Genomic DNA, 115,343 nt, shown 5'->3' with positions numbered 1-115,343 from the left:
GCGTATTGCTGCGCCAGTTCCTTAATACGATTCTTCATTACCAGCTTCTTTCTCAGGTGACAGATTAATAATGGCAGGTACTACAAATACACCTCCCGGAAAGCTGGCACTCATTTTTTCTCTGAGTTCCGTGGCTTCTTCGCGGGTTTTAAAGTCACCTACGCGCACCTTGAAGTAAGGGGCCTGGTAATCCAGATAAGTACGGTAATCAGGATATAACTGCATAGCACGTGCCTTTATATCATTGGCTTCATTTCTTTTGTTGGTAGAAATAACCTGTACCCTGAAGCCCGGTTGGTTACGGATAGCCAGGGTGTTGATGTAGATCTGTTTCCTGATCAGCAGGTCCAGACGGCTGTCTTTTACGACTTTCACGCCGCCGCTACTGGCAATAGGTGCGTCCTGTGCCATTGCCAGGCCTCCGATCAGCAGTCCGGAGAATAATAATATTAAGTGTTTCATATTCATACTTTTATCCCTTCATGAGGGCCACGCCATTACTCGTCCCGATCCTGGTGGCGCCTGCGTCGATCAGCTCCTTTGCAAAATCAAAGGTACGAATACCGCCGGAAGCTTTTATCTGAATATTTGCCGGCAGGTTTGCCCTCATGAGTGATACTGCGGCAACGGTCGCCCCTTTTTCGGCATACCCTGTAGAGGTCTTTACAAAATCCACCTGGTATCTGGCGTACAGTTCACAGCACTGTACAATCTCTTCTTCCAATAATATGCCACTTTCAATGATCACCTTAATGACTTTACCATGCTGACGGATGACCGCCATCATGGTCGCGATCTCTTTTTCCAGGTATGCCCAGTCCTTATTTTTGATCGCCAGGATACTGGCTACCATATCAATCTCGTCAGCGCCGTCTACAATCGCCAGTATGGTCTCAGCCACTTTTGCTTCAATCGCTGAGTAACCAAACGGAAAGCCCGTTACAGTCGCCACCTTTGTTGTTGTATTACCCACAAAGGTCTTTGCCATTTTAACAAAAGGAGGAGGTATGCATACCGCAGCAAAATCGTATTCTACCGCTTCCATGCAGAGGGTCTTGATATCTTCAAGTGTAGTGGTAGGTTTGAGAACGGTATGGTCGATGTATCTGTTGAGTTTCATTGTGACAGGTTTCGTGTGCGAAAGTAAGGGAAATCTGGAAATGGACATATCCACAACAAAAAAGGGCCCGCTGTAAGCGGACCCTTTCCTTATCTCTCTAAAAGATTAAAAATCTTTTCCGTGACATTGTTTGTACTTCTTACCGCTTCCGCAAGGACAAGGATCATTCCTGCCGACTTTCGGACCTGCTTTCACAGGCTCCTGTTTCATTTGTTCCGCGTTAGCCGCCGCATAATCTTCTGCTACAGCGGCATCACCGCCATCGAATTCCTGATGTGTAGCGCGCATACGGCTCATATCAGTTTTTTCTTCACGACCCTCACGGATCTGTGGTTGTGATGCTGGTTGCTGTGGAAGTTCCTGCTGCTGTTGCTGCGGACGGTTATCTTCCTGAACAGGGATACCTGAACGGCACAGGAAGGATACGATCTCGCGGTTCGTTTCTGCATTCAGGTCTTTGAAGAGATTGAATGCTTCGAATTTATAGATCAGCAATGGATCTTTCTGTTCGAACACGGCGTTCTGAACGGATTGTTTCAGATCATCCATTGCACGCAGGTGTTCTTTCCATGCTTCATCGATCAGCGACAGCGTGATGCTGCGTTCCAGTGCGTTGATGGTTTCGAAACCTTTGGTGTCAACTACTTTCTGCAGATTCGCAAGGATGTTCATACCTTTTTTACCATCGGTGAACGGGATGGAAATGTTTTCGATATGATGACCCTGTTCGCGGTGGATCTGCTCGATAACAGGCAGTGTCTGCTGTGCCAGTTCAGAAGTCTTACGCTCGTAGTTGTCTTTTGCCTGCTGGTAAAGACGGGTAGAGAGCGCGGTGGTATCTGTACGGTTCAGTTCTTCCTGGGTGATATCGGTATCGATACCGAAGTTCAGGATGGCATCCAGTTTGAATGCTTCGTAGTCACCGCTGTTTTTATGTGTAGTAACGACGTTTTCTGCTACATCGTAGAAGGAGTTGTCGATATCGATGGACAGACGTTCGCCAAACAGTGCGTGATTACGTTTAGCGTAGATCACCGTACGTTGTTTGTTCATTACGTCATCGTATTCGAGGAGACGTTTACGGATACCGAAGTTGTTTTCTTCTACTTTACGTTGTGCTCTTTCGATGGATTTGGTGATCATGCTGTGCTGGATCACTTCACCTTCTTTGTAGCCCATACGGTCCATCAGACCAGCAATACGGTCAGAACCGAACATACGCATCAGGTCATCTTCCAGGGATACGAAGAACTGGGATGTACCCGGATCTCCCTGACGACCGGCACGACCACGCAGCTGACGGTCAACACGACGGCTTTCGTGACGTTCAGTACCGATGATGGCCAGACCACCAGCTTCTTTTACGCCAGGTCCGAGTTTGATATCCGTACCACGACCTGCCATGTTGGTAGCGATGGTCACAGCGCCTGGAAGACCAGCTTCTGCAACGATCTGTGCTTCACGGGCGTGCTGTTTAGCGTTCAATACATTGTGAGGGATTTTTTCGAAGGTCAGCATTTTGCCGAGCAATTCGGATACTTCTACGGAAGTAGTACCTACCAGTACCGGACGACCGGCAGCCTGTAATTGCTTTACTTCATCTATTACCGCTCTGTATTTATCACGTTTTGTTTTGTAAACCAGATCTTCCGCATCTTTACGGGTGATAGGCAGGTTGGTCGGGATGGTTACCACGTCCAGTTTGTAGATTTCCCAGAACTCACCCGCTTCTGTAGTTGCTGTACCGGTCATACCAGCCAGTTTGTGATACATACGGAAGTAGTTCTGAAGGGTAACGGTAGCGAATGTCTGCGTAGCAGCTTCTACTTTCACGTTTTCCTTTGCCTCGATCGCCTGGTGCAGACCATCGGAATAACGACGGCCATCCAGGATACGACCTGTCTGTTCGTCAACGATTTTTACTTTACCATCCATTACCACATACTCCACATCTTTATCGAAGAGGGTGTATGCTTTCAGCAACTGCTGAATGGAGTGGATACGTTCAGATTTCTGTGCAAAGTCCTGGAGCAGGATATCTTTCTGGTGCAGTTTTTCATCTGCTGTCAGACCGCTCTTTTCGATCTCTGCTATTTCAGAACCCACATCCGGGAGGATGAAGAAGTGTGGATCTTCTCCTGTGCGGGTGATGAGTGAAATACCTTTTTCTGTCAGGTCAACGCTGTTGTTTTTCTCGTCAATAGTGAAGTACAGTTCTTCGTCTACTTTCGGCATTTCACGCTGCTGATCTGCCAGGTAATAGTTCTCTGCTTTCTGCAGCAATACTTTTATACCTGGTTCGCTCAGATACTTGATCAGGGCGCTGTTCTTTGGTAAACCACGCCATGCACGCATCAGCGCCATACCACCTGTTTTCGCATCGTCTTTACCTTCAGTGATCAGTTTCTTCGCTTCCAGCAGGTACTGGTTAGTGGCTTTACGCTGTGCTTCTACCAGTGCCTGAATACGAGGCTTCAGTGCATGGAACTCCTGTTCGTCACCACGAGGGATCGGACCAGAGATGATCAGCGGCGTACGTGCATCATCGATCAATACGCTATCCACCTCATCGACCATTGCGAAGTGGTGTTTGCGTTGTACCATTTCGTCCGGACTATGCACCATGTTATCACGCAGGTAGTCAAAGCCGAACTCGTTATTTGTACCATAAGTAATATCTGCGAGGTAGGCATTTCTACGCTCAGCAGTATTAGGCTGGTGTTTATCAATACAATCTACTGTAATACCGAGGAACTCGAACAACGGACCATTCCACTCAGAGTCACGACGAGCCAGGTAGTCGTTCACGGTTACCACGTGTACACCTTCACCGGCTAATGCGTTCAGATAGGCTGGCAGTGTGGATACAAGGGTTTTACCTTCACCCGTCGCCATTTCGGAAATTTTACCCTGGTGCAGTGCGATACCACCAATCAGCTGTACATCATAGTGCACCATGTTCCAGGTTACAAGACTACCGGCAGCGTTCCAGCTGTTTTTCCACGTCACATTGTCACCTTCGATTGTCAGGTATTCTTTTCTGACAGCCAGCTGTCTGTCCAGCGGAGTCGCTGTAGCAGTAATGGTGGGTGATTGTGAGAGACGGCGGGCCGCATCTTTTACAACTGCAAATGCCTCAGGGAGGATTTCCTTGAGTACACCTTCCAGCTGTGTATCACGTTCTTTCTTGAGTTTATCGATTTCCTGATAAATAACGTCTTTCTGGGCTACGTCATGCGCATTTTCGGCTTCTGCTTTCTTTTCAGCAATGGTCTCGTCAATTTTGGCAAGATGAGTGCTGATACGCAAACGGAAGTCCTGCGTTTTGTTACGTAGCTGGTCTACAGGAAGGGATTGAAGTTTTTCATACTCCGCGTTGATCTGCCTCACAATAGGCTCGATAGCTTTGATATCTCTCTCCGACTTGTGCCCGCCAAAAAGTTTAGTTAAAAAACCTAACATGTTGAGTTTATTACGAATGATTGTTAAAACAGTTGTACAGTCCAGAACGAAAGTCTTTCCGATACCGGACTTCCTTACCCAAATATTATGCTTACATAGCATCCGATGACAAGCTGTCAGGCTCGCGCGGCATTGGCAAGGCCTGTAAAATTAGGAATTATTTGCACATAGTGAAGGCTAAATGCGGTATTGTGGCGGCAAGAATGGATTTTTAACGGGAATATAGCATGGGAAAGGGCTTCGGGTGGCATTAAAGTAGTATTCGGGTGCAAAAAAGCCGCCCCCTTGCGGACGGGGCGGCTAAAAATGTTAAAATAGTGTTATTAATCCCACCAGAGGAATAGCTGTTTTGTCTCCAGTATTTCAGCTGCCAGATTTTCCACTGTCTCTGTACCCTGCTCTGCCAGATCCGGACAAAACTCATATACATCATTGGCAAATGTCATCGCATCTGCAGGATTTAGCTTATTCAGATGTACTTCTACCCAGTCAATGTCGGCGCCCGTTATTTCAAATGGTTCTTTATCATACAGATGATGCAGTTTACGCATAATACTGTCGTTCGTAATATCATAGTTTGCCCCGTTAGTAGCCCGGAACCGGATGATATCAAACTGGTTATTGGTCTTCAGTACTGCGTATTTATCAGGCTTGGTACCAAAATTTTCCTCGGATTTAAATAAAAGATATCCTTGCTTTTTGAGGGCTGTTCGTAGTTTTTCGTAGTCGCTGCTGTTGTCTGCATTTACATCATATTCAAACTGTAACGCGTCTGTCAGTCCCCCTGTTCCGTTCACTTCATGTAATGCAGGAGCTAATCTGCTGATGTTTCCGGATATGCTTTCTCTCAATGCGTCAATGACAGTGTGATCATAGTGTAGCGTGTCAGCTAATGCGTAGTCCTTCTGCAGTAAAGGATTTTTCTCCCTGCCTGCTGCATTACAGCCATACATCACGCTTACCAGCGATAAGGATAATAGGATTTTATTCATAGGTCTACGTAAATATTAAATAAAAGTACAAAATGTTTCCATTGAGAGATCAGTGTAGAATAATTACTACTTCTTTCGTATACCTGTAATGGATAGTTGACCGGGTCATTTGAAAAGGAAAGGACTGCTGATGGGGCAATACATGGCTGTTCTTCGTATAATACCCTCATTATATAGTCATTAGGCCGTTATTAACACGCTTTTGAACGAAGAAATAACGTAGAAATTACGTTGTAATATCGGTGTAGTGTGAGTTTCCGGAGATGAATGGTAGAATTAGGCGAAAAAAGTATCGATTTGGATGGATTTGGATAGGAAAAGGCTGTTTATCCCTGGAACGAAGGTTCCCTTCTTTTTACCAGGTGGCTTAGTGACGAAAACACCTGTAGCCTTTTTCAATGGTTTCACCTCGCATCTGTACATTGTCAGGAATGACGGATACGCAAGGTATTTCACTGTCCCAGCAAAGATGACTGGTTGTTGTTGTAAGAGGCGCAGCCGTATTGACGATGACCGTCGTTGTCGGCGTATAAGGCGTAGGCGTCAGCCACCAGTCGGAATGATGCACCGCTTCTACCAGTTTATCATTCACAAATGCTTTCAGCAGATGTCGCCCCAATCCGATGGTACCGATCATAAAAACAAATGTTACTGCTAATGTAGCCGGGTAAAGTTGTTTGAAGCGTAGCGAAGGCGCATATAACGCAATCGCAATAATTACCAGGGGAACAAGATAACTGTAACCAAATCTTGGATCCGGCGCCTGGAATATCCAGTATATTAGCCCTAAGAGCAGGAAGGCAAATAAGGGTAAGGTACCTGTTGGTAAGTTTTTTCTCCTCAGGAAGATCAGTGGCACTGCGGCAAACGCCGCGAGTATCAGCAACTTATCGTATATGCGTACACTTTCTTTGAACCAGCTGGTATAGTGTTGTACAAAACTCTCTGAAGCAAACCGGGATGCATCTACCACCCGGTAAAACGCAAAAATGTGGATATCCTTTGTGGTGGCACGGATTACATCTGTGGATACGGCCCAGTCCAGGTGAAAGAAATCGGGCAGTGCAATCGGGAAGAGAATATATCCTGTCAGTATCACGTTCCTGGCTATCCATGGCAACAGTATCACAGCTGCTATACCACAAAGCGTGAGCAGTTGCAGATAGCGTTTCGTTTGTAGTGCCTGCCATAATAATACTGCTGTGATGATCAGCACGGGAATGGAGGAGACCTTTACGGTGATCAGGAAGACAGGCGCCAGCAGTAAGAACACGCTATTGTTGCCGGTAAGCTGTGATTGTCCGTTGATACTGTGTTCCAGCCACACGACAATCAGCAGACAACTGATATAATAGATCACCATATCCGCCGCAGGCGCAGTCGTATTATACACACAGAATTGCGGCATACTGATCATCACCAGCATACCCGCTTTTAAGAGCGTCAGGAATCTGTTATCCTGTTCACGTGGCAGGAGGTATAATAATGTAAGCAGGTATACGACGCCGTTGATATGATTATCTGCACTACCCGTCAGTCTGGAAAAATTGAAAACGGCCGACAATACATGCCAGTGTGAGTTAAATCCGAAACGCTCATGCAGGTTGGCCAGTCCGGGAACGACCTTGTAATACTGCATCCATTTGATGAATTGTACGTAGTACAGTCCTTCGTCATAGGAAAGCGATTGTTGTGAAGAAAGATACAATACATACAAAACAGCGATTCCGGTGAAAAGCATTTTGCCTTTACCGGCTGTTTTTGCCGCTTGTATATACACCGATAGCTGTTGATGAAGGTGACTGCGTTGTAGCAGGTAACAAAGCAGACCTCCCGCCAGTAATATGCTGTGCGCGGTTCCTGCCAGCGGCATAAAGAAAGTAAGACAGGCGGCAGGTACTGTCATGACAAGACTGCCGGTCAGTGTGACCAGCGAGAAATGTGGACTGGCTTCGCTGTTCTTAAGTACCCGGTTTTGCAGGAATCGCTGCAACGTATATCCATACAGGAATGACAGTATAATGATATACAGGAACTTAACGAACAGGAACAGCATAGTGGTTTATTTATTGATGTCGACAGTTTTTTTCTGTCTGCTGAAGATATTGTATTTCAGGATGCAGTAGATCGCACGGAATCCGTCTTTGTAGTTGATCTTCTTACCCTCGGCATATGTACGGCCATAGTAAGCGATACCTACTTCGTAAATACGGATGCCTGGTACGCGACTGATCTTGGCAGTTACTTCAGGTTCAAATCCGAAGCGGTTTTCTTTCAGATCAATCTGTTTGATGATATGACTGCGGAACAGTTTGTAACAGGTTTCCATGTCTGTCAGGTTCAGATTGGTCAGCGCGTTAGACAGGAAGGTCAGAAACTTATTCCCGATGGTATGCCAGAAGAACAGGATACGGTGAGGGCCGTCTCCCATAAATCGGGAACCATATACGACGTCGGCAACGCCCTGCAGCATGGGTTTTAATAAACGGTTATATTCTTCCGGGTTATACTCCAGGTCGGCATCCTGTATGATGGTGAAATCACCGCTTGCCTTTTGAATACCGGTACGTAAAGCCGCGCCTTTTCCTTTATTTACCTCATGACGAACGTACTGCAATTTTACATTCGGATAGGCTGCCTGGAAGCGGGCTACTTCTCCACCGGTGTCGTCTTTGGAGAAATCGTCCACTACAACCAGTTCTTTCTGGACATCGCCGGCAAGCGAAACCGCCTGGACTCTTTCCAGGATATCATATATGTATCTTTCTTCGTTATAGGCCGGGATGATCACGGAAAGTAAGTACTGTGACATATTGACAATTTTCATTCTCTGCGGCTATATCGCCGTAAAGTGGTGCAAAGAAGCAAAAAAAGTATGTAGAAAAAAAATAATAGTGCCACAGCTCGTTTGGAAAAAAAATTAATTTATTAACGACCGTTTAACACTATCATTTGTTACAACACTTTACCTTTACATTATTAGGGTTTTCATAGGATAGTAAAACAAGAGCCGGATAGTCTTATTTGGCTCTTTATTTTTTTATAAAAGTCTGTATCTGAAAGCCTTGTTAGCCGCTTTCCCTGCTATTATTTTCCCGTTTTTTAACTGCTTTATACCTCCGAAAAGTGTCAATTGTAACACTTAAGTAGGACAATTATTGCACATTTTATGAGTGTTCCTACCTAATCCGTTCATCAAAATATCACACGAAAATGTGCTTAGAGTTTTCTACATTTAAGGTTTTGTGGAATAGTCTGGTTCAAAAAAAGCGTACAGGTCTCTCGCTAAACAGGAATGCGACTGGGGGAATACCCCCTGGAAAGTCGTCATTTTGCTGTTATATTGACGGTTGCCTGTACTTTTTTATATATTAGACCCCGGAAAAGCCAATGTGGAGTGAGTACGACGGTGTGAAAAACTAATCAACTCTCCTTGCTTGTTCCACGTTACTATGTCTGTAAGACAACTCAAAACCTATAAAGAATAAAACGTTTTGCCAATGAACCGTAAGTTAAGAATGGGAATGATCGGAGGCGGTAAGGATGCCTTCATCGGTGCTATTCACCGTATTGCTGCCAATATGGACGGCCTGATCGAATTGAAAGCTGGTGCGCTGAGTGTAAATCCTGAAGTAGCGATTGAATCCGGGAAAATATTATTCCTGGACCCTGCACGCACCTATACTGACTACAAGACCATGCTGGAAAAGGAAGCTGCGCTGCCTGAAAGTGAAAGACTGGATTTTATAACCATCGTTACACCCAACTTCGCACACTTCGAACCTGCGATGATGGCGCTGGACAAAGGCTTTAACGTCGTGATCGAAAAACCGATCACCTTTACCCTCGATGAGGCTAAACAAATCAAGGCTAAAGTAGAAGAAACAGGTCTGACCCTGCTACTGACGCATACTTATACGGGTTATCCGCTGGTAAAACAGGCCCGCCGTATGGTGGCTGACGGCGTATTGGGTAAGATCCGTAAGGTTTGGGTAGAATACCCACAGGGTTGGCTGAGCCGCGCTACTGAAAAAGATAGTGCCGGTGCTGCCTGGAGAACAGATCCTAAACGTTCCGGTAAAAGCGGATGTTTTGGAGATATCGGTACCCATGCTGCGAACCTGGCTGAATATATCAGTGGTCTGAAAATAGAAAAACTGTGTGCTGACCTGAACATCTTTGTGGAAAACCGTGCTTTGGATGATGACGGCGCTGTGCTGTTGCGTTTTGACAATGGCGCTGCTGGTGTGCTGATGGCATCCCAGGTGGCTGCCGGTGAAGAAAATGCGCTGAAAATCAGAATATATGGTGAGAATGGTGGTCTGGAATGGGCACAACACGAACCAAATACCCTGCTGGTAAAATGGCTGGATAAACCAACCGAAATCTATCGTGCAGGTAGTGGTTATGGCACTTACCAGAGCAGCTATGCGATCCACAATACGCGCACACCGGGTGGTCATCCGGAAGGATACCTGGAAGCATTCGGTAACCTCTACCGCAACTTTGCACAGACTTTACAGGCTAAAATCGATGGTCAGACTCCGTCTCCTGAATCACTGGATTTCCCGGGGGTAGAAGAAGGTATCCGTGGTATGGCGTTCATCGATAACGTGGTGAAATCGAGCCAGAGCACAGAGAAATGGACAACGTTTGAATTATAATTAGGAATTAACAATTAGGAATTGGTTAGGCATGTATGGAAAAGGGAACGCTCCAGGAATTTTAAGAACTTACAAATTCTTAATTCTTAATTCTTAATTCCTAATTGAAATCTATAAAAGCATTTATACATGAAAACTATAAAGGGGCCTGGTATTTTCCTGGCGCAGTTCCTCGGAGACACTGCGCCTTTCAATAGCCTGGATAGTATTTGTAAATGGGCGGCGGAATCAGGTTTTAAAGGTGTACAGATCCCTACGTGGGATCCACGTATGATCGACCTGCAGAAAGCTGCTGAAAGCAAGACGTATGCAGACGAGATCAAAGGCATTGTAAATGCCGCAGGACTGGAAATCACCGAACTGTCTACGCACCTGCAGGGACAGCTGGTAGCTACCCATCCTGCATATAACGAACTGTTTGACGGCTTCGCGCCTGCTGATAAAAGAGGTAATGCTGCTGCCCGTACCGAATGGGCGGTAAATCAGCTGAAATATGCTGCTAAAGCGAGCAGGAACCTCGGCTTAAATGCACATGCTACTTTCAGTGGAGCACTGATGTGGCATACTGTATACCCATGGCCGCAGCGTCCTGCTGGTCTGGTAGAAACAGGATTCAAAGAACTGGCTAATCGCTGGTTGCCGATCCTGAATGAGTTTGATGCGAATGGCGTCGACCTCTGCTATGAGATCCATCCGGGCGAAGATCTCCATGACGGCGCTTCTTACGAGCGTTTCCTGGAAGCAACCGGCAACCATAACCGTGCCTGCCTGTTGTACGATCCAAGTCACTTCGTACTGCAATGCCTGGATTATCTGCAATACATCGATATCTATCATGAAAAGATTAAGATGTTCCATGTGAAAGATGCAGAATTCAATCCAACCGGTCGTTCCGGTGTATATGGCGGTTACCAGGGATGGATCGACCGTCCGGGTAGATTCCGTTCACTGGGCGACGGACAGGTAGATTTCAAAGCGGTGTTCAGCAAGCTGACACAGTATGATTTCACTGGCTGGGCTGTCATGGAATGGGAGTGCTGTATCAAGCATCCGGAAGACGGAGCAAGAGAAGGTGCGCCGTTCATCAAGGATCACATCATCCGCGTAACTGAAAAGGCATTTGATGACTTTGCAGGAGGTGGAGCGGATGAGGAATTGAATAGGAAGGTGTTAGGAATCAACTAGAAATTAATAGTTAATAATTAAGAATTAAGAATTGGGGGCTGACGAGATTGTAGTGGTATGTGCTATTGAATGGTCATCCGATTGTTACGTTCATCATTTACTACTTGAATCGTTCTTTAAGGATGAGTATATTGTCAATTGGGAGTTAAAAGGTTAATAATTAGGAATTGTGTTATCAACTGCTTTACAAATACCATTACAACTGCTCCGTTTTCCTGGATGGCTTGGAAGGCGGCTATAAGTTATTATGTATATGTACGGCTAACCCAATTTTTAATTCTTAATTGTTAATTCTTAATTCTCACAAATCTGGTAACTTATAAATAATCGAAAAATGAGAATGCGTTTTCTGGCGCCAGTTGTATTAAGCGTAGTTCTGCTGGCCTCCTGCGGTGGCGGTAGCGAGAACAAAACCGAAAAGAAAGAAGAATCAGCTGCTACCAGCGAAACTCCGGTAGACAACTCAATGGTATCTCCGGGCGCTGCTGAAGCTGCAGCTTCTAAAGGTGCTGCGCTGATCGAGCAGAAAGACTGTAAAACCTGCCATAAGATCGATACCAAACTGGTAGGTCCTGGCTATAAAGAAGTAGCACAGAAATACGAAGCTACTGAAGCAAACATCGACAAACTGGCTGATAAAGTGATCGCTGGTGGTAGCGGTAACTGGGGTGAAGTGGCGATGACACCGCACGCAGATCTGTCTAAAGATGACGCTAAAGAGATGGTAAAATACATCCTGTCTCTGAAATAGTGACATTATTATTTTAGTATCTGGTCTCTCAGCTTTCTATAATTAACTATCATAATATAGCCGGTAGTTGTAAACTGTATGCGCCTAAGTGTACGGTGTTACAATTACCGGCTATAAAAACTCAATTTGCAATGAAGCACATTATTCCCGTTCTGGCACTCAGTCTGCTAACTCTCTCTGCATCTGCACAAACACCTAACACGCTTTCCAAAAAAGAAAAAAAAGCGGGATGGAAATTATTATTTGACGGTAAGACCACACAGGGCTGGCACACCTACTTGAAGACTGAGCCAAGCGCTGCCTGGAAAGTACAGGATGGCGCCCTGTCCCTCGATCAGGATGCTAAAAAGAATGGCGCTCCTGGTGGTGACCTGGTGACCAACGACGAGTATGAAAATTATGAATTATCAATAGAGTGGAAAATCTCTGAGGGTGGTAACAGCGGTATCATTTTCGGCGTACACGAAGACCCTAAACTGGGCGCTACTTATCTGTCTGGTCCTGAAATGCAGGTACTGGATGATCAGAAACACCCGGATGGTAAATTTACCAAGCACAATTCCGGAGATCTTTATGATATGAAGAAATCTGAGAAATATGCTGCAAAACCAGTAGGTGAGTGGAACACGGCGGTGATCCGTAAGAAAGACGGTAAACTGACCTTCTGGCTGAATGGTGTGCAGACAATCGACGTAACTATGGGTAGCGATGAGTGGAAAACACTGCTTGATAACAGCAAGTTCAAAACCTGGAAAGCTTTCGGTCAATATCCAAAAGGTCATATCGCCCTGCAGGACCACGGCGATCAGGTATGGTACCGTAGTGTTAAAATCCGCCAACTGTAATACCGATCATACATGAATACTATCCACGTGAGAAAAATAAATAATGACAAGTTACGGATTGCGAATGAGCCTTCATTCGCAGTTCGTAACTTATCGTTTATAATGATATCCTTTCTGCTGACTGTCTGCTTTGCTTTTACCAGTCAGCTCGCATCTGCCCAAAAACGCCTCCCCCGTTTACTCGTATTTTCCAAAACAGCCGGTTTCCGTCATGACTGTATTCCTGTTGGGAAAACAGCTATGATTAAACTCGGACAGGAGCATGGCTTCGAAGTGGACACGACTGAAGACGCGTCCGTTTTCAATGCTAAAAACCTGAAACGTTATGCCGCCGTATTGTTTCTGAATACAACAGGCGATGTGCTGAATGACGAACAACAGACGGCCATGGAATCCTACATTCATAACGGCGGTGGTTATATGGGCATTCATGCGGCAACCGATACCGAATACGGTTGGCCATGGTATAATAAGCTGGCGGGAGCCTGGTTTACCAGTCACCCGAAACAGCAGCAGGCCACACTGGTGGTGGTAGACCGCAATAACCAGGCGACCAGCCACCTGCAGGAAAAATGGTCACGTTGGGATGAATGGTACAATTTTAAAGATCTGAATCCTGATGTACATGTGCTGATCAAAATTGATGAAAGCTCTTATGAAGGCGGTAAGAATGGTGACAACCATCCTATGAGCTGGTACCATGATTTTGAAGGCGGTCGCGCTTTCTATACTGAATTGGGCCACACAAAAGAATCTTATGCCGATCAGGCATACCTGGAGCATGTATTGGGCGGACTTCGCTATGCGATGAATATAAAGACTAAAAAGTAAACGCATAATCCCTCTTGCAGTATGTAAGTCATCTATTATGGCTACGTGCTGCATAAAGTGTAAATCAACATAAAAACTATCATGCAAATCAGGTACGTAATGATGATGCTGGCGTTACTGGTAACAGTAATGTCCGGCTGCCAGCAGAAAGCCCGGCCCGGTAATCCGAGAGTACTGGTGTTTACCAAAACCGCAGGTTTCCGGCATGCATCTATCCCTGCCGGGATACAGGCTATCCAGAAACTGGGAAAAGAAAATGGCTTCGAAGTAGATACTACGGAGAATGCTGCAAATTTCACAGAAGACACGCTGCAAAAATATGCAGCAGTTATTTTCCTGAACACGACCGGCGATGTGCTGGACAATTACCAGGAAGCAGATTTCGAAAGATATATTCAGTCCGGCGGTGGATTCGTAGGTATCCACGCCGCTACCGATACTGAATATGAGTGGGGATGGTATGGTGAACTGGTTGGTGCTTATTTTGATAATCATCCTGCCGGCACACACAAAGCGAAACTGACCGTAAAGGACAAATCTTTCCTGGCAACCGCTACGCTGCCTGATACATGGGAGCATACTGACGAATGGTACAACTTCAAAAAGATCAACAAGAACACGCACAAGCTGATCACTGTTGATGAAAAAACATATGAAGGCGGTACCAATGGCCCTGAACATCCTATCAGCTGGTACCATGAGTTTGATGGTGGCCGCGCTTTCTATACTGAATTAGGACATACGAACGAATCTTATTCCGAACCTGAATTCCTGGCGCATGTCCTGGGTGGTATCAAATATGCCATCGGTAAAAATACCCTGCTGGATTATGCACAGGCAAAGACATTACGTGTACCTGAAGAAAACAGGTTTACGAAAAACGTGCTCATTACCGGCGAGTTCTTTGAACCAACGGAAATGACCATTCTCCCTGATCTCAACATCCTGGTGGCACAACGCCGTGGAGAGATCATGTATTTCAATCAGACCAGCCGTAAACTGACACAGGCGGGCTTCCTGCGTGTGTATTACAAAACAGAAACACCGAATGTGAATGCAGAGGAAGGTGTACTGGGTTTAGCGGCAGATCCTGATTTTGCCAAGAATCATTATGTATATGTTTATTATTCTCCGGCAGACACTTCTGTAAACAGATTGTCCCGTTTCAAGTTTGAGAATAATGTGCTGGATACTGCTTCTGAGAAAGTAATTCTCCAGTTATATTCACAGCGTAATATCTGCTGCCATACCGGTGGTTCTATTACCTTCGGTCCTGGTGGTTTATTATATCTCTCTACCGGTGATAACAGTACGCCGTTTGACGAACCAGGACAGAAATATGTCAGCAATGGTTATGGTCCGCTGGACGATCGTCCGGGACATCTGCAATATGATGGCCGTCGTACATCTGCTAACTCAAATGACCTGCGTGGTAAGATCCTCCGTCTGAAGATCAATGAGGATGGCACCTACAGTATTCCTGACGGTAACCTGTTTAAACAGGGCACGGCAAATACCCGTCCTGAGATCTATGCCATGGGAACCCGTAATCCTTACCGTATCTCTGTTGACCGTAAAAACGGTTATGTGTACTGGGGTGAAGTAGGACCTGATGCAAATGATGATAAGCCGGATCGTGGTCCGCGTGGATACGATGAGATCAACCAGGCAAAGAAACCGGGCAACTTCGGTTATCCGATGTTCGTAGGTAATAACTATGCTTATCACCTGTACGATTATGAAACAGGTAAGAGCGGTCCGGCATTCGATCCTGCGAAGCCGGTGAATAACTCCCGCAACAACACGGGTATCAAAGATCTGCCACCAGCACAACCAGCGTTTATCTGGTATCCATATGCGAAATCTCCGGATTTCCCTTCCATGGGTAGCGGTGGCCGTAACGCAATGGCGGGACCTGTATATTACAATGAGTTCTATCCGAAGGAAACCCGTTTCCCGGATTACTATAACAACAAGCTGTTTATCTATGACTGGGTACGTGGTTGGATAAAGGCGGTTACGTTTGACAAGGACTATAACCTGTCTAAAACGGAAGACTTTATGCCGAATACCAAGTTCAATGCCATTATCGATATGGAAATGGGACCGGATGGTCGCATTTATGTATTGGAATATGGTAATGGTTGGTTTAGCAAGAATAAAGATGCTGGTCTGGCGCGTATTGACTATAATGGTGGTAACCGTGCACCGTTGGCAGAGATACATGTGGATAAACTGTCAGGCGGTTTACCATTCAAAGTGAAACTGAGTGCCAAAGGTTCTTCCGATCCGGATGGCGATCAGCTGACTTACATCTGGTACCTGGGTAACGGTAACAAGAAAGAAACGAAGGAACCGGAAACAGAAGCTACGTTTGCAACCGCAGGCGAATATGCAGTATCAGTAGAAGTGGTAGATAACAATGGCGCCAGCACGCGCAGTAAAGGTGTCGAACTGTATGCAGGTAATGAAACACCGCAGGTGAAAGTAAATGTGGCTGGTAACACCATGTTCTACTTCTCCGGTAAACCTGTTGCGTATAACATTGCTGTCAATGATAAGGAAGACGGTTCTACTGCTGATGGAAAGATCGATGTAGCCAACCTGTATGTGAGAGCGGAATACATGGAAGGAAATGACAAGGCACAGGCGCCTCAGCAGGGCCACCAGATCATTACCGGTGCAATTGCTGGTAAGAACATCATGGAAGCAAGTGATTGTAAGACCTGTCATAAGCCAGATGAAAAATCTATCGGACCAAGCTTCAAGCAGGTAGCAGAGAAATATAAAGACGACGCGAAAGCGCCTGATTATCTCGCTAACAAGATCATACAAGGCGGTGGCGGTGTATGGGGTGAAACAGCGATGTCTGCACATCCTACTTTGTCACAGTCGGAAGCGCATCAGCTGGTAGAATATATCATGTCAGTAGGTGGTGGTAACAAACAGGCGCCATCATTGCCGGTAAGCGGCACCATTGATCCGACCACAGGTAAACCTGAAAAGGACAATGGCGTATTGTACCTGATGGCGAGCTATACTGATAAAGGCGGACCAGGTATCAAACCAATTACTGGTACAGATGCGGTGTCTCTGAGAAGTCCGAAGATCCCTGCACCTTCTTTTGATAAATCTGATGCGGTATCTACATTCGAATTCGACGGTAAAAAACTGTTAATTCCAACAGCTAACGGATGGGTTACTTATAATGGTATCGATCTGACGGCGGTAACAGGTATCGATGTAATATACTTCACACAGGAGCCATTGAAATACGGTTATACTGTTGAAATATTCCTGGATAAAGCAGAAGGTGTGAAACTGGGAGAAACTTTGATTGGTGTGGGAGCGAAAGCGAAAGCACCAAACACGGCAAACATCTCTTTTGCGCCAGTGGCGGATGGAAAGAAACATACATTGTATGTACGTCTTAAATCTGCTGATCCGGCTGAGAAAGGTAATCTGGGTATTACCACGTTCCAGCTGCTGAGTAAGTAAAAGTATTGTTCAGATAAACGAAACAGGGTATCCGCCATCTGGCAGGTACCCTGTTTACGTTTATACCTTTATGTTAGTATTGTTTATGCTTTCTTTCTTCCTGCGTAAAAGTAGTTGGTCAGTAAGACAACGATGAGGATGAACAAACCGAAGAATTCCCGGGTTTCTTCTATCCATGGTTTACCTGCCTTCATTGTTTCGGCGATGTTTTCCCCATGATGTTCTGTCGCCCAGTCGATCACACCATTTTTATCAAAGAAGAGATAAGCGGCATATGCGAGGTAGATGAAGATGCCGAAGATATATGCCTTCCTGTAAAAACGTCCTCTTGCAGCGAGGAAACAACAACCCGCACCAAACAGGTAAATCGGTACCCATACATATGGATCCGGATCATTGTATTGGAGTCCGGCGAAAATGATGAACAGGATACACCAGACAATGTTGAATATTTTCATGTTGAAAAAAATTATCAGCTAAAAGACGAAGATACTTGATATAATATAGAAAATATATACCTTTGCAACCGTATTCCTTATTACTCACTTCTAAAACTGAAAGGAATCATGACAGAACGTATTCACATATTACCCTTTTCGCCCGCTGCCTAACTCAGGCATTTAATCCTTATTTAATTTATTGGGACGTGCGCAGGTATTGATGATCTATCATCATCAGTATAGCTAATGCCTGTACGTAATGCTGGCCGATTGTAGCAGGCTGTTGTCTGACAAGGTTTTTATTGCCTGTCAACAGCGTGTTACACCATGATCGTTATTCACTAACGGGAGGCCTTGTTATGTTTGTATAGAAAGCGTGCAACCGCATCAGCGGAAAGGGTTCTTATTGCCACAAATCACCGTTCACCATCTGTTGAATGGTATACTTTTCTATACAATTTATTCGTACCCACATGGGCAATTTACGCACAAAAGAACTGAGTAAAATCGGTTATACAAATGACCGTGCAAGAAGTCTGGTCATTAATACAATTTCAAAACATTTTAAGCATCATACGAAGGAGCAGTTGCTCACATTGCTGGCAGCTGTGAAAGCTACGCCTGAACAATATCTCAGTGATGAAGTACTCGGTAAGATAGCCGCTACTTTTATTGATCATGAGGAGGTGTGTCATCACCAGGAATTTGCTTTACTGGAGCAGACCGGCAGGTTGAAAATATATGGTGCGAAGGAGATAGAGCATGGCGCCAAAAAACAAATGGAGCTGGCCATGTCATTACCCGTGACGGTACAGGGCGCATTGATGCCGGATGCGCATACCGGTTATGGTTTGCCGATCGGAGGTGTACTGGCTACTGCAAATGCAGTTGTACCCTATGCTGTTGGTGTGGATATTGGTTGCCGTATGGCTTTGTCCATTTTTGATGAAGGTGAGAGTTTTATCAAACGCTTTGGTTATCAGATGAAGATGGCATTAAAGGAATGGACGCACTTCGGTATGGAAGGCGGACTGGAAGTAGCGCAGGAACATGCGGTGCTGGATGATCCGGCGTTTCAGTCGACCGAGATGCTGCGAAAGCTGCAGGCAAAAGCGGCACGTCAGCTGGGAAGTTCCGGTAGTGGTAATCACTTCGTGGAATTTGGTATGATCACCTTAGCGGAAGGCAATTCGCTTGGATTGCCGGCAAAGGAGTATGTAGCGTTGTTATCACATTCCGGCAGTCGTGGTTTAGGCGCGAATGTAGCGATGCATTATACGAAGATCGCGATGGATACCTGTAAGTTGCCAAGAGAAGCGCAGCAGCTGGCCTGGCTGGATATGAACAGTGAAGCAGGGCAGGAATACTGGCTGAGTATGCAGCTGGCGGGAGATTATGCCAAAGCCTGCCATGACAGGATCCATATCAATCTGGCGAAGGCTTTGGGTATGGAGCGCTTAGCTACCATTGAAAATCACCACAATTTTGCGTGGGAAGATACGCTGGCGGATGGCCGTAAGGTGATTGTTCACCGTAAGGGGGCTACGCCGGCACATAAAGGAGAACTGGGTATTATTCCTGGTAGTATGACAACGGCGGCCTACCTGGTGTCCGGAAAGGGTGAAGAGCAGGCATTGTATTCTGCTTCACACGGAGCAGGTAGGGCAATGAGCCGTAAGCGTGCAAGAGAGAGCATGACGGTATCGGCCTTAAAGAAGATGCTGGCGGCGGCGAATGTTACGCTGATCGGCGGTAGTGTGGAAGAGAACCCGCTGGCCTATAAGGACATAGAAAGTGTGATCGGCGCACAGGAAGAACTGGTGGCGATGGAAGGACGATTCCTGCCCCGTATTGTAAGAATGCATAAAGAGTAGTACAATGAACAAGTCAATTATACAGGTAACGGCCGGAAGAGGGCCGGAGGAATGTAGCAGAGTCGTGGCAAGGGTGGTAGAAATGATGATGAAGGATGCCCGTGGAAAAGCATTGGATATCACTTTACTGGAGAGCACAAAAGGACATCTGAAAGGAACTTTATTGTCGGCGGTATTACTGATTCAGACAGGCGGTATTTCAAGCAACAAGACCCTTGAAGCGTTTATACAGGAATGGCGGGGTACGATACAGTGGGTAGCGCAGAGTCCTTTCAGAAAATACCATAAACGAAAGAACTGGTTTGTGGGTGTGGAGGTCTTTGATGTGAATAAACAGCAGGAATGGAATCTGAAGGACGTGAAACTGGAATCATGCCGGGCGTCCGGACCTGGCGGTCAACATGTTAATAAGGTGGAGACGGCAGTACGCGGTACGCATCTGCCATCGGGTATGCAGGTACTGGCGATGGACAGCCGTTCACAGTTAGAGAACAAGCAGCTTTGTCTGAAAAGACTGGAAGCGAAGTTCATGGCCTGGCAGATGGAACAACTGCTGGCAAAACAGCAGGATCAGTGGCAGGAGCATAATGAGCTGGAAAGAGGACGGGCGGTGAAAGTCATTACAGATAAATTATGACGCCGGAAATGGTGAATTACGAATGTGGAAAAATGAGTGTAAAAAATACGTTTACTGCTGCAGGACTTCCGTCATTCGTAATTCCGGTTCCCGGAAAGGCCGATTTATTTAAGATTTGAAAAAACTAGTACTAAATTCTTAAAAGCTGATTAAAAATTTACAGGTTGTCTTGCTTAAATTAAACGAATGTGTTACCTTGTTATACAGTTAACAATTGAAATTTTAGTGTGTGTTTAAGTATAACCAAAATCTATTTCCGTGTTCCCTAAAATTTGATGTTAACACGTATATGAAAAAACTAAACTGTACTCAAAACTAAACTGTACTCTTTTAAAACTGTGTGTACCACAATTCCCAGGTAAACAATTGATTGGATGTATTTGCGCTGAACTGCGTAGCTGTTCAGTATTGGAGTTAATCTGAAGTAAGGAGTTATATATTGTCCCTCTTAGACCAGGATATTGATTTAACCCGGTCATTTTTCGTGCCTGTACCTGCCAACGAAAAGCAGTCTTCAGGCCCGAACAGGCTTTTTATTAACCAAAAAAAACGTTTCACGTTATGAAGAGACATGTCTACCGCACCTTTGCGTGTTGCTGGTTGTTGTTGTTATTATTTGCCAGCGCCGCATTCGCCCAGACTAAAATTACCGGTAAAGTCACCGACGAGGCTTCCGGTAACCCTTTGCCCGGAGTAACAGTGGCAGTTAAAAATTCAGGTAAGGGTACGGCCACTGACCCTGCTGGTAACTTCAGCGTTACCGCCAAAAAAGGTGAGACACTTGTGTTCTCATTTGTAGGTTATACCCAACAGGAGTTCGTACTTGGAGAGGCTACCACGGTGAATATCGTGCTCTCTGAAAAAGTAGGTTCTCTGGATGAAGTGGTTGTAACAGGTTACGCCACGCAGAAAAAGAAAGACCTGACAGGTGCTGTATCTGTTGTAAACGTAGACCAGATCAGCCGTCAGCCCACAGCACAGGTGAGCAATCAGTTACAGGGTCAGGTATCCGGTATCACTGTACTGGGTTCTGGTCAGCCGGGCCAGGAGCCGCAGGTGCGTATCCGTGGTGTAAATACGTTTGGTAACAACACGCCGCTGTACGTTATTGATGGTGTGCCTACGCAGAACATTGCAGATCTGAATCCCAATGACGTTGCATCCATGCAGGTACTGAAAGATGCGGGATCTGCATCTATTTATGGTGCAAGAGCTGCAAACGGCGTGGTAATCGTTACGACTAAACGCGGTAAAGCCGATGGTAAAGTGCGTGTTACTTATGACGGTTACTATGGTACACAACGTCCAAAAGGAGGTAATGTATGGGACATCCTCAATTCTCAGGAAATGGCTGATCTGAAATGGATGGCGCTCAAAAATACCAATCCGAATGTTGTTTATAATGATGGATTATATGGTACAGGCGCTACACCCAGACTGCCTGACTACATCGCTCCAGGTGGTCTGATGGAAGGAGATCCTAATGTAAATCCATCAAAATATTTTGTTGATCCTAACTACAAAACCCCTGCAGACCTGGATAAATTCTATCGTATTACCAGGGCTAATAAACAGGGTACAGACTGGTTCCATGAAATATTCAAACCAGCTTCTATTACGAGCCATAACATCTCTGTAGGTGGTGGCGGCGAACAGGGCGCTTATTTCCTGTCATTTAACTATTTTGATCAGAAAGGTACCTTACAGAATACTTATCTGAAACGTTACTCTATCCGTTCCAATAGTTATTACAATGTGAGCAAACATGTACGCATCGGTGAAAACATGGCCTTCTCCGTAATTGACAACCCCCGTATCACTGCTTTAACAGAAGGAAGTGGTATTGGTATGGCATTCCGCGAACAGCCTATCATTCCGGTACATGATATCAATGGTAATTTTGCCGGTTCGTTCAGTACAAATGGCGCGCAGTTGGGTAACGCCCGTAACCCGGTTGCTATACAGGACCGTACGAGGGATAACCGTGGTCTGATCAACCGTTTGCTGGGTAGCGTGTATGGAGAAGTAGACTTCCTTAAATATTTCACCTTCCGCACTACCTTCGGTGGAGAGATCTATTCAGGTTACACACATTCGTTCACATATCCTGAATACGAAAATGCAGAGAATAATAAAGTAAATTCATATACAGAAACGTCTATCAATAGCCGTAACTATACATGGACTAACGCATTGACCTACGCACAGACGATCAATTCGATCCATAATATCAAGGTTGTAGCAGGTACAGAGGCTTATGATAATCGTGACCGCTTTTTAACAGCAACTACGCAGAACTACTTCAGCTTCGATCCTGATTTTACTAATCTGGGTTCCGGTACTGGTACCATGAACCATAGCAGTACTAATGGTACGGATGGACTTTTCTCCATATTCGGAAGGTTAGATTACAGTCTGATGGATAAATATCTGTTAGGTGCAGTTGTTCGCCGTGACGGTTCCAGCAGGTTTGGTGCTAATTACCGCTATGGTTGGTTCCCGGCTGTCAGCGCAGGCTGGCGTATTTCACAGGAAGCTTTCCTGAAACAGGTATCCTGGATCTCAGACTTAAAGATCAGAGGTGGTTATGGCGTTATGGGGAATCAGCTCAACGTAACTCCTGCGAATGCATTTACCCAGTATGGTCTTAACAAGGGATCTTCTTTCTATGATATTGGTGGAACGTCGAATACCATTAACTCAGGTTTCTTACAGACTTACATCGGTAACCCGAACGCTAAGTGGGAAAACAATATCAATATGAATATTGGTATTGATGCGACGCTCTTTAAAGGTAAACTGGAAATCAACGCTGATTACTATCAGAAACGTGTGGAAGACCTGTTATTCAAACCTGAACTGGCTGCAACTGCCGGACGTCCGACACCTCCTGATGTGAACATTGCGGAAATGAAGAACCAGGGTATTGATCTCGGCATCAACCTGGTAAATCTTAATCTGTCAAAAGATCTGATCTTAACACTGGGTGCTACGTTTACAAGCTATTCCAACAAGATCGTGAATGTATCTGGTGATGCGCCGTACTTCGATCTGGAAGCACGTCGTTTCAACGGTAATTTCATTATCCGTAATGCGGTAGATCATCCGATTTCCAGTTTCTACGGTTATAAAACCGTTGGTTTCTGGAATTCTGCTCAGGAAGTTGCAACAGCAAATGATAATGCACAGAAAGCGACCAACAATCCTAATGCAGTTTACCAGACTGGTATTGGCGTGGGACGCTTCCGTTATCAGGATACAAACGGTGATGGTATCATCACTGAGGCGGACCGCACCTTCCTTGGTAACCCAAGCCCTGACTTCAGTTATGGTCTGAACATCGAACTGAAATATAAAGGCTTCGATTTCACGGCGTTCTTCTACGGTACGCAGGGTAATGAAATCTGGAATCAGGTACGCTGGTGGACTGACTTCTATCCATCTTTCGCAGGTGCGAAAAGTAAAACTGCGCTGTATGACTCATGGAGACCTGACCATCAGAATGCAAAAGCACCTATCCAGGAGAACGAAGGATCTTTCAGTACCAATACAGTTCCTAACTCTTTCCTCGTAGAAAATGGTTCTTATCTGCGTGCGAAGAACCTGATGTTAGGCTATACACTGCCAAAAGCATTGTTAAACCGCGTGGGTATTGAGAAATTCCGCATTTACGTACAGGCTGCAAACCTGTTCACTATTACCAAATACACGGGTATTGATCCTGAGATTACAGGTAGTACGCAGGCATTTGGTCTGGACGAGGGAGCTTATCCTAACCAACGTCAGTTCCTGGTGGGCGTTAATGTTGGCTTCTAATATCGGCCCGGTATTAACGTGAAAGGTTAAACTATTGAGGATATTAAAACAAAAAAAATGAAAAGACAATTCTTGAAATCAAAATATATAATCGTTGCAGCCGTAGTAGCCGGAGGGCTGTTCTTCGATGCGTGTAGCAAAAGTTTTCTGGAACGTGTTCCACAAGGCTCTCTCACGGATACTGATGTGTCAACCAAAGCTGGTATAGGCGAATTGCTCATTGGCGCATATGCCGCCCTGGATGGTCAGCAGCAGGATGTTGCTGCGATTGGTGGCGGTGGCCCGTGGGAAGCTGCTCCAAGCAACTGGATCTATGGGAGTGTTGCTGGTGGTGATGCACACAAGGGTAGTGATGCGACTGACCAGCCGCCTATCAGCCTTATCGCTACCGGTCAGTTTGATGCCAGTAATGGTTTCTTCAATACGAAGTGGAAAGTATTGTTTGATGGTGTGACTCGTACTAATGTGATTTTATCATTGTTGCCTAATGTCACTGATATGACGGCATCCGAAAAATCGCAGGTGGAAGCAGAAGCTAAATTTCTGCGCGGTCACTATTATTTTGAGCTGAAAAAAATGTTTAATAAAGTGCCTTGGGTGGATGAGACGATGCTGGTGGATTATAAACAACCAAATAATACGGACATCTGGCCAAAGATTGAAGCAGATTTCCAGTTCGCTTATGAAACACTGCCGCCTACACAGTCTCAGATAGGTCGTGCAAATAAGTGGGCTGCGGGTACTTATCTGGCGAAAACCTATGTATACCAGAAAAAATGGGCTAACGCCAAGACGCTTTTTGATCTGATCACCACACAGGGTGTTACTGCTAAAGGCGATCGTTATGCATTGACCAACAGATTCGAAGACAACTTTGATGCTGCTACAAAAAACAACTCAGAGTCAGTTTTTGCTATCCAGATGTCTGCCAACAATGGTTCTGGTCAGATCTCTAACGGTAACCAGGGTGAAATGCTGAACTTTCCTTACAACAGTCCATTCGGTTGTTGCGGATTTTATCAGCCGACACAGGACCTGGCTAATTCTTACCGTACAAATGCAGAAGGACTGCCATTCCTGGATGATGCAAACGATCATCCGCTGAAGAGCGATATGAAAGTACTCTCTACAGCACCATTTACGCCAGATACAGCGCCGGTAGACCCTCGTCTGGACTGGACAGTAGGTCGTCGTGGTATTCCTTTCCTGGACTGGGGTAATCACCCTGGCCGTAGCTGGGTGCGTGATCAGGACTACGCAGGTCCTTATGCGCCTAAAAAGAATGTGTACTGGCAGTATAACCAGGATAAGTATAAAGATCCTAACTCCTGGGCGCCTGGTTCTGCGATCAACCTGGTGTTGATCCGTTATGCAGATGTGTTGTTGCTGGCAGCTGAAACAGAAGCTGAACTGGGCAACCTGAATGCAGCGCAGACCTATGTAAATCAGGTGCGTACAAGAGCTGCAAACCCACAAAGTGCCGTGTATAAATATACGAATGACGCTAATCCGATGGGCGGTTTCTCTACTACACCAGCTGCAAACTATGTGGTAGCTAATTATCCGGCGGGCCGTTTTGCTGCACAAGGGCAAGCCTATGCGTTGAAGGCCATCCGTTTTGAACGTAAACTGGAACTGGCTATGGAAGGTCAGCGTTACTTCGACATCGTTCGCTGGGGTACCGCGAATGCAGAGATGACTAAGTTCTTTGCATATGAATCCAAGATCACGACTGACCTGGGAGGAGCTAAATTTGTAGCGCCACGTAATGAGTATTATCCTGTTCCTCAGCGTCAGATTGACCTGAGTATGAAGGCTGGTGCGAAAACACTGGAACAGAATACCGGATACTAAGATTTTACACTTTTATTCGAAGAGGAAATGGAAGGGCCCTGGTAACAGGGCCTTTTCCTTTTTTAGGTATATTTACAATATGCCTGAAATAGCTGGCTGTAACGGCGCCGGGAAAACGACGGCGAGTTAATACTGTGCTTCCAAGTATTCTTAATTGTCGCGAATTTATAAATGCGGATAGTATTGCTGCTGGTCTTTCTCCTTTTAATCCTGAAAATGTTGCTTTGGAAGCAGGAAGAATTATGTTGCAACGTATAGATCATTTGCTAACAGAACAATCGGACTTTGCATTTGAAACAACGTTATCAACGAGAAGTTATGTGTCATTGGTAAAAAGAGCAAAAACGTTGGGTTATAACGTAACGTTGTTATATTTCTGGTTGAGTTCTCCAGAATTTGCGAGACAGCGTGTTGCGGAACGAGTTGAAACAGGAGGACATAATATTCCGGAAGATGTAATCATACGCAGGTATCATAGGGGAATTTACAATTTGGTAAATTTGTATATACCTATTTGTGACGAATGGTTAGTGCTTGAAAGTATGGAAACTCCAGCAGAGATTATAGCCAAGGGAAATGGAGTTGAAAAAATGATTATAAAAAACGATATTTGGGGGAATATTTTAACGCAAAGTGAGCGCCATGGAAAATAAGAAGCATATTGACGAACTTTCGGAGAAAGTGCTTAAAGGAGTGAACGAAGCTGTGAGGAAGTTGATAGAATCCAGCGCTGCCAGCGACAAATCGCTTGTCGTTGGAGACAAATATGGCAATGTGAAAAAAGTTCCGGCGAAGGAATTACTGTTGAAGCTAAAAAAATAGTTAAACAGGCTCTATTTTCTGCTTTGCGTTGCCACATCATGTATTGTTGTACGCAACCACGTATCCGCACTTGAAACGACTACTCCCTTTCATTCTCGCACTATCCTCCTGTACACTTTCCCAACAGGATAAAGGCAAACTTCTTTCTGAAAAATATTGCGGCAGTTGTCACCTGCCGGTCGCCCCTGCGATGCTGGATAAAGCCACCTGGACACAGCATGTGTTACCGGCGATGGCGCCCAAACTGGGCATCGGCGTCTGGCAGGGCAGTGGCTATTATGTGAAGCCAGGGAAGGGCGTGAATATCAGTATTGAGGACTGGAATGCGATTGTGGCATTTTATAAGGAACTGGCGCCTGAAAAGCTGGAGGCGGCTAAAGCCCCGCAGCCATTGGCGGAAGATCTGAAATTGTTTGAGATACAGGTGGCCGGACCGGAAGGATCGCCCAGCGAGGTGGTACTGACGGAGACCGGGCCTGATAAAATAACGCTTGTGAAGCAGGTAAAGGCCGAGACGGAGCTGGGGTTGGTAGACAGCAAGCGATTGGTAGATGGCGTGCCTAATGTCATTAAAAGAGGCATTACAAGGGAAGCGGCGGTAGCACTGAAAGCCCGCTTGGAGGCAATTGGCGCTAAAGCAGAGATCAGGGATATGTTAGGGATCGTGACGGCGACTACAACGATGGTGAATATCAATCCTTTTACAGGGGAGTTATATTCTTCTTCTGAACATAGTGGTACTTTGTTCCGCTGGGATTCGGCTTTGCATAGTCATAAGGCGATCAAACTACAATCGGCAGCGGTGGACCTGAACTGGCGGGCAGCGGATACAGGCTTGCTGACCTGTATCGGCAATTTAAGGGCGGTAGATGTGGCGCAGGGCATGTTGTGGGAGATACATCCTTCCCAGCCGGAGGCTGCACAGGTAAAAACGATCGGTATGGGGCTTCCACGTCCGGTACAGAGTATAGGAGCTGATTTTGACAGGGATGGCCGTATGGATTACCTGGTATGTGGATTCGGACATGATTATGGTGGATTGTATGTTTTGCAGCAAACGGCAGAAGACGATTATAAAAAGTTGCCGGTATGGGAAGTACCGGGTGCTATTCATTCGGAGGTAGCTGATTTTGATAAAGATGGCTGGCCGGATATCATGACTTTGTTTGCTTATGCAGATGAAGGGATATGGTTGTTTTTGAATGATCACAAGGGTGGCTTTAAACAGCAGCAGCTATTGCGTTTTCCTCCATTGAATGGTTCCACCAGTTTTCAGGTGGTGGATATGAACAAAGACGGATTACCGGACATCCTGTATACATCTGGTGATAATGGTGATTATTCTATGGAGCTGAAGCCATTTCATGGCGTGTATTTATACCTCAATAAAGGCGACTTCCATTTCGAAAAGGAATGGTTTTACCCGGTCAACGGATGTACAAAGGCAGTGGCTGCTGATTTTGACAGCGATGGCGATCCGGACATTGCAAGTATTGCATTTTTTGCTGATCTGAAGGATCATCCGGGAGAGAAATTCATACTTTTCAGACAGGAGAAGCCCCTGCAATTTACGCCTCATACGATGCCGGAACTGAAAAAAGCAGGGCGTTGGATCTGTATGGATGTGGGTGATTTTGACCGGGATGGAGACCCTGATATTGTGCTGGGAAACTATTCAAAAGGGTTCATGATTCAGGATGGTTTCCGGCCTGACTGGAATGTTAACACACCCCTTGTATTGCTTAGAAATAATTCAAAATGAGTTTGTTATGCTTTCTCAGTTTAAAAATAGTACCCCACTGGATAGTTTTTTGCCCATTCGATTGCAGTTGTAACAAATAATTGATTATATTGCATATGCAATGTCAGGCAAAAATCTAAATCTATGCTGCTTAAACGTAACGTTTAGCCCACGTATAGTATTTTATTTTCCCTGTAATCAATAATGCATTTTATGAAGCAATAGTTTCCGCAGAATTATTGCTGATGAAGATACTCCTGATTGAACTGATCAGGTTTTAGAATGGCGGAAGGAGAGGCACAAGGTGCCTCTCTTTTATTTACTACACCATCCATCACAGTTTTTCACTTTTTTTAATACTTAATCTGCTAACTTTAGCACTAGATAAATTAGCCCGGGTGATGGAACAAGCGTATTACCACGACAGGAATAAAACGGAAGCGTTATTATTTGATATCATTAAGCACAACAGTACGGAGCAGGCACTCAGCTGGCTACAACAGCAGCAGGAAAAACTGGGGGTACCTGTAAGCGTACAGCGATTCAATCTTACTTTTACAGCTATTCCGCGTTTCGCCGGGAAGCAGCTGGTGCAGACGGAGCAACCGTTTATAGCATTATCAGACGGGACGCCGTTTTTCATACAGGGATCGACGTTAGACAAAGTGGTTAGGCTGTGGTGGTTATTGCAGCTGCCGGCTGACGATAAGGATACCTATGTGAAAGTGATCGAGGGACTGTTTGATGCCGCCGATATGAATGAGCAGGCGGCGCTTTACAGCGCATTACCATTGCTGGCATGGCCGGAGGCATGGATATTCCGCACAACAGAGGGGATCCGTTCCAATATTGGTCCGGTACAGGAAGCTGTCATGTTGTATAATGTTTATCCTTCCCGTCATCTGGACGAACCGGCATGGAATCAGCTGGTAATGAAGGCGTTTTTTACAGACAAACCGATTCATCTTATTACCGGACTGGACGAGAGAGCCAACGAAGCACTGGCAGCCATTTTAACAGACTATGCCCATGAACGCTGGGCTGCCGGCAGGACAGTACATCCTTTGTTATGGCGCCTGGTAGGGCCATTTATTACTGCAGACAATTTCGCAGACATCCAACGTGTCTGGAATTCAGCGGTGAATGTAGAGAAAGAAGCCGCTGCTTTAGCTTGTGCTTCAAGTACATATGCGCCAGCACTTGCATTGCTGGAGGAATCAGCCACCTTAAAAGAAGAAATTGCCGGCGGTCGCCTTACCTGGAATAGTGTTGCCGCACGAATAGCATAAACGTGTATCACACCTTCAGTGTATATAATCTTAACTTGCGAAACGGAAATCTCAGCCCGCGGTAGCAGGTTGTTCATTTACAGGTCTCAAATAAATAGTAAAAGACATGTGTTGCAGTCATGAGTTAACAGGTAAAGAATTTCAACCTATCACAACATCTTCCTCGTATATGGAACGCATCAAGGGAATGCGTTTTTTTGATCCGCATATACACATGACCTCCCGCACAACCGATGATTATCAGGCATTAGCGGATGCAGGTGTAGTGGCGATCATAGAACCGGCATTCTGGCTGGGACAACCACGTACAGGAGTAGATACTTTCAGAGATTATTTTAACAGCCTGATCGGCTGGGAGCGTTTTCGCTCTTCACAATTTGGCATAAAGCATTACTGCACAATAGGTCTGAATTCGAAAGAAGCCAACAATGAAAGATTGGCAGAAGCAGTAATGGAAATATTACCATCCTTTATTTACAAAGAGGGCGTAGTAGGTGTTGGTGAGATCGGCTTTGATGATCAGACCGCTGCAGAGGAAAAATACTATCGCGCACAACTGGAACTGGCAAAAGAAGCAGGGCTACCTGTACAGATACATACCCCGCACCGGGATAAGAAAAAAGGGACGCAGCGCAGTATGGATATTGCGCTGGAACACGGACTGGATCCGCATATGATTATCGTTGACCACAACAACGAAGAGACTGTAAAAGAAGTACTTGACCGTGGTTTCTGGGCTGCATTCACTATTTATCCGTTTACAAAAATGGGTAATGAGCGTATGGTGGAAATCGTAAAACAGTATGGTAGTGAACGCATAATGGTCAATTCTGCTGCCGATTGGGGTATCAGTGACCCGTTGGCTGTACCTAAAACCGCGGCACTCATGCACGAAAGTGGTATTGACTTGAATGATATTCATTTGGTAACTTTCGGCAATGCTGTAGCTGCTTTTGCCCAGAGTGGTCAAATGGACATGGCTGATTTTGATACCGTAAAAAATGTAGATCAGAGTCTGAAGTTTAATGGAAGTACTGTGCTGCGTGGTGGTCAGCAGCCAAGAATAGATAAACAGTCTAATATTATCAGATAAACAGTTACAAGTCGGTAATGCCAATGCCCGGTACATGTAGATTGCAGCCTTTTGTTGCATTGCTGCACGATCGGTCATTTGTATTGTTTGCTTGTTGAAAACCCGAGCCCGGTGAATTATATTATAGGCAAGTTATTAGGATATTTACGTTTAATGCGACCCGCCAATATAGTAACTGCAGTAGCAGATATACTGGCTGGCGTAGCTATTTCCGGATTTCTGGGTTCTGAAGTATCCAGTTATCTGGATCATTTGTTACCAGTAGTATGTATGTGCCTGGCAACAATCGGATTGTACGGCGGTGGCGTAGTCTTCAATGATGTGATGGATGCAGAACTGGATAAGGTGGAGCGCCCTGAGCGCCCTATTCCGAGTGGCGTGATCTCCATGACACAAGCCATTGTACTGGGTAGTTACCTGTTACTGGTAGGTGTACTGGCTGCTTTTACAGTAGGCCGTATCACCGGTTACCTGGCACTGGGTATTGCCGTGTGTGCGCTGGTATATGATAAATGGGGTAAACACCAGGCATGGGGCCCGATCAATATGGGACTGTGCCGTGGATTGAACCTGCTGATGGGTATCAGTATGGTTGTGCCTGCCTTAAATAAGTATTGGTGGATTGGCCTGATCCCTGTATTATACATCGCTGCGGTGACCGCTATTAGTCGTGGAGAGGTGCATGGTGGAAATACCCGTACCCTGCGCATTACAGCCTTCTGTTATGCCCTGGTATATGGTACCATGCTGGCGCTGGCCGCAATGAACGGACATATTGTGATTGCGATACCATTTATCCTGTTGTTTGCAGTCATGATCAATCTGCCATTATTCAATGCCATTAAAGACCCATCCGGTCCTAACATAGGAAAGGCTGTAAAGGGAGGTATCATAGCGCTGGTCGCCATGAATGCCGCCTGGGTAGCCGCATTCTCCACGCTGCCTCACGCATTGCTCGTACTGATCCTTCTGCCATTGTCATTACTGATGGCGAGAGCGTTTGCAGTGACCTGATCTCAATCCGCTCGTCATTCGTAATTCGTCAATAGCAATTAAATTTTGTACATTAACGGCCGCTAGGACGATTATTAAACGAAACACCAGAGCGATATCCATGGAGTTTATTCAACAGACTTTTAGTGTAGATTATTCTTTTAAGGTTTTCTTTACCCGATACCTTTTTAATCCAGCCAACGCGGAGTTCAGGAATTACCTGGTTTCGCAGACTACGCCCGGACTGACCAAGAAACTGCTTTTCATTGTGGATGATGGGGTAGCAAAAGCCCATCCGGCGCTTGCAACAGAAATAACAACTTATTTACAACAGATAGAAGGATTTAAGCTTGCAGGAGAGATTGAAATTGTGCCGGGAGGAGAATCCTGTAAAAATGACCAGGAACTTTTTTACCACCTGGTAGACCTGGCAGATACGCTGGCCATAGATCGTCACTCCTTTGTGGTGGCCATCGGCGGCGGCGCTGTACTTGACATGGTCGGTATGGTGGCAGCAGTGTCTCACAGAGGCGTGCGCCACATTCGTATACCAACCACCGTATTGTCACAGAACGATTCAGGTGTAGGTGTGAAAAATGGTATCAATTACAAAGGAAAGAAAAACTTCCTTGGTACGTTTGCACCACCTGCGGCTGTATTCAACGACGCACATTTCCTGACTACGCTGCCCGCAAGGGATTGGCTTTCCGGTATATCAGAAGCTGTGAAAGTAGCGTTAATAAAAGATGCTTCCTTCTTTGAATGGCTGGAAGAAAATGCCACTGCCCTGGTCAACAATGATCTGGCAGTGATGCAGGAACTTGTATACAGATGTGCAGCCCTGCATATGGCACATATCGGTGGAAGTGGCGATCCGTTTGAAAGCGGATCTTCCCGTCCGCTGGACTTCGGTCACTGGAGCGCACATAAACTGGAACAACTCACTGACTTTGCTTTACGTCATGGTGAAGCGGTATCAATTGGTATTGCAGTAGACAGCGTTTACTCCTCCCTGTTAGGCTGGATCAGCACCGAATCGGCAGAAAGGATTGTGAACCTGCTGGTGAAACTACAGTTACCGGTTTATCATCCGTTGCTGGAAATGAAAGATGGTAAGCCATCACCTGTTGTTAAAGGATTACAGGAGTTCCGCGAGCACCTGGGTGGCCGGCTGACGATCTGCCTGTTAAAGGCCATCGGGGTAGGCGCAGAAGTACACGTGATAGACGAAATGTTACTGAACGAAGCTGTACAGCATTTAAAAGTGAACCATGCAAGTATCTGATCATTCTCATTTAACCTATTGTACGAATATTCATCCCGGAGAAAACTGGAGCGCGCATTTTGCACAGCTTAAACAGTATGTACCCGCGGTAAAGAAAGAAGTAGCACCCGATAAAGCTTTCGGCATCGGTCTGCGCCTGTCCAATACAGCCAGTCTGGAGCTCAGTAAAGAACCGGCTTTGGAAGAATTCAAAGCCTGGCTGAAAGAACAGGATTGTTATGTGTTTACCATGAATGGCTTCCCTTACGGAGGTTTCCACCATACGGTTGTAAAAGATCATGTACATACGCCTGACTGGACGACGTCAGACCGTGTGTTTTACACCATCCGTTTATTCCGTTTGCTGGCATCCCTTTTACCTGAAGGGATGGAAGGCGGTATCTCCACAGCGCCGCTTTCCTATAAGTTATGGCATGTACGCTGCGAATCAGAAAAAGCAGCGATCATGGAGACTACCACCCTGCATGTATTGCAGGTAGTAGAACAACTGGTACGTATACAACGTAGCGGTGGTCCTTCCATGCATCTCGATATAGAGCCGGAACCAGATGGTATGATGGAAAATACGCAGGAGTTCCTGAATTGGTACCTGCATTATCTCTTACCTTTGGGTATTCCCTTCCTGGAAGATAAATTCCGTATCAGTGCAGAGGAAGCAGCGACAGCTATAAAAACGCATGTGCAGCTGTGTTATGATGTGTGTCACTTTGCGTTGGTATATGAGTCGGCAGCAGATGTGTTAAAGCAATTGGACCAGCACGGCCTGAAAGTGGGTAAATTACAGATCAGTGCCGCATTAAAAGCACAGTTGCCGGCAGCGCCAGCCGAACGTGAAGCCGTGATCAATGCTTTTAAGGAGTTTAACGAACCGACTTATCTGCACCAGGTGATTGCCCGTAAGGAAGATGGTTTCCTGCATTATCCCGACCTGCCACAGGCCCTGGAAGATGCAGCGAATCCGGCGGTAAAAGAATGGCGTTCACATTTTCATGTACCGGTGTTTGTTGATAGTTATGGTGTATTGTCATCTACGCGGTCAGATATAGAGAATGTATTACAATTACAACGGAAACAACCATTTACACAACACCTGGAAGTTGAAACTTATACCTGGGATGTATTGCCGGCTGAACTGAAATTACCAATGGACAGGTCCGTATCAAGGGAACTGCGCTGGGTATTGCAGCAGTTGGAATTACCAGCCATGTAATATAGTTTTGAACCCATATCCTAATGGCGCCACATGAAAAAAACAGTAGTAATTGATGTAGTAGGTTTATCCTCCTCCCTTATAGGTGTACACACGCCCTTCCTACAGGAATATGTGAAGAAACAGCATTTATCCACCATCCGGCCAATGGTGCCGGCTGTTACTACAGCTGTACAGAGTACCTATGTAACCGGACAATGGCCGGCGGAGCATGGTATTGTCGGTAATGGCTGGTATGACAGGCAGGACAGTGAGATCAAGTTCTGGAAGCAATCCAACAAACTGGTGGAAGCTCCCAAGATCTGGGATAAAGCCAAACGTCTCGATCCTTCTTTTACCGTATCAAAGATGTTCTGGTGGTATAACATGTATTCTACCGCCGATTATTCCGTGACGCCTCGTCCGCAGTACCTGTCGGATGGCCGTAAGGCGCCGGACTGTTACGCGCATCCTGCTTCACTGCGCGATCATCTGCAAAAAGAGCTGGGTACCTTCCCTTTGTTTCAATTCTGGGGACCAGGTGCGAACATCCGTTCTACACAATGGATCGCGGATGCGTCTATCGTAACAGATAACCTGTATGATCCGACGCTGACACTGATCTATCTGCCTCACCTGGATTACTGTTTACAGAAATTCGGTCAGGATTTCTCCCGTATCGGCAAAGAGTTGGGTGAAGTCGATGCGGTGTGTAAGCAGCTGGTTGAATTTTATGAAAAGAGAGGCAGCGAAGTGATCATCCTGTCGGAATATGGTATCACAAATGTGAATAATCCTATCCATCTGAACCGTCGTTTCCGTGAGGAAGGACTGATCGCGGTGAGAGAGGAAAGGGGACTGGAACTGCTGGACCCTGGCGCTTCCAAAGCATTTGTGGTGGCAGATCATCAGATCGCCCACGTCTATGTGAATGATCCTTCTGTTTATAAGAAAGTACGCAGCATCGTGGAGAATACACCAGGTGTAGAACTGGTACTGGACAGAGAGGGCAAACGGCAGCATAAAATGCATCACAGCCGTAGTGGCGAACTGGTATTGGTGGCAGACGCCAAAAGCTGGTTCACTTACTATTACTGGCTGGATGATGCAAAGGCGCCTGATTTCGCCCGACTGGTGGAAATTCACCGTAAACCTGGTTATGATCCTGTGGAAATGTTCATGAATCCCGCAGATCCGTTGATCAAACTGAAAGCCGGGTTTAAGCTACTCAAGAAAAAACTGGGCTTCCGTTATCTCATGAATGTGATTCCCTTGGATGCAACCCTCATAAAAGGCTCTCACGGGCGTATTTCTGAGGATAAGTCGTTTCACCCTGTGCTGATATCTAATCAGGTAGGTGAAGGGCAGGAGTTGGCTGCTACGGATGTTTATGGGGTGATATGGAAAGCACTTATGAGGAATTAGGAATTAACAATTAGGAATTAGGAATTGAATGCAGCGGAGACAAGTGCTGGAGGAAGACATATTGAATAACTATTTGAATAACTATTTGAATAACTAATAATAAAAGAGTCGCTTCGGACAGCCGGGGCGGCTCTTTTTATGTTGAGTTATTTGATTGGAAAGCAGATCTTTGGTATCAATTCTTAATTCCTAATTCTTAATTCCTAATTGCATAAAATTGAAAAGATATTCCTGGTAAACTGAGCGCTGGACCTGGCGTATATGGCCGGTGGTTTATATATGCGGGAGCATGGAAAGACGAAACTGTCTGGAACAGGACATGACCGCTGGAAGGGGTATGGCAATTCGCTTATTTTTCAGGGGGCGTTCCTGTTATTGTTTGACGGGGTGAATTTTATGGTGCATCATAGTCATGGGAAAGGGCTGTTCCAACATTTTAATGAACTGCAACTGACGGTTGCACCCGGAGGTATCGGGATGGTGTATCAATGGTAAAAAAATGTGATTTAAGCTTTTTATAGTGATTTTATCCAAATCATAGATTTAGTAGGCTAAATAGGTTATAGCCCCGTCCGGGCCGCTGCTGTCAAAATTATTACTTATGGTTATCCTCTATAACTTTTAGTAATGACCTGCTGTTGGCTGAAATTTTGTTAGACCCGCTACAGCACTGTACTTTTGGGTTGTCTTCCACTGTAAACATCGATGTAACAGAAAAGGATACCTGTAATTTCACTCTTACCAACCATCATTATTTAAGCCAGCTTCGCCTTTACACCAGGCCTGTTTGCTGAAGGAAGTTTTTATGTTCACATTATTACAACAGACCGATTATCTGGTCGTATTAATCATTGGCCTTATCGTAGGCTACCTGTCCGGTTTATTGGGCAAAGGTGGCAGCGCAGTAAGTACGCCGGCCTTGCAGATATTTGCAGGCGTCAATCCGTTTTATGCGCTGGCATCACCATTGCCGGCAGCGATCACCAGTACAATATCAGCTACAACTGTTTACAGCCGTCAAAAGTTATTCAACCGCAAAGTGATTCTGACCGGCGCTTTATTTGGTGTGCCTGCAACGCTGGCAGGTTCTTTTCTGAGCAAGTTTCTGCCGGGTAAGACATTGATGATACTGACAGCTTTGTTCATCGTATCTATTGGTGGTTCACTGTTATTTTCATTTCTGAGAAAGAAGAACGTGGAAGAAACACCTGTTGTTGAAAATGCCGCAGAAGGGCATCAGCAACTGATTGTCCTGGCTTCACTGGGTATTGGATTGTTATCCGGTTTGCTGGCGAATGCAGGCGGGGTATTATTCAGTTCCTTCTTTATCAAGAAACTTCATATGCCGATCAAACAGGCCCTGGCCTGTTCCATTGTATTATCTGCATTGCTGTCTATACCAGGTGCACTGGCGCACTGGTGGCTGGGACATATCGACTGGAATATTGCTTTGGTATTATCACTGACGGCTATTCCATCTTCTTATCTGGGCGCTAAGACAGCGGTAAAGATGAAGTCACCCTTACTGGAAAAGTTATTTGCATGTACACTGATCGTCTTCGGTGTGTATGATATCATCTATACCTTGTGCAAGTAAGCTTTTATGATTTTATTTTAGTGTTAGGATGTCATGACTATTGCATTGCCCGCTGAGCAATGTTCAACAGAAAAAAGACCGCTCATTAGCTGAGGCGGTCTTTTTTATTCACTGCCCTCCAGCGGACAATAATTGTATCAAAACCGGACAGATAATAATTACTATTCAATCATATTTTATTATTTTTCATTGTTATATAATGTGGCACTGAACTAGATAATCAGCTACCCAAAGTACCTTTATGCTGCACAGTTACCTGAAAACCGCCTTCCGGAATCTAATGCGTAACAAACGTCATTTCCTGGTGAATATCACTGGTCTGATGGTTGGTTTTGGCGCCTTTCTGCTTATTTCTATCGTTGTACAGTATGTAAAGGAGTATGATAATTTTCATACGAAAAGAGACCGTATTTATCGGATTGTAAGGGCTGATCTGAAAGGAAATGGTTTTGGTTCAGGCGCCCCGTTTCCCTTTGCGGCAGGTTTGCGTACGGATTATCCGCAGCTGGAAAAGGTAGCAGGCATTTATGGAGATAAAAACGTACAGGTCACGATACCCGAAAAGGAGGGGGTAGCTGCGAAGAAATTCAGCGAGGCGGCAGGCGTCTTTTTTGCAGAGCCTTCCTTTTTTGAAATGTTTGATTTCAGGATGCTTACAGGGAATGCCGTCAGCGGTCTACAGGAGCAGAATACTGCATTGCTGTCAAGAGATGTAGCTAACAGGTATTTCGGCGACTGGCGGCAGGCAACGGGTAAAATGATCCGCGCATATGGGCGATATATCCGTATTACGGGTGTAATGGAAAATCCGCCTGACAACACTGACTTTTCTTTAGGCATTGTTATCTCCTATGCTACTTTGCAGCCGTTGGGTTTGGGGATGAATGACTGGGTGGGAATTTCCAACAACTACGTGCTGGTGCTTGCAAAGGAAGGTTATACTGCCGGTCAGCTGAGTACTTTACTACCTGGTTTTATTGCGAAACACATTCCGCCTTCACACGCAGGTTATAAACTGTTATTACAGCCATTAAAAGATATACACACTGACAAACGTTTTGAAACTTTCAGCGGCCGTGTTTTCAGTAAAGAACTCATCACAGCTTTACACCTGATAGGGATATTTCTGCTGGTCATCGCCTGTGTCAATTTTGTTAACTTGTCTACTGCGAATGCCATTAACCGTGCACGCGAGGTAGGTGTACGAAAAGTCCTGGGCAGTAACCGGCGACAGCTGTTATTACAGTTCCTGGGAGAGACCGGTTTGTCCTGTTTTGTTGCTATGGCAGGCGCATTAATACTGGCAATTGCGTTATTACCTGCTTTGAGTGGATTACTGGAGATGAAGATCTCTCTGTCTGTATTGCCTGTTATACCAGCTGTCTTATTTGTCCTGTTTTTATGGGCCATTGTGACCTTATTAGCCGGTTTTTACCCCGCATTGGTACTATCAGGTTTTAATCCGATGAATGCGCTAAAAAGCCGTTTAAATGCAGAAAATCCAAAAGGGATTCATCTGCGGAGAGGACTGGTGATTTTCCAGTTTGTCATTGCCCAGGTGCTGATCATTGGTACCCTGATCGTGATTGGACAAACGAACTATTTCCGTAATGCGGATATGGGCTTCAGCAGAGAGGCGATCATTACGGCAGAATTTCCGCATGATAGTATCAGCCGTTCCAGGTTTGATTATCTGCGTGACGGACTGATGCACCAGCCAGGTGTCAGCGATGTTAGTTTCAGCCTGTTTGCTCCTGCGGGAGAAGATTTCTGGGCGACGGATTTTAAGTTGGGGGGCAATCATACGGATAAAGCAGATCTGATTGTGAATATGAAACCGGCAGATACCAACTATTTCAATATTTACAAAATGCAGTTGCTGGCGGGAAGGTTGTATTATGACGCCGATACGGTCAGAGAATTTGTCGTGAATGAAACCTTAGTAAAGAAAGCAGGTTTTGCCAGTCCGGAAGCGGCTATCGGACAATCCATTACAGTGATGAACAAGACCTTGCCTATTGTGGGTGTCGTAAAGGATTTTCATGTGAAGTCTTTACGTGATCCGATTGACCCTGTTGTGATGACAACGGTAAAGCGGATTTACAAAACGGCCAATATCAGGATTGAAACCGGTAAGGCGAGGGTAACCCTTGCCGCTATTGAAGCCTTGTGGAATAAGTATTTTCCCGATTACATTTTTAAATACAGTTTTATAGACCAGACGCTGGCAGATTATTACAAACAGGAAAACCAGCTGGCACAATTGTTTAAGATCTTTGCAGGCATTGCTATTTTCATTTCCTGTCTTGGCTTATATGGGTTGATTTCTTTCATGGCCTTACGACGTAAGAAAGAAATAGGCATCCGGAAGGTGTTAGGTGCAGACGTGATCACCATTGTGATGCTGATGTCAAGAGAGTTCACAATATTGATTGCACTGGCCTTTGCGATTGCTACGCCGCTTGGGTGGTATTTTATGAATGACTGGTTGCAGCAGTTCAGTTTCCGGATGGAGATAGGGGCGGGTGTTTTTGTGACTACGTTATTATTCTCATTGCTGATTGCGTGGCTGACGGTAGGGCATTCTGCCATAAAGGCTGCATTAGCTGATCCGGTGAAGAGTTTGCGAACGGAATAACAAACCGATACATCGTTTGCATAAAAAGGAAGAGAGGCGACAGCATTGCTATCGCCTCTCTTCCTTTTTATCTTACTTAGGCGCTGCCAGGCGCTATACGCAGAACTTCGGGGCTATCAACAGCACCCATGCATCACCTGCAATATTATACTCTTTCTTTGAGTATCTGCGCCCGTTCTTCCGGAGGAAGCGTGCTCACCACAAGATCATACGCATTCTGTAACAATGACTGTAATAAAGGGACTGGCAAGGTATCAAGGGCTTTGATCTGTACCCAGTGATAACGCGCCAGATAAGGTGCAGGCACGATGTCAGGTTGTGAGATCAGACGGTGAAAATCTTCCAGTCGGCATTTTAAAGAAACCTGGTGCGGAGCAGATTTGCTGATCATGCAAAAGAGCTTTTCTCCCACAGAGAACCGCAGATCTTCGTCCCATTTCTCTTCCTGTGTTACGGCAGGAAAAGCAAGACAGTAATTAAGGGTCATGTCAAACATAATACTGGCAGCTTAAAAGTTTAAAAAATCGTTGAGTGGAAAATATAAAAGCTCAATCGAAAAAAAGAAACAACAAGTAATGGTAAAGGTTTGTTGAGTTGTCTTCTTACTCCAGCTTGTGCCAGACATGAGGTCTGTTCCGGATATGTTGTCTTATTAGTTGTGTATAGCTGATTAGTAACCAACCTAAAAACCTTCTAAGGTTTCCCTGACTTTCAATAAAATATTCCCACTATAAATTTAAGTATCTTTTCCCAAAGCAGAATGTATATTTTTTGTTAATAACTGATTCAGACAAGTCTATAAATGAGTAGTCCACAGGTAATAAGCACCAAAATACTCATAGTTTAAAAAAATACTATAAGTTAGTGATTATCACCTATGGACTATTCTATCCGGGTATCCGGACTATTTGAACCTTCTGGCCATTTTTTCCTCCAATACATTCAGTGGTACACAGCCATCTTTTAACAATTCATCATGAAAATCTTTGATACTGAAACCAGTACTTTGGCTGTATTTACTACGTAATTCCCTGATCTTCAGTTCGCCGATCTTATACGACAATGCCTGACCCGGTATTGCCATATATCTTTCGATTTCCGCTACTGCATCCTGTTCACTCAGTGGCTCATTATCCATCATGTATTTAATAGCCTGTTCACGGGTCCATCCTTTTGCGTGCATACCAACATCCACTACCAGGCGGATTGCGCGGTGTATCTCATCTGAGAGGTGTCCGAAATAGCTGTATGGATTGGTATAAAGTCCAAGTTCTTTGCCTAATCCTTCGCAGTAGAGTGCATAACCTTCACCATAGGAACCAATCCAGGTAAAGCGTCGGAATTTAGGCAGGGAATCATTTTCCTGCTGGATAGAGGTCTGGAAATGGTGGCCCGGAATGGCTTCATGCAGGAAGAGGCATTCCATGCCGGTATAGTTGAATGTTTTGGCGTCCAGGATAGGTACGTAGAACACGCCCGGGCGACTACCGTCAGCCGCCCCTGGCATATATTCAGCGCTTGCAGATGCAGCACGGAAGGCTTCCGTCTGGCGTACTTCAAATTTTGTTTTGGGCAGATGACCGTACAGTTCTTTTACGGACGGCATAATCTTCTCTTCTATTCCTCTGAAGGTATCCAGGATCTGAGATGGGGTAGTGAATATTTTGAATTGTTTATCCGTACGGATGAAGTTGAAAAAGGCCGGCAGGTCTCCTGTAAAACCGGTGCTGTTTTTCACAGAGTCCATCTCTCTTCTGATACGGGCTACTTCACGTTCGCCGGTAGCAAAGATTTCATCAGGTGTGAGATCGGTGGTGGTCCAGTATCTGATCAGATAACCATACCAGTCTTTGCCTTGTGGTAAGGCATCTATACCGCTGGAAGTACGCGTTCTCGGGATGTATTCTTTGACGAAGAACTCGTGCAGTCTGCTGTAGGCAGGCAGTGCATATTCTTCTATTGCAGCTGTGTAGGCGGCACGAAGTGAGCGTTGTTCTGCGGTGTCCAGACCGGCAGGCAACATGCGTAAGGGGGTATAGAATACGTTGGTGGTATCTTTCTTTGAAAGGTCGGCCAGTTGAGGTACAACCTTCACGGCCAGGGCTTTGGGTATAACATACCCAAGAGACATACCGCGGCGCATGTTTGCTATCGCTGTATCACTCCATTCTGAGAAGCTTTTCATGCGTTGAATGAACTTTTCATAATCTGCTTTGTTCTTAAACGGCTGTGCGCTTGTACCGGAACCGAATTGCGGTAAGGTCAGTGTAAGTCCCCAGAACTGCTGAATGGGCATCAGGTTGTCCGGATAGCGGAAACTTTCCTTACCTATTGAGACTTCTCTTTGCAGCATGGCATAGCTGATAAGGTCATTTTCGTTCAGCGCTGCTGTATCCAAACTTTGCAAGGCTGTCTGATAATGTGTGTAGAAGCTGTCCAGTCTGGAGCGGAAACGATCGCTGATATCGATCTGCAGGAGGCCGTCGAACTGATGTTCTCCGTTCATGGTAGCATCCATGGGGAAAAACTCCATCTTTTCATCGTAGTAGTGCTGGACGAGCTGGTGGAGTGAATCCGTAGTGCCAGCGCTTGTTCCGGTCTTTTTGTCTGGTCCTGAGCAGGCAGCAGCAAACACTGTTATAGCCAGCAGGAGGGCATAATTTTTCTTGGGCATGTTGAACGATTAGATGATGTTGAGATATATGCGGCATAGCAGGTTAGCTATACATAAACGCTTCAGGATAGAATAAACATAAAAAAAACACTCCGAAGAATCGGAATGTTTTATATAGAACAGTGAACAATGAAAACTCTTTCATCGGTTGATAATGCCGTTATTATAACTGTATAGTAAAGGCAAGTAATTGATTCCGTGCGAGATCTGTTGCACAATGTCAGGGACGCGGAACCGGTTTCTATCAACCCGTTTAACTGGTTAGCCCAGCAAACGAATGCAAAATTAGTTTAATTAACAAAGTGAAACTGTTAACCTATCTTAAATTTTTGATTTTTATGCTACGGAATGACACTGTATTGCCGTGGTCCTGCAATAAGATGTGTCCCTCAGGCCATAGTCCAAAGTTATTCCAATTTTTGTACTTACTGATCGCTACCAGGTCTTTAAATTCTTTGGAACCCCTTTCGTACTCCAGCATTTTGAAGCCATTCAACCAATGTTCAACATGGTTGTTGGGAAATACAATTATACGCCCTTTATTCCATTCTCCAATCTTCTTTATAGCTGCTTTATTTAAATCCGTATTTGTACGTGTCATGAGGTCGTACAGGGAGGATAAAGTCCTGTTCCCATCGCGGCCTAGCTTGGCATCCGGGTGACGTTCGTCATCAAGTACCTGGTACTCAAGACCAATCGCAGATTTACCTTTTGTATCGTAGTCTTCTTTTACAAAGTATTTAACCCCGCTGTTAGCGCCTTCACTGAGTTTAAAGTCAAACTCCAGTTCGAATGCACCGTACTCTTTTTTGGTTACGATATCTCCGCCGGAGCCCATTTCATCGCCATTGGACTGATGGATGGTGAGTTCGCCGTTGTCCATTGACCAGCCGGTAGTCGGAAACTTATCCTGATTCACCCTGCGCCATCCTTCGGAGGTTTTACCATCCCAGAGCAGTGTAAAGCCATTTTTCTTTTCCTGCGGGGAAACGTTGTTTGGCTGATTATTTACAACAAAGATCTTGTCATAAGGAGAGTATTGAGAAGGGGCCGGATTCTCCATGATGCGGATATTGCGCCAGTGAATCTGTTTACCCTTATCGTCTTCTTTATAAATCTGGTGCACCTGTAATGCGATGAAACCTTTCAGTGTCATCTCGTCGATCAGGTGAGCACAGGGAACACCGTTCACCCAGGTACGGATTTCCGCGCCACGGCATTCTATACGGTATTTGTTCCAGCCTTCTTTTTTGAATGCGGGTTTCGCTGCCGGATTCAGTTCCAGCGGATATAACCAGCCACGGCGGGCTTCGTCATAGATACCACCGCTCCATGCACGATCGCTCGGATCCACCTCCATCTGATAACCATGTACACGGCCATTGTTGTAGTCAGGTTTGCTCTCGCTGCGGAATTGTATGCCGTAGTTCATAGCAGCATCCAGCTTCAGTTCCAGTTCGAGGATAAAGTCACCGTAGTCTTTTTCAGTTGCGAGGAAGGAGTTGGGGCTGCCGGCTACTGATGTTCCGGTGATCATCCCATCTTTTGCATCATAGATGGCAGTGCCGTTTACTTCTTTCCAGCCATCCAGATTCTTGCCATTGAAGAGATTATGCCATTCTGCCTTCTTCTGGGCCATAGCGAAGCTGCTTATGAGCATGGCGCTGCATACTAATAACGTGTTTTTCATAACCATAGACCTAAAGTACTCTTAAAAGTAATTAATGATAATTATTTATTCAACCGATTGCACGTTTTTTATGATAAGCGGTATTATTTGATGTTGATTTTATGCAATCGTTTGCAATTTATAACTAATCTACTTAACTTGTATGACCCCATTACCTGAAAAAAGCGTTAGAAAAACCTTGAAGAAAACCTAAGTGATTGCTTTTCAGGGATGTGTATTCTGTTACAAATTTAAAATTCTACGTATGAAGAACACGTTATCGAAAGTAGGAGCCATCCTGCTATGCCTGCTATTGTGGGGCACATTTATCAGTGCGCAGTCTGTCCCCATCAGTGGTAAAGTGACTGGTCCGGATGGAAACCCAATCATCGGCGCTTCAGTTGCTATTAAAGGACAAAAAAAAGGGACCGTTACAGATGTGACGGGCACTTACAAACTACAGGCGCCTGGTACGGCCACATTAGTTATTTCTTTTATTGGTTATCTTCCACAGGAAATACCTGTTAATAACAGGGGCGAAGTCAATGTAAAACTGGAAGAAGATCAGAAAAAACTCGATGAAGTTGTTGTAGTCGGTTATGGTCAGCAGAAGAAAAAAGATGTAACCGGTTCTATTTCCTCCATTAACAGCAAAGCCATTATGGAAGTGCCTGTTACCAATGCCCAACAGGCCCTGCAGGGAAGGACGCCAGGGATTGACGTATTAAATAATAGTAATAAGCCTGGCGATGAGCCCAGGGTCAGGGTGAGGGGTACACGTTCTTTGTCAGCTGGTAATGATCCGCTCTACGTCGTAGACGGTATTCCCTTCGCAGGTAATCTTAATGACATCAATCCTCAGGACATTGCTTCCATGGATGTATTAAAAGATGCGTCTGCTACTGCTATCTATGGTTCCCGTGGTGCAAACGGCGTCGTGCTGGTCAGCACCCGTAAAGGGAAAATAAGCGCTCCGCAGGTTACCTACAGCGGTATGTATGGTATCGTCAATACCCTGGGTAAAACCGATATGATGGATAGTCAGCAGTACCTGGCCATGAAACGCGAAGCAAACCGTGCTGCCGGCTTGTATGACGATAATAACCCTGATGCATCAGACGCTAAAATATTCACCGCTACAGAGATCGCTAATATTAAAAGAGGTGTGAATACTGACTGGCAATCTCTTATGCTCAGCCAGGGCTGGCAAACGCGTCATGCACTGGGTGTAAGCGGTGGTACAGAGACGACTAAATATGCGGTGACCGGTGGTTACTTCAAAGATGAAGGTGTATTGAAACTACAGAGTTATGAACGTTACAACTTACATATTGCAGTAGACCAGATGATCGGCAAACGTATCCAGATCGGCGCCTCTTCACTAGCTACTTACAGTATGCGCAAAGGCAGTACTTATAATGGTATGAGCGCCTCTCTGAAAATGCTGCCGATAGCAGATCCTTATGATGCTGCCGGCAAACTGATCATCTATCCGACCGCCGATAACCAGCAACCCAATGCTTTGCTGGATTATGAAGACGGCAACCGCGTGGAAAGACTCAGTCATATCCGCTTCTTTAATAGTTTATATGGAGAAGTATCACTGTTTGACGGATTGAAATATCGTCTGAACGTTGGTACAGACGTTATGCAGAACAACTACGGTCTCTTTCAGGGTAAAAAGAATACCGACCTGCTGATTGGTGGTGGCGATGCGACCGCTACTAAACAAGGACAGTTTGTATGGGCATATACCGTGGAAAATCTCCTGACCTATAACAAGACTTTTAAAAAACATGCATTGAACGTAACCGCTTTATATAGCGTACAACGTCAGCGTGAAGATACTTCTACCGCTTCAGTAAGAGGTATTCCTGTTGAATGGCAGGAATATTATAACCTCGGACAGGCGGCAAACGTAACGGGTATCGGTAGTCAGCTGGGTACATGGACCATCCTTTCTTACATGGGCCGCGTGAACTATGGTTATGACGACCGTTATCTGGTTACACTGACCTTACGTGCGGATGGATCCTCCCGTTTTGCACCGGGTCATAAATGGGGTTATTTCCCTTCTGTCGCATTGGGTTGGAATGTGAGCAGTGAAGACTTTATGAAGGGCGTATCCTGGGTAGAAAACCTGAAGGTGCGTGGTAGCTATGGCCGTATTGGTAATACCGGTATTCCGCCATATGCCACACAGGGCTTGCTTGGTCGTTCTCCTTACTCCTTCGGCAACAAAGGCGCTACTGGTTTCTCTCCGATATTACTGCGTAACCCGAACCTGACCTGGGAAACAACTGCCTCTACCAATATCGGTATCGACTTCAGCATTCTGAAAGGCCGTATCAGTGGTAATGTCGACGTGTACAAACAGAAAACAACCGACCTGTTGTTACAACGTTTCCTGCCATTCAGTAATGGTGTAGACTATGTACTGGAGAATACAGGGGTTACACAGAATAAGGGCGTTGAAATCGGTCTATCTACCGTGAACCTGGAAACGAAAAGTGGTTTCTCCTGGACAATGGACGTCAACTTCTATATGAATCGTGAAAAAATCCTGGCTTTAGGTGAAGGCAAAACACAGGACATCGGTAACGGTTGGTTTGTGGGTAGTCCGACCTATGTATACTATGATTATAAAAAAGTAGGCATCTGGCAGGATGAAGCGGCGGCACAGGTATATAAACAACACCAGGGTGAAATTCAGCTGGCTGACCTGAACGGTGATAAAAAGCTGGATGATAAAGACCGTACGATCCTGGGCGCTCCGCAACCGAAGTGGTCGGGCGGTATGACACAGCGTGTTGCCTATAAAGGATTCGATCTCTCCGTAGTTGCTTTTGCCCGTATGGGTAGTACGGTAAAGAGTGATTTCTATTCTACGTTCAATACCCTCTTCGGGCGATACAATAACCTGGATGTTGATTACTGGACACCTACCAATCATACCAATGCATTCCCTCGTCCGAATGCCAACCAGGAACGTCCGAACAACTATAACACGCTGAGTTATTTTGACGGATCATTCTTCAAGATCCGCAATATCACACTTGGTTATTCCATGCCGAAGAGCGTAATGAAACGCTGGCAGATGGAAGCCTTACGTTTCTCTGTTGATGTAAAACAACCATTGATTCTCGCGCCTTACAGACAGAAATATAAAGGGATAGATCCGGAAGATGTGAATGTAATCGGTGTAGATGCACCGGCTACCTGGATGTTACAGTTTGGTGTCAATGCTACTTTTTAATGCAATAAAAAAATAGTTATGAAAAATATATGCTGGTACCTGTTTGTATGCGCGTGCATTGTAACAGGATGCAATAAAATGCTGGATGAAGATGTGGTATCTTCTGTGACAGATGATTTCTATAATACCCCCGGAGGATTTACGACCGCGGTAAATGGTAGTTATGCTGCGCTGCGTAGTTTTTATAGTACAGAGAGAGGTATGACGGTAACGGTATTTGGTACGGATACTTATACCAATGGTTCAGATGGTGATTTCAAATTTACGAACCAATACACGTCGCAACTCGATGGTCGTTATGCGCACCTGAGAGAAATATGGAATGCTTTTTATCAGTCTATCAATACGGCGAATGCGGTGGTTAGCAGAGCAGACCAGGTGCCGGAGCTGGACAGTGTAGCCAAACGTTCGGGTATAGCGCAGGCGCGTTTTTGTCGTGCGAATTATTATTTCATATTACTGCAGATGTTCGGGGCGGTACCCTTACGGCTGACAGAAAATACACAGATCGTTACAGAAGCGCATCGTGATCCTGTTCCGGATATTTACAATGCAATTATTGCAGATCTGAATTATGCTGCACAGTCATTACCGGTTACACAATCAGAATGGGGACGTGCTACAAAACCAGCGGCTGAACATCTGCTGGCGAGAGTATACCTGACACGCGCTACTTCCGAAGCAAAAGGAACACATGATTATGACAGCGCAGCGGTGTATGCAACAAAAGTGATCAACAGTTATGGATTGTCATTGTTGCCGGATGTCGGACAGGTATGGGCACAGGGTAAAGAGAACAATGCAGAAACCATCTGGGCCGTACAATACACGAATGATGCGCTGTATAATTCAGGCGATAACAATGCCTGCCGTTTTTTCCTGATGCAGTATGATGTACTGGGAGGTATGAAACGCGATCTGGCGAATGGTACACCATGGAAGCGTTTCCGTCCTACAAAATTCCTGTTGGACACACTGTATGCCGACAGGGTGAATGATGCCCGTTATAATAAGTTTTACACAGTTGTATGGTTTGCCAATGCAGGTAGTGCCAAGCTGAAAGTGGGCGATACTTCTGTATACATGCCAGGACAGGATGTATCTGATGCGGTGATCGCCAGCAAGAATTATCAGCTGGTACCTCCACGCAATTATACAGAGAGACTATATCCTTCACTGAATAAGTTTGCCGATGCATTGCGTCCGGATAACCAGGCTTCAGGCGTACGTCCGTTTATTGCGTTCCGGCTGGCGGAAGATTACCTGATTGCAGCAGAAGCCTACATGTATAAAAATGAAAAAGGAACAGCGGTCACTTACCTGAATACATTACGTATGCGTTCGGCAGCTGTCGGTGCTACAGATGAGGAGACCAATGCACATAAAGAGGCCATGAAGATTACGGAAGCGCAATTAGACATCGATTTCATTCTGGATGAACGCGGCCGTGAACTGGTGGGAGAGCAGTTGCAATGGTTTGATCTGAAGCGTACCAACAAACTGCTGGAACGTGTGCGATTGCACAATCCGCAGGGCGGACCGAATATCGAAACCAAACATTTACTGCGTCCTATTCCGCAGGATCAGATTGACAGAACTAGCAATGAGTTTCCGCAGAATCCAGGTTATTGATAACTGCCAGGAACGGCTCTTTCTTCGTGCATAGTTTCGTACAACCCGGTTTAGTTACTGCGGGTTAACTACAAAAAGACGCAAACGATCCCTCATAAATAATCCTTACTCCGGTAGTATAGACTTAATACTACCGGAGTATTTTTTTTGGTAACTTTAGAAACTTCACCCTAAAAATCCCCACACATGGCACAACAAAAGATTCTCTTTCTGACAGGAGATTATGCAGAAGACTATGAAACAATGGTACCGTTTCAGATGATGCAGATGGTAGGACACATTGTTCATGCGGTATGTCCCGATAAATCAGCAGGCGATAAGATCATTACGGCGATCCACGATTTTGAAGGAGATCAGACGTACAGTGAGAAGCGTGGGCATCACTTTGTGCTGAATGCCTCTTTTTCGGATGTGCAGGTGGCCAACTATGATGCCTTGATGATTGCAGGAGGCAGGGCGCCGGAGTATCTGCGCCTGAATGCGAAGCTCATCGATATTGTAAAACAGTTTGTTGCTGCCAATAAACCTATTGCCGCTGTTTGTCATGGCATTCAGATCCTTACTGCTGCCGATGTGGTACGCGGTAAAAAACTGACGGCTTATCCGGCTGTTGCGCCGGAAGTGACAATGGCAGGAGGATCCTATGCTGCTGTCAATATAGATGAAGCTGTTACCGATGGTAACCTTGTAACGGCTCCGGCCTGGCCGGCACATCCCCAATGGATCGCTGCTTTTTTGAAAGTACTGGGTACGAAAATCGAGTTGTAGGCTGGAAAGAACTGATAATCATTGTTAAATCATTAATACCAATGAGGCGTTTACATATTTATTATATTTAAATGCCTCATTTTTTTTATTTTTGGTAGCAGAACTGCTACCTATGAAAAAGTATCCCATCCTCCTGTGCCTGCTGTTTCCTGCCTTAATGGGCTATTCTCAGACACTGACCTCCGCCGCTAAAGCCGGAGGAGATACCCTTTCACTTGTAAAAATCGAAAAAGCCGGTAAGTATGGCTTCACTGATACGTCAGGGAAGGTAGTTATTGCGCCGGTATATGACGCGATCGGACCATTTCAACATGGGCTGGCCGTGGTGCAGAAGGGTAAAAAGACAGGTTATTTATTGCCGAACGGAAAGACGTCTTCGCTCAAATATGACTCTGCCTGGGTAAAAGAAGGCCGGTATCATTTTGTAAAGCTGGATGGCAAGGTGGGGCTGCTGGATGACCAGGGTAAGGAGCTGGTAGCGCCGAAGTATGAGGAAGTGAATGGCATCCGGGACGGTTATGTGTCGGTGAAGCAGGGGGGTAAGTATGGTGTGATCAATCCGCAGGGTAAAATGGTATTAAAGCCTGTATACGAGCGACTTGGTTTTGTAACCAATGGGACCATGCTGGTGTATATTGATGGTAAATGCGGCCGGGCTGACCTGCTGAAGGGGAAGGTGGTGATGACGTCTTATGAAAAGGTGGGACCTTTCCGGGATGGTATGGCCTGGGTAAGACAGGATAAGAAATTTGGTTTTATTAATGCAGACGGCGACCTGGTGATCCCGGTGATGTATGACTGGGTGGGCAACTTCAATGAGGGACTGGTAGCTGTGGCGACCGAAAAGAAATATGGTTTTATCAATAAGAAGAACCAGGTGGTGATTGCCCAGAAATACGATAAGGCATATACTTATACAAAAGGGAAGGGTATGATCAGGCAGAATGGCAGGGTTGGTTATGTGGATATAGACGGTAATGAGACCTGGGCAGAAGCTGCGCCGATATTACCCGCTTCACATGGGGCTGATAAATAAAAAGTTCAAACTCCTCCGTCATCATGTGATATTAGACATGTTTTTTATTACCTTTGCAGCCAAATTCAAAAGCCCCAAAGGGTCTAATTTACATTAAAAATAAAGTAATACATAAAACATTATGTCCGGTCAGCTTAAAGAAGTTCGCAACCGTATAAAGTCAACACAGTCTAACCTGCAGATCACCAAAGCCATGAAAATGGTAAGTGCTGCCAAGCTGCGTCGTGCACAGGATGCTATCTTGCTGATGCGTCCTTACGCCCTGAAACTGCAGGAAATGTTGCAGAACATCGTTTCCAACAGTGAAGGAAGCATTGATCTGGCTCTGGCAGCTCAGCGTCCTGTAGAAAAGGTGCTGCTGATAGTGATTACATCTGACAGAGGATTATGTGGTGCTTACAATTCCAACGTGATCAAAATGGCAAAACAGGTGATCCGCGAGAAATACGAGGAGCAGTTTGAAAAAGGCCATGTTGAAATACTGCCTATTGGTAAAAAGGGCTATGAGCACTTTTTGAAAAATGGGTATAAACTGAACGATTCTTTCTGGACCCTGTTCCACAAACTGGATTTTGAACACGTTAAACAGGCTGCTGCATTTGCAATGGAAGGTTTCGTAAGCGGCGACTACGATGCTGTTGAAATTATCTATAGCGAATTCAAAAATGCTGCTACTCAGCGTTTTGTAGCTGAGCAGTTCCTGCCGGTAGCACGTGTGGAAAGTACAGATGCGAATGCTGGTCGTGCTGACTTCATCTTCGAACCAGAGAAGAAAGCGCTGATCGCAGAACTGATGCCTAAAATCCTGAATACACAGCTGTACAAATCCATGCTGGATGCGAATGCCTCCGAGCACGGCGCCCGTATGACTGCAATGGATAAGGCAACTGAGAACGCAAACGAACTGTTACGTTCTTATAAGATCTCTTACAACCGTGCACGTCAGGCGGCTATTACAACTGAGCTGACTGAGATCGTGAGCGGTGCAGCTGCGCTGGAAGGCTGATCTTAAGCAACTTATACACATCGAATTGACATCGAAAGATTTTGATTTCTTCATAAGGGTCAAAGGCTGTATTTTCGGCCTTTGACTTTTTTGTTTTGCAGGCGTGGCAAAGGCTCCGGCCTTTTCTGCTCCGGATACGGATATTGAAAACCGCACCATGGAAATTTCTCAGATCATACCGCACATAGAAGCATTGATATTCGCAGCAGACCGGCCATTGCCGCTGCTGGATGTACTTGACCTGCTGAACAATGCACTGGCTTTCCTGGAAGACAGGGCCACACTGGAGCAGGTGGAAGCTTCCCTGGAGGCTATCAAGGAAAAGTACAACTCTGAATTCTATGCTTTTGAAGTAAGAGAAAGCGGCGGCGGCTACCAGTTCCTGACAAAAAAGGAATATTATCAGACGGTAGCACAGCTGAATGGTGACAAGTTCCTGAAGCGACTGTCTACAGCCGCCCTGGAAACCCTGGCGATCGTCGCCTACAAGCAGCCGATCTCCAAAGGTGAAATTGAGCATATCCGTGGTGTAAGTACCGATTATTCTATCCAAAAACTGCTTGAAAAAGAACTGATTGTGATTTCCGGCCGTAGTGAAAACCTGCCCGGTAAACCACTCCTTTATGCTACCTCCAAAGCCTTTATGGACTATTTCGGGCTGAACTCTCCCAAAGACCTGCCAAAACTGAAAGAGGTATTTGATGATGAATCCATCCAGCCAACCCTGATTGGTCTGGAAGCAGAAGCTGCCAATGATGATGATGCCCGTAATATGGTTGTCTCCGAAACCGGCGAACTGGTAGAACAGGACGACAATGTTGAGGGGCCGGAAGCACATCTGAATGGTGGTAAAGTATCTACAGAAGAAATCCCTGTAGTTGACTCACCTGATAAGAAGAATAATGATCTGCAGGCAAAGCTTTTCCTTCCTTTTGATGAAGAAATCCCGCAAAATGAAGAGGAGGCAGTTGCAGCGGCAGAAGGTACAGGTATAGTGAGTGCGGATGATGATATCGTTGCCGGCACAGAGATCCCGACTATGGACGAGGCTTTAGCCGAAGGAGATGTGGAAGAGAACGAAGAAGAGAATACGGCTACAGCTGAAAATGAAGAGGAAGAAGAAGTGACTTATGCAACAGAGGAAGAACTGGCTGCTTTCCTTGAATCTGCGGCTGATGTAGGTCCGAAAGGGGATGATGAAGAAGACGATGAGGACGGTGACGATGATGAGGACAAAGAAGATGGGGGCGATGAGGAAGACGATGATGACGATGATGACGATGATGAGGACTGGGATGACGAAGACGAAGAGGATGAAGAAGAAGATAATGATGATGAAGACGGCGACGAAGAAGAAGATGATGATGATGATGACAATGCTAAGAAAGCAGATGCCAATACTGCCGATGACGACGATTTTGACGAAGACAACCTAGAAGACTTTGATACAGATGAAGACTTCGATGATGAAGATGACGAGGACGACGACGAAAAGAAATAAAAACTGCTTATAAACTAAACGCCGGATAATGCTTCCTATAGCATGTTCCGGCGTTTTAATTTTTATTCCCCCTGCCATTGTTTCCTGGTTACTTTATCGACAATCTTCAGTCCGGTTTCAGGAAGAAATTTGCGGAATAGTTTTAATAGCACCATATTAAAGCCAGGAGCGTATTCTAATTTCCCCTTATCGATTACCCGAATCGTTTTATTAGCAAAATCATTTGCTGTTTGCCCCTTTGTCATATTCCCGATCTGCTTCGGCATATCTGTTTCCACATGCGGAGGCAGAATTTCTATCACCCGGAAATTTGTATCACTTAATTGCTGCCGCAATGTTTTTGTAAATACGCTGAAGCCAGTTTTGGATGCAGCATACAGGGCCAGTATCGGAGCTGGAAAAATGGCTAAACCAGTGGACATATTCACAATCAGGTTGGCTGCAGATTGATTCGCCTGATTGATGAATAACTGCGTGATGGCAATAGCGCCGGACAGGTTCGTATTTACTTTCCCGAAAATCTGTGCTGAAGAATAGGGGGCTTTTAATACTTCAAATTGTTCCACCACACCCGCATTATTAAACAGCACATCCAACACTATGTTTTTATCTGCCATCTGTTTGAACAGATGGTCTATGTCATCAGGAACGGATACATCTGCAACATAGTAAGAGATGTTTTCGCTTGTAGCCGCCACCCGTTTTAATTTATCCTCATTCCGGCCACAGATAACAACCTTGTTATCGTTTGATAAAATATTGGCAAATGCTTCCCCGATACCGGAGCCACCGCCCGTTATTAAAATTGTTTTTCCCTTCATGATTCATTGATTGATGTTGCAAACCTAGAACCATTGCTATACATTAGCAAGTAGTTACGAGAAAGTATATTAATTTACAAAAGGATAGTGTTTTGATAACCAGTTATATAAATTTCAATAAAGATGGAAAATTGTGTGATTGACATTGATGATATGCAGTTTATTCTCCAGGTATTAGGAGGAAAATGGAAGTTGCATATTCTCACTACCCTCTATTTCGGCAAGAAAAGGTTCAAAGAATTGGAGCGTGAGATAACAGGCATTTCACCCAAGATGTTAATAAAGGAACTGAAAGAACTGGAAGCAGCAGGCATTGTTGACCGACAAACATTTAATACAGTTCCCATTACAGTTGAATACAGTCTGACAGAAGACGGCCTCACATTGAAGCCGGTCCTGGAACACATGAAAACCTGGGCAACTACATTCAGGGAAACACAGCAGGTGAAAACAATGACTGCTTCAGCTTTATAAAGAGGATTACACCAATTGCAGCAATAACGATGTATATGTTGACAGATCTTACTGCAACTGTCAATAAACCAAAACGATAAAAGACAAAAGCCCGGCTCATGACCAGGCTTTTGTTATCCACTAATAAGATAAAGTTATACATCTCATTGGCCGGCTGTATTCAGGCAATGGCAGATGGAGCTTGCTGGCCTTCGTGCATTGAAGTCTGCCGAGCCCATGCAACCAGGGGGGTAATCCACCCCAACGCCTCATCCCCATCTCCAGCCTCATAGCAAGTAACTTCAACGCACGACAGTCTGCAAGCCCATACTGCCTTTGCTGTCAGCTACAACCCAGCCACTACCGCCGCAAATATCTCACTCAGCTTTTTATCCGCCGTCCCTGCCACTGCAATAATCTCTTCAATCGACACCGGATGCAGATTATCCGGATCACATTCATCCGTAATCACCGACACCGTCGCACAAGGCAACTGCAACTGATTCGCCACGATTACCTCCGGTACAGTACTCATCCCAACAATATCCGCTCCTATCGTCCGCAGGTATCTATACTCCGCACGCGTCTCAAGATTCGGCCCTGTCACCGCTGCATACACGCCATTGGTATGCATCTTATATCCCAACGCAGCTGCTGCATCCAACAAAGCCTTACCTAACACAGGATCATACGGCCGGCTCATATCAGGAAACCGCGGACCGAAATCCGCTGAATTTAACCCACGCAGCGGATTATCTGTCTGCAGATTGATATGATCATCCAACAACACCATATCACCCTTAGTATACGCTTTATTGATACCTCCTGCTGCATTACTCAGCAAGAGGAACTGCACACCCAATGCCTTCATCACACGTATCGGAAAGGTGATCTGTTGCATACTATACCCTTCATAATAATGAAACCGTCCCTGCATCGCAATAACAGGCGTCTCACCGATATGCCCGTAAATAAGCTGCCCTTTATGAGATTCTACTGTAGACTCAGGGAAGTGAGGAATTTCATGATAAGGAATTGTCTTTTGAATCCTGATATGGTTTACCAGTTGACCCAGTCCAGTGCCTAATACGATCCCTACACGGGCAGGCTGAAGGTCTTTCAGAAATGCGGCTGTTTCTTTTATCTGTTGTTGGAGCATAAAAATCAATTAGGAATTAGGAATTACGAATTAGGAATTGCGAGCAGCAATTCCCTGAATATTTCGCAATATAGTCAGATACTATAAATGGGACCGGCTTTTAGTTCCTTCGCCGTCTAACAGGAGGTTAATTCTAATTCGTAATTCCTAATTCCTAATTGAATTAGTCCAGGTTGACTATAGAAATATTCTTCCATCTCACTTTAATACCGCCGCCGGAGTGGATCTGCAAGGCGATCTGGCCATTGGCTGCGCCGATTTTATCATCAGTGAGTGTGATCATCTCATGTCCATTCAGGATGGTAGTGACTTTATCGTTTTTAACGATGACTTTCATCGTATTCCATTCTCCCTGTTTGAGATATTGTTCTTTCTCCGGTGCTGGTTGTATCAGCCATCCGCGGCCATAGGATTCATAGATACCGCCGGTATGTTTACCTGCGGGCGCTACTTCTGCCTGCCAGCCTGTGATCTTGGTACCTTCAATGGAGGAGTGGAAAAACACCCCGCTGTTACCATCTGCTTCCTGTTTGAATTGCACGGTCAGTTCGAAGTTTTTGTAAGACTGGTCCGTGGCCAGGTAACCGTATTCTTTATCGGGACCACTTTCGCAAACGAGCGTGCCATTATCCACATACCATTTCTCGGTACCATAGACTTTCCAGCCATCGAGGTTTTTGCCATTAAAGAGAGATTGTTTCTGTGCAAACGTGAAATTGCTGCCAACGAGCAGGGCAGCCAGCAAAAGGAGTTTTTTCATTTTTCAGAACGGTTTTTAAGCTACAGGAGGTAGCGGTTGACGTGTATACCTAAATATAAGCAATGAAAGCTGTTTATGCCAGCGGGGAGTGGAGGAGTGGTAGAAAAAATAAAGGCGTCCCGCTATCAGCGGACGCCTTTAAGAATAGGTTTTATTACAGTTGCCGGTATTAGCGGGCTACGTTTACGGAACGTTTTTCGCGGATCACAGTTACTTTGATCTGACCAGGATATTGCATTTCTGTCTGGATCTTGTTAGCGATCTCGAAAGACAGACGGTCAGCATCATTGTCCGTTACTTTATCACTTTCAACAATGACACGCAGTTCGCGACCTGCCTGGATAGCATAAGCTTTTTCTACGCCGTCATGGGCGATTGCCAGGTTTTCCAGGTCTTTGATACGTTGCAGATAGCTCTGCATAATCTCACGACGAGCACCTGGACGAGCACCGCTGATGGCGTCACAAGCCTGTATGATCGGAGAGATAACGTATTGCATTTCCATTTCATCGTGGTGAGCGCCGATAGCGTTTACTACAGCAGCGTGCTCGCCATATTTCTCAGCCAGTTTGGCGCCGAGGAGGGCGTGGCTCAGTTCAGTTTCTTCGTCAGGCACTTTACCAATGTCATGCAGCAGACCGGCACGTTTTGCCAGTTTAGGGTTCAGACCCAGTTCAGCTGCCATTACAGCACAAAGGTTAGCTGTTTCTTTGGAGTGCATCAGCAGGTTCTGACCGTAGGAGGAGCGGAAACGCATTTTACCTACCAGGCGGATCAGTTCTTTATGCAGACCGTGGATGCCCAGTTCGATAACGGTTCTTTCACCGATATCCATTACCTGTTCTTCCAGTTGTTTCTTTGTTTTTTCAACTACTTCTTCGATACGTGCAGGGTGGATACGGCCATCCTGTACCAGACGTTGCAGGGACAGGCGGGCAATCTCGCGACGTAATGGGTCGAAGGAAGAGAGTACGATTGCTTCAGGGGTATCGTCTACAATCAGGTCAACACCGGTAGCAGCTTCGATAGCGCGGATGTTACGTCCTTCACGACCGATGATCTGACCTTTGATTTCATCACTTTCCAGGTTGAACACGGTGATTGCGTTCTCGATGGTCTGTTCAGCAGCAGTACGCTGGATGGACTGTATGATGATCTTTTTAGCTTCTTTGTTTGCTTTCAGTTTAGCATCCTCAATGATTTCCTGGATGTGTGCGAGCGCTTGAGAGCGGGCTTCTTCTTTCAGGCTTTCGATCAGCTGGTGACGGGCTTCTTCAGCAGTCAGGGCAGCTACCTTCTCCAGGCGGCGGATGTGTTCTTCCTGGTGTTTTTCCAGTTCAGTACGTTTTACAGCAACCAGTTCCATCTGGCGGGTCAGGTTTTCCTTGATCGCCTCGTTCTCCTGTGTCTGTTTCTGGATATTTTCAGTCTTCTGATTCAGGGATTGTTCTTTCTGTTTGATCCGGTTTTCTGAGTCAGCTATTTTCTGGTTACGTTGTAATACCTCTTTTTCGTGCTCACTTTTCAGCTGAAGGAATTTTTCTTTTGCTTCCAGCAATCTGTCTTTCTTCAGGTTCTCTGCAGTAAGTTGTCCTTCGGCTACTATTTTCTGTGCCTGTAATTCAGCCTCCTGGATTTTATGCTGTGTGTTTTTGGCAAATATCACCTTACCTAATAAAATACCTATGATCAATGCCACTACTGCAGCTATTGTCGATATTAAAGTAACTTCCATACAAATTTTTTAATACTTGATTTATGTTGCATTCCTTGCCGCGTCCCATTTCCGTGGAAAAGTAGAGGGTTTAGAACTTGATTCGCGAAAATACAAAAAAGAATGTGCGAAACGACGGGATGATAAGCTGATACGCAGGTGTGTGGTCACTTACAGGAATGTCCTATAGTTGATAAATGGATAAAGCGTTGATTATGTTAGTAATATGCTGTTATTTTATTTCAATACGTTACTATCTGCTAATCTACTTTTTCAAAATATTTTAGTGCAACACGACTCCTGTTTAGTCAGAAATTAGTTTTCAGATACACCTATTGGATCACACCAATTCTTAATTCCTAATTGTTAATTCCTAATTACTTCAGTGAGTTGTCCAGCAGCTCTTCGAGATGCTGTAACTTCTCTTCCAGAAATGGCGCAAGGCCGATCTGGATCTTACCCCCACTCGTTACCGGATGGGTCGCGTACATGATAAGTACCATTGCAATATAATCCTGCAGGTCTTTACCGGCGTACGCGGTCTTAAATTCTACTATCTTTTCGTTCACCTCCTTCATGGTACGGCGTACTTCCTCTTCCTCTTCAGGTTTGATCTTAATGCGGTATGACCTGTCGGCTACCACAATATTAATGGGAATCAGCGGATCCATGTGGATTTGTTTTTTAACTAACTGTTTAACAGTGCAATACAACGATCTATCTCTTTGATATAATCATTGATCTTGTTGCGCATTTCCTTTCTGAATTCTTCATCATCTTCACGACTGGCCGGAGTACCCTGACCGGTTGCGCCGGCCATTTTGGCCAGATGCAGCTTGTTTTCAAGTGCAGCGATTGTTTCGTGCTGTGTCGTCAGTGTACTTTCCTGTGTCAGTAACTGCTCTTTCAGCAATACATTCTCTGCCTGCACCTGTTGGAGCTTTTTTAACAACAGGTGAAGTTTATCATCGATCCTTTGTATGTACTGCTCTAAAGCCAAGTCTGTTGTGAATTACTGATTTAGGAATTACAAATTACGAATGAAACGGCTTTTTGTTTAAAACAGTCAACGAATTACGTATGATTTTTCTTCATCCGTAATTCGTCGGCTGCAACTGTTGAACTATTTTCTGATCTCCGCCTGTAACTGTCCTTCAAATGCTTTTACCAGTTTCTCCATTACTGAGTCGATCTCTTTGTCAGTAAGGGTTTTCTGTGCATCCTGGAAGGTGAAGCTCACCGCATAAGATTTCTTGTTGGCGCCCAGCTTTTCACTTTCAAACACGTCAAACAGGTTCAGATCCTGTAAGAGTGCAGACTTAACTGTCTTAGCAGCTGCCTCGACTGCGGCAAACTTAACCTGTTTGTCCAGGATAAGTGCCAGGTCACGGCGTACTGCAGGGAACTTCGGTATTTCTTTGTAAAAGTTATCGCTTTTTTGCAGTAATCCCAATACAATATTCCAGTTGATGTCGGCAAACCATACCGGCTGCTTGATATCAAATTGTTTCAGCTTAGATGCACTAACCGCGCCAAGATTTACAACCGGCTTGTTTTTTACACGGATCTGCCAGCCACTTTGTAAGCCGTCAGTCTCTTCTTCTGCCCACTGCAGGCCATTGATGCCCAGCTGGTGGAACAGATTCTGTACATATCCTTTCAGGAAGAAGAAGTCAACCGGCTCTGCCTTGTGCATCCAGCTTTCCGTTCTCTTCTGGCCCGTCAGGTAAAGGCTCAGGTGAGCAGTCTCTTCATATTTACCTTGTTCCTGTACGGCGTAAGTATTACCGAATTCGAAGAACAGGAGGTTGTCATTACGACGGTTCAGGTTATGGGACACACTTTCCAGACCGGTCTCCAGCATAGACGGACGCATTACATCCAGATCAGCGCTGAGACTGTTGATCATTTTTACCGTGCGCTCCAGTACTTCCCGCGTAAAGTATTTGCTGTTGGTGATGGAGTTGGTGAATATCTCATTGAATCCGTTTGCTGCCAGGTAGTTAGCCGCTTTCTCACGTACTTTCTCCTTGTCAGGTTTGGCATTTGCTGCCGGTGTGATCAATACCTGGGATGGGATCTCGATATTGTCCAGACCGTCAATACGCATTACTTCTTCCACTATATCGGCCGGAATGCTGATATCCGGTTTGCTGTAAGGCACGCTTACCCGTAGTTTTTCCCCATCGCGTTCCAGTATACCGAAACCGAGGCTGCTGAGGATATTCACAATTTTATCTTCCGGATAAGCCTTACCGCTTAATTTACGGATATAAGACCAGGTGCTGGTCACCTCCGTCTGCTGTTTAGGCTGAGGATATACATCAATTACTTCGGATGCTGCCTCACCACCTGCCAGTTCGCAGATCAGTGCGGCCGCACGCTGTAATACATAAACTGTATTGGAGATATCCACACCCTTTTCGAAACGGGCAGCCGCATCTGTACGGAGACCGTGACGGAAAGAAGTTGGACGGATGCTCGCCGGACTGAACCAGGCGCTTTCCAGGAAGATGTTTTGTGTTGCGTCGGTTACACCGGAACGCAGACCACCGAATACACCTGCAATACACATTGGCTCGCTGTTGCCATTGCAGATCATCAGATCAGCAGCATCCAGCTTACGTTCTTTTTCATCCAGCGTTACAAATAAGGTATTCTGTGGCAGGTTTTTAACGATCACCTTGTTACCGGTAATGGCATCTGCATCGAATGCGTGCAGCGGCTGACCGGTTTCATGCAGGATGAAGTTGGTGATGTCAACGATATTATTAATAGGTCTTACACCTATCGCCAGCAGTTTATTTTTCAGCCAGTCAGGAGAGGGAGCGATCTTCACACCAGTGATGGAGATGCCGCTGTAACGCGGACAAGCATCCTGGTTTTCGATAGCGACACTGATAGATAATGGAGTAGCAGCTTTTGGCAGTGCCGTTAATACAGGTACTAATGCCTTGTTATTCAGTGTGTTTTCGGTATTGTTCAGGTACGCACAAACGTCTTTGGCTACCCCCAGATGGCTCATGGCGTCCATTCTGTTGGGTGTCAGACCGATTTCATATACCCAGTCCTGTACAGGTTTAAATACTTCACGGGCCGGTGTACCAGGCTGCAGGGATGGATCCAGTACCATAATACCGGCATGACTGCCACCCAGGCCAATCTCGTCTTCGGCGCAGATCATACCATGACTTTCCTCTCCACGGATCTTTGCTTTCTTCATGGTCAGCAGTTCACCGCTGGCAGGGTAGATGGTGGCGCCTATCGGAGCGATCACTACTTTTTGTCCGACCGCTACATTTGGAGCGCCACAAACGATATGCAGGGGTTCGCCCTTACCGGTGTTTACAGTTGTCAGTCGGAGTTTATCGGCATTGGGATGCGGGGCTACCGTAAGGACTTCGCCGATTACCAGTCCTTCGAGGCTGCCTTTAACGGACTCGAATTGCTCCAGGCTTTCCACCTCAAGACCTATGCGCGTCAAAATAACAGATAGTTCCTCCGGTGTGGGTTTAACCGGCAAATAGTCACACAGCCAATTGTACGAAATAGTCATTTGTAAAATTATATAAGTGCGTAAAGTTAGTGTAATTCATGCATAGTCCATAGGCAGTCAGCCGATTCATCTGGAAGGGGTGCATTATTGACAAAAGCAGGGCGGGAAGTACATATACTATACTCATCTTTCGTTGATCTTCCGTTAAGAAGGTAGCATTAGCGGAGCATAAGTATTATCAGATGATAGTATAACCGGAGATTGTGCGATGAAGGCGGCAGCTTGATGAATATACAGAATATAAGTGATTGAACCTGAATAGATTTATTTACTATGGAAGGTTATAGTAACATAGTAAAATGTACGTGTTATCATCTTATTGGGTTGGTGATCTGTACTGGCAAAAGTGCTTCATTCGAACAGGCGACGAATAAGGGACGAACAAGCGACGAATCTGCGACGGCCAAATGACATTTTTCAAATGGTTATCAAATAAATAGCGGGCGCTGCCATAAGTGTAGCGAACCAATCTGCAAAAGAACAAGTCAAGCTAAATATTCTTTTTTGCACATATTATGTGAATAGCGCACCTTTGTGTGTGAAGTGTGTGTGTAATTAGTGGATAATGTCTCTATAGTCAGTGTATAACTGCCATTTTGCGGGTGCATAACATGTGGATGTCACCTTATAAATTATATACCCGGGCAAACTTTAGAAAATGAAAAAATGCGGTTACCTTAGTTTTTACGGCCCAAAAAAGTTTACAATTTCATAAAATGTCAATAGCTCAGCTGGTACAATAAAATTGTAATTACAACTAAGGAAGCCACGACATATAACTTTTTGATTAACAGACTAATCACAAAATATATAAATGGATCTCAATCTTAAGAAGGACCGCAACGTACGGCGCAAACCGTCCGTTGACGTATCTACCATGATGTACGGCAAGATTCCTCCTCAGGCAAAGGAGATGGAAGAGGCCGTATTGGGAGCCATTATGTTGGAAAAAGGCGCTTTTGACACGGTAGTAGAGATATTGAAAGGTGAATGTTTTTACGTAGAAGCACATCAGAAGATATTTACAGCGATGACCCGCCTGGCTGGTAAATCCATGCCGGTGGATATCCTGACTGTAGTGGAAGAATTGCGTTCCATGGGTGAGCTGGAAGTAGTGGGAGGTCCTTATTATATTACCAGGTTAACCAACATGGTGGTTTCATCCGCCAATATAGAGGCGCATGCCCGTATCATCCTGCAAAAGTTTATCCAGCGTGAACTGATCCGTATCTCCGGTGAGATTCTGAGTGAATCTTACGAGGATACGGCCGACGTGTTTGATCTCCTGGACTCTGCTGAAAGCAAGCTGTTTGAGGTAACCAACAATCACCTGCGCAAGAACTACGACAGTATCGACCGCGTATTGGTGAATACCATGAAACGTATCGAAGACCTCCGTAACAGGGGAGACGATATCACAGGGGTACCTTCCGGTTTCCCTTCACTTGATAAAGTGACGTATGGCTGGCAGTCGACGGATCTTATCATCATCGCGGCACGTCCGGCGGTGGGTAAGACCGCTTTCGCACTGAACCTGGCCAGAAACGCAGCGCTGCATCCCCGATTCCCGAAAGGAGCCGCGGTGTTCTCGCTTGAGATGTCCTCCGGACAGATCGTACAGCGTATCCTGTCCGCAGAGTCGGAAATAAAACTGGAAAAGATCACCAGGGGTAAACTGGAAGAGTATGAGATGAAGAAGCTGATGACCCATGGTATCGAACGCCTGGCGAAAGCACCCATCTTCATCGATGATACCCCGGCCCTCAACATCTTCGAGCTCCGTGCAAAGGCAAGAAGGCTGGTACACAACCATGGCGTAGGCGTAATTATCATCGACTACCTGCAGCTGATGAGTGGTAGTGCAGATGGTAAGGGGACCAACCGTGAGCAGGAGATCAGTAAGATCTCGCGTGACCTGAAAGGACTCGCGAAAGAGTTACAGGTACCGATCCTTGCATTGTCGCAGTTGAGCCGTGATGTGGAAAAACGTAAAGACGGTAACAAGATGCCGCAGCTGAGTGACCTCCGTGAATCTGGTGCGATCGAGCAGGATGCCGACATGGTAATGTTCCTGTACCGCCCTGAATACTACGAGATCAACACGAACGAAATGGGCGAGTCTAATAAAGGTGAGACCCACGTTCGTATCGCGAAACACCGTAACGGTCAGCTCGACACGATCAAACTACGCGCAATCCTGGAATTCCAGCGCTTCGAAGATGATGGTAGTCTGGAAAACCCGGGTGGAGGCAGCAGCAACGCATTTGCCGGTATGCGTAACCATGACGCAGGTGGTGGTGGCAACGATGAAGCGAAGCTGTATATCCAGAAGGGTTCCCGTATGAACGACATGAACTTCGACGAAGGTTTTGAAGACGCTCCTTTTTAGCTAAAGAGACTAGTAGCAATACTGAAAGGCGTCCGATACCGGACGCCTTTTTTATTACCCCTTATTGAAGAAATTATTATGTGGACTAAATATCGTCAGTATTATAAAGACAATTTCCAACTGGCCTACCCGGTCGTGATCTCCCAGCTGGGACATACCATGGTGGCTTTCTCTGATACCATCGTCATCGGGCATACCGGTGATGTACCGCTGGCTGCCGTTGCATTGGGCAGCAGCCTCTTTTCTATTTTTATGGTGATAGGCATTGGTATGTCCTATGGTCTTACGCCATTGATCGCACAGGAAAACGGACGGAAAAACCTGTCCCGTTGCGGCTATCTGCTGCGTCATAGTCTGGCAATCAACATCCTGCTGGGTATTTTATTATCCACCGTTATTATCATCGGTAGTAATCACCTGGATCTGCTCGGACAGGAAGAACGGGTACGTGTGCTGGCTAAACCTTTCCTGCAATTACTAGGCTTTTCATTCTTCCCGCTGATGATCTTCCTGACCTTTAAACAGTTTGCCGAAGGACTGGGATTCACCCGGCAAGCCATGAACATCAGTATCATCGGTAACGTATTGAATATCGTACTGGGTATCATCCTGGTATATGGCCTGTTTGGCGCACCTAAAATGGGCGTAGTGGGGGTGGGGATTGCGACCCTGACTGATCGCACATTAATGGGGGTGGCAATGGCCTGGTATGTATTGCGTTCTCCGCGTTTTAAGCCTTATCTGCAGGAATTCAGACAACGTTACCTGTCCGGCGCAGCATTGAAACAATTACTGGGTATCGGTACACCGGTAGCTTTACAATATGTTTTTGAAATCAGCGCATTCAGCGGCGCAATTGTTATGGCAGGCTGGATCGGCGCCCGTGAACAGGCTGCTCATCAGATAGCCATTAACCTGGCATCAATTACCTATATGATGGCAAGCGGGATCTCTGCTGCTGCCGGTATAAAAAGTGGTAATCACTTTGGTGCCGAACAATGGCGGGACTTACGTTCTTCCGCCATTGCCAGTTATCATATGGTGCTTGTGATGATGGGCACTACCGCCCTGATTTTCATGCTGGGATGCCGCCTGCTGCCCCTGATGTATATCAGTGATCCGCAGGTAGTGGATATCGCAGCACACCTGTTGATTATCGCGGCTTTCTTCCAGCTGTTTGACGGAACACAGGTGGTAGGACTGGGTATCTTACGCGGACTGGGAGATGTACGGGTACCGACTGTAATCACCTTACTTGCCTACTGGGGCCTGGGATTGCCTATTGGTTATCTATTCGGTATTCACCTGAATTTTGGGATACAGGGCATCTGGTGGGGACTGCTGATCGGATTGCTGACCGCATCGATCCTGCTGTTCTTCCGCTTCCAGCATAAGACAAAAGCCGTACTGGCGGGCGCATTGGTAAAATGATCAATACCTGATAAATAAAAAGCCTTCACAACAGTGAAGGCTTTTTCATACGTACTATTGTACTGAATCATATCCTCCCGATATTTGCAAAAATTAAACAGGCAATCATGTTTTACGCAAAAGACATTACTCCGCAGTCAGGACATTACACCATGGACGAGCCTACTTCAAAATACTGTATCATGGTCCTCAGACATGAGAAAGGCAATGAAGTATTATTGACCGACGGACGTGGCGGCCGTTACACCACTACGATCACTGACGATAACCGGAAGAAATGTATAGTCACCGTAAATCAATATGAACTGATGCCGCCTGTAGCATCCCCTGTTCGTATTGCGATCTCCTTTACAAAGAACTCCTCCCGTATAGAATGGTTCCTGGAAAAAGCGGCCGAAATAGGTATGCAAATGATCATCCCCCTGGTTAGCCAGCGTACGGAAAAGGAAAAGTTCCGTGCAGACCGTTTTGAAAATATCCTGGTATCTGCGATGTTACAATCGCAGCAGTATTATCTGCCGGAATTGACAGCACCTGCCTCGTTTGATACATTGGTACAACAACCGCCCGCACAACAATTGTTTATCGCACACTGTCTGCCTGAACAAAAGACACATCTCTGGCAGGCCATGCAGCCAGGTAAGGATAGTTTACTGCTGATTGGTCCGGAAGGTGATTTTACCCCTGAAGAAATACATCTGGCTTTGAATAAAGGATTTCAGCCTGTTTCCCTGGGAGATAACCGCTTGCGTACCGAGACAGCCGGCGTTGTAGGATGTACCATGATGAATGCGGTAAATGCCGGCAGTTAAAACTATAAACATCAATCCCCTGTTGGAAAAGTTAAGATTTAATTGTAGATTACACACTTATAAGGGTATGTAGAACAATGTAACGTCTTTATACTTTTTCACGGTGAAAAACGCTCGCTTCCATCCGGATTCCACACACACGGATCAATACCTGTGGGACATGATCAGGACTGACTCGGTAGACGCTTTTAACGAAGTGTACAACCGTTATTGGGACATACTGTATCATATTACCTTGAAACGGCTGCAGGTGAAGGAAGTTGCTGAGGAGATCGTGCAGGACACCTTCATCATCCTTTGGGAAAAAAGGCATGATATCGAGATCTCCGTACTGAAACATTACCTTTTTGCCATCACCCGTTACGCCGTATTTCATTATCTCGCAAAGCAACAGACGATTGCTGCCCGTATGAAAGCCCTGTCACATACGCCACAGTTGGCAGGTGGAAATGCAGATCTGGAAAACCTTGTCAGTGACCGTTTATTATTACAGCTGATCGAAACCATCTCAAATGAATTGCCGGAGAAAAGCAGGCAGGTGTTCCGGTATAATAAATTGCTGGATCACTCTTTATTACAGGCAGCAAAAACTTTTGATATATCTCCCAAAACAGCAGAAGGACATCTCACGAAAGCCCTGAAGACGCTACGGGTGAAATTAAGTGCATTGTATAGTACCGTTCTCTGATCACAGGCAACGAAACGCTTGAAATATCTCCGCAAAGCAAGTAGCTATCTTACTCAACCCCTGAAACCTATGGGAAATTAAGTGTATTACATAGCACCTTACTCTGATCCAGGCGGCGAAAATTGTTGATGTTTCTCCCGAATGCAGATGAACATATAATTATAATACTCCCCTCAGAAAAATATTTTATTTCCTGCAAGGGTAAATTGTCAGTTTAACACTCTATATATAATATACAATACTGAAGCCGATGTCTGACGAATACATTCGTTCTCTTGCACGTAAGTGGCTGGCCGGTACTGCAACTGAAGAAGAAACCGCAGCCCTGATGCAATGGTATGGGAAAGAGGAGGAAAAGAAGCAAAAATCTGTCTGGTGGATAGGTATAGCCGCCACAGTACTGTTGACAGCCGGCGTCTGGTGGATGATGAAAAAACCGGAAGGGCGGAAGATGGCAGTATATGTGCCACGTGAACAACAGAACAGGGTCGTATTACCTGACAGCTCTGTAGTATGGCTGAATGCGGACAGTAAACTACAGTACCGGGAAGATACACTTTCGCGGGAGGTAACACTGACCGGGGAAGGATTCTTCGATGTCAGCAAAAGGACCAAACCATTTGTGGTAAAAGCCGGCAGATGTATTACCACCGTACTGGGTACCTCTTTTAATATCAAAGCATATAACAATGAAGCAGTCGCCATTACGGTAGCTTCCGGAAAGATCCAGGTACAGGATGAAAAAAAACATATCAGCATATTAACAGCCAACAAGCAGATCACGCTGGAAAAGACGACAGTTGAACGAACAGTGAACGCTACGGTTGCTCACGCCTGGATCCACGGCAGGTTTGAGATAGATAATGAAACATTTGAAACAGTGGCGAATAACCTGAGTAGAAAATATGGAGTCACCTTTCACTTTGAAAATGACGCCTTACGCCAATGTACTTTTATCGCCAGTTTTGATGAACATGCCACATTGGAAAGAATACTCGGACTATTATGTAAGATCAACAATTCCACATTCCGCATCAGCGAAGATCAGCAGGAAGTGTATATCAGCGGACAAGGTTGCAGTCTATAATTTCACGCACAATAAGTAATCCCGTTATGAAACAGACAAACAATTTCCCAGGCAACACCACATAAAAAGTCCCTTCCTGCAAGGAAAGGATAAACATAGCGCTGTCTGCATCAAAGTCTGCAAACCATACATGCAAACAGGCGCTACGGCTTTGTATTCTATTACATCATACAAAATGCATTTAAAGATATGAAATACTCCGGTATTTTGTCAGGGATGCCTATGCGCTCATCCCGGCTGATATATTATTTACCTGATCTCTTATTTAAGCTGATGCGTACTGTGATCATGATAATGATGGTGCTGTGCACGACAACATTACTACTGATGGCCCGTCCCTCCAGTGGACAGGACCTCAATACCGTCATGTTGCAGCTCAACGCCAAAGAAGGCAAACTGGATAAAGTACTGAAGCGTATCGAAACGCAGGCGCCCTTCTTTTTTATTGTGGATGGCGCTCTCGCCAGCAGCATTCCTACTCCGGCCATCGAGGGAACGAAACGTTCGTTAAAAGATATGCTGGATATACTGCTGCCCGATGAATTGTTCTATGTACAGGATGGTAATTATATTATCATCAAAAGAAGACCTATGTCTGCCGCTATGCAGGCGGTAGCCGAAGGTATTACCCCTCCTGCGGGAGTTGCAAAAGTCATTACCGGGATAGTGACCGATGAAAAAGGGCAGCCGCTTCCTGGTGTAAGTATCGTTGTAAAGGCATCCCGTGCTGGTACCATGACAAACGATAAAGGTGTCTTTTCACTGGAAGCCAGGGGCGATGCAGATACATTGCTGATCAGCTATATCGGCTATCGTACACAGGAAGTAGCTGTAAAAGGTCGTAGTCAGCTGAATATCCAGCTGGCTTTAAGTGAAAACTCACTCGCTGATGTTGTAGTGATCGGGTATGGTAGTCTGCGGAAAGGCGACCTGACCAGTGCTGTTGCTACCGTAAAATCAGAGAGCTTCGTTAAAGGCAATGTATTGGATGCCGGTCAGCTCTTACAAGGTAAAGTAGCCGGTTTGTCCATCGGTACGCCCAGTGGCGATCCAACCAGCGGTTCACAAATCCTGTTGCGTGGTAATACGACATTGCTGGGTGCGAATGCCAATCCGCTGGTATTGATAGATGGTATCCCCGGCGATCTCAAGACCGTTGCGCCGGAAGATATAGAATCAGTAGACGTACTGAAAGATGGTTCAGCGGCCGCTATTTATGGTACCCGTGGTACAAACGGCGTGATCATCATTACCACCCGAAGGGCCAGTGGTACATTCAATAACTCCGTGGATTACAGTGGATATGTCAGCACACAGACGATTGCCCGCAAACCTGATATGCTGACTGCGGATGACTATCGCAAGCAGATTGCCGAAGGGCTGAGAGACGCTTCCTGGAATCAGGGGGGCAATACTGACTGGTTAAAAGAAATATCACAGACACCGCTGACACATGTGCATAACCTGACTTTCAGAGGGGGGAATAGTAAAACCAACTACCTCGCCAATGTGAACTACCGTTCCCTGGAAGGTATTATGAAGAAATCGGACAACCGTACCTTTACAGGTCGTATCGATATCAATCACAGTATGCTGGATGATAAACTCCGTATCAATCTCGGTATGCTGAACGCCAATAACAAGTATACGACTACCGGTGATGGTTTCAGTTTCAATGGTTATACCTACAGACAGGCAATGATCCGGAACCCCACTTCACCGGTACGTGATTCCGCCGGAAACTGGTATGAGCAGACAGGGCTCTTCAACTATGAAAACCCTTTGTCAAGATTGTATGAGAGCGATGGGCGTAATACATCCCAGAATTCGCGCTTAAATGGTTCGCTGACACTCTTGCCTGTCGAAGGACTGAAACTGTCTGCATTGTTCTCTTATACACGTTACAATGAAGACAGAGGGTATTCAGAGACCAAGCGTCATATCTCCACCCTGAGAGACGGCCGGAATGGATATGCTTCTGTAGGAAGTACGCAATCTATTGACCGGCTCATGGAACTGACAGCACAGTACAACAAGAATGTCGGACGACATAAATTTACCGTACTGGGTGGTTACAGTTACCAGGAAAATGAATTTAATACACATTGGGCACAGAACTGGGATTTCCCGACGGACCGCTTTACCTATAACAACATCGGTATCGGACAGGCACTGAAAGAAGGACTTGCGCCGGAATACAGCGAAAAGAGAGAAACAAACCTGATTGGTTTCTTCGGAAGAGCGACTTATAGTTTTGATGACCGCTATCTGTTAATGGCCAGTTTGAGGCATGAAGCCGCCAGTCAGTTGTACGGAACGAAACAACCATGGGGTAACTTCCCGGCGATATCCGCAGGATGGCGCATCAGCAATGAAGCATTCATGAAAAGACAAAGTCTGTTTGATGACCTGAAACTCCGCGTAGGATACGGTGTTACGGGTACACAACCGACTGACTTATTCCTGGGTGTGGCCATTTTGAGCTATGGTGCTTATGTATACTCCAATGGCGTATGGATACAGACACTCGGCCCTTCACAGAACCCTAATGCAGATCTGCGTTGGGAAGAAAAACACGAAACGAATGCCGGTGTTGACTTCTCCATGTTACAGGGCAGGATCAGTGGTAGCGTAGATTACTACATCCGCCGTATCAATGGACTGTTGTATGATTATCAGGTGCCTAGTCCGCCGAACCTCTTTTCTTCTACCCGTGCAAACGTAGGTAAGATGGAAAACAAAGGTCTGGAAGTGATTGTGAACTTTATCCCTGTCAAAACAAAAGATTTTGAATGGAGCAGCAGTGTAAACTTCTCTACCAATACCAATAAACTGCTTAGTCTTTCCAATAATGTTTATAAGGCGACCAACAACTATTTCACCACAGGTGGTACCGGTGAGCCGATCCAGACATTCACACATATTGTGAATATCGGAGACAAGATCGGTGACTTCTACGGATTCAAAGTAGCAGATATTTCTCAGGATGGTAAATGGATCTATGAAGGTCGTGACGGTAAACCTGTCAATTATGATGATTACCAACATGCCTTTGAAGACAAACGTGTATTGGGAAATGGTTTGCCAAAATATTACGGTGGATGGAATAACAGCTTCCGCTACAAACAGTTTGATCTGAATATCACCATGCGTGGTGCATTCGATTATCAGATACTGAACTTTCAGCGGATGTATTATGAGAATACCGGTCTGCAACAATACAACCGCCTGAAATCAGCTTATGACAAAGTGCTGGGTAAGGCAGTACTAAGCAAGGATATGCCGCTGGAGTTTAATAGCTACTATGTGGAAGATGGTGATTTCTGGAAGGTGGATAATATCACACTGGGCTATAATATCCGTAACCTGAAATCAAAATATCTGCATGCTGCAAGATTGTATGTATCCACGCTTAACACTTTTGTGATTACAGGTTATAAAGGAATAGACCCTGAAGTTAACAGACTGGGACTGGCGCCTGGTGTTGACGACAGGGATAAATATCCGTCTGTGAGAACATTTACTGTTGGTGTAAACATAAGTTTCTGATCCGTTAATGCTACTGTTATGAAACATACTGCAAAAAAAATCTTACTGGCTACACTGATTGTGCTGTGTAGCTGTACCAAACTGAAAGATGATAGTTATAATCAGATCATCGCCGGACAATTTGAACCTACCGCACAGGATCTGGCATCGCTGGTAGGCGCTGCTTACGTGAACTGGCGTATTGTATTAAATGGATGGAATGGATATGCGCGTATCCAGGAAGCGACATCAGATGAAGCCGTAGTGCCGGCAAGACCCAATGGCTGGGTTGATGGTGGTATCTACCGTCGTTTACATGAACATAAATGGACCTCGGATGATGATGTAACGATCAATACCTGGGGGCGTACATATGCAGGGATCACTAACTGTAACCGGGTCATTTATCAGCTGGAATCAGGTGCGATACCGGTTACCAGTGGTAAGGAAGAAACACTGGCCGAACTGAAGGTGCTGCGGGCTTCTTATTACTATGTATTGTGTGATGTATATGGCAATGTACCGATTGTGACGGACTTTAATGTTGCTGATGGCTACCTGCCTGAGCAGCGCACAAGAAAAGAAGTATACGATTTCATCATCAAAGAGATAAAAGATAATATCGGTTTACTGAGTGATAAGAATGATAAATCCACTTACGGTAAATTTAATAAATGGGCGGCTTATGCCTTACTGGCCAAGATGTATATCAATGCGGAAGTCTATACCGGTACTGCTGCCTGGAGTGATTGTATTACGGCCTGTGATGCGATCATCAACTCAGGAAAAGGATTTATCCTGGAACCGATACAGCGGAACCTGTTTGTGACAGAGAATGAAAATTCAAAAGAAATCATCTTCGCATTACCTTTTGATGAAACATATGTGACTGACTGGAATGCATTTGATATACATATGCAGACATTGCAACCGGCCAGTCAGGCGACTTACAACCTGAAGTCTACGCCATGGGGGGGTATCTGCGCGATTCCGCAGTTTATTAACACCTTTGATCAGAATGATGCCCGCTATCGGGATAACTGGATCAAGGGACAGCAATACAGTGCCGCAGGAGAACCGCTTAACTGTACAATGGGCGCTTATACCGGCAAACCGCTGGCATTTGTAAATGAAGTACCTGGTATCGATCTTTCAGAAGAAATCCACGGTTTTCGTTTAGGTAAATTTGAGATCAAGCAGAATGCGAACGTGCAGCTTAGTAATGACTGGCCCTTATTCAGGTATGCAGACATCCTGATGATGAAAGCAGAGTGTCTGATGAGGGATGGAAAGGCGGCCGCTGCTGCCGGGCTGGTGACGGAAGTAAGACGCCGCAACTTCACAGATCACCCGGAAAAGGCGATTGTAACAGCCGCTGATCTGGTGAAAGGAAGTGTGTATAACTATGGTCTGCGCAATCACCTGAATCAAACGATAGAAGGTGGCGACAACGTACAATACGGCCGCTTCCTGGATGAACTGGGATGGGAGTTTAACCAGGAAGATCGTCGCAGACAGGACATGATCCGTTTTAAAGTGTTTACAAAGAAAGCCTGGTTCTCACATTTGCCAAATGGTGATTATCGTACGCTCTTTCCAATTCCCCGTATTGAAATCAACAAGAACGGCAACCTGAAGCAGAATACTGGTTACTAATAATAAAGGTTATGAAGAAACAATTGTTAACATTGGCCCTGCTGTATACCCTGCCTTTGTGTGCACAGCAGGCAGACTATCCTGTAAGAGGGGTGGACATCACCGCTGTAAAACTGACTGACAGCTTCTGGCTGCCCCGGATCCGTGTCAATCATACGGTCACTATTCCGGCATCCTTTGCACGATGTGAAAGTACCGGTCGTGTGAAGAACTTTGAAATGGCAGCAGCAAAGGAAGGTAAGTTCTGTACAAAATATCCTTTCGATGATACGGATATTTATAAAACCATTGAAGGAGCTGCCTATTCCATGGCAGTGACGCCTGATAAAAAGATGGATGCCTATGTGGATTCACTGATTACGATCGTGGCAAAAGCGCAGGAGCCAGACGGCTATCTGTACACTGCCCGTACAATAGATCCCGCGCACCCGCACGACTGGGCCGGTCCGGAACGTTGGGTGAGAGAACATGAACTGAGTCATGAGCTGTATAACTCGGGGCATATGTTTGAAGCGGCCAGTGCACATTACCTGGCTACCGGTAAACGTAATTTCCTGGATGTTGCTTTGAAGAATGCCGATCTGCTGGTATTGACATTCGGCCCCGGGAAACGTGGTGTAGCGCCCGGACATGAAGTGGTAGAAATGGGGCTGGTGCGTTTATATCGTATTACCGGTAAAAAGGAATACCTGCAACTAGCCAGGTTCTTTATCGATGAAAGAGGTAAACGTCAGTACAATCCAAAGAGCAGGAATCAGTGGGAGAACGGCAAATACTGGCAGGACCAGGAGCCGGTTGTCAATCAATCTGAAGCCGTAGGCCATGCCGTAAGAGCCATGTATCTCTATGCCGCTATGGCGGATATTGCTGCGCTGGACGGAGACACTGCTTATCTGCACGCGATTGACAGGATATGGGATAATATGGCCACAAAGAAGATCTACGTACAGGGCGGCATCGGCGCCATTCCTGATGGAGAACGTTTCGGCGAGAATTATGAACTCCCCAATGCTACTGCTTATAACGAAACCTGTGCAGCGATAGGAAATGCTTTCTGGAATGTACGTATGTTCCAGTTACACGGGGATGCGAAATATGTGGATATGCTGGAGAAAGTGTTGTATAACGGATTGATATCCGGCGTCGGACTGGATGGCAAGTCCTTCTTCTATACGAATGCGATGCAGATCAGAAATGGTGTGCATCATCACAGTATGGAACCAGGCCGTTCCGGATGGTTTGAATGTTCCTGTTGTCCTACTAATATGGCACGTTTTCTACCTTCATTACCCGGTTATATCTATGCACAGAAAGCCAGGGATGTATATGTGAATCTGTTTATCAGCAGCACGGCTAATATCCAGGTAGAAAAGCAGAAAGTGAAGATCGTGCAGACCAACAATTATCCATGGAATGGTGATCTGCGTTTTAATATTGAACCGGCAGCAGCAACTGAATTTACGTTAAAACTGCGTGTGCCGGGATGGGCCAGACAGGAAGCGATTCCTGGCGGATTGTATCACTTCCGGGACCAGGATCAACACAAGGTGGTGATCAAAGTAAATGGTCAGCCGGTTGATTACCAGCTGGAACAGGGATATGCCGTGATCAAAAGAAAATGGAATAAAAAAGATGTTGTTGAAATGCAGTTGCCAATGGATACGCATGAGGTACTGGCAGATAACAAGATCAAGGATGATATAGGAAAGGTAGCTATTCAGCGCGGACCACTGATGTATTGCGCTGAGTGGAAAGACAATAATGGCCGCACCAGCAATCTTATACTTCCTGCGACATTACAGCCGGAAGAAAGGAAAGATCTGTTGAATGGTATCGTTGTGTTGAAAGGAGAAGGTAAAAGCGTCAATGTAGATGTGCAGCAACAGCAGGTGAATACAACGTCCAGACAAATTACACTGATCCCTTATTATGCCTGGGCAAACCGTGGAGAAGGGGAGATGAATGTATGGTTTCCTGCAAAGATTGCAGATATCGATATACTGGCACAGTAGCAAAGCGATCAGCTAATACAAAGGGCTGTCCACCAAAAGTGTGACAGCCCTTTGTGTCAATAAACCGTTTGTTGCTACAGCCCTTCCGCAGTCCATGCGCCGCTCTGTACAAGTAAGCCGAACCAGTCTTCCATATGCCAGGTATGTGTGAGTTTACCATCTTTCAGGTAATGGAATTCATGTAAGGGAATGCTCACTTTCTTGTTGGTTGGTGGAATACCTAATACCGCTTTATCGTGTGTGAAAGTAATCGCTGCTCTTACTGCCGCCCGTTCGTGTACACCCATGATTTCATGAATGACGATCTCTATATCAGGAAAGCTGCCGACAAAGCTGCGGATGATATCTTTCAAGCCCTGTGGACCGTGTGCCTGTCCGGGAGCCAGCGGGATATCCTGCCAGTCCGGTGTGCAGACGGTATCCAGTAAATCCGGTTGTTGTTCTTTCCAGGCGCCGTAAAATACTTTTATAGCTGTTATTTCTTCAGCACTCAGTGGTGCTGCCTGTATATCTGGTGTCTTCATGTTATTGATATTTACAGGTCAAAGGTCAGTCAGATAGCGGAAGGAATAATGGTGATGATTTCAGGGATATTAGTAGTGTTTTCAGTTTCTGGATAGCGGGATAAAAGCGAAGGGTGTCTGCCATGTGGCGGACACCCTTCGCTATATTATTTATCAGCAGGATTATTAACGTAATCCTTCACATATCTTCTTAACGATCGCCGGGCCTTCATATACGAAGCCTGTATAGACCTGTACCAGCGAGGCGCCGGCATCCAGTTTTTCCTGGGCGTCAGCAGCGGTGAAGATACCACCTACCGCAATGATCGGTACGGCGCCATTGGTATTTTTATGGATATAGCGGATTACTTCTGTTGCTTTCTCTTTTACCGGCAGACCGCTAAGTCCACCTGCACCGATCGCTTCCACTTCCGCAGCAGGCGTTTCCAGGTTGGAGCGGTCAATAGTTGTATTGGTCGCTACGATACCTGCCAGTTTGGTTTCCTGTACAATTTCTATGATATCATCCAGCTGACTGGTGGTCAGGTCCGGTGCTATTTTCAGCAGGATTGGTTTTGGCTTGCTTTTCTGGTTGTTCAGCGTCTGCAGGTGATGCAACAGCTGTTTCAGTGGTTCTTTTTCCTGTAATGCGCGTAGATTCGGCGTATTCGGAGAACTTACATTCACAACGAAGTAATCCACTACATCAAACAGGGCATGGAAACATTTCTCGTAATCACTGATCGCTTCTTCGTTAGGTGTGATCTTGTTCTTACCGATATTACCTCCGATGATGATATCGGATTTTCTTTTTTGCAGGCGTTTAGCAGCTGCAATAGCACCTCCGTTATTGAAACCCATACGGTTGATAAGCGCTTTGTCTGCCGGCAGGCGGAACAGACGTGGCTGATCATTACCCGGCTGGGATACCGGGGTAACCGTACCGATTTCTACAAAGCCGAAGCCCAGGCTGGCCAGTTCGTCGGTAAAACGGGCGTCCTTGTCAAAACCAGCGGCTAGTCCGACCGGGTTTTTAAAGGTCAGTCCCCAGAGTTGTCTTTCCAGTCCTTTACGTTTCGGCTGACAAAAGGAGTGGAGTATATTTTTTCCCAGGGGAAGACCATGCATGATTTGCAGGCCCTTCATTACCTGGTAATGGATGCTTTCCGGAGGAAAGCGGAAGAGTATATTCTTGATAAAATTGTACATGCGGGCACAAAGATAAATAAGTTAAACAATAACCGATAGTCCCTTACAGCAGACGCATAATACACATTTTGTATGTCTGTACAGAATGATTGTCAGGTGATAACACAGCAAAACCGGGTATATATTATATCTTTACACCGCTTTTAACCAATGCTGGACCGCCAAACATTTGAAGATATCTTTAGAGAACATCACGCCGCCTGTCTCGCTTTTGCCGTGCATTACACTGGTAATGTCCACGAGGCGGAGGAGGTAGTGCAGCAGGTATTCCTGCGACTGTGGGAGAAAAGAGCGGTGATTGATATCACAGGGGCGACCCGGTCTTACCTGCTGGCGGCGATCCGGAATACGGCAATCAGTAACTGGCGGAAAGAGACGGTGAGGCAGGAGAAAGAGCAGACCGCCGGTCATCTCCAGGCAGCAGATGTACCCGTTCAATCGCCGGTATGGGAGTTGGAAAAACGGTATCAACAAGCCCTGGAAGTACTCCCTGAGCGTTGTCGTGAAGTGTTTATACTCAGCCGTCAGCAGCAATTGAAGTACCATGAGATCGCGGAAGTAATGAACATTTCTGTTAAGACGGTGGAAAACCAGATGGGAAAAGCATTGAAAATTATGCACCGGGAACTGAGGGACTACCTGAACCTGTTGCTGCTGCTACTTTAAGGGTGGATATATGTCCGCCGGGGGATCATAGCAGATATGTGCACCAAAATATTTACCTGTCCCTATAGGGGAAAGATCTAATAACCTGCGTCCTGTTACCGGGGAAAGTCAGTACGTGCTCCGGCACGGCTTTCACCTGTTTAAAACACTACAAACTGTTCGATGACTAAACTGAATGCTGATGAGGCATTATATGCCTTGCTATGTAAATACGTGCTTGGTGAAGCCGATGTGACTGAGCGTCAATGGGTGGACGAATGGCTGAAAAGCGATCCCGAACATCCGGCATTATTGGCTTCACTTGACAAGTTACTCAAGGGGCAGCCTGTTATACAGGTGACCCCGGAGGATACGGAACGTGCCTGGCAGTCTCTCAGTAGCCATATAGGCAGCATGAAAGTCAGCCATACGCGGCGTAGCTGGTGGGCGGCAGCAGCCGTGTTGCTGATCGCAGCAGGAACAGGATGGTGGTGGCTGACAGCCAGCAGGAACAGGGTGCAACGTTATACAGGGCCGGTGGTCGCCTATCTGAAAGATGGATCTACGATTCAGCTGGAAGATAATGCCCTGCTGGAGGTCTCATCGGGTTTCGGTAAAGTACAAAGAGAGGTGAGCCTGGAAGGAAAAGCACTTTTTACTGTAACGTCGGATGCTGCCCGTCCGTTTATAGTAAAATTGGGGGAACGTACCATCAGGGTGCTGGGTACCCGTTTTATGGTGGAAACCGCTGGAAAGACAAGCCCGTTCCGGGTACATGTCGATACAGGAGAAGTGATGGTCTGTGATAGCCGTAGCAACGACAGTGTAGTGCTTTCTGCCGGTATGCTGCTGGAGCAACGGTATAAAGAACGTTTCCGGGTAGCTGCACATGTGGCAGATGCCGTTGGCAAACAATTGTCGTTTACAGACACACCTTTGTCAGAGGTATTACAGACCATCGGACTGGTGTATAACATAACCGTTACCGCAGACAGTACATTGCTGGAACTGCCGGTGACAGCCACTTTTACCGGCGAAACAGCCAACAACATACTGGCCTCGCTCGCATTTATGACCAATGCGACAATAGAAAAAGGAGCGTCCGGTGTCACATTAAAGAAGCATGATGAATAATAGCTATAACCTTAAAACGAATGATGTCACTGTTTGGTAGATTCCTGCTGGGGATGCTATTGATCAGTATTTCTGTACAGGCGTCAGAGTGGGACTGGAGAATGAAAATCAGCGTGGTCGTAAAGGACCAGCCGCTGGAAACGGTATGTACTATACTCGAACAACAATACGGTATCCATTTTTCTTATAGCCGCAATATTGTGGACCTCTCACCGCTGGTGACCATCAATGTGCAGAACCGGCCCCTGAAAAAAGCCCTGGATGAAATTTTTAGCCCTTATAATATTTCCTTTGCCCGCATAGGCGATCAGATTGTGTTGACAGTCAAGAAGCATCCAACGGCTACTATTAATGGATATGTACAGGATTTTAAGACTGGTGAGAAGTTGATCGGGGCCACTGTTTATTCTCCCATATTGCATGTAGGGACGATGACCAACCAATTTGGCTTTTTCAGTATTACCCTTCCACAGGATACGAGTAGTCTGACGGTATCTTATATCGGCTATGAGCCTGCTCATCTTTATTCCGGGAAAAATGACAAGACACCGGTAATTGTGGCATTGCATCCAAAAAGTAGCTTGCCTGAAGTGATTGTAGATACAATTCGTCCGACGGAGCAAAGTACTGTCAGCCGCCTGAATGTATCTCCGGCAGCTGTTAAATCCATGCCCCGTTTATTGGGTGAAGCAGATATGATGCGTACGATTGTTGCCTTACCTGGTGTGTCCGGTAGCCTGGATGGTGCAGGTTCTCTGAATGTCAGGGGAGGTAGCCCTGATCAGAACCTGATACTGCTGGATGGTACTCCTATATTTAACGTTTCGCATCTGTTTGGTATTTTCTCGGTGTTCAACCCTGATATTGTGAAAAACGCAGACTTCTATAAAGGTGCATTTCCTGCCCGTTATGGTGGTCGTTTGTCTTCCATTGTGGATATCTCTCTTAAAGACGGAGATATGCAGCAGTATCATGGAGAGGCAGCTATAGGATTGATTGCGGCGAAAGCAATGGTAGAAGGGCCACTGAAAAAGGACAAAACATCTTTTCTTGTGTCAGCCCGCCGTTCACATACAGATATGCTGATGAATGACCTGATTGTGAATAATAACACGGAGTCCGGACCGGAAAGTAATGCATATGTGTATTTCTATGATGCCAATGTGAAGATCAACCATATTTTTTCACCCCGTGACCGTATCTATCTAAGTGCATATATAGGGCAGGACAAACTCAGTGTGAAATGGAAGGAGGGGTCTTCGGACGGCGGCATCAGTACTTATTCCGGCGATAGCCGTTCTAATTTCCTCTGGGGAAATTATACCAGTACTTTACGATGGAATCATGTGTTTGGGCCGAAGATGTTTGCAAATGTGACGGTGAATTATTCACAATATTATTTCTCCACTGATTATAAATACAACTACAAGCCGCTGAATTCATTGGATACAGGTATATTATCCGGTAAATACTATTCCCGGATACAGAATGCCGTGGCCAAGATGGACTTTGAATACAGGCCACAGCCCAAACACACGATTAAATTTGGTGTCGGTGGCATCACACATATTTTCACACCAGGTGTATCTGTATTTCAGGACAATGGTAAAGATCAGCCGGCAGTGGATACCACTTATGGCGATGTGACTTCGGTAGGACAGGAGTTGTATCTGTATGGTGAAGATGAATGGAATGCGGCACATAATCTCTGGCTGAATCTGGGGGTACATGCATCCGGTTTCCTGGTGGATGGTCGTTTCTATAATTCCATACAACCCCGTTTAGGTATCCGTTATGAATTGCCGCGCAGATGGGTGCTCAGAGGTTCGTATACACATATGACGCAGTATCTGCATCTGCTGGCTAATAATGCGGCGAGTCTGCCTACAGATCTGTGGGTTCCATCATCCGGAAGGGTAAAGCCAATGTTCTCACGGCAGGGTTCTTTTGGTGTATCCAAAACGAGCAGAAGAGGGATGTATGCGATGTCACTTGAGGGCTATTACAAGACCATGGACCATGTGATAGAGTATAAAGGGGCAGCTTCTCCATTTAACGGAGCAGGAAAGGATTGGGATGAAGTGGTGGATATTGGTAAGGGGCGTAGTTATGGTGCAGAATTATTACTTGAGAAAAAGAAAGGAACAACACGCGGCTGGATAGGCTATACCTTGGCATGGTCAGAAAGAGCTTTCCCCAGTGTTAATCAGGGAAGAATATTCCCTTATAAATATGACCGCCGGCATGACCTGGAAGTGGTGATCACGCAAAAGCTGGGTAAACGCTGGGAATTGTCCGCCAGTTGGGAATATGCTTCCGGTACGCCTTTGTCATTACCCAATGCCAGTTATGAAGGGATTAATGATCCTTCTCCTTATGATCCGCCACAGAACGATCCTATACTGGATCATATGGGCGACAGGAATAAGTACCGTACTACACCGATGCACCGGCTGGATCTCAGCGCCACTTACAGCAAAAAGAAGCGGCTGTGGACAAAAAGCTGGACGTTCAGTCTGTACAATGCCTATAATCAACAAAATCCATTCTTTTACGCCATCGTCACTGACAGGGAGAAACAGGAGCGTTATCTGGCCGAGGTCAGCATCCTGCCTATTCTGCCTAGTGTGACGTACGCTATTAAATTTTAAATGAAACGTATGCGTCCGTTTATTGTTGTTGCAATAGTATGTATGATCATATTCGCTGGCTGTAGCAAGGAGTCCAGGATTGCGATACCCTATGATGGCGATAAGATAGTGCTCAATACGCTGATACAGCCTGACAGTCTTGTGTATATAAGAGTGACCGGCAGTAAGCCGGTGAAAGAATATCAGAATCTGAAGTTCCCCGAGTTGAAAAATGCAGTTGTCATGATGTATGAAGACGGCAAAACAATGCCGGCGCCGGAATGGAAAGTAATCAATGGGAAAGGATACTTTGTATCCCATATGCCAGCCAGGGCAGGCAGTGAGTATAAGATCACAGTTAATTACAGCGGATTGGCCAGTGTAACTGCAACGGACAGCACGCCACAGCGTCCGGAAATCAGGGACGGAGCTGCACAGAAATTGGGCAACAGGGTGCGTTTCACGCTGAAAGACAATATTAATGAGAAAAATTACTACAGGATACGCGTGTATAATGCCGACACTGTAAACGGTGTCATTACTCCATTTAAGCGCGATACCGTAAAGTTCAGACTGGATCCTTCCTTTAATAACAACTTTGCTGATATTATAGGCAATAGCTATAGCGGCGAAGTGATGCTGAGTGATGAACGTATCAGCGGAAAGGATGTACTGTTCGTATTACAGACAAGCAAACAGGTCACTGCTTCCCACATGATAGTGGAAGTCAGCAATCTGACGACGGGCGCCTATAAATACCTGGACGGCACATCAGATCAGCGATTGGAAGACGGCCTTGATTTTACGTTGAATCCGGAGGATATCTATTCCAATGTGAAGAACGGATATGGCATCGTTGCGGGGGTAAACGCCGGCAGACTTTCATTCGCAGTAGAATAGCAGCTCTATTTCTCTATCTGGTATTTGAGAATAATATCATTCAGCTTACACGACAGTTTTACACATTCTGAAATAATGGTGTTTTCGAGTTCAGTATAACCCGCTGATTCCAGGTGATAGATCTGCGGGTATACGGATGACATCAGCTCTTTGGCGGCAGATATCAGACCGTCCTGCAGATTAACAAGTTGTTGTTGTTCCTGCATCGCACTCTGATAGTAAGGCGATAATGGATTTAGTATTTCATCCCAATCCATGGGTATTAATTTTTCCGGTGATAGGTAATATATAAACAACAACAGCGGAAAGTATTTAGTTTAAACCCCTCCCGCAACTTCCTGAAGAAATATTGAATTTTATAAATATTTCCCATTTGCGTAAAGATTGTCATAAAATTTTCCCGATTTGATTAGTTGGTTACATTTCTATGACATAGATTTGCACTACTCAATTACTCCGCCGCAACTGTCAGACCATTTCTGATATATCCTTATATCATTTTCGGCTGTCAGGTACTCTTAATTTTTTTCATTACTGGTAAACTGTACCGGAAAACTGCGAAGTTCCGTAAAGGGCACTGCTGTGTCAATACTGTACTTCCCGGTGTCTGGTACCCGATAACTTATTGCTAAGATCTTGCCGGAGCATGGCGGAGTAAAATGCTTACGGTAAGCGATGGTTGGCCCAAACCCCGGGTAGGGTCAACCATTAATTTTTTCTTTCCAGTGTATTAATCAATCTTATTTATTCAAACTTATGATGAATCATATGCGGATACGTGCAATGATCGTATCCTTTGCTGTATGCCTGTTGGCGACGATGAATGTGAATGCGCAGAAACGTATTGTATCACTGAATGGTGCGGTTACCGAGATCGTGTGTGCACTGGGATTTGAAAAATCACTGGTAGGGGTGGATGTCACCAGCACCTATCCTGCCAGCATGAAAGAGGTGACTAAAGTAGGCCACAACCGTAATATTTCCGCTGAGCCGGTACTGGCATTACAGCCAGACCTGATTCTCGCTACAGATAATTTTATCCAGCCTGCTGTTATTGACCAGTTTAAGAATGTAGGTGTAAAAACTATACAGATGAAGCAGGAGTTTTCCGTAGCCGGCACTAAAAAGCTGATTACAGACGTGGCTGCTGCATTGAATGTGCCTGAAAAAGGTACAGCGCTGATCAAACAGCTGGATAAAGAACAAAAGACTTTACATGTACAGTCACACCCCAAAAAGGTACTGTTTATCTATGCGCGTGGCGCAGGTACCATGATGGTGGCAGGTAAAGAAACACCGCTAGACAAGATTATTGCCCTTGCCGGTGCACGGAACGCTGCCAATGGTTTTAATGATTTCAAACCACTGACGCCGGAAGCGCTGGTAACTGCTAATCCGGATGTGATCCTCATGTTTGATGACGGATTAAAGAGTATGGGTGGCGTAGACGGTCTGCTGAAAGTACAGGGCGTTGCCCAAACGAATGCAGGCAAACAAAAGAAAGTGATTACCATGGATGGCCAGCTGCTGACAGGATTTGGACCGCGTGTGATTCAGGCCGTACAGGAGCTTTCTACGAAGCTGAACTAATAAAGATGAGTATCAACATAAAACGCGCCGGCAGTATTACGATTTTAAGCGTCTTGCTGATTGTCGTAATACTGCTGGCGACAGGTACAGGTGCGATGCACATGTCTCCTATACAGGTGCTTGCCATATTATTGGAGAAAACAGGCATACACCTTCCTGTGGCCTACGAAGAAAATATGCCGGGTGTACTGTGGATGATCCGCTTGCCGAGAGTTGTACTGAGTGTATTGATAGGAGCAGGATTGGGACTGGCAGGTGCTTCCTTACAGGGTTTACTGCGGAATCCGCTGGCAGATCCAGGATTGATCGGTATTAGTTCGGGAGCATCAATGGGGGCGGTAGTAATGATTATTGTACAGCATACATTACCCGTTTTTCAAAGTGCACCGGCCCTGAATTTTTATGCATTGAATCTTGCAGCATTTGCCGGAGCAATCATCACAACACTTTTCATCTTTCGCATTGCGCGTACCGGCGGACAGGCAGTTATCTCTACGTTGCTGCTGGCGGGTATTGCAGTAAGGGCATTGTGTGAATCAGTGACTGGTTTGATGACGTACCTGGCCAACAATGAACAGCTGCGTAGCATTACGTTCTGGTCATTGGGTAGTCTGGGCGGCGCCAACTGGAAAACTGTTGCAGGTATTGCACCTTTCATTATCATTCCGTTGATAGTGCTGCCGCGCCTGGCGCCGGCACTGAATCTGCTAGCACTTGGTGAAAGAGAAGCGATGCACAGTGGTGTAGGCGTACCTAAACTGAAAGCATTACTGGTCATACTGGCCACGATGGCGGTAGCTGCGGGTGTGGCAGTGGCAGGTATCATCGGATTTATCGGACTGATCGTACCACATATTGTAAGGCAGTTCACCGGACCGGATTACCGGATACTGATACCCGGTTCCGCATTATCAGGAGCAGTGCTGCTGACAGTTGCAGACCTGTTATGCCGTACTATCGTTGCGCCTGCTGAATTACCCGTAGGTATTATTACAGCGGTCATAGGAGCGCCTTTCTTCCTATGGCTGATTATTAAAGAAAAAAGGACTATACTGGCATGATGTTGCGTGCAAAAGATATATCACTGTCCCTGGGAAAAGCACAGATATTGCGTGGTGTAAGCATGGATGCGAATGCCGGCGAACTCTGTGTGATCATGGGGGCCAATGGAGCGGGTAAATCAACACTGCTGAAAGTAATAGCAGGGGAGTATATGCACTATCAGGGTAGTGTGAACATTGCCGGCAATGAATTGAAAACATTACCGGTAGATGCCCAGGCCAGGATGCGTGCCGTATTGTCACAACAGATCACATTGAATCAGCCTTTCTCCGTAATGGAAGTAGTGAACATGGGGCGTTATGTATACAATACGCATCTTACTGCGCTGGATAAAGAGATCGTAACCTACGCACTGAAGACGATGCAGGTATACAACCTGCGGGAAAGGACATATCCGACGCTATCAGGAGGACAGAAACAACGTGTGCAGATGGCCCGGGTACTGGCGCAGCTACTGGAGGCGCCCGATCTGCGGGCCACCGATTATACCGGTAAAAAGATGCTGCTGCTCGATGAACCGGTGACGGGTATGGATATTCTTCATCAGCAGTTATCCCTGCAACTGGCTACCTCTCTCGCTGCCAGCGGCGTATTGGTAGTAGCCGTGCTGCACGACTTTCAGTTAGCTGCTGCTTATGCAAACAGAATGCTGCTGTTAAAAGATGGAGGCGTATATGCACAGGGTACAGTGGAAGAAATCCTGCGACCTGCACATATTAAAGACTGTTTCGGTGTGGAAGTAGCCGTACTGGAACATCCTCAATGTCATTATCCGCTGGTGGTAACCGCCGCTGCCGACGGCCTTTTTAAATCACCTGCCGAAAAGGCAATAAACGTATTGTAATCCAATGAATGCAACTGCGACTTCTACATTAAAAGAACAATGGCTGAATTTCCGTGAACAACATCCGAAAACAAGAATCCGTGATGCTGCTCATCAGCTGCAAGTGAGCGAAGGCGAAATCGTCGCCGCCTGCACCGGAACAACCGTTAAGCACTTGAAGAATGAATTTCCTGCACTCATGCAGGCAATGCCGGCATTAGGTAAAGTGATGGTGCTGACCCGCAATGAAAATTGTGTAATAGAACGTAAAGGCGTTTTTGAAATAGTAAATACTGAAAACAAACATGTCGGTACCGTATTAGGTAAAGACATCGATCTGCGTATGTTCTTTTCCCGCTGGAAGTATGGCTTCGCAGTAGAAAATGATGAAAGTATCGGTTTCAAAAAATCTATTCAGCTCTTTGACGCACAAGGCGGCGCTATCATGAAGATATATGCGGTAGATCAGACGGATCTCAGCGCATGGGATAAAGTGGTAAGTGATTTCACGGCTGCTGAGCAGGTCGCTGCTATTCCTGTTGCGCCAGCGCCCGCCTCACCGGTATATAATGATGCAAACGCAGATGCTGCATCCTTCCTGGAAGGATGGGCAAACTTACAGGATACGCATGATTTCTTCCCATTGCTGATGAAGCATAAATTATCGAGAACAGGGGCACTTGAGCTGGCGGAAGGTAAATTCTCCCGCCGCGTAAACAGTGAATGTGTAAAAACATTGCTTAACCAGGCTTCCGCTACTGGTCTTGAAATAATGGTGTTTGTAGGTAACCCGGGCAATATCGAAATTCATACTGGTCCTGTACAGAAGATCCTTGAAATTCCAAACTGGATCAATGTAATGGACGAAGACTTCAATCTGCATCTCAGAACAGATACCATTGCACAAAGTTGGGTGGTGGAAAAACCTTCTGTAGATGGTATAGTTACTTCACTGGAAGTGTTTGATGCTGCGGGTGAAATGATTGCTCAATTCTTTGGTAAACGTAAACCAGGTAATCCTGAACTGGAACCATGGAGAGCATTGGCAGCGAGTCTGTAATGAACAATCGTTTTCTATAAACCTGCAATAGTTGAAGCGCCTTCATTTACATGGAGGCGCTTTTGTTTTTCCCTAATTGACAAATCGTTTTCCTTATTTGAGCGTCTATCCTTCACACAACGTAGTACTTTTGATCTGTGCGAAAGAGTAATTGATATTAGCATTTATTGCTGCAAACATCCATTGTTTGTCAGCTCCAAAAAGAAATTATACTATCCTCAAGAACCCTTTATCAGTGAAGTTTATCTGCTATTGCCGGCAGTGTGCGCACTGCCTGGCGATCCAGATTACAACACAAACCCTTAAACAAAAATATATGTGCGATATCAGACCATTGTGGAATAAGAATAAGGCGCAGATCAGCCATTGTGCAAATTGCCAGACCGTATATATATGGCATAATAACCTTATCCTGAATTTCACACCTAAAGATTTTCAATTATTTCATGAGACACTCGAACACCAGGACTTCTACGATTGCAGCATGATGTTTCCTGATGGAGAGGAAAGAGTCATCGTGCATTCGCCATGCAGAGATATCAGTTTTACGTTTACGTTGCAGGAATGGCTGGATATGAAGGAGGCGATGGGTGAAGCGATCCTATTGCAACAGGTATATGATCTGATCCGCTAGTGTTTTTCCTTATTGCGTAAGTCTTTTTCCTGAATAGATAAACGTGTTCGCCCAACGCATGCTTATCTTGCATGCATTATTTACTCCGCCAGATATCCGGTATTATACCATGGCTGCAATCTCCGCCCGCAGTTTGTGTAATACAGAAGCATTATTCATTTAACCGTAGGTAACAGTATGCGTCGTTGTGTCGATTGTTGAATACAACGGCAAGGGATTTTTATGCAATTTTTTTTAAAGGGGTCAATGCTACTATACTTTATGAGGTCACAATTAATTGTGTTAGGTCTGTCTATTGTCTTATGCAATAGTGCGTGGGCGCAGTCTGCAAAGCAGAAAGCGCCTGACAGTGTTATTGCCGATTCCGTACGTCTGCGCGACGTAGTGGTAACCGGTCAGTATGCTCCACAATCCCTGAAGCAGTCTGTATATCAGGTAAGAACCATTTCCAGTGAATATATAAAACTACGCGGCGCTACTAATGTACTCGGTGTACTGGATAACCAGTTAGGCGTGCGATTTTCCAATGATGCCACATTGGGTGAAACAGATGTGGAAATCATGGGAATGTCCGGTACGAACGTAAAGATCTTACTGGATGGGATTCCATTGGTAGACAGAGGTAGCGCCCGTCAGAGTCTTTCTCAGATAGATATCAATACCATCGAAAGAATAGAGATCGTTGAAGGTCCCATGTCAGTCGTCTATGGCACAGACGCATTGGCAGGTGTGATCAACATCATCACTAAAAAATATCACGGAAAGGAACAGTTGTCTGTTACTGCCCGTGTACAGGAAGAAACCGTTGGTAAAGAGTATGCTGCTTTCAAAGGTGAAGGAGTGCATAATGAGAGCATCGGTGTGCAGTGGGGACACAAAGGCTTCTTTGCCGGCGCTGGTTTTACCAGGAATAATTTCGGTGGATGGAGTGATTCACTTACTGGTCGCCGGAAAGCCTGGAAACCGAAAGATCAGCTTATTGCCAATGGTACCTTTGGATACAGCAATGAGCAACTGAAAGTATGGTACCGGCTGGATTATCTCGATGAAGATATTGCAAGCCGGGGTGATATTAATTATGATAACGGAAAGGCTACAGATCAGCATTACCTGACAGACCGCTTTACGCATCAGGCACAAGCCGTATGGCAGGTGAATAAGGACCTGGGCATTAATGCGACTGCTTCTTACCAGGATTACAAACGTATCACACATACCACGATCAAAGACTTTACGAATAATACAGAGGCACTGGCAACTGACGCAGGTGCACAGGATGTATCTAAGTTCAATACGATTTTCTTCAGAGGAACCGCACAGTATACTTTTTCTCCGGTATGGTCTTTCCAGCCGGGTATAGAATACCGTCGCGATGGTTCATCCGGACAACGTATACTGGGTACACCTTATATCGATGATTACTCCGTATTCCTTTCTGCTGAGATCAAACCGGTAGACTGGTTGAATATACGTCCGGGTGTAAGACTGATTGAAAACTCTGGATACAATGCACCGCCGGTGATACCTTCTGTCAATACAAAACTTGCATTGCGGGATAACCTGGATCTGCGCCTTTCTTATGCACGTGGTTTCAGAGCGCCTGCCCTGCGGGAATTGTATTTCTATTTCTTTGACGCCAGTCACTCTATCAAAGGGAACAGTGATCTGAAAGCAGAATATTCCAATAGCTTCACGGGTTCTGTCAGCTGGCAGGCGCTTGAGAAAGGGCCGGTACGCATAGGCGTAACTGCTACCGGATTTTACAATGACTTCAATAACAGGATAGATATTGCAACGATTAACGGATCGGACACGTCTACTTATGTGAACATCAGCAAGTTTAAAACGACTGGTGGTACATTAAGCGGGGTGTTTAACTGGAAAGATCTGCAGGTGAATGCCGGCTTTTCTTACATCGCGCGCTATAATCAGTTTTCCGATGATGCGGCCTACAACAAAGATTATCCAACACCGGAATTTACCTGGATGCCGGAAGTAAATGCCAATATTACCTACAATTTCAGAAAGATTGGAGGTGCACTGAATCTCTCTTATAAATTCAACGGAGAACGCCCTGCTTATGAAGAGGTAACCACCGCCGTTCCTTCTTTTATACATGAGATAAGAACACAGTCTTTTCATCAGGCAGATCTTACCGCTACCAAGACCATTACAAAATATGTATCGGTAAATGTAGGTGTCAGAAACTTGTTTAATAACACCAATATTAACAATTCAACATTGACCAGCGGACAGGCGCATACAGCAGGCGGCGTATTGCCGATGTGGTATGGACGGTCTTATTTCCTAGGATTAAGCTTCAACTGGAACAGGAACAAATAATTATTGATCAAATAAATACAATCAAACAAAAATGGCTATGAAATTAAGCAGACTTTTCCTCGTACTTGCTGTTGGAACCGTATTCAGTGCATGTAGTAAAGACGAGGACTCTACCGTTGTAATACCACCTTCTGATGGTTCTCAGCTTACGCTGAACGGCGGTGGCGGCACAGGCTCCCCAAATACTGTATATGTAGATTTCAGCTCTGACTCAACTGCTACAAGAGGTCGTACCAGCTGGTCCCTCGGTTTCTATAGTGGTGCAGAATACCGTGTTATCCTCAATGGTTTCACTGCTATCAGTGCAAAGGCTTTGAATAAAACGGATATCAGTACTGTTAATATCGAAGATACTGCAGGTATCACCCTGGCTATCGGACAGGGACAAGGTACACTGTCAATGATCGATGACGTATATGGTGATCTGACCAAAACTGCTATCGCTGAAGTGTCTGCTACAGAAGCAAACAACAAGGTATACCTGGTGAAACCAGAAACTTCTTCCGCTACCGATCCTGCTACCTGGTATAAAATCCGTGTTACAAGAAGTGGCAATGGTTACACTTTACAGTATGCAAAGCTGAAAGAAACCACCATTAAAACAGCTACTATCACAAAAGATAATAGTTTCAACTTTACTTTCTTCTCCCTGGAGAACGGTAACACTGTAAATATAGAGCCTAAGAAAGCTGACTGGGATATCGCATGGTCTTATGCTGCTTATTATACAGCGACCATTCCTTATTTCTTCTCCGATTTCGTGGTGACCAACCAGTATGCAGGTGTAACCGCAGCTAAAGTGGACAGCACTGTGATCAGTTATAACAACTTTTCTGCTTCCAACATCGCTACCCTGACATTCTCTGACAAACGAGATGCGATTGGCAGCAGCTGGAGAGCGACTACCGGCGCTGGTATCTACAAGAACTTCTATTATGTAGTGAAAGATGCTAACGGTAACTATTACAAACTGAAATTCGTGAGTATGGGGCTTGCTGACGGTGGTGTAAGAGGTTATCCGGTAATTGAATACAAACTGGTGAAATAAACTAAGAATTAAGAATTAAGAATTAAGAATTAAGAATTGTTTTAAGGTCTTAATAGTAACGACAAAGGCGATCTATATGAATCACCTTTGTCGTTTGTTTTATACCAGTTTTGTAAGGAACCCAGTCTTCGCTGCATTCCAATTCTTAATTCCTAATTCCTAATTCCTAATTTTTCCTCTTTGCGTAAGTCATTTTCCCGTTTCGTCATTAACTTGTCAGTAGTCCATACTAATTTTACAATACTACTCCGCCCGACAATCATTTTATTATTTCCGTAACCCGTACTATCGACCCGTTCCCTACAGGCACAGGGATATTCGTACCGGCATATTAACCAATGTATATCAGAAAGGATTTTTACACTTCAATCATCTTGCTGTGTGTGGGACACCAGTGGGCCATGGCCCAGACTGACACTTCCAGGGCTAAAGACCTGCGGGGAGTGGAGGTAAAAGCTGTGCGCCTGGAAACGCTGACCAGCAAAGCCGCTATGCCGGTGACTATCATCAACAGAAAGACACTGGAGATGATGGGTAGCCGCAGACTGGATGAAGTGATGCGCGAACAAACCGGTGTGAATATCGTGAATGATATAGCCGCGGGATCACGTGCAATCGGTATGCAAATGCAGGGCTTCAGCTCCGATTATATCCTGATACTGATAGACGGACAGCCAATGATAGGCAGAAATGCAGGAAATTTTGATCTGTCGCGCATTACCGTATCAGATATTGAGCGGATTGAAATTGTGAAAGGAGCGTCTTCCAGCCTGTTTGGCAGTGAAGCGCTGGGAGGTGTGGTGAATATTATCACCCGTCAGAAAGTAACAGCTACACAGGGACAGGCAATCCTGCGGTATGGTTCACAGAACACACAGGACGCTACACTGGAAGGAGAGATGCCTTTTGCAAAAGAAAAAGGGTCAGTGTCGTTGTCTGGTAATTATTACCATACGGATGGCTACAATGTGAACAGTTATCTCAGCAGGGGAGCTACAGCTCCGCCATATGATAGTTACAGTCTGCAATCCCGTCTTCGTTATCGTTTGAACAACACACATCAGTTGTTGTTGTCAGGCAGATGGGCGTTGCGTAATTCAGAGAATGAATCTGTGTATAGCAGTGGTCAGACTGAAAACAGTACAAAAGATGTATTGCGTGAAAGTGATGTGAATGCATCTGTGGTATTACAGTCGTCGGTCAACAAACGATTCCGGTTAAATACGCAATATTATCTGACACGCTATAGCTCCAGTCAGGACGTCAGCACCGGTAAGCAGGTCGCCCTGAAGGCGAATGATTTTACCCAATATTTTCACCGGCTGGAAGAGCAGTTTCTATATACGTCTTCAGAAAGATTATCCTTTACAGGTGGCGCAGGTGCGAATCTGGAAAGGATGAATGATACCGAGTTTCATGGTGGAAATGATCTTTGGAGCGGATATGCTTATGTGCAGGGCGACTGGAAGCTGCTTAGTAAGCTAATGATGCGTATAGGACTGAGATATGATCATAATGGTTTCTATGGTGGTCGTCTGAATCCAAGTGCCGGCATCAGTTACAGTGTGAGCGAGAAGGTGCTGTTGAAAGCCGCTGTTGGTACCGGATATAAGACCCCCGATTTCAAAAAACGTTACCAGGTCTTTACCAATCCGCAGGCAGGGTATACCGTGTTAGGTGTGGAAGAAGTAGCTGGCACGCTGGCTGAGATGCAGGCTGCGGGATTGATCAGTGAAATAAGACCTGTAGCGCGGAATATCAGTGCTGCTTTACAACCAGAGACTTCTGTGTCCTATAATGCAGGCGTAAGTGTACAAGCGCATACCGCCGTTAAGCTGGATCTGAATGCTTTTTATAATAGCCTGCACAATTTCATCAATACCGTGCAGGTGGCGACCAGAACGAATTATCAGCCTGTTTATTCCTACGTCAATCTCGACCGTTCCTATACTGCCGGGGTAGAAGCCGGTGTAATAGTAAGTCCGCTGGCAGGACTGGACATCTCCGCAGGGTACCAGTTATTGTATGCAAAAGACAGAGGTGTCATGGATTCCATCCGTAGCGGTAAGTATCCGTACAATAAGGTGCGGAACAGCAATACGGGGGAAACCAACACTTCCAGCGTGAGTGATTATATTGGACTGGAAAACAGGTCCAGGCATATGGCTAATCTGCGGGTATTCTATGAATATGCACCCTGGGGCGTCAGTGCTACCTGTCGTGTTACATACAGGAGTAAAGCAGGATATGATGATGCTAATAACAACCGTTTCCTGGACAGGTATGATACCTTCATTGCAGGTTATGCGATGTTGTATGCTTCTCTGGAAAAGAAATTATGTAAAGATCATTTATCCGTACAGATAACAGCGGATAATGTGACCAATTATACTGACATGCTGATGCCCGGACAACCTGGGCGCATCTTAATGGCCGGCTTAAAATGGCGCTTTTTTAAATAAACGAAACCATGCGATACGCAACCCTGTTCTGTATGTTAGCCGCTACCCTGTTAGCCGCTTCCTGTAAGAAGGATGAAAATAAGGATACGAAAGCCAGTTATGAAGATGGCGTGAGCACCGTTGTCTACGATCTGGCAGGTGATACAGAAGCCTCCGTGGCAGATGGTGTGGAAGGGAAGGAGCGGAGGCCGTTCAAAAGCTTCTATTTCAAATTAAAGACAAAGTTGCAATCATGGGATAGCACGGCCGCTAATCGTCGTAGTAATAGCTGGGATCTGGCGTTTACCGATGTGTATAATGCGCTGGTATATGTAAATGATGGCAGCAATGCAAATGGCCCTGGTTATGGCGGACCGGGAAAAGGATTGATCATAGCAGTTGATTCTCCTTATGCAAAAATCACGACAGCGCCTTCTCCGGAAGCGATGAAAGAAAATAACCTGAAGTTTACCGGTTGGGATGGATACCCACAGATCTATAATACGGGCTGGTACTTTTATTCATTAACGACCCATCTGGCCATTCCCATAAAGAACCGCACGTTTGTTCTCATGACAGCTGAGGGGAAATATGCGAAGCTGGAACTGATCAATGTATATCAGGGTAATCCACCGGCGGTAACTGATCTCTACTGGCCTGCACCTTATTTCACTTTCCGTTATTATGTGCAGGAAGACGGTAGCAGGAACCTGAGAACGCCCTGATAAGCAATCACTTTACTAAGTACACTCACTTTATGCAAAAGTTTACTCTTTTATGCATGGCCCTTGCCATGTCCATGATTGCCTGTTCGAAAGGCGACAAAAATACCCCGGAGGTACCCACTCCGGAGGATACGACAACGGTTGTCGATGTGAAAACAGGGGTATACACGCTGATCAATCTGGCTGCGGATACCAATGCAACGTCCGGAGCCGCTGCAAAGACATTCTATTACAGTCTGGAAACCCAGCGTACGATTCCTGCATCACAGGTGCAGACATCCAACTGGGATATTGCCTTCAGTGGTACGTATAACAGTACAATCCTGATCAATAACGGTAAGGCAAAATTCTCTCCGGGTTATGGTGGTCCGGGTATCGGAGGTATCTACCTGGTAAAAGATGCCGCTATTGATGCGGAATATTATGGCGGTCCGCAGAAAGCGATGAAAGCGATTCCTGCACGGCGGCTGTTTGACAGTGCTTTTGCGCATATAAAAACGATGCCGGTAAATGACGATCAGCTGCTGACCAATGATGGCGTAGGACTGGACTATTTTGGTCCGAGTACTGACGGATGGGCATTTTATGATTTTTACGGTTTGCAGTTCCCAGCATCGCCTGCGGATACTGTCGCCCATGTATGCTATAGTATGCCACGTGCACTGATCATTAAAACAGCCAAAGGGCATTATGTGAAAATGGTCGTCTATAGTATTTACAAGGGAGCACCTGAATTACCGACCCGTTCTTACAAGCCTGGATTTGTGACGTTTAAATATGCAATTCAGAAAGACGGAACCAGGAATCTAGACCTGAAATAATCAATCTCAATATAAACCTGCAATGAAGATCAGAAATCTGCTGCTGCCGGCATTGTCAGCGATTGTGCTGGCGACTGCCTGTAAAAAAACGGAAACAATTGAACCGCCTGCACAGGCAAATAACAGGATACTCTCTTACAAGGTGACCAACGTGCCCGATGCTGCTGTATACGGGGCGATAGACGACGAGAAAGGGACGATTACACTCATACTGCCATACTATTATTTTCTAACGGCTATACAGCCTGAAATCAGGGTTTCTGAGGGGGCTACAGTGACACCCGGTAATGGCGTACTCATTGATGATATTACAAAAAAGCTGAGTGAAGGAACAAAGGTGGCGTATGTGGTAACAGGTAAGGATGGCAGCAAGGCTACTTACAACCTCGTACTGACTACCCAGCAGCCGGATATTGCGGTAGACGAGTTATCTCCGGATCCTGCTGCTCCGCTGGTGTTATATCATAGTGATCCATCCACTTTTCAGTTCAACTTCTTCAGCATCACCGGAAAGAATTTCATTCCACAGCAGGAATCTCTGGGCATCTTTTCTACGATCAGTTACCTGAATGAACAGGGTACGGTGGTATACACAGCTGTTAACGGAGACAATTATACCAACAGTATCGGTACGGCAGTACCGTCTGCCGAGCAACTGCCTGCGGGCTTGTACCGTATCCGGGTTACATCTTATACCCGATCCGCAACGATGAAGAATCCTGTAAAAGTTGAAACGTTCTAAACGTTCTGTAATTATCTACATCAATTGAATGACCATGACATTTTTTAATAGAACATATTCTCAGGTATTGGCCACTGTACTGCTGGCGTGCTGGATAATGGCCGGCGCCTGTAGTAAAGAGAAGGTGGAAGCGCCTTATCCCTATCATGAGCTGAAGACATTTAAGGTCGTAGCTGTAACAGGAGATACTATTCAGGCAGCGATTGCAGATGGAAGTATCATATTGTACTGGCCGTTTGACGAGCCTGTACCGGCTACCATTACACCGTTGGTTACTGTGTCTGATAAGGCGACAGTATTACCGGCATCAGGTACTGCAATTGCTGTTAAGGACAGTGTCTCCTATGTGGTGACAGCGCAGACCGGTGTTACAGCGTCTTATAAACTTCGGATAATTGTGAATCAACCGGAGTTGCAGATCAATAGTGGTACTGATATGGTAGGCCAGCTGGGAGCTAACCTGAGCATAGGAGGTATTACTTATGTGATACCAGATCTGAATGTAACAAGTGCTTACCTGGTATCGGCAAAAGGCGTAGAGACCAAATGTACGATCAATGGTTTCACTGAACTGGGCGCAAATGACTATGCGCTGGAAATGGCAACACCTGATGTGGATACAGGTAGTTATAAGTTGAAGGTGGTAAGTGCCACTAAAACTGTGACGAGCGAGAAGGCTTTTGTGAAAGTTATTTATCCTTTGCCATCTGTAGTAGCACCAACGACGGCTATTACTGTAAAGAGAGGCGAAAGATTTACACTGAACGGCAACAATATGAGAGGTATGCTGGCCGGAAGAGCCCGACTTGCTGGCGGACAGGTCTATTATGACCTGGAACTGGCTGAGTTTAATCTGACCAGTGTGACTTACCGCATACCTGCCGATTTCCCGTTGGGGAATTATAACCTGCTACATACGGCATTCCGGAATTATCAGGGAGTGACGGTATATCAGCGTGCGGGAACAATTAATCCGGTTCTGATCATTACAGAATAAACATTGTCAATGGCGGCTGCCATACCGGAAAGGAGGAGAGCCGGACACTGGTACTGTCCGGGCTCCCCGAAGATCCGGAGAACAAATATCTTATCCTTAACATTTTAAAACTCTAAAAATGAAAATCTTAGACACTGCCCCCAAATCAGCAGCCAAAACTACAAAAAATATTGCTCGCTCATTCTACGCGGTAGCGCTGGGTGCTATGGCAATATTCTCTTCCTGTCAGAAAGAGGGCAACCAGGCGACACCTGTATTGTCTGGAGCTGATGTGACCACAGCGGCTACTAATCCGTCTACCGGTCAGACAGTATCTTTTAACTGCGATAGCACTTATGGCACCGTTACACTGGATGCCAGCGGCGTGTATAACGTGGCAAACTTTTTCCAGGGAATACAGGGTACTACCGGTAATCCTCCGCACATTGCACATTCAACGTACTACTATAGCCTGGCCGACAATGATGGCGGCTGTGACGGTTATGACCTGATCTTCAGCGGTACTGCCAATGCAGATATCAGCGTTCCTGCAGGTTATACTTTACAGTACACCACCACTGCTTTTGCAAGCATCACTTCTTCTACCACAGGTACGTCTGTAACTACTTTTGGCTACAACCGTATCCTGATGGCGCCGCCAACAGGCGCTACGACACTGAACACAGCGCATCCGGGATGGTATAATTACGATGTGGTAAATCACATTGTATATCCTATTGCTGAATGGGGTGTGGAAGTAAGTCTGATCGTGACTACCAGCGCAAACGTGAAATATAAAGTACAGTTACAGGACCTGTATTCAAACGGTACGCCTAATGCTACCGTACAGGCTAATAACTTCCCGTTCTTTAAATTCCGTTACAAGAGACTTAACTAATCTTTTTTTACTTTTCATCAGGTTAGCCGCCCTGACAAAAAAGAAGGGCGCATCATTTTCATGATGCGCCCTTTCTAATTATATACATGCAGATAAGCCAGGCTTATAATGCAGTTTTTACAGTTTTGATGATTCTCGCTGCAACTTTGTAAGGATCTGCTGCGGAGTTTGGACGTCTGTCTTCCAGGTAACCTTTCCAGCCTCTTTCTACAGTGGCTACAGGGATACGGATGGAAGCACCACGGTCAGATACGCCGTAGCTGAAATCGTGGATAGACGCAGTTTCGTGCAGACCTGTCAGACGCAGGTGGTTGTCAGCACCGTATACATCGATGTGCTCACTTACCACAGGACGGAAAGCTTCACATACTTTGTCATACACCGCTTTATCACCGGCAGTTCTCAGCAGGGTGTTGGAGAAGTTAGCGTGCATACCGGAACCGTTCCAGTCCAGTGTACCTAATGGTTTACAATGCCAGTTGATGGAAACACCGTATTTCTCACCGATTCTTTCCAATAAGTAGCGGGCGATCCAGATCTGGTCACCAGCTTCTTTCGCACCTTTTGCGAAGATCTGGAATTCCCACTGACCAGCTGCTACTTCTGCGTTGATACCTTCAACGTTCAGACCAGCTTCGATACAAACGTCCAGGTGTTCTTCAACGATATCGCGACCGAAAGCGTTGTTAGTACCTACAGAGCAGTAGTACTGACCCTGCGGGCTTGGATATCCATTGTCAGGGAAACCTAAAGGTTTATTGTTATTTGGGTTCCACAGGAAATATTCCTGTTCGAAACCAAACCAGAAATCATTATCATCATCTTCAATGGTAGCGCGACCGTTGGTAGCGTGTGGTTTACCGTTTGCTTCCAGTACTTCGCACATTACCAGGTAAGCATTCTTTCTCTGAGGATCTTTTACAAAGAAAACTGGTTTCAGCAGACAGTCAGAAGAACCACCTGGCGCCTGTTTAGTAGAAGAACCGTCAAAGCTCCACATTGGAAGATCTTCCAGTTTACCACTGAATTCTTTTTCGATTTTGGTTTTACTTCTCAGGCTTTGGGTTGGTTGATAACCATCCAGCCAGATGTACTCAAATTTTACCATTGGACTAATTGATATTTAATTATTTGTGCACTCCTGCATGCGATCGTTTTGGCATTGTGGTGTCTTATCCCCTATACACTTCCTTTTGTACAGTTTGGTCGATTCGCTATGCAAAGAAAGGCATTAATGTCGTTTTTGTCAACTGATAACCCGATTTTTACCTTCCTAGTACTTTGGAATCAGATAATTCTATGCAAAAATGGTTAAAAAATTGATATGTTAGTTAGTATTCTGTCATATAGTTTTTATTGTAATGTCTTTATGGCTGTGCTATTGTGACTCTGTATTTTTTTCGTAATTTCATCGGACTGTACTATTCTATAGGTCAACTTAAAACCACTTTGGTGAAAAAAAGCAATTCCCTAATCCAGCTACTATTTTTGTCCAGTTTATTGTTTGCCTGCAAAAAAGACAAACAATCAGAGCCGCCGCCTACACCTGCTGAAGGTTCAAGAGAGCAGCTGACACTGGACTCCATCTATCTTTATGCCCAGCAGGTCTACCTGTGGTACGACGCGCTGCCGGCATATGATGTTTTTAATCCCAGGCAATATGCAACCGGCGGTAATCTGCTGGAGAACTACCAGCGGGAGCTATATGCCCTTACACAGATAAAAATCAATGCTACGACGGGAGAGGCTTTTGAGTATTCCGGTACACCCGGGCATCCCAAGTATTCTTTTATCACTGAAGAAAGCCTCGATGGAGGAAGACAGGGTACAGTTGACCTGAATGACAAAGGAGATGATCTTGGCATCGGTCTTTCCGCCAACGGGAACTCCGACGTACGTATCCGTATAGTACATCCTTCTTCCGCCGCCGCCAATGCCGGATTGACCCGTGGTATGAAAGTGACGGCCCTCAATGGCACCCCTGTTACGGTGAACTCAGGCTCTTTTATTGAATCGGCTCTGGCACAGGGAACCGTGTCCATCACGATTCAGAGAGACAATGGTACGACCAGTACGGTGAATCTTACCCGTAAAAATTATACGACTACTGCTGTGTTGAAAACAGATATACTCGATGCCGGTGCGCAGAAGGTAGGTTATATCGCATACAGCCGTTTCTCTAATTATAATGTAACAAAGGCAGCATTGGACCAGGCATTCAGTAAGTTTACCGCTGCAGGTGTTACCGCGCTTGTAGTGGACCTGCGTTATAACGGAGGTGGTTATACACAGACTGCCGAGTATATGGTGAATCACATCGCACCTGCTTCTCTGAACGGAAAGGTGATGTATACAGAATACTTCAATACCCTGTTGCAGAACGGCCAGGCGCCTATTCTGAAACAACAGCTGTATCGTAATGCCGCCGGAGAAACGGTAATGTGGAACGGGCATCTGGCTACCTATGCAGATCTGGACTATTCCGTGACCGGTAATACTTTCAAGTTTGAGGATATCGGCGCACTGAATTCTGTAAAACAGGTCGTTTTTATTGTGAGTGGTAGTACTGCTTCCGCAAGCGAACTGGTAATTAACAGCCTGAAACCATATATGCCGGTGAAACTGGTGGGGCAGACTACTTATGGAAAACCGGTTGGTTTCTTTGGTTTACGCATTGATAAATACACTGTATACTTGTCAAATTTCTCTATGAAGAACGCAGACGGATTTGGCGACTACTTTCATGGAATGGACGTAGATATTCCCTCTTCCGATGATGTTATGCACGATTTCGGAGATCCGAATGAAATGTGTCTGATGTCAGCGCTGAATTACATAGAAGGTCATCCTGCAGGCCGTATAGGAGCTATTAAGCCGGTTGTACACATGGGCCCGGCTTCCTTCAACGGTATGATCGAAAACAGGTTGAAACTGCATTGATATTTCCTTATATCGTAATGTTTTTTCCCGATTTGATCAATGTATTAATGTTGTTGCAGCTACCTTTGCAACAGCTTCCTAATTAAAAGTGCTGTTTGTTTACTCCAAAAGCAGACTTCTTTAGCAGAACATAAGTTTCTTTAACATTAATAAGTCCTTAATGGTCTCGTCTCCTTTCAACTGGAGACGAGACCCAAGGCACAATTCCCCAACTTCGCTGCGTGTTTTGCAAGTTTATTTAAGTAATTTTAGCCGTTAAATGAAAACTGGATGATCAAAAAGGTGTTACGTAGCAGGAAATGTATACTTGTTGCAGATGATGACGCAGACGACAAGGAACTGATAAAGGTGGCCTTTGAAGAGAGTGGGGCAGACACTGAATTGCGTTTTGTCGAGAATGGAGAAGAATTGATGTTTTATCTTAACAGGCAGGGTAAATATGCCGATGAGGAAAAGTATCCATTCCCCAGCATTATTTTGCTCGATCTGAACATGCCGCGTAAAGACGGTCGTGAAGCACTGCGCGAAATAAAGGAACACGCCAGCCTGAAATGGTTGCCGATCATTATTTTAACTACCTCTACAGAGGCGAAGGATATCTCAAAATGTTATGAGCTGGGCGTAAATAGTTATACGATCAAACCCGCCAACTTTTCTGACCTGGTAGCGTTTACCCGCATGCTGCATACCTATTGGTTTACAGTTGTTCAGTTACCGTAGAAATCTTTCCACACAGACTACACACATATTCACCGTACTTTTAACTACTCTCGACAACTTAATAATTGTGTATAATAATGATCGAACTGTTAAGGGAACGTACGGGGAAACAGCATCAGGAACTTGAGCGTGTACTGATTCCCAGCATAAAAGCTGCCAATACGCCTGCCGCGTATATAAAGCTGTTACAACTTTTTTATGGTTACTATTATCCGCTGGAGCAGCATATTGCTGCACATATGGATATCTCCTTTCCAGGAGGTTTCGAACGACGGAGGAAAGCATCCCTTTTACTGGATGATATAGCCGCCATCAGCGGCGCACCTGCCACTACACCTCGCTGTTGCACAGATATACCTGAGATAACAGATAACGCACAGGCACTGGGCGCTATGTATGTGCTGGAAGGTTCTACACTGGGCGGACAGGTGATCTGTCAGATACTCATGCGGAACCTGGCAGCCCCCGAACTGCCAAAAGCATTGTCATTCTTTAATGGTTACGGCGCTGATACCCAGTCTTACTGGGATACCTTTGTACACTATTTGCAAGGATATCATGGTGATGAAACCCAGCAGCAAAAAATGCTGGATGCAGCAGCGGCTACTTTTGAGCGCTTCAGATTGTGGGCGCTCCAGCAACAGGGACAGTAATCATTTTTCATTAACCCACTCAGACCCATCATATGCAGAAAAGAAATTTTGATTCCACTTTTTGTGGAAGCGTACCCCTTCATCAGATTAACCTGATACAGCCCTATGGTATGCTGCTGGTAATCCGGCAGGCAGATTATAAGATTGTACAGGTCAGTGAAAATATTACAGTGGCCGTAGGCCGGCAGGCGCCGGAAATAGTGGATACCCTGTTGTCAGATTATATCCCGGCCAGCCAGATGAAGGAACTACAGCGCAAACTGGATGAAGGTCTGGTGAATAAACTGCCTTTTACCCTGACCTTTACAGGTGCGGATGGCCCTAGAGATTATCTGGCTATCACCCACTTGTCAGGGGAAGCGTTGATACTTGAAATAGAAGCATTGAGCCCGGCTGGTGAAGAAAATTCTTTCATCAATATTTATCAGCAGCTGAAGTATGCGATGGCCGCTATCAATGCGGCGCCGTCTATCCAGGTTGCCTGTGAAACAGCTGCAAAACAGCTGAAAGCCTTGTCCGGATACGACAAGGTAATGGTATACCAGTTTGACAAAGACTGGAATGGTACCGTGATCGCTGAAGAACAGGAACCTGGTATGGAATCTTATCTGGGCCTCACCTTCCCGGCATCTGACATTCCCCGTCAGGCCAGGGCGATGTACCTGGACAATCCTTACCGCATGATCCCCAACAGGGAATATGTGCCTGTAAGCCTTTACCCGGTGATCAATCCGCTGACTAACGCTTTTACTGACCTCTCCGGATGTAACCTGCGCAGTGTGCCTGCCGTACACCTGGAATATATGAAGAACATGGAGATCATGACTTCCATGTCCTGCCGTATCCTGAAAGATGGCCAGTTATGGGGACTGTTCTCCTGCCACCACCGTACGGCATACCAGTTGCCTTACGAAGGCAGGGCGTTGTTTGAATTGCTCTCAGATATTATCGCCGCACGTATCCAGTCGCTTTATTATAAAGAACAAAGTGACGAATACACGAAATTACACGATGTGCATACCCGCCTCGTAGAACAGGTATTTACCGGTAGTGACCTGACGGAGGGATTACTGGGGCGTGAAATAAATGTTTTACAGCTGCTCGATGGGGCTGGCGCTGCGATGATGCACAACAGGCGCCTGGAGACTGTTGGTAAAGTGCCTGACAAAAATGAACTGAAGGACCTGTTCCTCTGGTTGCAGAGTACTTCTGCTTCCGGCCAGGTATTCCAGGAACTTCATCTGCCAGGAACCTACGAACCCTCTATACAGTATGCGGAAATTGCCAGCGGTATACTGGTCATTCCTATCCAGCCTAATAAGGGAGAGTTCCTGGTGGTTTTCCGCCCGGAAGTGATTCAGCAGGTGAACTGGGGAGGAAATCCCAATGAGGCGGTACGTTTCGAAAAAGATAATATACAATACCATCCCCGCAACTCGTTTAGTATCTGGCAGCAGACGGTCCGTAATACAGCACTTTCCTGGAAGCAAACAGAAATCCAGATGGCTGGCTTGCTCCGTAACTTTATCCTGGAATTTATTGTTAGAGGCCTCGATTGAGTGTACCCAAGGATGAATTGGTATGAAAATGGTTATTTCGTAAATATTGAATGAAGAAAGCGAACTACATAGTAGCTATAGGAGCCTCTGCAGGTGGATTGGAAGCCATCCATGAATTCTTTGATAATATGCCGGAATACGGCAACCTGTCATTTGTTATTATTCAGCACTTGTCTCCCGATTATAAAAGTCTGCTGGTGGAACTGGTTTCCAAGCACACTAATATGAAAGTAAGAGAGGTGGAGGAAGATATGGGAATCGAGAATGACTGTGTATATGTCATTCCCAATAACAAAGAAATTATCGTAGAGCAGGGACGTCTCAGACTGGTACAGAAACCAGCAGAGAAAGCCCCTAATACCGCTATTGATACCTTTCTTTTTTCTCTTGCAAAAGATCAGGGCCGTCAGGCTATCTGTATTATTCTCTCCGGTACGGGTACAGACGGCACCAAAGGTGCTGCTGCTGTGAAAAAAGCTGGTGGAATGGTGATGGTCCAGGACCCGGAGACTGCCAAGTTTGACGGTATGCCCCGCAGTGTGATCGGTTCTGAAAATATGGATTATGTGCTGGCTCCCGAATTTATGCCGGGAGAGATCTATAACTATATCCAGGATATGCCGGTACAGGTCTTTAATGGCAAGATCGATGAAGAGTTACTGGCAGAAGTATTTCAGTTGGTGAGAGAACATAGCGGCCAGGATTTTCATCATTATAAACCGCCTACTATTACCCGCCGTATCGCGAAGCGAATGGCGCAATTCAATATAAAAACACTGGAAGAATACCTGCAATTACTGCGGTCAAGCGAAGAGGAAAGTAAGGCGCTCGCCAAAGATTTCCTCATTGGCGTTACCCGCTTTTTCAGGGATAAAACTGCTTTCGACATATTGAAAGAACAGGTGATCAGTAAACTGGTAGAAGAGAAAGAAGAAGGCGCTATTCTGAAAATATGGGTTACTGCTTGTAGCACCGGAGAAGAGGCATATTCGCTGGCCATAATGCTGGATCAGTGTCTGCAGGAAAAGAATAAATGGTTGGATATAAAGATCTTCGCTACCGATATTGATAGCAATGCGATCGAGTTTGCCGCCAGAGGGATTTATCCTTCTTCAGTAGTGAAGGAAGTAGAGCCTTCCATCCTGAAGAAATACTTCATAAAAGAAGACAAGAAATACCAGATCGCGCCACGCCTGCGTAAGCAGATCGTGTTTGCGCGTCATAATATTTTAAAGGACCCTCCCTTTATCAAAAATGACCTTGTTACCTGTCGCAACATGCTCATTTACATGGAGAATGTGTTGCAAAGACAGGTGCTTTCCTCATTGCATTTCGCGCTGAATACCGGGGGCATACTCTTCCTGGGGCCTAGTGAATCAGCTTCGCTGATACGCGGCGGACTGGAAGAATTAAGCCAGAAGTGGAAGATCTATCGCAAAACAGACAGTTCCCGTTCTCCTTTACCGGATAATCTTTATAGTCCGCTGGAATATATCCGGCAAAACCGTGAAGTACGTGCAAATGGAAATATGCGTATGAGCGCGGAGAAAAAAAGCACCAATCTGCTGGAAGATTTCCGTGAAGTGATGGCAGAAGATTTCGGTTATGCGGCGGTGTATATTGATAAGGCATATGAGATTCATGAAGCGCTGGGGAACTATAAGAAATTTCTTTCTCTGCCGGAGAAGAGATTGAATCTGAACCTGCTGAAGATGGTGCCCGGCGACCTTTCCATGGCGCTCAATATCGCTTTGAGACAGGCCTGGACCACCGAAAAGAAATCGATGGTGAAAGGGGTAAAAGTGACTACGCCGGAAGGTGTACGGGTGGTTAACATCATGATCAAACCTGGTACCGCCAATATGCAGTATACCATGGTGGTGTTCAATGAAGATGTGGAAAAAAACAATGTATCGGGAGATACGCCTGATACGCATGCACAACCGGCAGATATAAAAGAACATATCATGTCGCTGGAGGCAGAATTGGGCGAAACCCGTACCAATCTTCAGATGGCGATAGAGGGATTGGAAACCTCCAATGAGGAATTGCAATCGAGTAATGAGGAATTACTTTCCGCCAATGAGGAGTTGCAATCCAGCAATGAGGAACTGCAATCCCTTAATGAGGAGCTGCATACCCTCAATACAGAGCACCAGCTCAAGATCAAGGAACTGGTAGAACTAAATGATGATATGGATAACTATTTCCGCAGTACGGACATCGGACAGGTGTTCGTAGACGGTAGTATGCGTATCCGTAAGTTCAATCAGGCCGCTATAAAAATGATCAACCTGATCCCTTCTGATGTAGGCCGTCCTATCAATCATATCTCCACCAATATCCAGCAGGATAGTATGGTAGAGGATATTCATGCGGTGATCAGGAGCCGGCGTATCGTGGAAAAAGAGATGGTGCTGAGTAATGGCAATATGCACCTGATGAAGATTCTGCCCTATATCCGGCAGGATAAGCAGACGGATGGTGTGGTGATCACTTTTGTGGATATTACCATGATCAAGGAGCTGGATATGCTGTTGAAAGGCGTATTCAATGCCAGTACGAATGTTATCCTCGCATTCAAACCGGTCAGGAATGAGGTGGGCGTCATTACTGACTTCCGTCTGGTGGCAGCAAACAGTGAAGGGCTGCGTTTCCTGGGTAAAGATGTCGCTTCTCAGAAACATCCTTCCATGAAGCAGACCATGTCGTCTTTGCTGGACCACGGACTGTTTGAGAAATACATACAGGTGGTAGATCATGAGGCGGTGTTGCATACTGAATTCCACCTGGAAAGTAAACAGCAGGATTACTGGTATGAAATGTCGGGTGTAAAAACACAGGATGGCAATATGGTGATCACCTGTGCCGATGTAACTGAAAAGAAAGACGCGGAAGACCGTTTACGCAGAAACTACAATGAACTGGTGCAGGCCAGGGAGAGTCTGCGTACCCTGAACTCCGATCTGGAATATAAAGTGCTGGAAAGAACACGTGAACTCACCATGAGTGAAGAGCGTTTCCGCCTGGTATCCAAAGCAACTAATGACACGGTATGGGACTGGAATCTGACCAACAATACCGTATGGTGGAGTGATAATTTTTACGCTACATACGGTTATCAGAAAGAAGGATCCAATAATCGTACGTTCTGGCAGGATAATATCCATCCGGAGGACCGTGACCGTGTGAAAAACAGTATTTCCCGGGCGATCAATACCAAACAGAGTCAGTGGACGGAAGGCTACAGAATGCGCCGGGAAAACGGTACATATGCTTTTGTACTGGACCGTGGCTACCTGTTGGTAGATGAATATGCTACACCTTACCGTATGCTGGGTTCACTGATGGATGTGACTAACCTACGTCAGGCAGAGCGACAGGCGGTGGTCAACAGGGAAGAAAAACTCTTCCTGGCCGAATCTATTCCGTTAATACTCTGGACAGCAGAACCAGATGGGAATGTGAACTTTGTCAATGAGCAGTTTATCGCTTATACCGGCAAGTCCCTCCAGGAATTACAGGAACAGGGATGGGGAAGTGTGATCCATACTGATGAAATAAAAGCCTGGAAAAATAGCCTGGAGCGCGCTGTCAGATTCAAGGAAGATTTCTCCATGGAGGTGCGTATATGTGATCATGAAGGCAATTTTCACTGGTTCCTGCACCGTACCCGTGCACAAAAGGATGCGGATGGAAAGTCGACTGCGCTGGTAGGTACCAGCACCGATATTCATGAGCAGAAACTGGCTGCGGAGATAATGGAGCAGCGTATAGAGGAGCGTACGCTTGCATTAAAACAGGCGAATGAGGACCTGGAATCCAGTAATGCCGAATTACAGCAATACGCTTTTGTCGCCTCTCATGACCTGAAGGAACCGCTCCGGAAGATCCATATGTTTGGTAACATGTTGAAAGACAGGTATCAGGCAGGTATGGAAGATAAGGCGCGCGACTATCTGAGCCGGATTATCGGGTCTTCAGCCCGTATGGCCAGTCTGATAGATGACCTGCTGCGTTTCTCCCGTTTATCGCAGGTCAGCTTCTTCGAACAGGCAGATCTGAAAGTGATTATCAATGAGATACTCTCTGATCTTGAGATACTTATACAGGAAAAGAATGCCAGGGTGACCGTATCGCCAATGCCGGTGATAGAAGCCGTTCCCGGACAGTTACGCCAGGTGTTCCAGAATCTGTTGAGCAATGCCTTTAAATTCTCCCGCAAAGATATTCAGCCGGTTATCAACATTACGGCTACCCGCATAAAAGAAAAAAAGTTTGATAGTCCGCAGGAAACGGACGGACCTTTTGTATGTATCTCTATCACAGACAACGGGATAGGGTTTGATGAAAAATACCTGGACAAAATATTTGTGCTCTTTCAGCGTTTGCATACGAAAGACAAATATGAAGGGACCGGTATCGGACTGGCGGTCACCCGCAAGATCATTGATAAGCATAATGGCCTGATCACTGCACATAGCCGTGAAAAAGAAGGTGCTACGTTTACCATTATCCTGCCTGTGAAACAAGACCAGCGTGCCGGTTAGGGACATTCATCATAAAAAAATATATATAAAAGGAATAGTCGTAAATTGGGCGGCTATTTCAAACTAATACCTAGCCATGACAAAAAGAGTATTATCCGTATTATGCGGCATTGTTGCTTTCTCATCTGCTTTCGCTCAAACCAAGAACCTTGTAGGTGTAGCATCTTTCAAAAGTAGTGGAAGGACTGAATACGTAACGGCTATACAGGATGCTGTATACGATGCTACGTTGAAAGTGAGAGGTTTTTCTTTGATGGGAAAAGACAAGCTGGAGCAAATTAAGACAGGAGTAGGACAGGCAGATCAGGACGCAGGAGCTATTGCACAAGCGAAATCACTGGGTGCTCAGTACATTGTAACCGGTAACATATTGAAAGCCAATGTAGAAACAAAACCATCCGATCTCCCGCTCGGAATTACGAATACTACCACCGCCGAACTGTTATTTGATGTTGCCGTTGTTGATGTCAATAGTGGCGAGGAAGTGGCTTCCACCAGATTTACGTCTACTACTAAAGGCAAACATGCATTTGAAGATGGCATGAAGGAGCTGACGCCTGGTATTGACAAATTTATCCGTGAGAACCTGAAGAATGCAGTTTCTATTGCACAGATAGAGGAAAAAAACAGCGTTGGTGAAGCTATCCGCGTACTGATCGTAGCAGGTAGCCTGGCAGGTCTGAAAGAACACGATGAATTCCGTGTATATGAAATCACCGATTTAACTGTAGACGGTAAGAAAATGCACAGGAAGAAAACCCTGGGTAAAATTGCCGTAGCAAAAGTGGAGGATGAGAATTTCTCCGTTTGCCTGGTAAAAGAGGGCGGCGCTGATATTGCTAAGAAGGTAGAAGCGGGTGCAAAGATCAAATGTGAGATTGTGAATGAATAAGTTGATTCGTTCTTAAAATACTAAGGGCTGCAGGATCATAGATCCGCAGCCCTTTTTTCTTGACCGTTGCTTATCATTGTTCTCTATTCTGTCAGATCATCAATATCTTCTTTTACCACCTGTTTTACAGCCCTATTCCGCTCCACCCACCAATACAACGGAGGTATCAATAAAGGGGCGAAAAGCAATGTACTTGTCAATCCGCCTATGATCACCGTGGCCAGTGGCCGCTGTACGTCTGAACCAATACCTGAGGAAGTGGCAGCAGGTATAAGACCCGCAATAGCGACAATCAGGATGGACAGCAATGCACTCAGCTGCTCCCTGGCGCCCAGTAAAACACTTTGCTGTAATGTCTGTTCCGGCTTTATCCGCAAGCGGTTAAAGGCTGATACAAGCAATACGCCCGCCATCACAGAAATACCAAATATGCTTACAAAACCTACACCTGCCGATACGTTGAAGTGATATCCCCTGATGAACAACGCCACAATACCACCTGCCAGGGCAAAGAACAGACAGCTGACAGTAACGAAGGTCTGCGGCATGTTCCTGAACAGGATAAACAATACCAGGAACACCATGATGATGGTCATCGGAATGGTCAGCGACAGTTGTTTACCCGCACGTTCCAGGTTCTCGTATTGTCCGCCATAAACGATGGAATAACCTTTAGGGATAAATAATTGTCTATTGATCTTATCCCCGATCTCTTTCACAAAACCGCCCTGGTCACGACCACGGATGTTGGTACGTACAGTGACCATCCGTTTGTTGTTGTACCGGTAGATGTTGGTCTGCCCCTGTACATAGGAAATATCCGCCAGCTCATTCATCGGGATCAGTGCTCCCGTTGCAGAAGGTACCTGTAAGGTCTTGACTGATTCTATCGTATTACGTTCTCCCGGCAGGTAACGGATCACCACATCATAACGTTTGGTACCATCGTAAAGCGTAGAAATAGCTTTACCGCCGATGGCTGCTTCGATCATACTCTGTATATCTGCGACATTGATCCCAAAACGGGCAGCGTTTTCCCTGTTGATGTTAATGGCAATCTGTTCTGAGGGTCCTTCCTGTTCGATATTCACTGATTCCGAACCCTTCATGTTTTTAACGAGGTTGGCAATGGTGTCCGCTTTTGCCCGCATCATGGTAAGATCATCGCCTACAATGGAAATTGCCAGATCAGCCGCACTACCGGTTACAATCTCCATTACCTGATCTATGATAGGTTGACCGGACGAGAACTTCACAGAAGGCATTGCTTTTTCCAGGTCATGCCGGATGTTGGTCACCAGTGTCTTTTTGGAAATGGTATCACTCCAGAGTTGATAGTCTTTCAGTCCTACCAGTATTTCATTACGGTTGGAAGGGAATGGATCTGTACCATCGTCATTACGTCCTGCCTGTGTGATCACAAAAGAGATCTGTGGATACTTCGCGATCACTTCCCTGATCTTCGGAGAATACTTCGCATTTTCCTGTATAGTGATACCCGCCGGGAAGTTGCCACGCAGGAAGATAGAGCCTTCATCCAGTTCCGGCAGGAATTCAGAGCCCAGACTACCACCTAGCATAACCAACAGTATCACGACTGTAAAACCGCCTAAAACGGTCGCTTTAGGCCATTTCATGACACGTGTCAGTACGCGGGAGTATTGATTGGACAGAAAGTCCAGTACCACATTCCTATGTACTTTCATCGGCTTTTCTGTATTGCTGAAGGCTTTTTTAAAGGCAAATGAGATCAGTACCGGTATCAGTGTCAGTGCTGCCAGCATGGAGCCGATCACTGCGAATGCCAGTGTCAGTGCCATCGGGGAGAAGAGTTTACCTTCCACCCTTGTCATCAGCAGGATCGGCATATAAGCCAGGATGATGATGGTAACAGAGAAGAAGATCTCACGGCCCACTTCCTGTGAAGAACGTAAGGTGAGGGCGATAATGCCTTTCTTCTTTTCTTCCGGTGTGGCAGTGCGGTATGTTCGTATCAGATGTTCTGCCATGACGCAGGCGCCATCCACGATAATACCAAAGTCAATGGCGCCGAGGGATAGCAGATTGGCCGGTATCCCGGTGAGCCGCATCAATATAAACGCAAACAATAAGGAGAATGGAATGGTCAGCGCTACTACCAATGCGCTACGCAGACTACCCAGGAAGAAGATCAGGATGATCACTACGATAGAGACGCCTTCCAGCAGGGTATGACCTACAGTTTCCAGTGAATGATCGATCAGGAAACTACGGTCGTATAAAGTACGAAGGTGTACACCTTTGGGCAATTCGTTCTGTTCCAGGTCCTGCATCTTTTCTTTCAGCGCTTTTAATACCTCGCTGGGATTCTCATATCTGCGCAGCAGAATGATCCCTTCCACGCCATTGCTCACATTTGTTTTAGTGGCATTGATAGTATATCCCATCACTCCGCTGGGTGGGGGCGGCGCTACTTCTACAGTAGCTACGTCACGCAGGTAGACAGGCATACCGTTCGCTGCTTTGAGTACGATATTCTGGATGTCCTGTTCTGTTTTTACAGCCCCCAACCCACGTACGGCAAATCCCTGTTCCCCGCGGTTGATGATATTCCCCCCCGTATTCTGGTTATTCTTCTGTACAGCGTCTATCATGTCCTGCATGGTCAGGTCAAACTTGCGCAGTTTATCTGGCGCTGTGAGAATATGAAACTGCTTGAGTGGTCCGCCGAAGGTGGTAATATCCGCGATACCCGGTACCTGCAACAGATTAGGTTTGATGACCCAGTCCTGCAGGTCGCGTATTTCTGTCGGTGTATATTCGGGTGGCGCTTCTACTACATAACGTAATATCTCACCGACCGCTGTCGTCAGCGGCGCCAGTTCAGGGGCTACGCCATCCGGTAATTCCGCTGTGGCCAGTCGTTCGTTTACCTGCTGGCGAGCGAAGTAGTCGTCTGTTCCGTCCGTGAAGGTCAGCTGTACAACGCTCAGGCCGAAGATTGTACGGCTTCTGCGATCGAGTACGTTGGGCGTATTCTGTAATGCCCTTTCTATGGGAATGGTGACCTGCTGCTCCACTTCTTCTGCCGCACGACCAGGATATTGCGCCACGATAATGACGTTGGTATCAGCAATGTCAGGATAGGCTTCTATTTTCAGTTGGGTAAAACACCAGTAACCAATGCCCATAAGGCCCAGACCCATCAGGATGATTACCCATCTGTTTTTAAGAGAGAATATTAAAAGATTGCGAATCATTGTCTGTGTATTTCAGTCATTCATTACATATTAAACCGGTCTACTTTGCTGATGACGATAAAGCCACTGCTGACGCGTTTGCGTAAAGCGGTCAGTGTGTCTGTTACTTTTTCGTCTTCATCGATGAAGGTGATCAGCATGGGTGGTTCGTCAAAACTGAAAAGGCTGTCGGGCCGTTTCAGCTGATGATGTTCCCCAAAACCAATTACGCCTCTGAAGGCGGTTGCACCGGCAACATTTTGCTTCAGCAGGAACTGTATGATGAATTCGTATAATGGTTGTGTGCCAAATACCTCGTCTTTGTCTATGAATATCTGCGCCTGTAGCATGGGGTGATATTGTTAATATTGATGTGTATAATGGGCATGGCGGTTAATAGCCGAAGCTCAGTCCTTTCAGTTGCATGACGCCTTTTAAAACGACGCTTTCGCCATTCTGTAAGCCGCTGTATACAGCGATGCGTTCACCGATCTGTTGTCCGGTACGGATCTCTCTCCTGGTAAACGTATTAGGCGCTGTGCGTACAAACACATAGTTCTGTCCTTCAGAAGTGACCAGTGCATCCCTGTTGATGTTAATACCTTTATTATCGCCGTGTACCTGGAAGGTGACTGTTGCAAACATGCCTGCACGGATGTCTGTATCGGGTGTGTTCAGTCGTATGCGCAGTTTGATCATGCGTGTTACATCATCAATTACATCTGCAATGTCTTCTACCTTTGCATCATATGTGTTGTTGGGAAATGAAGACAGTACCACCGTACAGGGTGCGCCTCTCTTTACATTATTCAGCTGATTTTCCGGAATGTCACAGATGATATAAGCTGACCCCGGACTAGTACTGCGCAATGCTTCCGGATCGAATCCTGCTGCTTTTAGTCCTGATTCATGTTCTATCAGCTGTGTTTTCTCATTGGCCAGATTGGTCTGTTCCATAGAAAGGTTGGACTTCGCTTCCAGTATATCTTTACCACTGGCAGCACCATGGTCATACAGATCCTGTGTGCGATCGAGTTCTATTTTACGCTGTGTGATATTGATCTGCTGTATATGATTGATGTTGATCTTATGTTGTATGAGCTGTGAATAATCACTGTTCAGACCCGGATCATCAAATAATACGATGTTTTGTCCGCCTTCGTCTCCACGGACGACGGTTGCTGCTACTTTACCCGGTGCATGTAATGTGCCGCTGAGTACAGAATCGCCTACTGATTCTACTGAAAAGAAGCTGGTGGAAGCACTATCTGGAAACGTGATCTGCTGTCCGTTATTGGTAACAACAGGAGCCGGATCGTCTGTTGCAACTGGCTGTGGCGTTTTATGTTTACATCCTGCCAGTAAGAAGGCAGCTGCAAAGAAATATCGGGTGATGCGTTGCATATTATAATTGGTTTATGAGGCCGGTAGCAAATAATAATTGTATATAGCTCTGGTAGTACGCCTGTAAGGAATCATAGTACAGCAGGCGGGTATCGTACCAGTTGCGTTGTGCGTCGAGGAAGTCGATGATACTGGTACCTCCGCGCAGGTAGGCGTATTTCACATTGTCCAGGATCTGTTGTGACTGATGCAGGATACCGCTGTACTTCTCAATGTTTTTCTGTTGCAGCTGATAGGTATTGTAAGCGGTGACTACTTCTGTTTGTGCCTGTCGTTGTGTGGCAGACAATTCCTGTTGCGCCTGTTGCTGTTGTATCTGTGCTTTTTTGATCTCCCCCTGATTCCTGTTGAAGAAAGGCAGATCGATAGCGCCATAGAAACCTATATATGGAACGGCGTTCTGCGGATTATAGATAACCCCCAGTTCCGGTTGCGGTACTGCCAGGGATCGCTGATATTTTGCATTGCTGGCCCGTTCATCGATGGTGTTTTTTGCCAGTATAACATCGGAGCGGTTATCCATGGTCTGCGCAATGAGGCTATCCAGTGTAAGGGAAGGCACGAATGTCAGTATCTCATTGCTGGTGTCGATCTCCATGGGTGTCGTATTACCCGTGAGGAGTTGCAGGGTATGCAGTTCATTCTGATAATCCTGGGTAAATACACTCAGTTGCAGATCATATTGCGAGAGCAGCACCTTTGTACGCGTCAGGTCTGTCTGTGAGATGACCTGGTCTTTATAGCGCAGTTCATTGATCTTTACGAGGGTATCCAGATTAGTCCTGCTTTCGTTGAGCAGTGCCAGCCTTTTCTTCAGCACCCAGCAGTTGATCCAGCTGGACCCCACGTTCAGGGAGAGGTTACGTACATCTTCCTCGTAGGTGTTGTTGGCGAGAGTAACGTCTTTATCAGCCGTTTCTATTTTGTACTTACGCTGATTGGGCCATTGAACCGGCTTTGTGAGCTGGTACCATACCTGTCTGTTCTGATTGGAAGACCATCTTGTGCCGGGGGCAAAATGATCGCTACTGACCAGTTGCATGGTCTGATTGTTCAGATTGGGATTAGGCCGTAGTCTGGCTGTAATGACGTCCGCCTGTGCTGCATTTATGTTCATGTACCTTGCTTTCAGTACGGGGCTGCTGGTGCGGGCGGTATCTAATGCCGCTGATAGTGTGTAGTTAGTTTGGGCGGTAGCAACGATCCCCATACAGGATAGTGCCAATGTTGCTACAGCCAGGACGATCGCTCGTTTCATGAGATGATATTTGTCCGCTGATGAATGTATCTGATACAAATGTCAAGAATGTAATGTTGCTGGAGATACGCCCGGATTGATTTTAACCGGCTTTTAATGAAAATATTAAAACCTTTAAGGTGGGAGATATCAGGGCTCCTGGGGCTGGAATAGGTTATGCATAAGGGATTGGGGGCGGCGCCCTAAGATCATTAGCGGGCGCCGCAGCTTAAAAAGCTTAAAGCGGTTTATCTTCCATCTGCTGAATGATGTTCTCGACTTCCGCTTCTGTCGCCCGGAGGCGTGCCTGACAGAAGGTAATGAGTTCGGAGGCCCG

Annotated in this window: 87 protein-coding genes (2 of these 87 cut by a window edge); 60 read left to right on the top strand and 27 right to left on the bottom strand. The window is 45.7% G+C overall.

What is annotated here, in order from left to right:
- From CPIN_RS36070 to CPIN_RS36040, 7 genes are all read right to left on the bottom strand, one after another.
- A protein-coding gene (locus CPIN_RS36070; protein ID WP_012794849.1) for a M20 metallopeptidase family protein crosses the window boundary here: on the bottom strand, window positions 1-38 show its 5' portion. 1,138 nt of this gene lie to the left of the window's left edge; only the first 38 of its 1,176 coding nucleotides appear in the window; it begins with the start codon at window positions 36-38; its stop codon lies beyond the left edge, outside the window.
- Window positions 22-462: an SPOR domain-containing protein gene (locus tag CPIN_RS36065; RefSeq protein ID WP_012794848.1), complete on the bottom strand. Its 441-nt coding sequence runs from the start codon at window positions 460-462 to the stop codon at window positions 22-24. Before CPIN_RS36065 ends, CPIN_RS36070 begins: the two co-directional genes overlap by 17 nt.
- Window positions 463-472: 10 nt before the next feature.
- Window positions 473-1,120 (bottom strand): deoxyribose-phosphate aldolase, encoded by a 648-nt coding sequence (gene deoC / locus CPIN_RS36060; RefSeq protein WP_012794847.1) that lies wholly within the window; start codon window positions 1,118-1,120, stop codon window positions 473-475.
- Window positions 1,121-1,225: 105 nt separating this feature from the next.
- On the bottom strand, window positions 1,226-4,582 hold the full coding sequence (secA, locus tag CPIN_RS36055) for a preprotein translocase subunit SecA (RefSeq protein WP_012794846.1): 3,357 nt from the start codon (window positions 4,580-4,582) through the stop codon (window positions 1,226-1,228).
- Window positions 4,583-4,905: 323 nt separating this feature from the next.
- Window positions 4,906-5,574: a DUF4253 domain-containing protein gene (locus tag CPIN_RS36050; RefSeq protein WP_012794845.1), complete on the bottom strand. Its 669-nt coding sequence runs from the start codon at window positions 5,572-5,574 to the stop codon at window positions 4,906-4,908.
- 367 nt (window positions 5,575-5,941) lie between these two features.
- A complete protein-coding gene (locus CPIN_RS36045) occupies window positions 5,942-7,630 on the bottom strand; it encodes an LIC_10190 family membrane protein (RefSeq protein ID WP_012794844.1) in 1,689 nt (562 codons plus the stop codon).
- 6 nt (window positions 7,631-7,636) lie between these two features.
- Complete coding sequence (locus CPIN_RS36040) at window positions 7,637-8,386, bottom strand: glycosyltransferase family 2 protein (RefSeq protein WP_012794843.1); 750 nt, start codon at window positions 8,384-8,386, stop codon at window positions 7,637-7,639.
- Between the two features lie 688 nt (window positions 8,387-9,074).
- On the opposite strand from CPIN_RS36040, the gene CPIN_RS36035 reads away from it, so the two are divergent.
- The 6 genes from CPIN_RS36035 to CPIN_RS36010 all read left to right on the top strand — a co-directional run bounded on the left by CPIN_RS36035 (window position 9,075) and on the right by CPIN_RS36010 (window position 17,348).
- Complete coding sequence (locus CPIN_RS36035) at window positions 9,075-10,238, top strand: Gfo/Idh/MocA family protein (RefSeq protein WP_012794842.1); 1,164 nt, start codon at window positions 9,075-9,077, stop codon at window positions 10,236-10,238.
- Between the two features lie 129 nt (window positions 10,239-10,367).
- Window positions 10,368-11,423 carry a sugar phosphate isomerase/epimerase family protein gene (locus CPIN_RS36030; protein WP_012794841.1) on the top strand — a complete coding sequence of 352 codons (1,056 nt, stop codon included), beginning with the start codon at window positions 10,368-10,370 and terminating at the stop codon, window positions 11,421-11,423.
- 334 nt (window positions 11,424-11,757) lie between these two features.
- Window positions 11,758-12,174 (top strand): c-type cytochrome, encoded by a 417-nt coding sequence (locus CPIN_RS36025; RefSeq protein WP_012794840.1) that lies wholly within the window; start codon window positions 11,758-11,760, stop codon window positions 12,172-12,174.
- Between the two features lie 131 nt (window positions 12,175-12,305).
- Entirely contained in the window at window positions 12,306-13,019 is a 714-nt protein-coding gene (locus CPIN_RS36020; RefSeq protein ID WP_012794839.1) for a 3-keto-disaccharide hydrolase, read from the top strand.
- Between the two features lie 12 nt (window positions 13,020-13,031).
- Entirely contained in the window at window positions 13,032-13,850 is an 819-nt protein-coding gene (locus tag CPIN_RS36015) for a ThuA domain-containing protein (RefSeq protein ID WP_012794838.1), read from the top strand.
- A gap of 81 nt (window positions 13,851-13,931) precedes the next feature.
- Complete coding sequence (locus CPIN_RS36010; RefSeq protein ID WP_012794837.1) at window positions 13,932-17,348, top strand: ThuA domain-containing protein; 3,417 nt, start codon at window positions 13,932-13,934, stop codon at window positions 17,346-17,348.
- Window positions 17,349-17,431: 83 nt separating this feature from the next.
- Here CPIN_RS36010 and CPIN_RS36005 read toward each other — a convergent pair whose 3' ends face one another.
- Window positions 17,432-17,806 carry a transmembrane 220 family protein gene (locus tag CPIN_RS36005; RefSeq protein ID WP_012794836.1) on the bottom strand — a complete coding sequence of 125 codons (375 nt, stop codon included), beginning with the start codon at window positions 17,804-17,806 and terminating at the stop codon, window positions 17,432-17,434.
- Between the two features lie 455 nt (window positions 17,807-18,261).
- On the opposite strand from CPIN_RS36005, the gene CPIN_RS36000 reads away from it, so the two are divergent.
- From CPIN_RS36000 to CPIN_RS35925, 16 genes are all read left to right on the top strand, one after another.
- Window positions 18,262-19,662 carry an RtcB family protein gene (locus CPIN_RS36000; RefSeq protein WP_044220514.1) on the top strand — a complete coding sequence of 467 codons (1,401 nt, stop codon included), beginning with the start codon at window positions 18,262-18,264 and terminating at the stop codon, window positions 19,660-19,662.
- A gap of 4 nt (window positions 19,663-19,666) precedes the next feature.
- Window positions 19,667-20,299: a peptide chain release factor H gene (gene prfH / locus CPIN_RS35995; RefSeq protein ID WP_012794834.1), complete on the top strand. Its 633-nt coding sequence runs from the start codon at window positions 19,667-19,669 to the stop codon at window positions 20,297-20,299.
- A gap of 561 nt (window positions 20,300-20,860) precedes the next feature.
- Window positions 20,861-24,115: a SusC/RagA family TonB-linked outer membrane protein gene (locus CPIN_RS35990; protein ID WP_012794833.1), complete on the top strand. Its 3,255-nt coding sequence runs from the start codon at window positions 20,861-20,863 to the stop codon at window positions 24,113-24,115.
- A 57-nt stretch (window positions 24,116-24,172) separates the two neighbouring features.
- Complete coding sequence (locus CPIN_RS35985) at window positions 24,173-25,969, top strand: RagB/SusD family nutrient uptake outer membrane protein (protein WP_012794832.1); 1,797 nt, start codon at window positions 24,173-24,175, stop codon at window positions 25,967-25,969.
- Window positions 25,970-26,103: 134 nt separating this feature from the next.
- Window positions 26,104-26,622, top strand: coding sequence for an ATPase (locus tag CPIN_RS35980; protein ID WP_222838175.1), 519 nt, complete (start codon window positions 26,104-26,106; stop codon window positions 26,620-26,622).
- Window positions 26,612-26,791, top strand: coding sequence for a DUF8506 family protein (locus CPIN_RS35975; protein ID WP_012794831.1), 180 nt, complete (start codon window positions 26,612-26,614; stop codon window positions 26,789-26,791). Before CPIN_RS35980 ends, CPIN_RS35975 begins: the two co-directional genes overlap by 11 nt.
- A gap of 70 nt (window positions 26,792-26,861) precedes the next feature.
- The gene (locus tag CPIN_RS35970; RefSeq protein WP_148230709.1) at window positions 26,862-28,553 is read left to right on the top strand and encodes a ribosomal protein L7/L12; all 1,692 of its coding nucleotides are present in this window, start codon (window positions 26,862-26,864) and stop codon (window positions 28,551-28,553) included.
- Between the two features lie 380 nt (window positions 28,554-28,933).
- Window positions 28,934-29,821, top strand: a complete 888-nt coding sequence (locus tag CPIN_RS35965) for an EboA domain-containing protein (RefSeq protein WP_012794828.1) — start codon at window positions 28,934-28,936, stop codon at window positions 29,819-29,821.
- 169 nt (window positions 29,822-29,990) lie between these two features.
- Entirely contained in the window at window positions 29,991-30,914 is a 924-nt protein-coding gene (locus CPIN_RS35960) for a TatD family hydrolase (protein ID WP_245552067.1), read from the top strand.
- A 153-nt stretch (window positions 30,915-31,067) separates the two neighbouring features.
- Window positions 31,068-31,928, top strand: coding sequence for a UbiA-like protein EboC (eboC, locus tag CPIN_RS35955; RefSeq protein ID WP_044220510.1), 861 nt, complete (start codon window positions 31,068-31,070; stop codon window positions 31,926-31,928).
- A 100-nt stretch (window positions 31,929-32,028) separates the two neighbouring features.
- Entirely contained in the window at window positions 32,029-33,192 is a 1,164-nt protein-coding gene (locus tag CPIN_RS35950; RefSeq protein WP_012794825.1) for a 3-dehydroquinate synthase, read from the top strand.
- Entirely contained in the window at window positions 33,179-34,402 is a 1,224-nt protein-coding gene (gene eboE / locus CPIN_RS35945) for a metabolite traffic protein EboE (protein WP_012794824.1), read from the top strand. The genes CPIN_RS35950 and eboE overlap by 14 nt, the downstream gene beginning before the upstream one ends.
- 33 nt (window positions 34,403-34,435) lie before the next feature.
- Window positions 34,436-35,806, top strand: a complete 1,371-nt coding sequence (locus CPIN_RS35940) for an alkaline phosphatase family protein (RefSeq protein WP_012794823.1) — start codon at window positions 34,436-34,438, stop codon at window positions 35,804-35,806.
- 246 nt (window positions 35,807-36,052) lie between these two features.
- Entirely contained in the window at window positions 36,053-36,301 is a 249-nt protein-coding gene (locus tag CPIN_RS35935; RefSeq protein WP_411914123.1) for a DUF6992 family protein, read from the top strand.
- A 310-nt stretch (window positions 36,302-36,611) separates the two neighbouring features.
- Window positions 36,612-37,403: a sulfite exporter TauE/SafE family protein gene (locus CPIN_RS35930; RefSeq protein ID WP_012794821.1), complete on the top strand. Its 792-nt coding sequence runs from the start codon at window positions 36,612-36,614 to the stop codon at window positions 37,401-37,403.
- A 241-nt stretch (window positions 37,404-37,644) separates the two neighbouring features.
- Window positions 37,645-40,041, top strand: coding sequence for an ABC transporter permease (locus tag CPIN_RS35925; protein ID WP_012794820.1), 2,397 nt, complete (start codon window positions 37,645-37,647; stop codon window positions 40,039-40,041).
- A 145-nt stretch (window positions 40,042-40,186) separates the two neighbouring features.
- Here the strand turns inward: CPIN_RS35925 and CPIN_RS35920 are convergent, their stop codons facing one another.
- The 3 genes from CPIN_RS35920 to CPIN_RS35910 all read right to left on the bottom strand — a co-directional run bounded on the left by CPIN_RS35920 (window position 40,187) and on the right by CPIN_RS35910 (window position 44,354).
- Window positions 40,187-40,528, bottom strand: a complete 342-nt coding sequence (locus tag CPIN_RS35920; RefSeq protein ID WP_177222898.1) for an MmcQ/YjbR family DNA-binding protein — start codon at window positions 40,526-40,528, stop codon at window positions 40,187-40,189.
- A 417-nt stretch (window positions 40,529-40,945) separates the two neighbouring features.
- Entirely contained in the window at window positions 40,946-42,715 is a 1,770-nt protein-coding gene (locus CPIN_RS35915) for a DUF885 domain-containing protein (RefSeq protein ID WP_012794818.1), read from the bottom strand.
- Between the two features lie 316 nt (window positions 42,716-43,031).
- Window positions 43,032-44,354 carry a 3-keto-disaccharide hydrolase gene (locus tag CPIN_RS35910; protein ID WP_012794817.1) on the bottom strand — a complete coding sequence of 441 codons (1,323 nt, stop codon included), beginning with the start codon at window positions 44,352-44,354 and terminating at the stop codon, window positions 43,032-43,034.
- A gap of 295 nt (window positions 44,355-44,649) precedes the next feature.
- On the opposite strand from CPIN_RS35910, the gene CPIN_RS35905 reads away from it, so the two are divergent.
- The 6 genes from CPIN_RS35905 to scpB all read left to right on the top strand — a co-directional run bounded on the left by CPIN_RS35905 (window position 44,650) and on the right by scpB (window position 53,583).
- Window positions 44,650-47,640, top strand: coding sequence for a SusC/RagA family TonB-linked outer membrane protein (locus CPIN_RS35905; RefSeq protein WP_012794816.1), 2,991 nt, complete (start codon window positions 44,650-44,652; stop codon window positions 47,638-47,640).
- A gap of 18 nt (window positions 47,641-47,658) precedes the next feature.
- On the top strand, window positions 47,659-49,272 hold the full coding sequence (locus tag CPIN_RS35900; protein WP_012794815.1) for a RagB/SusD family nutrient uptake outer membrane protein: 1,614 nt from the start codon (window positions 47,659-47,661) through the stop codon (window positions 49,270-49,272).
- A gap of 186 nt (window positions 49,273-49,458) precedes the next feature.
- On the top strand, window positions 49,459-50,040 hold the full coding sequence (locus tag CPIN_RS35895) for a DJ-1/PfpI family protein (protein ID WP_012794814.1): 582 nt from the start codon (window positions 49,459-49,461) through the stop codon (window positions 50,038-50,040).
- A gap of 112 nt (window positions 50,041-50,152) precedes the next feature.
- Entirely contained in the window at window positions 50,153-51,076 is a 924-nt protein-coding gene (locus tag CPIN_RS35890; protein ID WP_012794813.1) for a WG repeat-containing protein, read from the top strand.
- A 121-nt stretch (window positions 51,077-51,197) separates the two neighbouring features.
- Window positions 51,198-52,082 carry an ATP synthase F1 subunit gamma gene (atpG, locus tag CPIN_RS35885; protein WP_012794812.1) on the top strand — a complete coding sequence of 295 codons (885 nt, stop codon included), beginning with the start codon at window positions 51,198-51,200 and terminating at the stop codon, window positions 52,080-52,082.
- Between the two features lie 157 nt (window positions 52,083-52,239).
- Window positions 52,240-53,583 carry an SMC-Scp complex subunit ScpB gene (gene scpB, locus CPIN_RS38560; protein WP_012794811.1) on the top strand — a complete coding sequence of 448 codons (1,344 nt, stop codon included), beginning with the start codon at window positions 52,240-52,242 and terminating at the stop codon, window positions 53,581-53,583.
- Window positions 53,584-53,645: 62 nt separating this feature from the next.
- On the opposite strand, the gene CPIN_RS35870 is transcribed toward scpB, so the two are convergent.
- The gene (locus tag CPIN_RS35870) at window positions 53,646-54,404 is read right to left on the bottom strand and encodes an SDR family NAD(P)-dependent oxidoreductase (protein ID WP_012794810.1); all 759 of its coding nucleotides are present in this window, start codon (window positions 54,402-54,404) and stop codon (window positions 53,646-53,648) included.
- A gap of 123 nt (window positions 54,405-54,527) precedes the next feature.
- Here CPIN_RS35870 and CPIN_RS35865 point away from each other — a divergent pair, with 123 nt between their 5' ends.
- A complete protein-coding gene (locus CPIN_RS35865) occupies window positions 54,528-54,878 on the top strand; it encodes a winged helix-turn-helix transcriptional regulator (protein WP_012794809.1) in 351 nt (116 codons plus the stop codon).
- Window positions 54,879-55,203: 325 nt separating this feature from the next.
- Here the strand turns inward: CPIN_RS35865 and CPIN_RS35860 are convergent, their stop codons facing one another.
- The 6 genes from CPIN_RS35860 to pheT all read right to left on the bottom strand — a co-directional run bounded on the left by CPIN_RS35860 (window position 55,204) and on the right by pheT (window position 62,046).
- A complete protein-coding gene (locus CPIN_RS35860; RefSeq protein WP_012794808.1) occupies window positions 55,204-56,016 on the bottom strand; it encodes a purine-nucleoside phosphorylase in 813 nt (270 codons plus the stop codon).
- A gap of 163 nt (window positions 56,017-56,179) precedes the next feature.
- On the bottom strand, window positions 56,180-56,776 hold the full coding sequence (locus CPIN_RS35855) for a 3-keto-disaccharide hydrolase (protein WP_012794807.1): 597 nt from the start codon (window positions 56,774-56,776) through the stop codon (window positions 56,180-56,182).
- A 169-nt stretch (window positions 56,777-56,945) separates the two neighbouring features.
- On the bottom strand, window positions 56,946-58,511 hold the full coding sequence (gene rny, locus CPIN_RS35850) for a ribonuclease Y (RefSeq protein WP_012794806.1): 1,566 nt from the start codon (window positions 58,509-58,511) through the stop codon (window positions 56,946-56,948).
- Between the two features lie 356 nt (window positions 58,512-58,867).
- Window positions 58,868-59,161, bottom strand: a complete 294-nt coding sequence (locus CPIN_RS35845; protein WP_012794805.1) for a cell division protein ZapA — start codon at window positions 59,159-59,161, stop codon at window positions 58,868-58,870.
- Window positions 59,162-59,178: 17 nt separating this feature from the next.
- On the bottom strand, window positions 59,179-59,442 hold the full coding sequence (locus tag CPIN_RS35840) for a hypothetical protein (RefSeq protein ID WP_148230708.1): 264 nt from the start codon (window positions 59,440-59,442) through the stop codon (window positions 59,179-59,181).
- Between the two features lie 171 nt (window positions 59,443-59,613).
- Window positions 59,614-62,046 carry a phenylalanine--tRNA ligase subunit beta gene (gene pheT / locus CPIN_RS35835; RefSeq protein WP_012794803.1) on the bottom strand — a complete coding sequence of 811 codons (2,433 nt, stop codon included), beginning with the start codon at window positions 62,044-62,046 and terminating at the stop codon, window positions 59,614-59,616.
- A gap of 814 nt (window positions 62,047-62,860) precedes the next feature.
- Here pheT and dnaB point away from each other — a divergent pair.
- From dnaB to CPIN_RS35795, 8 genes are all read left to right on the top strand, one after another.
- Window positions 62,861-64,435, top strand: coding sequence for a replicative DNA helicase (dnaB, locus tag CPIN_RS35830; protein ID WP_012794802.1), 1,575 nt, complete (start codon window positions 62,861-62,863; stop codon window positions 64,433-64,435).
- A 78-nt stretch (window positions 64,436-64,513) separates the two neighbouring features.
- Window positions 64,514-65,866 (top strand): MATE family efflux transporter, encoded by a 1,353-nt coding sequence (locus CPIN_RS35825; protein ID WP_012794801.1) that lies wholly within the window; start codon window positions 64,514-64,516, stop codon window positions 65,864-65,866.
- 107 nt (window positions 65,867-65,973) lie between these two features.
- A complete protein-coding gene (locus tag CPIN_RS35820) occupies window positions 65,974-66,678 on the top strand; it encodes an RsmE family RNA methyltransferase (RefSeq protein ID WP_012794800.1) in 705 nt (234 codons plus the stop codon).
- Window positions 66,679-66,838: 160 nt separating this feature from the next.
- On the top strand, window positions 66,839-67,366 hold the full coding sequence (locus tag CPIN_RS35815; RefSeq protein ID WP_012794799.1) for a sigma-70 family RNA polymerase sigma factor: 528 nt from the start codon (window positions 66,839-66,841) through the stop codon (window positions 67,364-67,366).
- A gap of 250 nt (window positions 67,367-67,616) precedes the next feature.
- Complete coding sequence (locus tag CPIN_RS35810) at window positions 67,617-68,453, top strand: FecR family protein (protein WP_012794798.1); 837 nt, start codon at window positions 67,617-67,619, stop codon at window positions 68,451-68,453.
- 189 nt (window positions 68,454-68,642) lie between these two features.
- Window positions 68,643-72,002, top strand: a complete 3,360-nt coding sequence (locus CPIN_RS35805) for a SusC/RagA family TonB-linked outer membrane protein (RefSeq protein WP_012794797.1) — start codon at window positions 68,643-68,645, stop codon at window positions 72,000-72,002.
- An 18-nt stretch (window positions 72,003-72,020) separates the two neighbouring features.
- Window positions 72,021-73,637, top strand: a complete 1,617-nt coding sequence (locus CPIN_RS35800; RefSeq protein WP_012794796.1) for a RagB/SusD family nutrient uptake outer membrane protein — start codon at window positions 72,021-72,023, stop codon at window positions 73,635-73,637.
- Between the two features lie 11 nt (window positions 73,638-73,648).
- A complete protein-coding gene (locus CPIN_RS35795) occupies window positions 73,649-75,649 on the top strand; it encodes a glycoside hydrolase family 127 protein (RefSeq protein WP_012794795.1) in 2,001 nt (666 codons plus the stop codon).
- Between the two features lie 74 nt (window positions 75,650-75,723).
- Here the strand turns inward: CPIN_RS35795 and CPIN_RS35790 are convergent, their stop codons facing one another.
- Window positions 75,724-76,173, bottom strand: coding sequence for an ester cyclase (locus tag CPIN_RS35790; RefSeq protein WP_012794794.1), 450 nt, complete (start codon window positions 76,171-76,173; stop codon window positions 75,724-75,726).
- Window positions 76,174-76,338: 165 nt separating this feature from the next.
- On the bottom strand, window positions 76,339-77,361 hold the full coding sequence (locus tag CPIN_RS35785; RefSeq protein ID WP_012794793.1) for a quinone-dependent dihydroorotate dehydrogenase: 1,023 nt from the start codon (window positions 77,359-77,361) through the stop codon (window positions 76,339-76,341).
- Window positions 77,362-77,511: 150 nt separating this feature from the next.
- On the opposite strand from CPIN_RS35785, the gene CPIN_RS35780 reads away from it, so the two are divergent.
- The 4 genes from CPIN_RS35780 (at window position 77,512) to CPIN_RS35765 (ending at window position 82,670) form a co-directional block, all read left to right on the top strand.
- Complete coding sequence (locus CPIN_RS35780; RefSeq protein WP_012794792.1) at window positions 77,512-78,027, top strand: RNA polymerase sigma-70 factor; 516 nt, start codon at window positions 77,512-77,514, stop codon at window positions 78,025-78,027.
- A gap of 162 nt (window positions 78,028-78,189) precedes the next feature.
- Window positions 78,190-79,140 (top strand): FecR domain-containing protein, encoded by a 951-nt coding sequence (locus tag CPIN_RS35775; RefSeq protein ID WP_012794791.1) that lies wholly within the window; start codon window positions 78,190-78,192, stop codon window positions 79,138-79,140.
- A 20-nt stretch (window positions 79,141-79,160) separates the two neighbouring features.
- Window positions 79,161-81,791, top strand: coding sequence for a carboxypeptidase-like regulatory domain-containing protein (locus CPIN_RS35770; protein WP_063715274.1), 2,631 nt, complete (start codon window positions 79,161-79,163; stop codon window positions 81,789-81,791).
- A 42-nt stretch (window positions 81,792-81,833) separates the two neighbouring features.
- Window positions 81,834-82,670, top strand: coding sequence for a DUF4249 domain-containing protein (locus tag CPIN_RS35765; RefSeq protein WP_187294727.1), 837 nt, complete (start codon window positions 81,834-81,836; stop codon window positions 82,668-82,670).
- A 5-nt stretch (window positions 82,671-82,675) separates the two neighbouring features.
- On the opposite strand, the gene CPIN_RS35760 is transcribed toward CPIN_RS35765, so the two are convergent.
- On the bottom strand, window positions 82,676-82,927 hold the full coding sequence (locus tag CPIN_RS35760; RefSeq protein ID WP_012794788.1) for a hypothetical protein: 252 nt from the start codon (window positions 82,925-82,927) through the stop codon (window positions 82,676-82,678).
- A 499-nt stretch (window positions 82,928-83,426) separates the two neighbouring features.
- Here CPIN_RS35760 and CPIN_RS35755 point away from each other — a divergent pair, with 499 nt between their 5' ends.
- From CPIN_RS35755 to CPIN_RS35695, 13 genes are all read left to right on the top strand, one after another.
- The gene (locus tag CPIN_RS35755) at window positions 83,427-84,260 is read left to right on the top strand and encodes a heme/hemin ABC transporter substrate-binding protein (protein ID WP_222838174.1); all 834 of its coding nucleotides are present in this window, start codon (window positions 83,427-83,429) and stop codon (window positions 84,258-84,260) included.
- Window positions 84,261-84,265: 5 nt separating this feature from the next.
- Entirely contained in the window at window positions 84,266-85,321 is a 1,056-nt protein-coding gene (locus CPIN_RS35750; RefSeq protein WP_012794786.1) for a FecCD family ABC transporter permease, read from the top strand.
- Complete coding sequence (locus CPIN_RS35745) at window positions 85,318-86,166, top strand: heme ABC transporter ATP-binding protein (RefSeq protein WP_012794785.1); 849 nt, start codon at window positions 85,318-85,320, stop codon at window positions 86,164-86,166. Before CPIN_RS35750 ends, CPIN_RS35745 begins: the two co-directional genes overlap by 4 nt.
- A 4-nt stretch (window positions 86,167-86,170) precedes the next feature.
- Window positions 86,171-87,205 carry a hemin-degrading factor gene (locus tag CPIN_RS35740; protein ID WP_012794784.1) on the top strand — a complete coding sequence of 345 codons (1,035 nt, stop codon included), beginning with the start codon at window positions 86,171-86,173 and terminating at the stop codon, window positions 87,203-87,205.
- A gap of 316 nt (window positions 87,206-87,521) precedes the next feature.
- Complete coding sequence (locus CPIN_RS35735) at window positions 87,522-87,839, top strand: DUF6686 family protein (protein ID WP_012794783.1); 318 nt, start codon at window positions 87,522-87,524, stop codon at window positions 87,837-87,839.
- A gap of 261 nt (window positions 87,840-88,100) precedes the next feature.
- Complete coding sequence (locus tag CPIN_RS35730) at window positions 88,101-90,182, top strand: TonB-dependent receptor plug domain-containing protein (RefSeq protein ID WP_148230707.1); 2,082 nt, start codon at window positions 88,101-88,103, stop codon at window positions 90,180-90,182.
- A 37-nt stretch (window positions 90,183-90,219) separates the two neighbouring features.
- The gene (locus tag CPIN_RS35725; protein WP_012794781.1) at window positions 90,220-91,230 is read left to right on the top strand and encodes an HmuY family protein; all 1,011 of its coding nucleotides are present in this window, start codon (window positions 90,220-90,222) and stop codon (window positions 91,228-91,230) included.
- 401 nt (window positions 91,231-91,631) lie between these two features.
- The gene (locus CPIN_RS35720) at window positions 91,632-93,692 is read left to right on the top strand and encodes a TonB-dependent receptor plug domain-containing protein (RefSeq protein ID WP_187294726.1); all 2,061 of its coding nucleotides are present in this window, start codon (window positions 91,632-91,634) and stop codon (window positions 93,690-93,692) included.
- Between the two features lie 8 nt (window positions 93,693-93,700).
- Window positions 93,701-94,396: an HmuY family protein gene (locus CPIN_RS35715; RefSeq protein ID WP_012794779.1), complete on the top strand. Its 696-nt coding sequence runs from the start codon at window positions 93,701-93,703 to the stop codon at window positions 94,394-94,396.
- Window positions 94,397-94,428: 32 nt separating this feature from the next.
- Window positions 94,429-95,217, top strand: a complete 789-nt coding sequence (locus tag CPIN_RS35710) for an HmuY family protein (RefSeq protein WP_012794778.1) — start codon at window positions 94,429-94,431, stop codon at window positions 95,215-95,217.
- Between the two features lie 22 nt (window positions 95,218-95,239).
- Window positions 95,240-95,959 (top strand): SGBP N-terminal domain-containing protein, encoded by a 720-nt coding sequence (locus tag CPIN_RS35705; protein WP_012794777.1) that lies wholly within the window; start codon window positions 95,240-95,242, stop codon window positions 95,957-95,959.
- 34 nt (window positions 95,960-95,993) lie between these two features.
- On the top strand, window positions 95,994-96,956 hold the full coding sequence (locus CPIN_RS35700; RefSeq protein WP_148230706.1) for an SGBP N-terminal domain-containing protein: 963 nt from the start codon (window positions 95,994-95,996) through the stop codon (window positions 96,954-96,956).
- 118 nt (window positions 96,957-97,074) lie between these two features.
- Complete coding sequence (locus CPIN_RS35695; RefSeq protein WP_012794775.1) at window positions 97,075-97,833, top strand: hypothetical protein; 759 nt, start codon at window positions 97,075-97,077, stop codon at window positions 97,831-97,833.
- 103 nt (window positions 97,834-97,936) lie between these two features.
- Here the strand turns inward: CPIN_RS35695 and CPIN_RS35690 are convergent, their stop codons facing one another.
- Window positions 97,937-98,941, bottom strand: a complete 1,005-nt coding sequence (locus tag CPIN_RS35690) for a glutamine synthetase beta-grasp domain-containing protein (RefSeq protein WP_012794774.1) — start codon at window positions 98,939-98,941, stop codon at window positions 97,937-97,939.
- Between the two features lie 380 nt (window positions 98,942-99,321).
- On the opposite strand from CPIN_RS35690, the gene CPIN_RS37370 reads away from it, so the two are divergent.
- The 6 genes from CPIN_RS37370 (at window position 99,322) to CPIN_RS35660 (ending at window position 109,147) form a co-directional block, all read left to right on the top strand.
- Window positions 99,322-100,773, top strand: coding sequence for a S41 family peptidase (locus CPIN_RS37370; protein ID WP_148230705.1), 1,452 nt, complete (start codon window positions 99,322-99,324; stop codon window positions 100,771-100,773).
- Window positions 100,774-101,043: 270 nt separating this feature from the next.
- Complete coding sequence (locus CPIN_RS35680; RefSeq protein ID WP_012794772.1) at window positions 101,044-101,493, top strand: response regulator; 450 nt, start codon at window positions 101,044-101,046, stop codon at window positions 101,491-101,493.
- Between the two features lie 77 nt (window positions 101,494-101,570).
- Window positions 101,571-102,146, top strand: coding sequence for a biliverdin-producing heme oxygenase (locus CPIN_RS35675; protein ID WP_012794771.1), 576 nt, complete (start codon window positions 101,571-101,573; stop codon window positions 102,144-102,146).
- A 32-nt stretch (window positions 102,147-102,178) separates the two neighbouring features.
- A complete protein-coding gene (locus CPIN_RS35670) occupies window positions 102,179-103,705 on the top strand; it encodes a GAF domain-containing protein (protein WP_012794770.1) in 1,527 nt (508 codons plus the stop codon).
- Between the two features lie 50 nt (window positions 103,706-103,755).
- Window positions 103,756-108,255, top strand: a complete 4,500-nt coding sequence (locus CPIN_RS35665) for a CheR family methyltransferase (protein WP_012794769.1) — start codon at window positions 103,756-103,758, stop codon at window positions 108,253-108,255.
- Between the two features lie 76 nt (window positions 108,256-108,331).
- Window positions 108,332-109,147, top strand: coding sequence for a hypothetical protein (locus tag CPIN_RS35660; protein ID WP_012794768.1), 816 nt, complete (start codon window positions 108,332-108,334; stop codon window positions 109,145-109,147).
- Between the two features lie 83 nt (window positions 109,148-109,230).
- Here CPIN_RS35660 and CPIN_RS35655 read toward each other — a convergent pair whose 3' ends face one another.
- From CPIN_RS35655 to xseB, 5 genes are all read right to left on the bottom strand, one after another.
- A complete protein-coding gene (locus tag CPIN_RS35655; protein ID WP_012794767.1) occupies window positions 109,231-112,386 on the bottom strand; it encodes an efflux RND transporter permease subunit in 3,156 nt (1,051 codons plus the stop codon).
- Between the two features lie 23 nt (window positions 112,387-112,409).
- Complete coding sequence (locus CPIN_RS35650) at window positions 112,410-112,715, bottom strand: putative PII-like signaling protein (protein WP_012794766.1); 306 nt, start codon at window positions 112,713-112,715, stop codon at window positions 112,410-112,412.
- A 43-nt stretch (window positions 112,716-112,758) separates the two neighbouring features.
- Window positions 112,759-113,769 (bottom strand): efflux RND transporter periplasmic adaptor subunit, encoded by a 1,011-nt coding sequence (locus tag CPIN_RS35645; RefSeq protein WP_012794765.1) that lies wholly within the window; start codon window positions 113,767-113,769, stop codon window positions 112,759-112,761.
- 1 nt (window position 113,770) lies between these two features.
- Window positions 113,771-115,027 (bottom strand): TolC family protein, encoded by a 1,257-nt coding sequence (locus CPIN_RS35640; RefSeq protein WP_012794764.1) that lies wholly within the window; start codon window positions 115,025-115,027, stop codon window positions 113,771-113,773.
- A 217-nt stretch (window positions 115,028-115,244) separates the two neighbouring features.
- Window positions 115,245-115,343: the end of an exodeoxyribonuclease VII small subunit gene (gene xseB, locus CPIN_RS35635; RefSeq protein WP_012794763.1), read on the bottom strand. 108 nt of this gene lie beyond the right edge of the window; 99 of the gene's 207 nt are visible here — the last part of the coding sequence; the start codon falls outside the window, past its right edge; its stop codon occupies window positions 115,245-115,247.

The sequence above is a fragment of the Chitinophaga pinensis DSM 2588 genome, assembly GCF_000024005.1.
Lineage (GTDB): Bacteria > Bacteroidota > Bacteroidia > Chitinophagales > Chitinophagaceae > Chitinophaga > Chitinophaga pinensis.
Note: the sequence above shows the minus strand (reverse complement) of the source record. Positions and strands in the feature narration are given on the sequence as shown.

What these genes read in the sequence shown, in the direction of transcription:
- eboE (WP_012794824.1), top strand. Translation starts at nt 33,179, where the DNA reads ATGCAAGTATCTGATCATTCTCATTTAACCTATTGTACGAATATTCAT.
- CPIN_RS35640 (WP_012794764.1), bottom strand. Translation starts at nt 115,027, where the DNA reads ATGAAACGAGCGATCGTCCTGGCTGTAGCAACATTGGCACTATCCTGT.
- CPIN_RS35690 (WP_012794774.1), bottom strand. Translation starts at nt 98,941, where the DNA reads ATGGTAAAATTTGAGTACATCTGGCTGGATGGTTATCAACCAACCCAA.
- CPIN_RS35975 (WP_012794831.1), top strand. Translation starts at nt 26,612, where the DNA reads ATGGAAAATAAGAAGCATATTGACGAACTTTCGGAGAAAGTGCTTAAA.
- CPIN_RS36005 (WP_012794836.1), bottom strand. Translation starts at nt 17,806, where the DNA reads ATGAAAATATTCAACATTGTCTGGTGTATCCTGTTCATCATTTTCGCC.
- CPIN_RS36025 (WP_012794840.1), top strand. Translation starts at nt 11,758, where the DNA reads ATGAGAATGCGTTTTCTGGCGCCAGTTGTATTAAGCGTAGTTCTGCTG.
- CPIN_RS35770 (WP_063715274.1), top strand. Translation starts at nt 79,161, where the DNA reads ATGATGTCACTGTTTGGTAGATTCCTGCTGGGGATGCTATTGATCAGT.
- CPIN_RS36020 (WP_012794839.1), top strand. Translation starts at nt 12,306, where the DNA reads ATGAAGCACATTATTCCCGTTCTGGCACTCAGTCTGCTAACTCTCTCT.
- CPIN_RS35765 (WP_187294727.1), top strand. Translation starts at nt 81,834, where the DNA reads ATGATCATATTCGCTGGCTGTAGCAAGGAGTCCAGGATTGCGATACCC.
- CPIN_RS35750 (WP_012794786.1), top strand. Translation starts at nt 84,266, where the DNA reads ATGAGTATCAACATAAAACGCGCCGGCAGTATTACGATTTTAAGCGTC.
- atpG (WP_012794812.1), top strand. Translation starts at nt 51,198, where the DNA reads ATGTCCGGTCAGCTTAAAGAAGTTCGCAACCGTATAAAGTCAACACAG.
- CPIN_RS35735 (WP_012794783.1), top strand. Translation starts at nt 87,522, where the DNA reads ATGTGCGATATCAGACCATTGTGGAATAAGAATAAGGCGCAGATCAGC.
- CPIN_RS35755 (WP_222838174.1), top strand. Translation starts at nt 83,427, where the DNA reads ATGATGAATCATATGCGGATACGTGCAATGATCGTATCCTTTGCTGTA.
- CPIN_RS35720 (WP_187294726.1), top strand. Translation starts at nt 91,632, where the DNA reads ATGGCCCAGACTGACACTTCCAGGGCTAAAGACCTGCGGGGAGTGGAG.
- CPIN_RS35705 (WP_012794777.1), top strand. Translation starts at nt 95,240, where the DNA reads ATGAAGATCAGAAATCTGCTGCTGCCGGCATTGTCAGCGATTGTGCTG.
- CPIN_RS36010 (WP_012794837.1), top strand. Translation starts at nt 13,932, where the DNA reads ATGCAAATCAGGTACGTAATGATGATGCTGGCGTTACTGGTAACAGTA.
- CPIN_RS36065 (WP_012794848.1), bottom strand. Translation starts at nt 462, where the DNA reads ATGAAACACTTAATATTATTATTCTCCGGACTGCTGATCGGAGGCCTG.
- CPIN_RS35660 (WP_012794768.1), top strand. Translation starts at nt 108,332, where the DNA reads ATGACAAAAAGAGTATTATCCGTATTATGCGGCATTGTTGCTTTCTCA.
- CPIN_RS36035 (WP_012794842.1), top strand. Translation starts at nt 9,075, where the DNA reads ATGAACCGTAAGTTAAGAATGGGAATGATCGGAGGCGGTAAGGATGCC.
- CPIN_RS35865 (WP_012794809.1), top strand. Translation starts at nt 54,528, where the DNA reads ATGGAAAATTGTGTGATTGACATTGATGATATGCAGTTTATTCTCCAG.
- CPIN_RS36030 (WP_012794841.1), top strand. Translation starts at nt 10,368, where the DNA reads ATGAAAACTATAAAGGGGCCTGGTATTTTCCTGGCGCAGTTCCTCGGA.
- CPIN_RS35785 (WP_012794793.1), bottom strand. Translation starts at nt 77,361, where the DNA reads ATGTACAATTTTATCAAGAATATACTCTTCCGCTTTCCTCCGGAAAGC.
- CPIN_RS35915 (WP_012794818.1), bottom strand. Translation starts at nt 42,715, where the DNA reads ATGCCCAAGAAAAATTATGCCCTCCTGCTGGCTATAACAGTGTTTGCT.
- CPIN_RS35910 (WP_012794817.1), bottom strand. Translation starts at nt 44,354, where the DNA reads ATGGCCCAGAAGAAGGCAGAATGGCATAATCTCTTCAATGGCAAGAAT.
- CPIN_RS35815 (WP_012794799.1), top strand. Translation starts at nt 66,839, where the DNA reads ATGATCAGGACTGACTCGGTAGACGCTTTTAACGAAGTGTACAACCGT.
- CPIN_RS35725 (WP_012794781.1), top strand. Translation starts at nt 90,220, where the DNA reads ATGAAATTAAGCAGACTTTTCCTCGTACTTGCTGTTGGAACCGTATTC.
- CPIN_RS35960 (WP_245552067.1), top strand. Translation starts at nt 29,991, where the DNA reads ATGGAACGCATCAAGGGAATGCGTTTTTTTGATCCGCATATACACATG.
- CPIN_RS35920 (WP_177222898.1), bottom strand. Translation starts at nt 40,528, where the DNA reads ATGACCCTTAATTACTGTCTTGCTTTTCCTGCCGTAACACAGGAAGAG.
- CPIN_RS35855 (WP_012794807.1), bottom strand. Translation starts at nt 56,776, where the DNA reads ATGAAAAAACTCCTTTTGCTGGCTGCCCTGCTCGTTGGCAGCAATTTC.
- CPIN_RS35825 (WP_012794801.1), top strand. Translation starts at nt 64,514, where the DNA reads ATGTGGACTAAATATCGTCAGTATTATAAAGACAATTTCCAACTGGCC.
- CPIN_RS35820 (WP_012794800.1), top strand. Translation starts at nt 65,974, where the DNA reads ATGTTTTACGCAAAAGACATTACTCCGCAGTCAGGACATTACACCATG.
- CPIN_RS36000 (WP_044220514.1), top strand. Translation starts at nt 18,262, where the DNA reads ATGGGCAATTTACGCACAAAAGAACTGAGTAAAATCGGTTATACAAAT.
- CPIN_RS35695 (WP_012794775.1), top strand. Translation starts at nt 97,075, where the DNA reads ATGAAAATCTTAGACACTGCCCCCAAATCAGCAGCCAAAACTACAAAA.
- CPIN_RS36050 (WP_012794845.1), bottom strand. Translation starts at nt 5,574, where the DNA reads ATGAATAAAATCCTATTATCCTTATCGCTGGTAAGCGTGATGTATGGC.
- CPIN_RS35890 (WP_012794813.1), top strand. Translation starts at nt 50,153, where the DNA reads ATGAAAAAGTATCCCATCCTCCTGTGCCTGCTGTTTCCTGCCTTAATG.
- CPIN_RS36040 (WP_012794843.1), bottom strand. Translation starts at nt 8,386, where the DNA reads ATGTCACAGTACTTACTTTCCGTGATCATCCCGGCCTATAACGAAGAA.
- rny (WP_012794806.1), bottom strand. Translation starts at nt 58,511, where the DNA reads ATGGAAGTTACTTTAATATCGACAATAGCTGCAGTAGTGGCATTGATC.
- CPIN_RS35655 (WP_012794767.1), bottom strand. Translation starts at nt 112,386, where the DNA reads ATGATTCGCAATCTTTTAATATTCTCTCTTAAAAACAGATGGGTAATC.
- CPIN_RS35680 (WP_012794772.1), top strand. Translation starts at nt 101,044, where the DNA reads ATGATCAAAAAGGTGTTACGTAGCAGGAAATGTATACTTGTTGCAGAT.
- CPIN_RS35790 (WP_012794794.1), bottom strand. Translation starts at nt 76,173, where the DNA reads ATGAAGACACCAGATATACAGGCAGCACCACTGAGTGCTGAAGAAATA.
- CPIN_RS35740 (WP_012794784.1), top strand. Translation starts at nt 86,171, where the DNA reads ATGAATGCAACTGCGACTTCTACATTAAAAGAACAATGGCTGAATTTC.
- CPIN_RS35895 (WP_012794814.1), top strand. Translation starts at nt 49,459, where the DNA reads ATGGCACAACAAAAGATTCTCTTTCTGACAGGAGATTATGCAGAAGAC.
- CPIN_RS35985 (WP_012794832.1), top strand. Translation starts at nt 24,173, where the DNA reads ATGAAAAGACAATTCTTGAAATCAAAATATATAATCGTTGCAGCCGTA.
- CPIN_RS35700 (WP_148230706.1), top strand. Translation starts at nt 95,994, where the DNA reads ATGACATTTTTTAATAGAACATATTCTCAGGTATTGGCCACTGTACTG.
- eboC (WP_044220510.1), top strand. Translation starts at nt 31,068, where the DNA reads ATGCGACCCGCCAATATAGTAACTGCAGTAGCAGATATACTGGCTGGC.
- CPIN_RS35665 (WP_012794769.1), top strand. Translation starts at nt 103,756, where the DNA reads ATGAAGAAAGCGAACTACATAGTAGCTATAGGAGCCTCTGCAGGTGGA.
- CPIN_RS35870 (WP_012794810.1), bottom strand. Translation starts at nt 54,404, where the DNA reads ATGAAGGGAAAAACAATTTTAATAACGGGCGGTGGCTCCGGTATCGGG.
- secA (WP_012794846.1), bottom strand. Translation starts at nt 4,582, where the DNA reads ATGTTAGGTTTTTTAACTAAACTTTTTGGCGGGCACAAGTCGGAGAGA.
- CPIN_RS35930 (WP_012794821.1), top strand. Translation starts at nt 36,612, where the DNA reads ATGTTCACATTATTACAACAGACCGATTATCTGGTCGTATTAATCATT.
- dnaB (WP_012794802.1), top strand. Translation starts at nt 62,861, where the DNA reads ATGGATCTCAATCTTAAGAAGGACCGCAACGTACGGCGCAAACCGTCC.
- prfH (WP_012794834.1), top strand. Translation starts at nt 19,667, where the DNA reads ATGAACAAGTCAATTATACAGGTAACGGCCGGAAGAGGGCCGGAGGAA.
- CPIN_RS35745 (WP_012794785.1), top strand. Translation starts at nt 85,318, where the DNA reads ATGATGTTGCGTGCAAAAGATATATCACTGTCCCTGGGAAAAGCACAG.
- CPIN_RS36045 (WP_012794844.1), bottom strand. Translation starts at nt 7,630, where the DNA reads ATGCTGTTCCTGTTCGTTAAGTTCCTGTATATCATTATACTGTCATTC.
- CPIN_RS35965 (WP_012794828.1), top strand. Translation starts at nt 28,934, where the DNA reads ATGGAACAAGCGTATTACCACGACAGGAATAAAACGGAAGCGTTATTA.
- CPIN_RS35905 (WP_012794816.1), top strand. Translation starts at nt 44,650, where the DNA reads ATGAAGAACACGTTATCGAAAGTAGGAGCCATCCTGCTATGCCTGCTA.
- pheT (WP_012794803.1), bottom strand. Translation starts at nt 62,046, where the DNA reads ATGACTATTTCGTACAATTGGCTGTGTGACTATTTGCCGGTTAAACCC.
- CPIN_RS35940 (WP_012794823.1), top strand. Translation starts at nt 34,436, where the DNA reads ATGAAAAAAACAGTAGTAATTGATGTAGTAGGTTTATCCTCCTCCCTT.
- CPIN_RS35710 (WP_012794778.1), top strand. Translation starts at nt 94,429, where the DNA reads ATGCAAAAGTTTACTCTTTTATGCATGGCCCTTGCCATGTCCATGATT.
- CPIN_RS35645 (WP_012794765.1), bottom strand. Translation starts at nt 113,769, where the DNA reads ATGCAACGCATCACCCGATATTTCTTTGCAGCTGCCTTCTTACTGGCA.
- CPIN_RS35675 (WP_012794771.1), top strand. Translation starts at nt 101,571, where the DNA reads ATGATCGAACTGTTAAGGGAACGTACGGGGAAACAGCATCAGGAACTT.
- CPIN_RS35925 (WP_012794820.1), top strand. Translation starts at nt 37,645, where the DNA reads ATGCTGCACAGTTACCTGAAAACCGCCTTCCGGAATCTAATGCGTAAC.
- CPIN_RS35795 (WP_012794795.1), top strand. Translation starts at nt 73,649, where the DNA reads ATGAAGAAACAATTGTTAACATTGGCCCTGCTGTATACCCTGCCTTTG.
- CPIN_RS36015 (WP_012794838.1), top strand. Translation starts at nt 13,032, where the DNA reads ATGAATACTATCCACGTGAGAAAAATAAATAATGACAAGTTACGGATT.
- CPIN_RS35650 (WP_012794766.1), bottom strand. Translation starts at nt 112,715, where the DNA reads ATGCTACAGGCGCAGATATTCATAGACAAAGACGAGGTATTTGGCACA.
- CPIN_RS35805 (WP_012794797.1), top strand. Translation starts at nt 68,643, where the DNA reads ATGAAATACTCCGGTATTTTGTCAGGGATGCCTATGCGCTCATCCCGG.
- CPIN_RS35780 (WP_012794792.1), top strand. Translation starts at nt 77,512, where the DNA reads ATGCTGGACCGCCAAACATTTGAAGATATCTTTAGAGAACATCACGCC.
- deoC (WP_012794847.1), bottom strand. Translation starts at nt 1,120, where the DNA reads ATGAAACTCAACAGATACATCGACCATACCGTTCTCAAACCTACCACT.
- CPIN_RS35715 (WP_012794779.1), top strand. Translation starts at nt 93,701, where the DNA reads ATGCGATACGCAACCCTGTTCTGTATGTTAGCCGCTACCCTGTTAGCC.
- CPIN_RS35990 (WP_012794833.1), top strand. Translation starts at nt 20,861, where the DNA reads ATGAAGAGACATGTCTACCGCACCTTTGCGTGTTGCTGGTTGTTGTTG.
- scpB (WP_012794811.1), top strand. Translation starts at nt 52,240, where the DNA reads ATGGAAATTTCTCAGATCATACCGCACATAGAAGCATTGATATTCGCA.
- CPIN_RS35730 (WP_148230707.1), top strand. Translation starts at nt 88,101, where the DNA reads ATGAGGTCACAATTAATTGTGTTAGGTCTGTCTATTGTCTTATGCAAT.
- CPIN_RS35760 (WP_012794788.1), bottom strand. Translation starts at nt 82,927, where the DNA reads ATGGATTGGGATGAAATACTAAATCCATTATCGCCTTACTATCAGAGT.
- CPIN_RS35800 (WP_012794796.1), top strand. Translation starts at nt 72,021, where the DNA reads ATGAAACATACTGCAAAAAAAATCTTACTGGCTACACTGATTGTGCTG.
- CPIN_RS35670 (WP_012794770.1), top strand. Translation starts at nt 102,179, where the DNA reads ATGCAGAAAAGAAATTTTGATTCCACTTTTTGTGGAAGCGTACCCCTT.
- CPIN_RS35775 (WP_012794791.1), top strand. Translation starts at nt 78,190, where the DNA reads ATGACTAAACTGAATGCTGATGAGGCATTATATGCCTTGCTATGTAAA.
- CPIN_RS35900 (WP_012794815.1), top strand. Translation starts at nt 47,659, where the DNA reads ATGAAAAATATATGCTGGTACCTGTTTGTATGCGCGTGCATTGTAACA.
- CPIN_RS35950 (WP_012794825.1), top strand. Translation starts at nt 32,029, where the DNA reads ATGGAGTTTATTCAACAGACTTTTAGTGTAGATTATTCTTTTAAGGTT.
- CPIN_RS35845 (WP_012794805.1), bottom strand. Translation starts at nt 59,161, where the DNA reads ATGGATCCGCTGATTCCCATTAATATTGTGGTAGCCGACAGGTCATAC.
- CPIN_RS35860 (WP_012794808.1), bottom strand. Translation starts at nt 56,016, where the DNA reads ATGCTCCAACAACAGATAAAAGAAACAGCCGCATTTCTGAAAGACCTT.
- CPIN_RS35810 (WP_012794798.1), top strand. Translation starts at nt 67,617, where the DNA reads ATGTCTGACGAATACATTCGTTCTCTTGCACGTAAGTGGCTGGCCGGT.